Raw genomic sequence first — 115,343 nt, 5'->3', positions numbered from 1 at the left:
CGCTATTTCCCTTTACCGGATACTGGCCGCGTGATGCAGCTTATATAGGATGAATCTTGGTGAAGTACTGCAGGTTTATCCTTACTATGCGTGTTATTAGCTCTATGATTTAGTGATGATTTTAATGCTCCCCTGCATGACAGAATTGCTGTGTGTAGTCTTTGCCCATCTTTAAGATGGGCTTTTTTTTGTCTTATTTGTGACAAATAAAATAATGGCGCCGGTATTAATATACCGGCGCTCGTTATTTAGCCACATGCTATTTTACGCCGCCAAATTAGCGCGCAGCTAACTGCCGCTATTTTTTGGCCAGGCTTAGCCAGGTGCTAACGACGGTATCCGGGTTAAGCGACAGACTGTCGATCCCCTCCGCCATGAGCCAGGCGGCGAAATCTTCGTGATCGGACGGGCCCTGTCCGCAGATGCCGACGTATTTGCCCTGCTTTTTCGCGGCGCGGATAGCCATGGACAACAGCGCGCGCACCGCCTCATCCCGCTCATCGAACAGCGATGACACCAGGCCGGAATCCCGATCCAGGCCCAGGGCCAGCTGTGTCATGTCGTTCGAGCCGATGGAAAAACCGTCGAAGTGGGCGAGGAATTGCTCGGCTAACAGCGCATTGGAGGGGATCTCGCACATCATAATCACCTTCAGGCCGTTTTCGCCCCGCTTCAGCCCTTGCCGCGCCAGCTCTTCGACCACCGCCTGCGCCTGCGCCACGGTGCGCACAAACGGGATCATGATTTCCACGTTGGTCAGCCCCATGTCGTTACGCACCCGTTTGATGGCCTCGCACTCCAGCGCGAAACAGTCGGAAATATAGCGCCCGGCGCCGCGAAAGCCCAGCATCGGGTTCTCTTCGTCCGGCTCGTAACGCTCGCCGCCCACCAAATTGGCGTATTCATTGGACTTAAAGTCGGACAGGCGCATGATGACGCGTTTTGGCGCAAACGCCGCGCCAAGCGTTGCAATACCTTCCGTCAGCCGGGCGATGTAATACTCTTTCGGGCTGTCGTAGCCGTGGATCATATCGGTGATTTCGCGCTGCAGGGCCGGCGTCTACTGGTCGAATTCTAATAGCGCGCGCGGATGCACGCCTATCATACGGTTGATGATAAACTCCAGCCGCGCCAGCCCGACGCCGTCATTGGGCAGACAGGCGAAATCGAAGGCGCGATCGGGATTGCCGACGTTCATCATGATTTTCAGCGGCAGCGCGGGCAGTTCGTCGATATCCGAACGGGCCACCTCGAAAGGCAGTATCTCCTGATAGACGTAGCCGGCATCCCCTTCGGCGCAGGACACTGTAACCAGGCTGTCCGTCACCAATGCGATCGGTGGCATCGCCGCAGCCGACCACCGCGGGGATCCCCAGTTCACGAGCGATAATCGCCGCATGACAGGTTCGGCCGCCGCGGTTGGTGACAATCGCGGCGGCCTTTTTCATGATAGGCTCCCAGTCCTGGTCGGTCATGTCGGTTACCAGCACATCGCCGGCCTCAACCCGGTGCATATCACTGATATCGTGAATAATTTTCACCGGCCCGGCGCCGATGCGATGGCCGATGGCGCGACCTTCGATAATGACCTCGCCGCGGCGGCTAAGCCGATAGCACTCCATCACCTGCCCGCGCGAGCGCACCGTTTCCGGCCGCGCCTGCACGATGTAAAGCTTGCCGGTGTGACCGTCCTTGGCCCACTCGATGTCCATCGGCCGCTGGTAATGTTGCTCAATCAGTACCGCCTGACGCGCCAGATCCTGCACTTATTCATCCGTCATGGCAAAGCGCTGACGCAGGGCTTCTGGCACCGGCTCGGTGCGCACCTGCTCGCCGTGGGAAGCGCTGTCGGCATAAACCATGCGGATTTTCTTGGAACCAATATTGCGCCGCACCACGGCAGGGTAACCGCTGGCCAGGGTGGGCTTGTGAACGTAGAATTCATCGTGGTTGACCGCGCCTTGCACCACCATTTCGCCAAGTCCGTAGGCGGCGGTAATGAACACCACCTGGTCAAAGCCCGATTCGGTATCAATCGTGAACATCACGCCGGAGGCGGCCAGATCGGAGCGGACCATGCGCTTCACGCCGGCGGAAAGCGCCACGCCGCGGTGATCGTAGCCTTGATGCACGCGATAGGAAATGGCCCGGTCGTTAAACAGCGAGGCATAAACATGCTTGATGGCGGTCATCACCGCATCGATGCCCTGCACATTGAGGAAGGTTTCCTGCTGGCCGGCAAAGGAGGCGTCGGGCATATCCTCCGCGGTGGCCGATGAACGTACGGCAAACGAGGCGTCGGCGTCATCGGCGGACAGTTGCTGATAGCGAGCGGTAATGTCGGCTTCAAGTCCCGGCTGGAATGGGGTATCGATGATCCATTGCCGGATCTGGCTACCGGCCTTGCTGAGGGCGGCGACATCATCAATGTCGGTTTGGTCAAGCAGTTGGTAAATGCGTTGATTGATACCGCTTTGATTGAGAAAATCATTGAATGACTGAGCGGTGGTAGCAAAACCATTGGGCACCGACACACCCACGGCGGATAAATGGGTAATCATCTCCCCGAGCGAGGCGTTTTTCCCGCCTACCCGGTCCACATCGTGCATACCAAGCTGGTCATACCACAGCACATTTTCGGCAATATTGTTATTTTGCTGCATCTGGGTCATCCTTTTTAATATGGGCACAAACATCGTGTCGCTACGGTGACGACAGGCAAAAAGGCCTACTTTGAGATTAGCATAATCCTCCATACGCTCGCCTAACATGAATCGTGCCAGCGCCCAAATTAAGACTAAGCCGTATTCCGGCAAGAGAGCCATCAATGGACAGAAGCGTATTTTTTATTTCAGATGGTACCGCCATTACCGCCGAGGTGGTGGGGCATTCGGTTTTGTCGCAATTCCCCTTAACCACCGCTCTATACACCCTGCCGTTCGTCGAGAGCGAAACCCGCGCCCGCGCGGTACGCGAACAGATCAATGCGCTTTATCAGCAAAGCGGCGTTCGGCCGCTGGTGTTTTATTCGATTGTCACCCCGGCGGTGCGGCACATTATTGAGGAGAGCGCTGGGTTCTGTCAGGATGTGGTGCAAGCGCTGGTGTGGCCGCTCCAGCAGGAATTAGGCATTGCGCCAGATCCGGTGGCGCACCGGACCCATGGCCTGACCGCCACCAATTTAAGCAAGTACGATGCACGTATTGCTGCTATTGATTATACCCTGGCCCACGACGATGGTATTTCGCTGCGCAATCTGGATCAGGCGCAAATTATTTTGCTCGGGGTGTCGCGCTGCGGTAAGACACCAACCAGTTTATATTTAGCCATGCAATACGGTATCCGCGCCGCCAATTATCCGTTTATCGCCGACGATATGGATAATCTTACGCTGCCCGCGGCGTTAAAAGCCCATCAGGATAAACTGTTTGGCCTGACCATTGACCCCGAGCGTCTGGCGGCGATACGCGATGAGCGCCTGAGCGACAGCCGCTATGCCTCGCTGCGCCAGTGTCGGATGGAAATTAACGAGGTGTAGTCGCTGTTTCGCAATAACAATATCCGCTATCTCAACTCCACCAATCATTCCGTTGAGGAAATTGCGGCGAAAATTATGGATGTGTTGGGGATGAGCCGGCGCATGTATTAGCAAATTTCGCCGGGCAAGGTTGAATTCAGCGCCGGTTGGGGTATCGTGAGCGGCATCGCTTCCCGGTAACGCCACCGCGGTAAGTCCTCAATTAGAGATAAGCATGCAAAAGACAGATGAATTGCGCACGCGGCGCATCGATCGATTAGTTGCTCCCGCCGCGCTGGCCGCCGCCTTGCCCCTTAGCGCGACGTTGGCTGAGAATGTACTGCGGGTGCGCCAGCGTATTGAACGTATTCTGCACGGCGACGATCCCGCCTGTTGGTGATAATCGGCCCCTGCTCCATCCATGATACCAACGCGGCGCTGGAGTATGCGCGCCGGCTTAACCCGCTGCGCGTCAAATACCAGGACCGACTGGAAATCTTGATGCGCACCTATTTTGAAAAACCGCGCACCGTGGTGGGTTGGAAAGGGTTGATTGCCGACCCGGGGCTGGACGGCAGTTTTCGGGTAAATGACGGGTTGGAGGTTGCCCGACGACTCTTGCTGGCGATCAATGAATTGGGCCTGCCGACCGCCACAGAATTCCTGGATATGGTCACCGGCCAATACATTGCCGATCTGATTAGCTGGGGGGCTATCGGCGCGCGCACTACCGAAAGCCAGATCCACCGCGAAATGGCCTCGGCGCTGTCCTGCCCGGTCGGCTTCAAGAACGGCACGGACGGCAATATTCAAATCGCCATCGACGCCATTAGCGCCGCCCGCGCGTCGCATTTATTCCTGTCGCCGGACAAACAAGGCCAAATGACGATTTATCAGACCGGCGGCAACCCGTATGGACATATCATTATGCGCGGGGGCAAAGTGCCCAATTACCAGCCGCAGGCGATCGCCGATGCCTGTGCGCAATTGGCGTCGTTCGGACTGCCGGCGCATTTGCTGGTGGATTTCATCCATGGTAACAGCCAGAAGCAGTATCGTCGTCAATGGGACGTCGTGCATTCTGTTGGCCAACAACTGCGCGACGGCAGCCGTCAGGTGGTGGGGGTAATGGTCGAAAGCAATCTGGTGGCGGGCAATCAGACCCTGCGTGCCGATGCGCCATTAACTTACGGTCAATCCATTACCGATGCCTGTCTTGGCTGGGAAGACAGTGAACGCCTGCTGGCAATGTTAAACGACGCTCTGGACAGCCGCTTCTCGTCGGCGGCACGGGTCAGCCCGGGCGCGTATTGACTGCCGCTTTTTATCAGCGGCACGGGCCAGCCCGGGCGCGGTACCGCCTCACCCACCGGCTCCCGTGGTGGGGTTGACGCCCCATCGTATCGCGCCTGTTGTCGGCACAACCACCGTCTTACGCGCCTTCGCTCCACGGCGTTAACGCCTGGCTGAGCGTTGGCGCCCCAACGTCAGCGTCCGGCCGCGTGGGCGCCGAGGCACAGGCGACCATCACGCCCTCATTTCAGCAGTGATAACCCCTTTTTTTAAGGGGTAAACGCGCGTAGAATTTATGTCGTCCCCATCAGCAGGCTTTCCCACCGGCGTATCCCGGGCAAACGTTTTCGCTTTAACTCCGCGAGGTTTATTCATGCAAACCAGCCTTTCCTAATGGCGCTTCGCTGAACGCGCTGACAGCTCCCCTTCAGCCGCCGTTGCCGCCTGCAGCCACAGCGCTGGCGCAACGGCTGACGGCGGTGCAAACGCTGACGTCCAGCAGACACTACCGCTGGTGCTACCCGCCCATGGTCTGCCGCGGGATAATCCCGCCCGCCACAGGCAAACATCTCAAGACCGTTACACTCGGCATCAGCGGCATGCCGGGCCGGGATTTACACCATTTTCGGGTTGACATTGTGCATCAAAGCTATCCGTCCGGGGATTGTATCAACCACTGTCTGTATCAGATTAAACAGCGGCGTTTGTTGATGTATACCCAAATCGCCAGCACCCGGGAAAGAGCCAACCTGCTGTGCCTGTATGCCAATAATGACGGCGGATCCCACGCCATGCTGTCGGCGAAAAAATTACCCGACGCAAACCCATTCCACCTTTCGGCTGGATTGCGCGCTTTCCTTTCGCGGCGACATCACTTTCTTTGCCGTAATGTATAAAAACAGCGACGGCCTCCGTCAGCCACTGTTTACCCTCACCCGCACCGTCGATAACACCCTGGTCGCCTATGCGCCGGGCCAACAAGCCACAGCGTCGGCGATTGCCCATCGGGTGAGTCTAACCGAATTGGGCTTATTGAAGCACCATTTCCTGCGGCTGATTGTCCCGCTGGTGGGCGACCCCCGCCACACGTCGGTTTTTGTGCAATGGGAAGCGGAGCAACGCCGTCGGGATCTGTTTTGCCTGCCGCTGCTGCCGGCGCTGAACGGCTCCCGCTACGAGTCGCGTTTCGGGATTATGGATTTGGCCGGCGTGGCCAGCGCAGACGCCTGGATGGTTATCCGCCACTATAGCGAAAAACATCGTCGGCTGAAATGAACGGCAGGGGCTGCCAGTAGGGCGTCGTGAGAGGGACGCCAGCGTGTTGACCCGGGGCGCAGCAAGGCTTTGGGCTTATAACCCGACGCGGTTAGCTGGAGCAAGAGATAGCCAGGTGCCGTCCCCATTCAGGCGGCGGCGCGGCGAAATCATCCTGCCCGGGGTCGTCGCGATAGTGGTCACACAGGGCCTGATGCAGCCGCGCCAGTTCGCCTGTTTCCCCCTTTTCCTCCCCGGTAATCGCCTGCTGGGCCAGGTAGTTACGCAGCACAATGCGCGGGTTGGCCGCCAGCATTGCCCGGCGCCGCACTTCGTCGTCAAGCCCCTCCTCCCCCAGCCGCCGCCGGTAACGGCTGAACCAGTCATCAAACGCTGCCCGGTCGACGAAATCGTCGCGCAGCGGCGTGTGCGAGTCCTGCCATTCTGTCAGGCTTAGCGCGCGAAAGGTGCGGGTATAATCCGCCCCCTCCCGCGCCATCAGTTGCAACAAATCCGTCAACAACGCATTATCCTGTGCCCGAGCCTGGGTCAAACCCAATTTGACGCGCATGAGCTCGCCAAAAGCCGCCATCAGCGCCGGCTCGTAACCTGCCAGCGCGGCCTGCAAGTCCGCCGCCGGCATCAGGCCCGCCAGCGAATGCGCCAACCGGTTAAGATTCCAGAGCTGCCACCGCCGGCTGATTATCAAATGCGTAACGCCCCTGATAATCGGAGTGATTGCAGATAAAGCCCGGCTGCCAGGCATCGAGAAAACCGTAAGGGCCATAATCGATGGTCAGACCGAGGATCGACATATTATCGGTGTTCATCACACCGTGGGCGAAGCCGCAGGCCTGCCAGCCGGCAATCATCCGTGCGGTGCGCGCCACCACATCAGACAACCACAGCCGATAACGGCCGTCTACACCCACCAGCGCGGGCCAGTGCCGTTCGATAACGTAATCCGCCAGACGGGTAACGTTATCCTGCTGGCGCAGGTAATAAAAATGCTCAAAATGACCAAAACGCACATGGATGTCGGCGATACGCATCATCATCGCGCCCGTTTCCGGCTGCTCGCGCCACACCGGCTCCTCGCTGGTGACGATCGTAAGCGCGCGGGTGGTGGCGATACCAAGATGATGCAGCGCTTCCGAGGCGAGAAATTCCCGCACCACAGAACGCAAGACCGCGCGACCGTCGCCCATGCGCGAATAAGGCGTCAGGCCGGCGCCTTTCAGATGCCAGTCGACGATGTTGCCTTTCGCCAACCGCTGCTCGCCGAGCAAAATGCCGCGACCATCCACCAGGCGGCCGGCCCAGACGCCGAATTGATGCCCGCTGTAGACCTGCGCCAGCGGCTGCATTCCGGGCAGCAGGCGCGCGCCGGTGAGCGGCGTGGGCGCCAGTTCACTGTAATAGCCGGGCAGACAGCGATGATAACTATTGGTAAAGAGCGGATAATGTGGCATAGACCCTCCTGCCCTCAGTATAGCCGGCGCCTTGGGCGGACGACGTTCTGCCGTCAGCCGCGCGGCAGCAAGGATAAGCCTGGACGCCAGGGACGCGTATATCAACGCAGGCTGGTCGCGAGCCAGTCCGCCGCCGCCCGGTAGTCTACCCCCGGTAGAAGTTGCGCCAGGGCTTCCAGCGGCGCGGGATTCAGACTGTCGGTGAAAATACGACAGCGGCTGATGGCGCCATGCTCGACGTCAAAATGCAACTCCACGCCTCCCCAGCTAAACCGGGTGTCGAGCAAATGACTAAAGGCCGGCGCGGCGCCGAAATTCCATTCCCAACTGCTTTGGCGGCGAAACTGCTCGGCGAATCCAGGCAGGTCGGGGGCCTGCTGCGGTGAGATGCGCTCCGGCACCGCTGATTCGCCATAGTGGGCAAAAAACGCCTGCTGTACGCTATGACACAGCCGCGCATGATCGATGCCGGGCACCAGCTCGGCCACATTCGCCACCCGAGAACGTACCGACGTTATCCCCTTGGCTTGTAATTTTTTCGCATCGGGGTTCAGGTAGTGCGCCAGACGTCTCAGGTCGGCATGCAGTAATACCGTGCCGTGATGAAACCCGCGATCGACGGTCTGGCGGTAGGCGGAACCGCTGATTTTGCGTTCGCCGCCGGGGGTGGCGACCACCAAATCGTTGCGCCCCGAGGTGCGGGCTTCGACGCCCAGCCGGCGCAGGCCGTCGAGCATAATGGCGGTGGAGAGGCTTTTGTCATATCCCGGTTTGCCGGCCATAAAGGTAAAACAGGTGTTACCCAAGTCATGAAATACCGCCCCGCCGCCGCTGCTGCGACGTGCCAGACGGATGCCGTCGCGTTCCATACGCCGGGTATTGCACTCTTTCCAGGGGTTTTGCGCGCGACCGATCACCACGGTTTGTGCGTTGCGCCAAAGAAACAGTACCCGCTGACTGGGCGGCATCTGGCGGAAAATGCACTCTTCCACCGCCAGATTGAACCAGGGATCGTGGGAATCCGATAAAAGTATTCGCAATGAAGACATGTTTTCTCCCGGCACGGCCCCGTCAAATACGCCGCGCCTGCCAATAGGCTTTACGCCAATAGCTGTTTTCCAAGGACGAGCGGATCACCCAGCGGCTGGTAGAGGCGTGAATAAAGGTGTTGTCGGTATCATAAATGCCAACATGCAGGCCATAGCGGCAGCGGCCGGTTTTGAAAAACACCAGATCGCCGGGCAGCAGCTCATCGCGATCCACCCGGCTGCCGATATCGGTCTGCGCCTCGGTCGTGCGTAGCAGCATAATAGCGAAACGGTCGCGGAAGGTGAGATAGACGAAACCGGAGCAGTCAAGTCCGCTCGGGCTCAGACCGCCGTAACGATAAGGTGTGCCGTGCCATTGGTTCAGCTGGTCGTTAAGCTTGGCGATGACCATGATTGAGTCGGACAAACGCGGGTACGGCGGCGGCGCATGGTGGCTACAGCCGGTCAACAACAGCGTCAGCCCCAACAGTAGAACAGCGATCCTTTTCATTGTTGTTTCACTCTCTCAGGTGCCAGCAGCCAACGGCGGTCGCCGGCCGACACCAGACTGAACGCGACGTTGAACACGCGTGCCAATTGTCCGGGCGTCATCACTTCAGCGGCGGCGCCTGCCGCCACCAGTTCCCCCTGCGCCATCAGCCAGACCTCGTCGGCATGCGCCAGTCGCCCGGCGATGGACGCTACCGCTCGCTGGCTGCCGCCGGCTGGTGCTGGCGCAAATAGTGAAACACCGGCTGCGTACCGCCGCCGCGCGCCAGCTGCGGCAGATAACCGCGCCGTCGGGAAAGCTCGCCCGGTGTCCAGGCCGCGAGCGCTTTGCCCAACACCTGCACCTCGCCGTGAAAAGGCTGCAGACCGGCCAGGCAGCTGAGCAGCGTGCTTTTCCCGGCACCGTTGGGGCCAATGATATGGATACGCCTGCCGGCGGCGACGGCGCGGGACAATGGCCGCAAACGGCCCGGGACCGCAATATCACGGGCGCGGAGCAACCAACGGGACGAGGGTGCCGTCAACGCCATTATCTATTGCGCCAGCGCCTGTTGCAGCGCGTTGTGCAAAAGCGCGTCTTCCGGCGTCACGTCAGGCGCGAAACGAGCCAATACGCTCCCGTCGCGACCAACGAGAAATTTCTCGAAGTTCCACAACACATCGTCTTTATGCGCCGGCGCCAGCCCTTTCGCCTCCAGGCGCGCATACAGCGTCCCCTTTGGCGCCGGCGTCGTTTCAGGACAGGCCGAGATAAGCTCACGGTACAGCGGATGGCGGTGCTCGCCGTTCACGTGAATTTTACTGAACATGGGGAATTGCACGCCAAACGTCCCGCGGCAAAAGGCCAAGATGTCCTCATCGCTACCCGGCTCTTGACCGGCAAATTCGTTCGACGGGAACCCCAGTACCTCGAACCCCTGATGACGCCAGGTTTGGTAAAGGCGTTCCAGTCCCGTGTACTGATCGGTAAGGCCACATTGGGAGGCGACATTGACCACCAGCAGCACCGACCCGCGGTAGGGTTCGAGAGTGGTGATATCCCCCGCCAGCGACTTTAGCGGTAACGTATAAAGTGTTTCGTGCATCCTTCCCCTCCTTTCTGTCGCGCGAGCCGCGATGCCGGCATCGGCTAGGCGCGTACGCGGACCAGCAGCCAAATAAACACGGGGGCGCCAAGCATTGCAGTGACGGCGCCCACCGGCAATTCCGCAGCCCGGAGACTCATACGGGCCACCACATCCGCCAGCAGCAGAATACCGCCGCCGGCCAATCCGCAGCCGGGCAATAACGCGCGGTGATCGTTCAGCCCCCACAGTCTGAGGAGGTGGGGCACCACCAGACCAATAAAGCTAATGGCGCCGGCCAGCGCGACGCTTATCCCCACCATCCAGCCGAACGCCAGCACAAAGCCGGTGCGCCAGAAATAGACCGACAATCCCAATTGCCGGGCGCTCACCTCGCCCAATGCCAGGAGGTTCATCACCCGCCCGCAGGAGCATAGCCAGATGAGAAAGGGCAGCAACGACAGCATCAGCCATTTATCGCGCCAGTCCACCCCGCTGAATCCGCCCATCAGCCAATAAAGCAGTTGGCGTAAATCCAGGCTGGAGCTGAAATAAATAAGCCAGGTCATCAAGGCACCGCACAGGATCCCCAGCGCCACACCGGTCAACAGCAGCCGGGCATTGGAGGTCTGTCGGCGCGCAAACCCCAACAGCACCAAGGTCATCAGCAGCGCGCCGGCTACCGCACTCAGCCCCAAGATCCACACTGGCAACAGGCCGCCGCCCAAGAGCACCGCCAGCGTCAACGTCATGCCGGCGCCGTTGGCGACGCCGAGCAGGCCCGGCTCCGCCAGCGGATTGTCGAAAATGCCCTGCATGACCGCACCCGCCATCGCCAGCGATGCGCCACCACCACGACCGCCAACGAACGCGGCAAGCGCAGTTGCCAAATAAACAACCGCGCTTCGTCGCTCAACCAGCGATTGGGCCATAGCCAGATTTCACCTGCGCTAAGGCTAAAAGCTAACGCCAGCAGCAGCCCGAGCAGGACCACCCGACGCCGGTCGAACCGCTGTTGCCTTTTTAGCAAACGGGCGTAACCCGGACTGCCCGAGGCGGTCATTATGCCATCCCTCCCTGTTTGTCCTTTAACGCTGGCGCAGCACGTCGCCGGCCCATTATGCCTCTATCCTAACGTTATCCTATTGAAAGTGATAGCACCGTAAGCGTCCAGGCGGCGGCGCGTCGGCCTCAGCCGGACGTAAGGCATAAAAAACCCCGGACGGCCCGGCCCGGGGGATGAGGAGAAGAGCGAAAGGTACTGCCGCGAATTTAATGCGGCGGCGGTTGGTGCGGACCCTTGCCACCGCCGTGGTCAGCGTGCGGCGGTTTGCCGTGATGCCCATGCTATGCTGTCCGCCATGATGCGGCACCCTGGTGTTGCGCCGCGGCGCGCTACCACCCTGGGTCGGTCATGCGCAGGGCGGTAGCGCCGCAGGGATCGGCCTCATTTTTAACCGACGACCAATCAATGTCCGCCAGCGCAGCAGCAACAAGCCCGCCACAACCGCCAGTCCGAGCGCATAGCCGCTCCACAGTCCGACCGCGCCCCACGACAGCCCGAAAGCCAGCACCAGGGCGCACGGGCAGGCGATACCCCAATAGCCCGCCAGGCAAATCACCAGCGGGTAGCGGGTATCCTTCAACCCGCGCAGGGCACCTGCCGCAATTGTCTGCATGCCGTCAAACACCATGTGACAAGCCAGAATAGCAAACAACCGCGCGGTCAGTGCGTCGATAGCGGCAAACTGACGATCGGTCGGCGCAATGAACACGCGCAAAATGTGCTGGCCGAACAACGCAAGCGTCGCCGCCGCGCACAGCATCACCACTGCGCCTAACGCCAGCGCCCGGTTGCCGGCGCGCCGGCAATGGCGTGGCTGCAATCGTCCGGTGAAAAACGCCACCCGTACCGTCGCCGCCTACCCCAGCGACAGAGGCACCATAAAAATAATGTTAGCCACATTCATACACACCATATGAGCGCCGAGCGATACCGCACCAAACTGCCCTGCCAACAGCGATGAGAACGAAATTAATCCCATTTCTGCGGCGTACAGGCCGCCGATGGGCCAGCCGATACGCAGCAGCGCGCCGACGGCCGTGCGCAGTTCACGGGCGGGTAAGCGCAACATTCCCGGCGGCAGCATCCGCTGGCGTGCGCTATACAACGCGAGGCCGACCAGCATCAGCCACCAGCAAAGACTGAGCGCATAGCCGGCGCCGGCGATGCCATGCCCGCGCGCGTCCCCCGCGCCCAGCACCCACAGCCAGCTGAGCGGGAAATGCACGCCCGAGACGATAAACGCCACCCACATGACAATCCGGGTCCGCTCCAGCGACGCCAGATAGTAACGCAGCGGCGCGCTGCACAACATGGCGGGGATACCCCAAGCATAAGCGCGGCAGAACTGTCCGGCATAGCCGGCCACATCCGCGGTGACGCCAAACAGCCGCAGCAGCGGCGTGATGTGGGTTAGCAGCAAGATGAGCGGCAGCGACACCAGCAAAGACAATAACCACGCCCCCGCCAGCGCGACGCTGTCCAGCCGCCACAACACCATACTGGCGGTGAGCATCATGGCCATCTGACCGATTTGCGCCACAGCTAACGGCGCAGCAATGGCCAGTAAAACGCGGGTTTCACCGTCCGGAGCCGCGCGCGCCATTGCGCGGTGCCACCCGACCCACCGTGCGCCGCGCCTCACGGTTGTTCTCCGCTCCTGTTGACCAAGGCGTCGATGATGGTGGCGCTGCTGCGCAGGGCGCCGTGCTGCAAATATTTCATCGCGAGCAGGGAAGCATCATGGGCCGCCGGACTCGAGCCGGCAACGCAGTCTTGTACCACCCGGCAGTGATAATCATGCTGATGACCATCAGCAAAAGTGTAATGCACGCAAACATCGGTAAAGCCGCCGACCATAATCTTGGTCTTGGCGCCAAACGCCTCCAGCATGATCTCAAGCCCGGTGCCGAAAAAGGCCAAGTAGCGCTGTTCTTGAATAAAGAAATCCGTCTTGCGCATGGCCATTTCTTCCCAGGCCAGCGGCGTGCCAGGCTCGCCGTCCAGGCAATGGATATTCTCGTCGCCGTCCAGCTCACGGCCATAATCCGCCTTGCTGCGATGGTGGATTTCCTGAATAAATACGATGAGAATACCCGCGGCGCGGGCGGCATCGACCACCGCGCATGCGCGCGCGTAACGTGCGGTGGAATCCGGCATAAACGGCATGGTCGAGGTAGGTTTATAGGGCAAAAAAACAGCCCTTTTGTATATCAATCACCAGCAGTACCGGCTGCCCGTTCAACACAGGATTCAGTTTCTTTTTCACGGTTTCAGTACTCACGTTGCACACCCCATTCTATGACCTGCTCCCCATCAGCCGCCCCCGCCCATTAATCTGGGCAGGTTGCCAATTCGGGCAATTAAACTGAACGCCAGAATATCCACCAGCAAAAACAATACCGCGCTGACGCACATCGTCGGCTGGAACCCCATTCGCAGACTATTGAACACTTTGATGGGCAATGTCTCGACCTGAAACCCGGCCACCAAATAGGCAATAATATATTCATTCAGGCTGGAGATGAAGACAAACACTAACCACGAGCAGACATGGGGCACAACTGTCGGCAATACCACGGTGTGCAGGACATCGCGTCCGGTGGCGCCCAGCGTGGTGGCCACCTCGACCAGTTGCCGATCGACGCTGCGAAACCCCAGCGAGATGAACGCCAGCCGAATCGCGGCAAACACCACCGCGTGGCTGATAACCTTGCTGACAGCCTGGCCGGCCATACCCAGTTTGCTCCAGAACACCATAAACGCCAGCGGAAGCATAATGGGCGCGGGTATCACCCTTATCGCCCCCGCCTGGCATGTTCGGGCGCTGGCGGAGTTCGGCCAGCGCGTTCAGCATCAGTTCAAGCTGACCCTCGGGGCGACAGGACGCCCATTATCCCCCGCTGACACGGCCCGCAGCCGGTCAGGTCCGCGTCGCGGTGGTGGGGGCATATCTCAACGGTATGCCGCTTAATGGTCAATTGACGTCGCGCCACACCGTCCGGGTAGCGCAAAGCTAAACCGCGCCCTGCTATCGGCTTTACGCGCTGGCCAATACCCAGCCGCCGAATCCTGGTCTAGTGCGGGATGACCAGGGGTAATGCATCGATATCGAGCTGTGGGATATTCCGCTGGCGCGCTTTGGTGGATTCGTCGCGGAGATCCCAGCGCCGCTGGCGCATGGGGACAGTGCAATTGCGAGACGGGGAATGGGTGAAAGGGTTTATCTGCGAGACTTGTGCGCTGGCGCGCGACATTACCGCTTGTGGCAGTTGGCGCCGCTATAGCGAAGAGCGCGAGCAAAAGCATTCTCGGCGACCCGCGACATAGCGGTGCTAGCCGAAGTGTGTCAGCCAGAATGAAATCAAAGTCCCGGCCCCAAGGCCAGGACTCTGTAAGCGCTCTCTATGCCAAAGCTGTGTCGCGAAAAGATAACGGCACCCGCGCCTTTGTTACGTCTGCTTCACTCTTTCGGTGAGGCATTCTCGACACGGCTTTTCAGCTTCTGTCCCGGGCGGAACGTCACCACCCGGCGGGCGGTAATAGGAATATCCTCGCCCGTTTTTGGATTGCGTCCTGGCCGCTGATTTTTGTCGCGCAAATCAAAATTACCGAAGCCTGATAATTTTACCTGCTCGCCATTTTCCAACGCCCGGCGCACTTCCTCAAAAAACAGTTCCACAATTTCTTTGGCATCCCGTTTGCTCAGCCCGAGCTTTTCAAACAGGTATTCTGACATTTCAGATTTAGTAAGCGCCATAAGTTCAATCCCTCAAGGATGCTTGGAATCGCTGCTTTAGTGACGCCACGCATTTCGCAACGGTCGCGGCAATCTCCTCTTCTTCCAGTGTACGAGCGGTATCCTGCAAGATCAGGCTGATAGCCAGACTCTTAAAACCTTCCGCTACGCCCCTGCCCCGGTACACGTCAAACAAGTTTACGCCAACTAACTGATTTTCGCCAACTTTCTTACACTCCGCGATAATATCTGCTGCTGCGACGTCATCAGCCACCACCACGGCGATGTCACGGCGGTTAGCGGGGAAGCGGGAAATGTCATTCGCTTCAGGCACTTTACGCTCGGCAACCTTCTCCCAGAGTAGTTCAAACACCAGCGTACGGCCATTTAAATTCAGTTTTGCTTCAAGCTCGGGATGAATAACGCCAACGAATCCAATGGCTTCATTGTTAAGATAAATTGCGGCGCTCTGCCCCGGATGCAGCGCGGAATGCTGTTGTGACCTGAACTCAATATCGTCTAATTTTCCGGTAAGCTCAAGTATTGTCTCAAGATCACCCTTGGCATCGTAAAAATCCACCGGTTGGCGCGGCTGATCCCAATGTTCGTCCAGGCGTGGACCGGAAATGACCCCGGCCAGCATAAGATCCTGACGAATTCCCAGGTCGGCTGCGTTATCAGGCACAAAGCGCAAACCGCTTTCAAACAGGCGGACTCGCTGCTGCTGACGATTCTGATTATAGACCACCGCGCCGAGAAGACCGGTCCATAATGACAAACGCATGGCGGACATATCTTGAGAAATCGGGCTGGGCAACACCAGCGGCGCCTGCTGAGGATGCAGCAGCGCCTGGGTTTTGGGGTCGACAAAACTATAGGTTATCGCTTCTTGATAGCCGCGATCCACCAGCAACGTTTTGACCCGCGCCAGCGGCAGCGCCGCTTCGCGGTGGTGTGGCATCACCAGATTGGCGCGCACCGGCACATTCGGGATCGCGTCATAACCGTATACGCGCGCGACCTCTTCTATCAAATCTTCTTCGATAGCCATATCAAAACGCCAGCTCGGTGCCACGGCCTGCCAGCCCTGCACTGTGCGGCTGACCTGGCAGCCCAGACGGGTCAGAATATCGCTCACGTCCTCGTCCGGGATAACATGGCCAACCAAACGATCGAGGGTTTTGCGACGCAGCGTGATGGTGGCAGGCTGCGGTAGAGCGGATGCGGAGGTCACATCGATAACCGGGCCCGGCTGGCCGCCGCAGATAGCGACCAGCAGCGCGGTCGCCCGCTCCATGGCGCGCGGCTGCAGCGCCGGATCCACGCCGCGTTCATAGCGGTGCGATGCATCGGTATGCAGCCCGTAGCGGCGGGCGCGACCGGTGATGGCCAACGGATTGAAAAAGGCGCATTCCAGCACCACGTCGCGGGTGGTCGGGCTGATACCGGACGCGGCGCCGCCGAAAATTCCCGCCATTGCCAGCGCCTGGCCGTGGTCGGCAATCACTAGCGTATCGGGCGCAAGCGTCACCTCGCTGCCGTCGAGCAGGGTCAGCGTCTCATCCTGCCGGGCATGACGCACCACGATCCCCACTTCTATGCGCGCGCGATCGAAAGCGTGCATCGGCTGCCCTAGTTCCAGCAGCACATAATTGGTAATATCCACCACCGCGTCCACCGAACGCAGCCCGCAACGGCGCAGTTTTTCCGTCATCCACAGCGGTGTCGCGGCGCCGACATTAATATTTTTCACCACCCGGCCCAAATACCGCGGGCAGGCGTCGATGGTATCGACGCGGATAGGCAGTGTATCGATAATCTCCGGCGCCACCGTCTCGATGACCGGCATGTGCAGCGCCAGGCGATTGCGCACCGCGACATCGCGGGCGACACCGAGCAGGCCAAGGCAATCGGCGCGGTTTGGCGTCACGCTGATATCGATGGTGTTATCGTCGAGCTGCAAATAAGCGCGGATATCCTGGCCGACCGGCGCCTCGGCGGGCAGTTCGAGGATACCGTCATGGCCGCCGGTAATGCCTAATTCGGAAAACGAGCACAGCATCCCTTCCGACGGCTCGCCGCGCAGTTTGGCGGCTTTGATTTTGACGTCGCCCGGCAGCACAGCGCCGACGGTGGCAACCGCCACCCGCAGGTCAGCGCGGCAGTTGGGGGCGCCACAGACAATATCCAGCAGCCGCTCGCCGCCGACATCCACCTTGTTGACGCGCAATTTGTCGGCGTTGGGGTGCTGGCCGCATTCTACCACCCGTCCGACCACCACGCCGGTAAACCGGCCGGCAACCGGTTCCACGCCATCCACTTCCAGGCCGGACATGGTAATCTGATCCGCCAGCTCCTCGCTGTCGATGGCCGGATTCACCCATTCACGCAGCCAAAGTTCACTGAATTTCATGTGTTAATCCCGCCATTATTTAAATTGTTTAAGAAAACGCAGATCGTTTTCAAAGAATGCGCGCAAATCCGTGACACCGTAACGAAGCATCGTAAGCCGCTCCATGCCCATGCCGAATGCGAAGCCGGAGTAGATTTCCGGATCGATGCCAACATTGCGCAGGACATTAGGATGCACCATGCCGCAGCCCAACACTTCCAGCCAGCGGCCGTTTTTGCCCATCACGTCCACTTCGGCGGAGGGTTCAGTAAACGGAAAATAAGACGGGCGGAAACGGACCTGCAAGTCCTCTTCAAAAAAGTTACGCAGAAAATCATGCAGCGTGCCCTTCAGGTTGGTGAAACTGATATCGGTATCGATAATCAGCCCCTCCATCTGATGGAACATCGGCGTATGGGTCTGGTCATAATCGTTGCGGTACACCCGCCCCGGCGCAATGATGCGAATCGGCGGCTGCTGCGCCTTCATGGTACGGATCTGTACGCCGGAGGTCTGAGTGCGCAAAAGCCGGGTGGCGTCAAACCAGAAGGTGTCGTGATCGGCGCGTGCAGAATGATGGGCGGGGATATTAAGGGCGTCGAAATTATGGTAATCATCTTCAATTTCCTGGCCAGTGGCCACCGAAAAGCCCAACTCGCCGAAGAAGTGTTCAATGCGCGCGATGGTGCGCGATACCGGATGCAGACCGCCGTTTTCCATGCGGCGCCCCGGCAGCGAGACATCCAGCGTTTCAGCCGCCAGCCGCGCCGCCAGCGCCGCGCCCTCCAGCGTCGATTTACGCTCGGCCAGCGCCTGCAAAACATCCTGTTTGGCCTGATTGATCACCGCACCCGCCGCCGGCCGCGCGTCCGGCGCCAGATCCCGCAGCGCCATCATTTGCTGGGTAAAATGCCCTTTTTTGCCTAAATATTCGACGCGGACCAATTCCAACGCCTCTATATCCTGTGACCGTTCAATATCTGCTTTGGCCTGCACAACCAAATCTGCGAGATGTGGCATTGCTTTCCTCTTCTTCCTGCCGTAGATGGCTTAACCGTAATGCGCGAGCGACTCGCCTGAGCGCGTAAACGCGCAGAGCACCCCGCTTATCAGCAATAAAAAAGCCTCCACTCCGGGAGGCTTTAGCGCTATTTTTCGTTTCTTGACTTACGCGCAAGCCCCCGGGAGACAAGTGCTAAAGTAAAAAAAGAAACGGAAAATAGCAGCATTCATGCTTGCATTACCTTGTTAACGCCTGGATGTAACCGCTTAAAATCGTACCCGCCGTTGACGCGAAAAAAATAGGGAGACCGGCTCCCTCTTCTTAAACCGGCTTACGCCAGGGCGCCTTTCGCTTTATCGGCCAGAGCGGCGAAAGCCACTTTGTCGAATACAGCGATATCCGCCAGGATTTTACGGTCGATCTCAATGGAAGCCTTTTTCAGGCCATTGATGAACCGGCTGTAAGAAATACCGTTCTGACGGGCCGCGGCGTTGATACGCGCGATCCACAGTTGACGGAACTGGCGTTTCTTCTGACGACGGTCACGGTAAGCGTACTGACCTGCTTTGATAACCGCCTGGAAGGCAACACGGTAAACGCGCGAACGGGCACCGTAGTAACCTTTCGCTTGTTTCAAGATTTTTTTGTGACGTGCACGTGCTACCACACCACGTTTTACGCGAGCCATATGCTCTCTCCTAAAGTCTTATTCGAACCAATTAAAATGACGCTTACGCGTAGGGCAGACAACGCACGACCAAACCCAGATCCCCTTTGGAAACCATGGATTTTGGGCGTAGGTGACGCTTACGCTTAGTGGATTTTTTGGTCAGAATATGACGCAGGTTAGCATGCTTACGCTTGAAACCGCCCGAAGCCGTTTTCTTAAAGCGCTTTGCGGCACCGCGTACTGTCTTGATTTTTGGCATGAGTTTATCTCTACTCCGCATTGTTAATAATATGAATCAGTGAGGCGAAGGCAACGCCGAAACGGCGCCTTACTTGTCAGGCCTTACTGTTTCTTCTTGGGTGCGAGCACCATGATCATCTGGCGGCCTTCAATTTTGGAGGGTAAAGATTCCACTACCGCCAGTTCACTCAGATCGTCGCGAACGCGATTAAGCACTTCGATGCCGATCTGCTGGTGCGCCATTTCACGTCCGCGGAACCGCAGGGTGATTTTTGCTTTATCGCCGTCTTCCAGAAAACGAATCAGGTTGCGTAGTTTTACCTGATAGTCGCCTTCATCGGTACCAGGCCGGAATTTGATTTCCTTAACCTGAATAACTTTCTGCTTTTTCTTCTGCTCTTTGGTGGATTTGCTCTTCTCATAGAGGAACTTGCCGTAATCCATGATTCGGCAAACCGGCGGCTCGGCATTGGGGCTGATTTCGACTAAATCAACGCCCGCTTCCTCAGCTTTTTCAAGCGCTTCATTCAGGCTGACTATACCAATCTGCTCGCCGTCGATACCCGTCAGACGAACCTCTGCGGCGCGGATTTCTCGGTTTATACGATTGGGACGCGCCGGTTGAACTCGTTTTCCGCCTTTAATACTTTATTCCTCCAGTTGATGAAGATTACGGCTGCGGATTTCGTGCTGCAGCGTGGTAATAATCTCGTTAATGTCGAAACTGCCCAGGTCTTTACCGCGGCGTGTACGCACGGCAACCTTGCCTGCTTCAACTTCTTTATCTCCGCAGACCAGCATGTAAGGCACCCGACGCAAAGTATGTTCGCGGATTTTAAAGCCTATTTTTTCATTTCTCAAGTCTGCTTTCACCCGAATACCTGCCGCAGACATTTTTTCCGTCAGTTTTGCGATATATTCCGACTGATTATCGGTAATGTTCATCACGACGACCTGCGTCGGCGCCAGCCAGGTCGGGTAGAAACCCGCATACTCCTCCGTCAGAATGCCAATGAAGCGTTCCATTGACCCCAGAATAGCGCGGTGGATCATCACCGGCACCACCCGTTCGTTGTTTTCCCCGACGTACGAGGCGTTCAAACGACCGGGCAGCGAGAAGTCGAGCTGCACCGTACCGCATTGCCAGGCACGATCCAGGCAATCGAGAAGCGTAAATTCAATTTTGGGACCGTAAAAAGCCCCCTCGCCCGGCTGGTATTCAAAGGCAATACCGTTTTCCGTCAGCGCGGCGGCCAGGTCCTGCTCCGCCCGGTCCCAGGCGTCATCGCTGCCGATACGCTTTTCCGGGCGGGTAGACAGTTTGACCAGGATTTTCTCAAAGCCAAACTGGCCGTACATATCATACACCATTTTGATGCAATTGTTTACTTCATCGCGTACCTGGTCTTCGGTACAAAAAATATGGGCGTCATCCTGGGTAAAGCCGCGTACCCGCATCAATCCGTGCAGCGAGCCGGACGGCTCATTGCGGTGACAACTGCCGAATTCCGCCATCCGCAGCGGCAGATCGCGATACGACTTCAGACCCTGATTGAAAATCTGCACATGCCCCGGACAATTCATCGGTTTGATGCAGTATTCCCGGTTTTCCGACGACGTGGTAAACATATGCTCGGCATAATTTTCCCAGTGCCCGGTCTTTTCCCACAGCACGCGGTCCATCATGAACGGGCCTTTCACTTCCTGATACTGATAAGCTTTGAGCTTCATACGCACAAAGGTTTCCAGTTCGCGGAAAAGCGTCCAGCCGTCGTTGTGCCAAAACACCATACCCGGCGCTTCTTCCTGCATATGATACAGATCAAGCTGCTTGCCGATTTTACGATGATCGCGCTTCGACGCTTCTTCCAGATGCTGCAGGTAGGTATTAAGCTGCTTTTTATCGCCCCAGGCGGTACCGTAAATGCGCTGTAGCATTTTGTTTTTGCTGTCGCCGCGCCAGTAGGCGCCGGAGGTTTTTTGCAGGGTGAAATGATGGCAGAAACGCATATTGGGCACGTGCGGGCCACGGCACATATCGACATATTCTTCATGATGATAAAGTCCGGGACGATCATCGCGACGGATATTCTCGTCGAGGATAGCCACTTTATAATCCTCGCCCCGCGCAACGAACGCATCACGGGCCTGCTGCCAGCTGACTTTTTCCTTGATGACGTCGTAGTCTTTTTCGGCCAGTTCGTGCATCCGCTTTTCAAGCAGGCTGATATCGTCCTGGGTCAGGGTATGATCGAGATCGACATCATAATAAAAGCCTTTGTCGATAACCGGACCGATGGCCATTTTGGTTTGTGGCCATAATTGTTTAATGGCGTGTCCCAGCAAATGGGCGCAAGAATGGCGGATTATTTCCAGCCCCGCCTCGTCTTTGGCGGTTATGATGACCAGCTGGGCATCGTGCTCAATGACATCAACGGCATCAACCAGCTCGCCGTTAACGCGGCCGGCGATGCAGGCTTTGGCCAGACCAGGACCAATGTCGCGGGCAACATCAAGGGGAGACACGGGATGGGCAAACTGACGCTGACTGCCATCAGGGAGAGTTATAACGGGCATGCGGTTTCCTTATAATGCAGTGGTGATCCCTACGCAAGATCACTTACGTTTCATCTTTCTTGTCAATATCAACTGATTGCGCTGCCAACTAACCAACAATCGCGAGTTTGGCAGGCAATCAGCTTCACTCATCACCCACCGCGCCAACGGCAGGTCGCTTTCGGCGCTATGGTATCACTTATCCGGCAAGACCACATCTTTACGTCGCCACGTCCGCGTAATTAACCGGCGGCAGCGGCACGCCGGACGAGCGAAATCGCCGCAGCGGCGGGGTTAACCTCGCGGCGCTGAGCGTCAGGATAGGGTTAGCATGGCTGATTGCGCAGGGGGAATCAGGGCTCCAGAGGGGAGTAAATAGGTAAATCGGCTGAGGACGGGACTATGGCTATCTGCCTATGGGGAAAGCGGCATAGGCGGTAGGGGGAATAAGGGTGAACTAAGGGATAGGGGTGCATTGCGCGCATCGCGTCCCGCCATGCCCGGTCTGAGCAGGCGATGGAGGCCCGCAGCGGGCCTCCCCGAAGCGCTGCGGCGTTACCCCGTGCGCATGGCCTCGTACCGAGGCTGGGTCCGTTTCAGCCCACGAAGTAATCCCCATGGCGCACATCCGTTATCATATCCGGGCCGGTCGGCGTCCAGCCCAGCGCCGATCGCGTGTGCGCACTTGATGCCGGCATATCCGCGCCGAGAAAATTAGCTAACCAGCCAAAATGGTCACGCCCACGTGAGGCGACCGGCAGACCTAATCGCGCGCCAATCACCTCGGCAAGAGTCTTGCCGGTGACGCTTTCGTCGGCAACGGCATGGTAAACAGGCTCGGGATGGTCTTGCTCCAGCACCAGCCGATACAGACGCGCGGCGTCAGAACGGTACACGCCCGTCCAACGTTCTGGCCGTCATCCAGAAAAGCGGACACCCCCTTCTCGCGCGCCAGACTGACCAAGGCGGCAATAAAATCATGATCGCCACTACCGTGGACCGACGCCGCCAGTCTGACAATGCCAGCCCGTACCCCCTGCGCCACCAGTGCCATCGCCGCGGCTTCAGATTGGCGCGGGTAACGGGGTTCGGTGGGTGCGACGTCTTGCTCTGTCGCGACCCGCCCCGGCGTGAGATGGGCCAGCCCGGCGGTCACCAACAGCGGTCGCGTCGAGCCTTTTAACGCGCCGCCCAAGGTTTCAATCGCCAGACGGCCTTGCTGCGCACTCTGGGCAAAGCGGGAAAAATCATGATTAAACGCGGTGTGGATAACCGCATCCGCCGCTTGAGCGGCCTGGCGCAGCAGTGTCAGATCGTCAAGGGTACCGGGCAATGCCACGGCGCCACTGGCCGTCAACGTCGCCGCCTTGTCGCGCGAACGCACCAAACCGGTTACCTGATGTCCTGATTTGAGTAATTCAGCCACTACCGCTGAGCCGACCCAGCCGGTCGCCCCCGTGATAAATACTTTCATGCGTCATCTCCGCTATCGCTATCGTGTAGGCATTGTAGCCAGACTAATTATCCTGTTAAAGTAGTGACTTTATACGGGTATAAACAGTAACAGGTAGTGAAGATGCCCCACGGTAATGTGCTTGGCGCCTACCTGCGCCAGCGACGCACCAAACTGGATCCCGCCGCCTTCGGTTTTGACGCCGGCCGCCGGCGCACGCCGGGATTGCGCCGCGAAGAGCTCGCGCAGCTCGCCCATATTAGCGCCACCTGGTACACCTGGCTGTAACAGGGTCGTGGCGGGAAACCCTCGGCAGCGGTGCTAGACAGGCTGGCGCAGGCGCTGAAGCTGACGGAAGCGGAGCGTGAGCACCTGTTTTTACTCGGCCTCGGTCGCCTGCCCGAGGTCCGTTATCGCGCCTGTGATGCCATCACGCCACGTCTGCAGCGCGTGCTGGACGTGCTTACCGACAGTCCTGCCACCGTACGCACCGCCACCTGGGACGTTATCGCCTGAAATCAAGCCGCCGCGGCGGTATTCACCGATTATGGCCAGCTTGCCCCCGCCGAACGCAATATCCTGCGCCTGATGTTTTGCGAACCGCGCATGCGCACGGTGCAAGGAGATTGGCAATCCGTGGCCCGGCTGGTAGTCGCTTCTTTTCGTCGCGACGCGGCCCGTGCCGGCGCGGATACCGAGGTCGCGCATCTGGTGGCGGAATTAAGCCAGTCGAGTCCAGAATTTGCTGCCATGTGGCGCGATGAGGATGTGCAGACGGACAGCAACGGCGTTAAACATTTGCGCCATCCGCAAACTGGGCACGATAACCCTGGAATTTTCGTCCTTTGCGGTTGACGCGCGGCCGGACTTGAGTTTGATTGTCTACAACCCCGTCGAAGAAACCGACCGGCGCCGCATCGCGGCGTTTATCGCTGCGGCATAACATTCTGCGCTGCCGGCGTAGGGGCATTTCTCATTATTGCGTCACCCCGCGGCACGGCGGCGCTGTGGACGGGGTTCACAGGGGGTGCGATTTGACTCGGCACGGGGTGGGAGCCCCGTCGTCCAGCATGACGCCCGGAAGGGTCAACGTCGGCGACAACAGCACCAGGGCCGGGTCGGTAAAAAGTCTGCCGTCGAGGTTGTTAAGCACGGTGCGGCTAACCCGGGTTTCACCGACGGCGACTATGATGCCGGAGGTATTGTCTATTTCACCGGCGTGCAACCATAAGTCACCGCCGCTGAGAATGCCGGTATTGACGCTATTAATATTACTCAAGCGCTGTCCATGGGTATCAAGTTGCAGGTATTCTCCCGACTGCAGGCGACCACGTGTGTTGAGCAGCGCGTCGCTGGTCACGCAGCTCACGCCTGAGGCGTTAATCAATCCCGCCGTATTGTCTATCTGGCCGGCGTGAAGCGTCAGATTTCCCCCGGCAAGGATGCCGGCGAAGCTGTTGTATGCATTAATCAACCGCTGGCCCTGAGTATCGATATGCAGATCTCTTCCCGTCTGCAGGCAGCCGCCGCAATTGTCAAATTCTCGGCTGTTGATGCGGGCCACTCCCGCGGCCCTGATGCGGCCGGCGGTATTGTCCAACGCGCCGGTGTTGACCACTAACAACGCGCCGGCCTGCACATTGCCACCCTCATTGTCCAGCGAGCGGCTCAACAGTTTCATGCCTCGCGCCGTCGCCAGCATTCCTTTGACATTTTTGACTGCGCCGCCAACAATCTCAGTCCTGCCTGCGGCGGTGATCATGCCCGACGTATTGTCTATATCGCCGGTGTCGAGGAACAGATCCGCACCGCAGTTGATTACGGCATTAACGGTAAAACGATTGCACAGCGCGCTGTTGCGGGTATCAATAACCAAATTGCCGCCGGACTGCAACCGGCCGCCGTTGTTTTCCAGCGGGCCGCTGGTTATCCGTAGTCCCCTCTTTGCCGACACACTGCCGCCGGTGTTGCTGAGCGACTTACGCCGGGTATTGACCGTCACCTCGTCACTGGCCATGACGCCATAAGCATTCATCAAATGTTGGCTGCGCGTGCTTAGCCGATTTTTTACCTCTATCTGTCCCCCGGTATTAACAATCACCAGTTGCGTCTCCAGTTGCGCATCGCCACCGAGCGCCAGCAATCGTCCCCCCTGGTTGTCGAGTTTATTGGATTTGAGCGTCACATCACGGCTGCCCTGCAGGTGACCATAGACATTGTTGGTGCCGCGCTCGGCCTGCAAGAAAAGGCTGCCGTGTGCCGCCGGGGTTATTCAGATAACCTGACTTCAGCCACAAAGCGCCGCCGCTTTGGATCCAGACGCCGCGATTATCCGCTTCGCCGCTGCCCAGCAGCTTCATTTGACCCGCGCCCAATTGCCACATGATTCTCCTTTGATGCTGCAAGTGGGTGGCCGTTAGCGACAACGATTGCGCCCGGGTAACGCTTTGCGTCAGATCGAGCTGTTCGCCTGTAAGCAACATGGCGCCGGTGGACCATAAGATACCCTGATAGTCATTCAGACGCTCCGCGGTTAGGGCCATTCGACCGTTACCCAGTAACTTGATGGTCCCGCCTTGATTGTCCAATATCTTGGTTCTTAGCGACAGATTAGGGCCGTTGACGATAATCCTTCCCCCGCGGTTATCAACCCATGCCGTCCTGATAAGCATATCCCCGTTGGTGGACACCAGACCCTGATGATTATTTAATTGGTGTACTTTTAACTGCAGCAGATCATCCCCCCGCTGCTCCAGCGTGCCGAGCCGATTGGAAATTTCCTGGGCTACCAGCGTTAGCATATTGGCGCTCAACCGGCCGTTATTGTTGGTAAATGATGTCGCGGCGCGCGCAGTGATTTTGCCGCCGCAGACCTGAGCACCATCGGTGCAAAGGGTGCCTTGGTTTGCTGACAACATAATGTCTGTGCCGGAGGTCCGGCTGCCGGCTAAATCCACCTCGCTTCCGCATACCATCAGAGCGCCCGTGGCCTGATTGTAGCCCTGCGCTATCAATGGTCCTTGACTGGTCATCATCAGATTGCCCGCCCGGGTCAATTGTCCCTGGGCATCGCTGCCGGCCGACAGCAGGCTGTCGCCCGTCATATCGACGCGTTTGGCGTCCAGCGTGATATCGCCCCCCGCCCGCAGGCTGCCGGTATTAAAGAGTGTTTCGGCGGCGGAGAGTCTGGCATTACTGTGCGTAATAAGACATCCGGTATTAATGACATCCCCCTCGCCGGCTAACGCCAGAGTCTCCTGACTCTGCATGCTGCCGCGATTCTCCAGCCGGCCGGCGGCGCTGAGACTCAACTCGCCGACGCCGGCGCCCAGTTCACCAGCGTTACGTACGCCTACGCCTTTTTCAGTCCCCACCATGACGATTTTCTTGGCATACATGCCACCCAGGCCCGCCACGTCCAGAGCATATTCCGGCTTATCGCCCTGCGCATCGGCGAACGTTTCCGTCACCGCTGCCCGCGACATTCACCCGATTGCGCCCGGTGACAATGCTGAGCGATTGGCTTTGCACCTCGGCGTTAACCTCCACCGCGCGCGCAATCAATTTTGTCGCGTCCATCCTCGCCGCATCCATTCCCCTACCGGCGACTTTAGGGGGAAATGACAATGTGGCACGCCATCAGCACTCTGCTGGTCGAAACCCTGGACGAAAATACGATCCTCGAACGACGTGAATTACCCGGCGGCGAACTGCACGCCGCGTGGTATTTGCGTTATGGCGCTCATCATATTTTTGTCAAAAGCGACGCCCATGAACTGCTGCAAAAGTTTGCCGATGAAGCGTACCAGCTCGCTTTGCTGGCGCGCAGCAACACCGTCCGCGTGCCGCGGGTCTATGGCGTAGGCAGCGCCCGGGATCAAAGCTTCCTGCTGCTGGAATATCTGCCGCCCCGCCCGTTTGACGCCCACGGCGCCTGGCGTTTCGGGCAACAACTGGCCCGTTTGCATCAATGGAGCGAACAACCGCAGTTCGGGCTGGATTACGACAATGATCTTTCCACGCTGCCGCAGCCGAACGCCTGGCAGCGTCTCTGGTCGCGTTTTTTCGCCGAGCAACGTATCGGCTGGCAATTGCAGTTGGCGGCGGAGAAAGGGCTGGTGTTTGGCGATATTGACACGCTTATCGACCGGGTCGAACAGCAGCTGCACGATCATCAGCCCCAACCCTCCCTGCTGCATGGCGACCTGTGGCCGGATAACTGTGCCAACAGCGATCAAGGCGGTTTTCTGTTTGACCCCGCCAGCTACTGGGGCGATCGCGAATGTGATTTAGCCACATTGCCGCTATTTAGCCAAATGCCGCCGCAGATTTACGACGGCTATCAAAGCGTCTGGCCGCTGGATAAAAGCTTCGTGCGTCGCCAGCCGGTCTATCAACTTTATTACCGCTTAAAAAACGCTATTTTGTTCGGCGGTGAGCATATACCGGCGGCGGCCGCCGACCTCGACCTGGTGCTCACCCCCGGCGCCGGCGATTAAAGCATGCCCAGCAGTTTGAAGGCGAAATACCCCACAACCGCAATGATCACCGGCAAGATGTACAGCGGGAAAAACTGCAGCAAAATAGTATGACGCGGCATAACAATGCGCTGTTCAAGCTCGGCGCGCCGGACGCCTGCAGCGCCAGGCCGATAAAAACCAGAATATAAATTCCCCAAAACAACAGATTGGGACTGGCAAAAAGACCACGGCTAAAATCCGGCTGCGGCGAATTATGCCAAAAGGCGTTCAGAAATGGCGTATTAAAGCGCATCATATCGATAATGACATGGAAAAAGTCGCTCACCACCGCATTGATGCCTTGATTAGGACCGCTATGTTGCTCGATGAATTTTAATACCGAAATAAAGGTCGAAATCACTGCCGGTATAAAGATAACCCACCCGGCAATCCGCTTAATAACCGCCAGGCGGCCGGTTTGCTGATACGTCATGTGCTCCCCTTGATAAAACGACGCAGGTCCGATTTGCTTAAGTTTATCTATAATTTACTTTTTTTGCTTTATTGTTTTCTTAAAAAGCCCTTTATGCTATCGCTATTCCACGCCCGCGTCTCGGCACGCGCGTCGGCCGCTAACCACAGGAAACGTTTCATTATGGCAACCCCCCCCAAGCAGCAAGCCGTTATTTTTGACATGGATGGACTAATTATTGACTCCTAACCCTTGTGGCATCAGGCTGAGCTTAAGGTGTTCGCCGAATTGGGTAAAGCGGCCAGCATCGCCGCCACCCTGCCCGACACGTTGGGATTACGAATCAATGAGGTGGTGGGTCTCTGGTATCAGGCTTCTCCCTCGCAGGGCCCGTCGCGCCAGGAAATCAGCGAACGTATCATTGAATGCGCGCTGGGGTTGATTGAACAGCAGCGGCCATTACTGCCAGGCGTAGAGCAGGCGCTGGCGCTGGCGGCGGACTGCGGGCTGAAAATCGGTCTGGCTTCGGCCTCGCCGCGTTTTATGCTGGAACGAGTATTGGAGATGTTCTCGCTGCGGCACTATTTCCAGGTCATCGCCTCGGCGGAGTCGCTTCCTTACAGCAAGCCGCACCCGGAAGTCTATTTACGCGCCGCCGCCGAACTGGACGTTGCGCCGCTGCGCTGCTCTACGCTTGAGGATTCCTTCAATGGCATTATTGCCACCCGGGCGGCGCGTATGCGCTCGATAGTCGTGCCCGATGCCGGCCTGCGCGACGACCCGCGCTGGTGTCTGGCGCAGGTGCAACTCCCCTCGCTGCTGGCCCTGGAAGCGGCCCACATCCAGTAAACCGCCGTCAGGACAGAAAATCGTCGCGCTTGGGGGTAAAGGTATCGATAAGCACGCTATTCTCCTCCAGCGCAACGACCCCGTGTAGCTGTTCCTTTACCGCCCGATAGGCGTCGCCGACCCCGAGAATGCGCGTTTCGCCATAGATGGTGACCTCAAACCGCCCCGCCGCCACATAGGCAATTTGATCGTGGATCTCATGCTTATGCGGCGTTCCCACCGCACCTTTGGCGAAATGCACGCACACCATCATCAGCTCATCACTCCAGGTCATCACCTTGCGTTTAACGCCGCCGCCCAGCGCTTCCCAAGGGGTTTCATTATCCAAATAGAAGGTTTTCATCAGGCTCCTCGTCATGACGCGCCGCCGCCAGGGCCAACGCCGAAAATAGTATGGTCAGTGTAAACCGAAGCCACCGACTTCCCTAACCGATTTGCCAAATTCATGACGGCCCTCATAAAATCAAAATATTATTTCAATATTATTGAATTGGCGTGCCGACCGTTTTATGATGATGACAGGTTCGCGGCAGAGAAACGTGACGGCGTCCCGCGCCGTTGGCCCGTTTTTGCGGCCGCGCTTACCGGGCTTATGCCCACAGATTGCCACAAGAGGCTCTACCATGCAGGTTCGTCAAAGCATTCACAGCGACCATGCCAACCGGTTGGATACCGAGGGGCTGCGCCGCGAATTCCTTATTGAGCACATTTTCGCCGCCGATCAATACACCATGACCTATAGCCACATTGACCGCATTATCGTCGGCGGCATTCAGCCGTTGACGCAGGCGGTAACCATTGGCGATGAGGTAGGCAAGCAGCTGGGCGTCAGTTATTTCCTTGAGCGGCGCGAAATGGGCATTATTAATATCGGCGGCCCGGGCGTCATCACCGTCGACGGCAGCCGCTATGAAATAGGTCATCAAGAAGCGCTGTATATCGGCCAGGGCGCGCGCCTTCTCCACTTCGAGAGCCTAAGCGTCTGGCACCCCGCGCTGTTTTATTACAATAGCGCGCCGGCGCATACCGCCTATCCCAACCGTAAGATCACGCTGGACGAGGCGACGCCGCAGACCATCGGTGACAACGTCACCAGCAATCGCCGTACCATTCATAAATTCATCGTGCCGGATGTCTTGCCCACCTGCCAGCTAACCATGGGATTAACCCAACTGGCGGAAGGCAATTTATGGAATACCATGCCCTGCCACACCCATGATCGGCGGATGGAGGTGTATTTTTATTTCAATATGGACCCCGAGACGGCCGTGTTCCATATGATGGGCCAGCCGCAGGAAACGCGCCATCTGGTGGTGCGCAATCAGCAGGCGGTTATCTCCCCCAGTTGGTCCATTCATGCCGGTGTCGGCACTAAAAACTATACCTTTATTTGGGGAATGGTCGGCGAAAACCAAGTGTTTGACGATATGGAGCATCTGCGCGTCAGCGAATTGCGCTAATTCCGCGGCGGCCGGGCCGGCTGCAGATATTTAACACCGGCGGTCGCCTCGGGCCGCGAACAATAAGGTGGCATTATGATCTTGGAGAGCTTTGCATTACAGGGAAAAGTCGCGGTCATTACCGGCTGTGATACCGGACTTGGCCAGGGTATGGCTGTCGGCTTGGCGGAGGCCGGCTGTGACATCGTCGGCGTCAATATCGTCGAGCCGGACGACACCGCACAACAGGTAGGGGCGACCGGCCGTCGTTTTCTGTCGATTAAGGCCGATTTGAGCGATACCGCCGTCATCCCCGCCATTATCACCCAGGCGGTGGCGACCTTTGGCCATATCGATATTTTGGTCAATAACGCCGGTATTATTCGCCGCCAGGATGCTATCGAATTCAGCGAAAAAAATTGGGACGATGTGATGGATCTCAATATCAAGTCGCTGTTCTTTATGGCTCAGGCGGCGGCCCGTCAATTTATCCACCAGGGCCACGGCGGGAAAATTATCAATATTGCCTCGATGCTCTCCTACCAGGGCGGTATTCGCGTTCCATCCTATACCGCCTCAAAAAGTGCCGTAATGGGCGTTACGCGTCTGATGGCCAACGAATGGGCGCAATATGGCATTAATGTGAACGCGCTGGCGCCGGGGTATATGGCGACCAATAATACCCGGCAACTGCGCGACGATGAGGCCCGCAGCCAAGCAATCCTTGAGCGCATTCCCGCGGGCCGCTGGGGATTGCCTGCGGATCTGATGGGGCCAGCGGTCTTTCTGGCCTCAAGGGCGTCGGATTATGTTAACGGCTACACCCTGGCGGTAGACGGCGGCTGGCTGGCGCGCTGAGCGGCAGGAAAAAGTTACAAGGTAACCTATTCCCGGCGTCACCGGATTGCTCTATACTGGACAAATGACCAGCTATTTTACCCCGTGCCGCCTATGACCGCCGAAGGACATTTTATCTTTGCCTTGGCCAGCACCATTTTAGCCAAAAAAATGGCGCTCACCCCTGCGCTTGCCGAGGGGGACTGGTGGCATATTATCGCCGGCGGCTTGCTTACCTGTCTGCTGCCGGATATCGATCACCCCAAATCGGTACTGGGGCAGCGCTTAACCTGGCCGTCCTCCCCTATCGCCCGTCTTTGCGGCCATCGCGGCTTCACCCACAGCCTGCTGGCGATCGTCGCCGGCATCCTGCTGTTTACTCTGCGTTTGCCGCCGCAGAGCATCATCCCGCTCGATGCGTTTCACGCCATGATTATCGGCTATCTAAGCCATAGCGCCGCCGACATGCTGACACCCGCCGGCGTGCCGCTGCTGTGGCCCTGCCGCTGGCGCTTCCGCGTGCCGATGATTTTGCGCCCTGCAAAGGACAACCAGCTAGAGCGTTTAGTCTGCATCGCGACGTTAATTTTCGCGCCGCAGCATCCCGAAGGCACACCGCTGGTACGCCATCTGGCGGTTCCCGAAACGGTTCAGACGCTGTGGCAGCGGGTGCGCGCCAGCCTGTTGCCTTCTCCCTGACCTCCTGGGCGCAGGCCGCTTGTGACGGCGCCTCTATCATAACGTTAGAGCAAGCATTATTTCGCCCTCTGGCGCAGGCCGCTTTTGACGACGCTGTTCTCATAACGACAGAGCAAGCATTATTTCGCCTTCTGGCGCAGGCCGCTATTGACGACGCTGACTATCATAACGATAGAGCAAGCATTATTTCGCCTTCTGACCCAGACCCGGGGAAGGTATTTCCCTTTATTTCACACTGTTATTAGCGCGTGAGGGATAGGATGCAAAGCGCAGGTAGACAGAGGGTGCCTAACTAAGCTTATGTTTTTAAATAATAATGCGGACTTTTGTTCGCATATAGGCAGGCTATTGTCCTTACAACGGTTAGGGAAATATGTTCTATAGTTGATCCAGCCGATCCCAAAAGGCGGTGGTAAATAGCTACTTAACCGGTTGTAAACAGTGAGAGGAGCAACTAAGCCATGTCGACACCCAAGGATCCTTCCAAGGCCCAGCAAAGTCTGTCACATCCAGCCCCGGCCCCGGATGGCCGGTCATCCCAACCCGGTCTTGGCCATTTGGCCACCGACGACGGCAGCCACCAGGCACAGCCCGGCCCGTCCGAGCCGGGTCAACAGCCAACGGCGCCCGGTTCCGCCAAATTTCCCCAGACCACCAACGCCAAATTGAAGGCGCTGGAGCCACAGCGCAAGAACGGTGAACACCAGTCCCTGACGACCAACCAAGGTACCAAAATTTCCGACAATAAGAATTCTCTGCGCGCCGGCAAGCGTGGCCCCACGCTGCTGGAAGATTTCATCATGCGTGAGAAGATCACCCATTTTGACCATGAACGCATCCCGGAACGTATTGTGCACGCCCGCGGCTCGGCCGCGCACGGCGTCTTCGAGGTGTATCGCCCGCTGACCGACCTCACCAAGGCGGGATTTCTGCGCGATCCGGCGGTGAAAACGCCGGTCTATGTGCGCTTTTCCACGGTACAGGGCTCACGCGGCTCCGCCGATACGGTGCGTGACATTCGCGGTTTTACGGTGAAATTTTATACCCAGAAAGGTAACTTTGAACTGGTTGGCAATAATACGCCGGTGTTTTTTATTCAAGATGCCCATAAATTCACTGATTTTGTTCATGCGGTGAAACCCGAACTCCACAATGAAATGCCGCAAGGTGGCTCCGCCCATGACAGCTTCTGGGACTATGTCTCCTTGCAGCCGGAAACGCTGCATAACGTATTCTGGGCGATGTCGGACCGCGGCATACCGCGCAGCTTGCGTACCATGGAAGGCTTCGGCATCCATACCTTCCGCCTGGTGAATGCCGCAGGCAACAGCACCTTTGTCCGTTTTCATTGGAAACCGTTGGCCGGTAAAGCATCGCTTGTCTGGGATGAGGCGCAAAAAATCGCCGGCAAGGACCCGGATTTCCACCGCCGCGATCTGTGGGAGGCCATTGAGGCCGGTGATTACCCGGAATGGGAACTGGGCCTGCAGCTCATTGCCGAGGAAGACGAAGAGAAATTTGACTTCGATTTGCTTGACCCCACCAAACTCATTCCCGAGGCGCTGGTACCGGTTGAGATCGTGGGCAAGCTGACCCTCAACCGTAATCCTGACAACTTTTTTTCCGAAACGGAGCAGGTGGCGTTTCATCCGGGCCATATCGTGCCGGACATCGATTTCAGCAACGATCCCTTGCTGCAGGGCCGGCTGTTTTCCTACACCGACACGCAAATCAGCCGCCTTGGCGGGCCTAATTTCCATGAAATTCCCATTAACCGCCCGGTCTGCCCCTATCATAATTTCCAGCGCGATGGCATGCACCGCCAGGATATTGATACCAACCCTGCCGCCTATGAGCCCAACTCGCTCAACGACAATTGGCCGCGTGAAACCGCGCCGGCGGCGGAAAACGGTGGCTTTGAAACCTATCATGAACGGGTGGTGGACGGCGAAAAAATCCGTCAGCGCAGCGAATCGTTCAATGAATATTTTGCCCATCCGCGTTTGTTCTGGCTCAGCCAAACGCCGGCCGAGCAACAGCACATTATTGACGCGTTCAGTTTCGAGTTAAGTAAAGTCGCCCGCCCTTATATCCGCGAAAGGGTGATTGACTTGCTAACCCGCGTCGATGTCATTCTGGCTACCCAGGTCGCCGCCCGCCTCGGCTATCTCTTGTCCGACGAGGCGCAAAGAACCGCGCCGCCCCCGCCGGTGAACGGTATTGCAAGCGATCCCACGCTCAGCCTGTATGCGACCGGTCCCGGCCCGCTCAAGGGACGACAGGTGGCGCTTTTGGTCAGCGACGGCGTGGAAGCAGCCGATGTGCTGGCCGCGCTGCAGGCGCTGAAAGCAGAAGGCATACACGCCAAGCTGTTGGCATCGAACATGGGCAATCTGCTGGCGAGCGACGGCTCCACCCTGCCGATTGACGGCACCATCGAGGGCAACCCGTCGATTACGGTGGACGGTGTGGTGGTGCCAAACGGCAATCTGGACGCGCTGTTGCTGGACGGGGCGTCGCGCCATTATATCCTCGAAGCCTATAAGCATCTGAAACCGATTGCGCTCGGCGGCGATGCACGGCGCTTTAAACAGCAGTTGGGGTTGAAAGACGGCGACAGTGAAGCGGGTATCAGCGAAAACACGGTGGTAAGTGACAAGCTGATGCAGGCCTTCCTGGCGAGTCTGCGTGAACACCGCGTCTGGTCACGGCTGGGCAAAGCGGACGCAGTGCCCGCCTGACAGGCGGCAGGGTGTTGATGCTTAACAGACCAAACAGCACGATAATAATGGCAATCACACAGGCAAAAACCGGGCGGCGAATAAAGAAACCAGCCAGCATGTCATTCTCCTTCGCGATCGTCGCTGGCTGGCGCGGCGCCGGACGACGTGCCCGCTTCAACCGCTTTTACCTTCATCCCGACCCGGACTTTGCTGGTGCCCTCCACGACAACCCGATCGCCTGCCTGCAATCCCGCGCTAACCAGCCAATGGCTGCCGATAACGCGACTAACGGTCACTTGGCGGCTGGCCACCTTATTATCGTTGCCGACCACCAAAGCGGTGGCATTGCCTTTGGCATCGCGGGTAATGCCCTGCTGCGGCGCCAAAATCGCCTGTGCCTGCACGCCCTGGCTGACGCTGGCGCGGACATACATCCCCGGCAATAGCTCATGCTGGGGATTGGGTAAAATGGCGCGTAGCGTAACGGTGCCCGTCGCCTCATCCACCGCGACCTCGGTCAGTTCCAGTTTGCCGGTATAGGGGTAGCGCGAGCCGTCTTCCAGCGTGACCGACACCGGTACCGTGTCGCCTTCCTGCTGCAAAGACGCCTGCTGCCGGCGTAGCTGCAATAGCTGACTGCTGGACTGGGTGAGATCAATATAGATAGGATCCAGCGCGCGGATCGTGGCCAGCGCGCCGGGAGTGACCGCCGAGATGCCGATACGGCCGGAGATGGGCGCTTTGATAAGCGTGCGTTGCAGATTGATGCGCGCGCTCTATACCGCGGCACGATATTGATCCACTGCGGCGACATTTTGTTGCCAGGTGGCCGCCGCTTCATCGGCGTCCTGGCGGGAGACGCCGTTTTCATTAACCAGCGCCGCATAGCGCTGCGCCTTAAGCTTACTGCTGTTCACTACCGCGACGGCATTGTTCAATTGCCCCAGCGCCTCATCGTATCTGGCCTGGTAGCTAGCGGGGTCGATTTGATACAGCGCCTGCCCTTCTTTAACCTCATCGCCTTCGGTAAATAGCCGCTTTTGGATAATGCCGTCCACCTGGGGGCGAACTTCAGACACCAGCCTGCCTTTTACCCGACCGGTTAATTCGCTGGTTAACGTGACCGGCTGCGCCTGCAGGGTTTTCACGCCCACGTCAACTGCCGTCTCCTCGGGAGTCGCAGTCGGTTGCCTGTCGCAGGCCACGATGAAAAATATCAGACCTATCGCCAAAAATCTTGAAAGAGACATCACGCCTAATCCTATAATGAATATTCATTCTCATTATACTTGCGGGCGTTCACCTGCCGAGGGGGGCGATAGGTAAAAAAAACGAAAAACCCGGTTATCTTGACATGTTTGTTAACATCCTGGTCGATGCCGAAGCGGGAGTCACGTCATGCAGTTTTGTCCGCAGGTGGCGGCCGGGCGCGACGAGAGACGGCGGATGTCGTGGATAAAATACGCTGAGCGAATAGTGATTACGCTTGCCGATGCCGGCCAAGCGTTAGCGTGGGGGTAACGACTACGGCTAAAGTCCGTAACCGTCGTTCAGGCGACAGAGAGGTTAATCGTCGCGAGACGTCACGAGAGAACGCGAGAGAGTGGTCAGCCCTCGAAGGAGTTGAAACGATAACACGCCCCGCCGCTGTGCGACGAGGCATAGCCTGACTGCGATGGAGCAGCAACGCGTTTTAAGAGAGTTTAAACGTCGCGAGACGTCACGAGAGAACGCGAGAGAGTGGTCAACCCTCGAAGGCGTTGAATCGATAACACACCACGCCGCTGTGCGACGAGGCATAGCCTGACTGCGACGGAGCAGCAACGCGTTTAAATTTAGCCAAAGGTTTGGATTTCGCCGAAGATGAAGATAAAGCGCGCAGTGCCGGTGCTGTGCCCCCCCACCGGGGGCACGGACGACGCCCCTGTCGCCGGACGTCTGCCACAACCAGCAGCCAACGTTTAAGTGTCAACGCTACAGCGTAACAGCCTCAGTAAAATCACCCCGTCCTCAGGTCAATCAACCCGTCACTGTGACGCCGCCGCCGGGTAAAGCCGAAGCTTGCACTGCACACTTCGGCCCATCATACCGTCAGCCGATGGTCCCCGCTGGCGTGGGCGTAGTTATTGGCCCTGCTGGGGATTGGTGTCATATTCCTGGCAGCTCTGGAACCCTTTGTTCAAAACCTTGCCGGTTTCATCGTAGCTGACGAAATAATTAATGGGTCTGCCGTTTCGGTTGCCCAGCACATAAGAATCACAGGTCCCACGCGCATTAATCATGGTCGAGGACGTCGCCGGCACACCACCGATGGCCCGCGCCTGCTCTTTGGTCATGCCTTTTTTCACATCGCTGACAACAGGCTTATTCACATAGCTGTCGGCGCGATCGTAAGCGGTACAGCCGGAAAGGAAAGAAATCGCCGCAGCGGCGGAAAGAGCCAGTACCATTTTATTATTCATCGAGGTCACCTCATTCATTGTGTGTATCTCTAAGCCTAGATGCCAAAACGCATTTTTACAAATAGGCCGTTCATTTTGGAGCGTATTTTGTTACGCGCCGACGCTTAGAACCAATAATGTCATCGCGGACGGGTAACGCTTTCTCTTCTAAGCGTTAGGCTTTACACTTTTGCCATCGCCCTCATCATGACGTTTGCGATACCCGCAGCTTTACGTTTCAGGAGACAAAGCGAATGGCACTACAGCAAGAGATAATAGCGGCGCTGGGCGTGAAACCCACGATTGACCCGGCGGCCGAATTTCGAGTCAGCGTGGAGTTTCTCAAAGCCTACCTGAAAAAGCATACCTTCGTGCGCACCCTGGTGCTGGGCATCAGCGGCGGCCAGGATTCGACGCTGACGGGCAAGGTCTGCCAACAGGCGATAAGCGAGCTCCGTAAGGAAATCGGCGTTGCCGATTACCAATTTATCGCCGTCCGTCTGCCCCACGGCGAGCAGCAAGACGAAGCGGACTGCCGGGACGCCATTGCGTTTATCCAGCCTGACCGGGTGGTCACCGTCGATATCAAAAGCGCTATCCAGGCCAGCGAGGCGACCCTGCGCGAGGCGGGCATTGTTTTGAGCGATTATGTCAAAGGGAATGAAAAAGCCCGCGAACGCATGAAAGCGCAATACAGTATTGCCGGCATGACCGCCGGTCTGGTGGTGGGCACCGATCATGCGGCGGAGGCGGTCACCGGCTTTTTCACCAAATACGGCGACGGCGGTACCGATATCAATCCCCTCTTCCGGCTGAATAAACGGCAGGGACGTGCTTTATTGCAACACCTCGGCTGCCCCGAGCACCTTTACCTGAAGGCACCCACTGCCGATCTGGAAGAAGACCGCCCCGCGCTGCCGGATGAAACGGCGTTGGGCGTCAGCTACGAAATGGTCGATGACTATTTAGAAGGCAAGAGCATCGACTCCGCTGCGGCGCGGGTGATTGAAAACTGGTATCAGCGCACCGAGCATAAGCGCCATCCGCCGGTAACGGTGTTTGACGACTTCTGGAAATAATTCTCCCTGCCGGCCGCGCTCAACCGCGCGCCGGCAGGTTCCCGGTTCCCGTTAGCCCGAAGCCTGGAGGTGGTGTCAACGTTAGCATCACCCGTGAAGACTGCGGCTAGCCCATCCGCCACATTCGTTGATGCGTGGAACGGTGCATCAATTCACTGCTCACCCCGCCGGCCCATCACGCTGGGCGTCACTCCACTGTTGCAACTGCCGGCCAATGATGCTGCGCATCAATTCACTGCTCACCCCGCCGGCCCATTACGCTGGGCGTCACTCCACTATTGCAACTGCCGGCCAATGATGCTGCGCATCAATTCACTGCTCGCCCCGCCGGCCCATCACGCTGGGCGTCAATCCACTGTTCCAACTGCCGGCCAATGACGCTGCGCATCAGCAACACCGCCGGATCGGCGGCGTGAGACGCGGTGGTCAACCATTGCACTTCAAACGGCAGCGGCTCTTGGATTGCCGCCACCTGCAACTACGTGGCATAGCGTCTGGCGGTAAAGGTGTCGACAATCCCCACACCACCGCCGGCCAGCACCATATCGGCAATGACAGAATAGGTCTTGATTTGCAGCGTGCTGCGCGAGCGCAGCCCCTGTGACTGCAGCGCCCGGTGCACTACCCGGCCCAAGGGATCCTGCGGCTGCATCATCAGCAGATGATGCTCACATAGCCAAGCCAGACTTACCGGCGCCGCCACCGTCAGCGACGACGGGATAAGCGCCACCATATCGGCACGGTAAAGCCCTTCTGCCGTCAGCCCCGGCGTCACAGTTTGACCAAACGCCAGCGCCAGATCCAGCCGGTCGGCCAGCAGATCCTGGCACAGCGTGTCCTGATGGCCGGTCACCAATTCCACCTCCGCCGCCAACGGCGGCGCCTGCCGACGGTAGTCCAACAACACCTGCGCCATTAAAGATTGGCCAATCGCATGCGCGGCCCCGATGCGCAATTGCTGCGGCGGCGGCGCGCGTAAACGCTGGGCGAGTTGGTCGATACGCTGTAAGTGTTGATAAAGCTGGTCAATTTCCGGCATTAACCGCTGTGCCCGGGCGGTGGGCAGCAGCCAGGAGGGCCGCCTGTCGAACAAAGCGAAGCCGAGTTGCTGTTCGGCATGGGCCAGCACGCGGCTGATGTTGGGTTGCGAGACATTAAGCCGGCGCGCCGCGCCGCTGATACTGCCGGACGCCATGATGGCATGAATGATTTCGATATGACGTAACCGTATGGTGGGCGCTCCGGGCCGACAGTCTAAGAGCAATGCCGGTATCGACAACATTACCCGCATAGTAAGAGAATTTACCGCGATTGAACAGCGCAGCGCCGCTGCAGGGCCAGCGTCAGAAAACATCCGTTGTGCCAGCGTGAGGGATCGACAGGCAAAAAAAATCGCAGCCAATGGCTGCTATAGAATAATGACTTGTTGCCGGAATTAGTTATTACCGTGTTCCGCCATTTTCGCTTGACGCTCTTCAAATTTCTTATTGAATTCTTGTTTCTGCGTCGGCGTCAGGACATTATACATTTTATTCTGCATTTCCAGACGGGCAAGCATTCTCTCATTTTGCGCCTGCGTCATGCTGCTGACCAGCGTCTGTGCTTTGCTGCTATCAAAATTATCGGCAGCGATAACGTCATGCAGCTGTTTATGTTCATCAGCTGACGGTTTCTTCATATTTTTCATCGCATCGCGTGCGATATCACGCATCTGTTCCCGCTGCGCGGCGGTTAAATCCAAGCCTTTGAACATTTGATCCATCATCGGCCCATGTTTCGGGTGATAATGCATTTTGGCTCTCTCCTATGCGGCCGGCGCCGCGGCGGTATCGGCGGCGTAGGCGAGCTGGACGGTACCTAACATCATTGTCGTGGCCAGAGCGAAAGCGGTTAATTTACGCATGATATTTCCTCATTATTTTTACCTGTATGCCGCGGCGAGAATCAAACACCGTGGCGTGCATTACAAGAATAACTTTACGCGAGTTAACTTCAAGTAGTGCGAGCCTGAGTAAATATGTTAAAGCCTATCACTCAATTTATGCGCAATGATGAAGAAAAAATGGAGAATAAGATATAAAACCGTTGTGAGATTTAATGAAGCGCTTCGCATTTTCCCCTGGGTTAAAATAACGTGATTCTCTCGCCGTCGGCAACAATATTCATACCCTCTTCCGTTTCGCCTGTCCTATTTTGCCATCGCCAGAGGAAGTAATACCGGCTAACGCTGTTTAAAAGCAAGACCTACTTCTTGAGTGTGAATCAACGCCGCCCCACGCGTTGACTGTACCCTTGGCAAACGTATTAATTCAGGCGCCGGCGGGGAACGCCAACACCTCCTCGGGATGAGGGGCCGCCTGCAGCAGCGCGTTGAGTTTCAATACTATCCAATTGGTGGTGACACGCTGCTGCTTATTATCTTCCACTGATTTAGCTCCCTGAAACACCAGACAGTAGCTGTATCTCCAGATAAGAGATAGGCTTGAATATATGTCTAACACTAACGCCAATTTTGATATGACCGGGATCCTGTTAGGTCAAGAAGTCCGTAAACGTAAAACTCCTCAGGAAAAAATGGCCATTATTCAGCAGAGGATGGAGCCCGGCATGAATGTCTCCCATCTCGCACGACTGCACGGTATCCAGCCCAGCCTGCTGTTTAAGTGGAAAAAGCAATATCAGGAAGGCAGCCTCACTGCCGGGGAGGACGTTGTTCCTGCCTCTGAGCTTGCAGCTGCATTGAAGCAGGTCCGGGAGCTCCAGCGCCTTCTGGGTAAGAAGACGATGGAGGTTGAGATCCTAAAAGAAGCCGTGGAGTACGGCCAGTCACGAAAATGGATAGCGCACGCGCCCTTGTTGCCAAAGGCCGGGGAATAGCACAGGTCAGCCGCGCCATGAGCGTGTCGCGTGCGCCGCTGTCACTGCGGATTAAGCGTTCTGCCGACTGGCAGGACAGGCGCTGTAACCGGCGTAATGACGAAGCAGACGCTGAAATACTGTCGGACATCCTCGACATCATCAGCGATATGCCCAGCTACGGCTATCGGCGGGTGTGGGGCATCCTGCGTAAACAACGTCGCGCAGAGGGACTGCCGCCGGTAAATGCGAAACGACTTTACAGGATCATGTGTGAGCATAACCTGCTGTTATTACATTGAAAACCAGAGCGGCCGAGGCGTGAGCATAAGGGCAGGATCGCGGTGGCAGAAAGCGATATGCGCTGGTGTTCAGATGGCTTCGAGTTCGGCTGCGACAACGGTGAAAAACTGCGGGTCACGTTCGCACTGGACTGCTGCGACAGAGAGGCCATAGACTGGGCTGCGAGCACTGTAGGCTACGACAGTTCGACCGTGCAGGATGTGATGCTGATGTCGGTAGAAAAGCGCTTCGGCGACAGGTTACCCGATACAGCGGTGCAGTGGTTGACGGACAACGGTTCAGCGTATACCGCGCATGAAACGCAGAGGTTCGCCAGAGAACTGGATCTGGAGCCCTGCACAACAGCGGTGAGCAGCCCGCAGAGCAATGGCATGGCCGAACGGTTCGTGAAGACGATGAAGGAAGACTATATCGAGTTCATGCCAAAACCGGATGCGAGAACAGCCCTGCGAAACCTTGCAGCAGCGTTCACGCATTACAATGAAAACCATCCGCACAGCGCGCTGGGATATCACTCTCCGAGAGAATACCGGCGGCAGCGGGCTTCGTTAACTTAAGATACAAAAGCTGTACGGAGATGGCGGGGCAAGATCACTTATTATCTTCCACCGTCACCGATAAGCGATATTCATTACGGGCATCCGGTGCATCAATCCAGGGCGGCAGGATGATAGACCAGCCGTCTGGCTGACGGCTATCCGCCGACGGCGTCAGGCTTAACGCCCGGGTGTCGCCCTGCCAGCTCACCGCGGTCAGCGGATAACGCGCCGAGACCTCTACTTTAAGCTCTAATGAGCTTCCCGGCTGCAGCGACCAGGGCGTGGTCGCCAGGAATACCGACAGGGTTTTGCGTTGTTTAAACTCCAACACCGGCACCGCATTGCGCTGCACCAGCTCATACCGGCTGCCGAGAAACGAATGCGCCTCGGCGACATAATCAGCCGACAGTTGCCTATGCAACGGGACCCCAAGGCGATAATTAAGGGTGAGCTGATACTGTTCCGCGCTTTCGCCGCTGTCCCCCAACTTATGGTTGGCGGACAGCGTCATAAGCGGTACGGGCGTGTAGCTTACGCCGAGCTCGACCGCCGCCGGGTTAGCGCGGTAATTCCCGCTATCAAACAGACTCACCCGTTGGCCGAAATACTGTTCATATTTTACCGAGGCGCCCAACTGACGATAAAACGGCAGATACCCCTGAGTGGTAATATCGTAACCGCTGGCCATGCGCACCCGCGCTCGTCGTCGTCATCATTGGCGGCATGCAGGGTCGACAACGGGTAGTAATAGTTAGAGGACAGCGTTAAATAATCGCTGCGCGCCTCTGCGCCGATGCTACCGCGCCGCAGCGCATTCTGGTTCAGGTATTGATCATAAAATACATTGTAGCCCAGCAGCCAACGGCCGGCGTTCCAGCGCTGGCCGAGGCCCATATTACCCACAATGCCATCATCGGCGCCCTGCAGCCCCCATTGTCTGTAAGTCAGACCGCGCGTCTTCACGTCGGCCAGCGGCAGCAATAACTGGCCAGAGCTACCGTTAAAGCGACCGTTTTCATCCACGTCCAGCGTGATAGCAATGTAGCCCAAAGGAGATAACATGGCTTTGCTTTTCTGCTGCAGCCGATTGAGCACGCCGTCTTTCGCCTCCTCCAACAAATAACTGCGCCAGGTCTTTTCGGTATTTTCATCCTGGTTGACCTCCGCCATTTGTCGCGCGAACGCCGCCAACTTCTTTTCCGTACCGCTTTCGTTTACACTTGCGCTCCCAAGATTGGGCAGCGATTGCTGCTGGCTGAGCAACGCGGCGCCATTGTCCTGCGGGGTAATCCAGGCGGCGGCGGGGAATGAACAGAACAAGGCATTAGCCGTCAGGATGCCTAAGAAAACTCTCATAATGACAGGGGACATGACGGCGCGAAGCCGCCGGTTTGGTATAAAGACGTTCAAGGCCCTCTCTGTTCGCCGCTGCGCCGCTGCGGCCGTTGCTTTGATGACCGGCGAATCGCCGGACTGCACATAAAGTAACCAGAGAACGCTTACTCTAACACATTCAGAATGGTCATAGACAGTAAGATGACTCACCATTATAAACTACAATAAATATACTGCTAAATATCTATATGTTTGACCTGACCGTTACCGTATTTGATGCTAACAGCCAGGAGAAGGAAAAATGACGCAACTGGAAAAGGAACGGTTCATCGGCCTGGAGTGGCTGCACTTCCTGCTTGGCTGTTACGTTATGATTTATCATACCGCCCATCGCTATCCGCAATTCAAGGCGGTGTTCGGGCTGAGCGAGCTGACCAGTATGGGTTTTCTCGCCACCAGCGCCTTCTTCGCCCTGTCCGGCTTTTTACTGGCCCACGTGTATGTGCGCGGCCACGGACTGCGCGAGCCGGCCAGCCATTTCTGGCGTAAACGGCTGTTCAATCTTTATCCCATTCATATCGTGGCGCTGCTGTCGTCAATGCTGCTCATTACCCTCATGCAATGGCTGGCAATACCGCCCGAAGGACCCGGCGCGACAATCCGGTTTGTGGTCTATGACACCAATGAAGTGCTGGGCCATACCCACCCGGAACTGTTCCGCCATTATATGGATAATGTCCAGTTGGCGTTTAACAGCGTGCCGCAACTTTTGATGCTGCAGGCGTGTAACCCCTACTTTCTGACCTTTAATGCGCCGCTCTGGTCGCTGTCGGCGCTGTTTTTCTTTTATTTGTTGTTCCCCTGGGCCGCGCCGCGGCTGATGAATGTGCGTAACCCCTGGCTGTGGCTGGGGATTTGCATGCTGGCCTATCTGCTGCTGCCAGTATGGGTTATCTGGCAGCAACAGTATGGCGTGCCGTTTACCGGGCTTCTTCAACGTCTGCCGCTGTTTCGCATACCAGAGTTTTTCGGCGGCATCCTGGCTTATGCCCTCTTCAAGCGGGCGCATCAGGCGGGGATTGTGCTGTCGACGACCGCGCGATGGTGCTGTTTATCGTGGCGTGTTTTTTGATAGCCACCGTGCTGTTTACCCACGGCCACAAATATTGGTATTTCATGTTACATAACGGTCTGTTACTTCCGTCGAAGTTGATCCTACTCTATCTCTGCGCGCTGGCGCGCAATCCTGACAGCGCCTGGCTGCGGCACTGGTCACCCCGCCTCGGTGCGGCTTCTTGTCCATGTTTGCCTTGCATGTGCCGCTGTACAATTTGTTCATAACATTGGAACAACTGGGGCGGGGTGCCCCCGGACAGTGCCTTAACCAGTGGAGCGACTGCGTGGCGGCTGCCGCCAACGTCCAGCTGTCGTTAACCGGCTATGCCTTGTTTCTGATACTGACCGTGACGGTGTGCGTGCTGTTTCAGGAGCAGTTCGTCGTGCGGGTAAGAAAACGGCTGGTTGCCCGCTTTATCACCCCTCCTGCCGCGGCGCATGCCGGCAAAACAGCAGTGAAAACCAGCGGATCCTGATTGCGCGCGCTGAGGCGCATAACGGTGGCGTGACGAGCGCAGATACATCGCGGCCGCGCGATGGCAGCGCAGGAGCTCTGCCGGAAGCTCAGACGCGCGATGGCGGCGGCGAAGACAAAATAGGGCCGTACAATGCTGTCCGTGTTTGCGGCATGGCCTCCTTGGGCCTTCCCCTTTTGCGGCGGCGTCTTTTTATCAGGCGCGGGGCTATACCGCCAGCGGCGGTTCATCCCGCGGCGTTTGGTTCACCGCCGCCCGCGCCTGAATAAGTTGGCGCACCTGCTTAACCAATTCCACCATACATTCATCTTGCATACCGTAATTGTTTAACTCCTGCTCAAGGGCAAAAAGATACTGGGCGTTGGTGCCGAGCGGGCCGCTGGCGCAGGCAATCAGCGGCGCGATAATCTGCGATCGGGTATCTGACTCGAAAAAAGGGTGGCAGGGGTCCATGACAAACACCAGTTCGGTGACACTGTCACCGACATCCAGCGTCAATTCACTCCAGGTCGGAATGTAGCACCCGGTGAGCATTTCCCGCTTCCATAGAAGCTCCAGCTCTTCGTGCAAGCGCTGTTCGGGGAGCCTGAACGCCAGCCCCGTGGTTTGGCCGCCCTCTTTTAACGCCAGCATACGACCCGGCTGCGCCGTAGTGCCGCGGCCGGAGATGAGCCGCAGACAAAATGCGCGATGCCAACCCGTGAGGGTGGCCGGACGCACCTCTTCCGCTTCAAAGATGGGATTCTACATCAACGAACCGTAGCCAAAAACCCACACCGGGCTATCATCCGGCCGGCGCCTCAGCGTACACGCCAGCGATGCCCGCCGTTGTTCTGGCGTTAATAACAGCGATTCATCGATGATGCCAAAAGCCGTTTTACAATCTGCTTTCTGTAAAAAGTCTCGCGTCAACACTCGCTTACTTTCTCCTGGCCATCACGCTCAAACGCGGCGGAAAATCTGAACCGCCAGTGCGTAAAGATAATCTCTAATTCCATTGCTCATAATTGAATTACCAACAGTAAGACCATATGCGTTTCCGGCCGCGCAATCAAGTTTGATGTGAGTCACATTTAGAATAAAAATCGACAATGGCGCCCTTAGCGTGGACGACAACAGCCTGGTGAGGCGAACAGGAGCGAATAGCGCTGGCGCGGCAGGGAATGATCGCGTCCGGCGGCTTACCCTGATGACCCTGGCCTCACAGCGAGCCGCGCAGGATGCGGTTTTTTTTGCATGCCGGTGATGACGCCAAGGGCGCAACCCGTGGAAGCGGCGTAAAGTCTTGCGCATCGGCATTGCGCGGGCTGGCCGAGCCCCTATGCGCAGGCGTCTGTGGATTAATGTTTAGCCCCTGAGGCAGATTTTTTTGGGTGCCAGCGATCGTGATCGCCCTTCTGGTATTGATGCTTCACCGCCGCCCAGGCGACTTTGTGCGCAGCCTCCTCGCGGGATTCGTGTCCGCGGCGCTCGGCGGCCTCTTTGTACTGATCACAGGCGCTGTTGAAGACTGCGCGATAAATACCCTGCGCGTGCTTGGGTAAGACGCCGGTGACGTTGTCCGGCAACGATGCATTGGATTGATAGGGCATAACGCCTCCTTGATAAACAATAGCACTCTTTAGTATAGGCGCTGGGTCCCCGTCTGTCCGCTGCTTCGCCGCCATTGATGACCCGGGCAGTGCGCCGGCGCGCCCTCACGGGCCCGGTACCGCCACCAAAAGAAATCAATGCGGGTTTTGCCACGCAAGAGGCATTTTCCTCTCTGAGCCGCCTTTATTCCATTAAAAGCCAATAACAAGGCGCTTTCTCCTGCAAGTTATAGCCAGAACTTATCACCAGACAAAGACAGACGTCACAAAACTTGCTATACAATCAATGTCATGTTAGCAACTGAACTTCAATGCTGTAGGTTATGCCCATCTTGCCTCTTTTATTGTCTAAAACGTCAGTTTATGCAAATTCCCGGTCACAACATTGGCTTTATGTTAAACTTACCGCTGTCGGTAATAGTGACCGGTAAGCGCTCGTGGCGGCACCGCGGGCAGTACATCCCGCGTTTCAATCAGGAGAGAACAGCAACCATGACGTCTGCCCCCGCCGCGGTTAAGACCCGCCATAAAGAATACAGCCTGCTTTTTCCACTGGCCGCGCTTGGCGTGCTCAGCTTTTGGGGCACCGCGACAGATTTAGGCGTATTGGTGGTGGTCAATATAGTAGCGTTGCTCGGTATTCTGGTCAGCGCCTTCAACGTGGTGCGCCACGCCGATGTGCTGGCGCATCGCCTCGGCGAACCCCTCGGTTCGTTGATACTAACCCTGTCCGTGGTCATTCTCGAAGTCAGCCTCATCTCGGCACTGATGGCCACCGGCGCTGATGCGCGATACGCTGTACTCGGTGATTATGATAGTGACCACCGGCCTGGTCGGCTTATCGTTGCTGCTGGGCGGCAGTAAATTTGCCACCCAGTCACTCAATCTGGCGAGCATCAAACAATATCTGATGGCGATTATGCCGCTGGCGGTCATCGTGCTGGTCTTTCCCGCCGCGCTGCCGGGGGGGAATTTCGCCGTCGCGCAAATGCTGATAGCCGGTGCCGTCTCCGCGCCGCCATGTACGGGGTGTTTTTGTTGATCCAGACGCGCACGCACCAGAAATGGTTTATTTATGAGCATGAGGACGACGACGGCGAGGATCCGCACGGCAAACCCTCTGCCCATTGATCGCTGTGGCACGGTGCGTGGCTGGTTGTTCATCTCATCGCGGTGGTCGCGGTAACCAAAGTCAATGCCGATCCGCTTGATCATTTGCTGACCGCTATCAATGCGCCGAAGCAGGTGACCGGCTTTCTGGTGGCGCTGCTGATCCTCTCTCCCGAAGGGCTGGGGGCTATCCGTGCCGTGCTGGCCAATCAGGTCCAGCGGGCGATGAATTTGTTTTTCGGTTCGATACTGGCGACCATCTCCCTGACGGTACCGACGGTGACGCTTATCGCCATTTTCACCGGCAATCAGCTGACGTTCGGTTTGTCGCTGCCGCAAATCGTGGTCATGTTAACCGCGCTGATAGTGTGCCAGGTTTCCCTGTCCACCGGCCGCACCAATGTACTGAACGTGGCCGCTCATCTGGCGCTGTTTGTCGCCTATCTGATGACCATTTTGCTGTAACCGGCGCTCACCGCCCTCGCCCCCGGCACCTTCAGCGTCGCCGCAATGCGGCGGCGGTTCACTTTTTTCCTCTTGCCTTGATTTGGCGCTGGTTTTTTTCTTGCCGCTCGGCGTATGGTAGGGGTTCTTTCTAACGGCCGGGCGCCGTTTTTCCTGCTTTGGTTTACTGAGTTAATGAAGACGCATTTTTTCTCCGGCATACGCCCTTTCAGCGCGCTCATTGAGGCATGCTGGAAGGAACGATACACCTCGCAACGCCTGCTAAAAGATACCATCGCCGGCATCACCGTCGGCATTATCGCCATTCCGCTGGCGATGGCGCTGGCGATTGCCAGCGGGGTGGCGCCGCAATACGGGCTGTATACCTCCGCCGTCGCGGGGATCGCCATCGCCCTTTGCGGCGGCTCGCGTTTCAGCGTGTCTGGCCCGACGGCCGCATTTGTGGTGATCCTCTACCCTGTTTCACAGCAATTCGGCCTGGCTGGGCTGCTGATTGCCACACTGATGTCGGGCTTGCTGTTAATTATCATGGGGCTGGCGCGCCTTGGCCGATTAATCGAATTTATTCCGCTGCCGGTGACGCTGGGCTTTACCTCAGGTATCGCCATCACTATCGGCACCATGCAAATCAAAGATTTCTTTGGTCTGCATACCGCCCCGCTGCCGGAACATTATCTTGGCAAAGTGGCGGGCCTGCTCTCGGCCATGCCCACGGTCACGTTTGCCGACACGCTGGTGGGAATCTTGACGCTGGGTGTGCTGCTCTACTGGCCGCGGCTGGGTATCCGCCTGCCGCCGCATTTGCCGGAATTACTGGCAGGCGTAGCGGTAATGTGGGTGCTGTGGGCCCTGGGCCTGCCGGCGGCGACTATCGGCAGCCGTTTCAGCTATCTGCTGGCTGACGGCACCCACGGCCAGGGGATCCCCGCTATCCTGCCACACTGGCTGTTGCCCTGGCAATTGCCGGGCGCCGACGGCGCGCCGGTCGCGTTATCCTGGCAAACGGTATCTGCCCTGCTGCCGGCGGGCCAACATGTGCTGGTGACCGATATTCCGTTTCAGCCGTTAAAAACGCTGGCGCGCGCCAATGTCCTGCCAATCCCCGGCCGGCTGTCATTTTGCAGCACTCTGCCGCAGGCGTTGGCACTCCTGCCGTCATCGCCCGCCATAGAGGCGTCGCCGGTGGCTCAAAGCCATTAACGGCCATGTTGCGCGGCCAGCCTGTTCGCTAGCCGCCCGGCTCGGCAAGGGTCAATAATGCCGCCCTTAGGCGGGCACGAGTTAAAGAAAAGCATCACGCGGGACACACACGCCCTGACGGACGCGGGATAAAGAAGGCAGCCTCGCCCGACGCACACGCCCCGACGGACATGGGATAAAGAAGGCAGCCTCGCGAGACGCACCCGCCCTGACGGACGGGGGCCTCGGGCGGCCGCGTGCGGCGGTTTTACTGGCGCGATGACCGGCAGGAAATTCGCCCTGCCGATGCGTCCTGCCGGCGTTAGTGGCCGGTATCGAGTGCGGGGAAGGATTTCACCAATTCGTCAATCGCCTTCATCTGGTGCAGGAACGGCTCGAGCTTGGCAAGCGGCAAGGCCGAATGGCCATCGCATTTGGCATTCGCCGGGTCCGGATGCGCTTCGATGAACAGGCCGGCGATACCGACCGCCATTCCTGCGCGGGCCAATTCACCCACCTGTGCGCGGCGCCCGCCGGAGGCGGCGCCAAACGGGTCACGGGTCTGCAGGGCATGCGTCACATCGAAAATCACCGGACAGCCGCCGGAAACCTGTTTCATCACATTAAAACCCAGCATGTCCACGACCAGATTGTCATAGCCGAAATTGCTGCCGCGATCGCATAAGATCACCTGATGGTTGCCGGCTTCGCGGAACTTGTCAACGATATTACCGACCTGCCCCGGGCTGATGAACTGCGGTTTTTTCACATTGATCACCGCACCGGTGCGGGCCATAGCCTCCACCAGATCGGTCTGGCGGGCCAAGAATGCCGGTAACTGAATCACATCCACCACCTCCGCCACGCTTTGCGCCTGGCAGGCTTCGTGCACATCGGTTATCACCTTCACGCCGAACTGCGCTTTTAGCTCGGCAAAAATCTTCATCCCCTCCTCCAGTCCCTGTCCACGATAGGAATGAATAGAAGATCGGTTGGCTTTATCAAACGAGGCCTTGAACACGTAGGGAATGCCCAGTTTTTCCGTCACGTTGACATAGTGTTCGCAGATGCGCATCGCCAGATCGCGCGACTCGAGCACGTTCATGCCGCCAAACAGCACGAAGGGCAGATCGTTCGCTACCTGGATGTCGCCAATATTGACCACCAAATGTTTCATGCTTCACCTTTTTGATTAAAATTAACCGGCAACCGGCGGCAAACACCGCCACCGGTCAATGTAGGGTAACCGATTTTTGCTCGATGGAGTGGATCTGGACCTTAATCATCTCGCTGACCGGATCTTCCGGGCATTGCTCGACAAAGTAATTTAAATCGCTGAGCGCCACGTGGTCGCACTCCAGCTCGACATAAATCAGGCCGCGATCGCGGATTTCGTAGGGATCCGCCGGGTCAAACTCCAGCATAGCTTCGCTGGCACGTAACGCCAGCTCCATTTTTTTTCGTCCATCAGCGCCCCTTTCAGGGTGTCGAGCAATTTGCGCACCACGGTATTATTATCCGCCTCTTCCAAATCCTCTTCGGCAAGCTGCACCCCCTCACCGAGATTACCGCGTAGCCAGATATCCAGCGTATGCGCATCCAGCGGGTCGCCATTGATGGGATTCATCAGCCACATGTCGCCGTCCAGCCAGTCGGCGCGCAGGATCATCTGCGTCGGAAAAATTACCGGCATTAAGGGAATTTCCAGCGCTTGGGCGATATGCAACAAAATAATCCCCAGTGACGCGGGCAACCCCTGACGACGGTCCAACACTTTATCCAGCCACAGCGCGTCGGACAGGCGGTAAACACCGCCGACGCCGCCAAAACCCCAAGTGCGGTAAAACAGCTCGATCAGAAGGCCGAGCTTATCATCCTGCGCCAGGTCGGCGGGAATATGGCGCCGCGCCTCTTCCGTCAGGCTTTGTAACCTGGCGCGGACGCTTTCAATGGCAAAATCGGGCCGGATGGCCTGGGTAACGCGCAGCATCCCCTCACTCAGGGGATGTTGGTTATATTCAAAATCGGCAATCGTACTCATAATGGTCCTGTTGACAGGGTGAGTCTGATAAGCACCGGCAAAACAAGCGGCGTGACCAACAAGAGGCAACCGGGGACACGCGACGGGAAACGGCTGGCGGGTGTGACCAACCGTGGTCATCGGTCATTCCATAATCGCTCATAGCGCACGCATTCCCTCTCTCTTGCCGTCGGTCACGCTTGCGCAGGCGAGCGTTGTCCCTGGCTGACGCGCTCATTGCCGCCATAATAGCGCAGCGTGGCTATCTGATCAAAGCCGGCAGCGGCGAGCAGGCCGCGCACGTCTGCCCCCTGGCGCCAGCCGTGCTCTAGCACCAACCAGCCGCCGGGCGCTAAATGGGCCCCCGCCTCGCGGCAAATCGCCGCCAAGTCCTGGAGGCCATTCTCTCCCGCCACCAGGGCGCTGCGTGGCTCGAAGCGTACATCGCCCTGCATAAGATGGGGATCGTCCGCCTCAATATAAGGGGGATTACTCACAATAAGACGATAGCGTTGCGCCTGCAATGGTTTAAACCAATCGCCTTCGTGGAACTGCACATTTTCCAGCCCCAGGCGGGCGGCGTTAGCGCGGGCGAGCGCCACGGCACCGGGCAGGCGATCGACGCCGGTTATCCGACATTCTGGCCGTTCCGAGGCCAGCGCCAGCGCGATGGCGCCGCTGCCGGTGCCCAAATCCAGCACCTCGGCGCGCCCGTGCGGCAGCAAGTCCAGCGCACGCTGGACCAGACATTCGGTGTCTGGGCGCGGAATCAGCGTGTCGGCGGACACGCGCAGCGGCAGCGACCAGAATTCACGTTCGCCGGTCAGATAGGCCACGGGCTCGCCCCGTTCCCGACGCGCTAACAGTGCCGCAAGCGTAGCGTGCTGCGCGTCCGTCAGCGGGGTTTCGCCAAAAGCCAGCAGACGGGTACGCGCCGCGCCGGTCACCCGCGCCAGCAGGATTTCGGCATCGCGTCTGGCGCTGGGGCTCAGGGACGCGCGCAGCCGGGGGACGGCCTGGGCTAGCCATTGCTGCCAGGTCATCAGGGAGTCTCGGACAACGCGGCGAGCTGATCGGCATGATACTCCTGCATAATAGGTTGGATCAGCATATCGAGCTTGCCTTCGATAACCTCATCCAGCCGGTAGAGCGTGAGGCCAATGCGGTGGTCGGTCACCCGCCCTTGGGGAAAATTGTAGGTACGGATGCGATCGGAACGATCGCCGCTGCCCAGAAGATTACGGCGCGTGGAGGATTCTTCCTGCTGCCGGCGCTGAACTTCAGCGGCGCGCAAACGCGCGCCCAACACCGCCAGCGCCTTGGCTTTATTCTTGTGCTGGGAGCGTTCATCCTGGCACTCCACCACCAATCCGGTGGGCAAATGGGTAATGCGGATAGCCGAATCGGTGGTATTGACATGCTGGCCGCCCGCGCCGGAGGAGCGGAAAGTGTCGATGCGCAGATCACCGGCGTTGATTTCCGGCAGCTCCGCCTCCGGGATTTCCGGCATCACCGCCACCGTACAGGCTGAGGTATGAATACGCCCCTGGGATTCGGTTTCCGGCACGCGCTGCACGCGATGGCCGCCGGATTCAAATTTCAGTTGACCGTAAGCGCCTTCATGGGACACCTTGGCGCTAACCTCTTTAAAGCCGCCGTGCTCGCCGTCGCTGGCGCTGACGATTTCCACCTTCCAGCGCCGGGTTTCGGCATAACGGCTGTACATACGAAACAGATCGCCCGCGAACAGCGCCGCCTCATCGCCGCCGGTGCCGGCGCGCACTTCCAGGAAACAGCCGCGTTCGTCGTCAGGATCTTTCGGCAATAGCAGCACCTGCAACTGCTGCTCCAGCTGTTCCAGACTGGCGCGGAACGCCAACAACTCCTCCTGCGCCATGTCGCGCATTTCGGGATCCTGCAGCAGGTGCTCCGCGGTGTGGATGTCTTCTTGTACCTGCCGCCAATGCTGAAAACAGCGGGTGACATCAGACAGCTGCGCGTACTCCTTCGACAGGGCGCGGAAACTGACCTGATCGGCAATAACGCCGGGATCGCCGAGTAGAACTTCCACTTCTTCGCGGCGCTCTTGCAACGCCTCCAATTTGGCGACTATCGAGGACTTCATGCGTGGTGGTTTACCTTATGTGTATCAGTGCGTGTCCAGTCCGAGACCGTCGCGCAAAATTTGTAATCGCTCGGCGTCACCGTCACGGGCGGCCTGCTGCAGCGATTTGGTCGGCGTATGGATAAGGCGATTGGTCAGCTTGTGCGCCATGTCCATCACCACCTGTTCCGGGTCGACGCCGAGGCGCAGCGCTGCCAGCGCGCGGGCTTCAAACTCCTCCCGCAGGCTGTCGGCCTGCGTGCGGTAATCGCGAATCGCCTCCACCGCCGACTGGCTGCGCAGCCAAGCCATAAAATCCAGACGTTCCTGCGCAACGATGGTTTCCGCCAATACCGCGGCATGTTTACGCTGCGCCAGATTCTTTTCAATAATGGCCAGGAGATCGTCCACCGTGTACAGATAGGCATCTGCCAATTTCGCCACCTCCGGTTCAATATCGCGCGGTACGGCGATATCCACCAACAACATGGGCTGATAACGGCGCTGTTTCAGCGCTCGCTCCACCATCCCTTTACCGATAATCGGCAATGTGCTGGCGGTGGAGGTAATAATAATGTCGGCCTCACCCAATTGGCTATTAATTTCCGCCAGGCTGATGACGTCGGCGCCCACTTCTTCCGCCAGCCGCTGCGCTCGCTCGCGGGTGCGGTTGGCGATGAGCAGACATTTTACTTTATGCTCGCGTAGGTGGCGCGCCACCAGTTCAATCGTTTCGCCTGCGCCCACCAGCAGCACCCTCACCTCGGCCAGGGATTCAAAAATCTGCCGCGCCAGCGTACAGGCGGCAAACGCCACCGACACCGCATGGGATCCTATCTCGGTTTCGGTGCGGACCCGCTTGGCGACCGAGAATGATTTCTGGAACAATCGCTCCAGATCCACCGACAGGCCGTGCCCGCGGCGGGATTCGGCAAAGGCTTTTTTTACCTGTCCCAGGATTTGTGGCTCGCCGAGCACCAACGAGTCCAGGCCGCTGGCGACGCGCATCAGATGGCTGACGGCTTCATCGCCCAGATACCAGTAAAGACTCTGGCGCACCTCGACGGGCTCCAGCTGGTGATAATCGCACAGCCAGCGTACCAGCGCCTCCTGCAAGTCAGCCTGTTGCTCGACACTCAAATACAGCTCGGTGCGGTTACACGTCGACAGCACGACGCCGCCCTGCACCAACGGTTGCGCAAGCAAGCTGCCCAGCGCCTGGTCGAGGGTCTCGGGTGAGAACGCCACCCGTTCGCGCAAAGCGACCGGCGCTGTTTTGTGATTGATACCGAGTGCGAGCAATGTCATGGATTAAGGCTACAGAGTAGTACAAACGTTAGTATGGTTATCGTCTGCGCGCATTCTACTTGATGCACAGATGCAAGAAAAGCCGCACCGCACTTTCCTCCCCTTAAGGTGTACAACTTGTAAGGGTATAAAATCAATCTATTAAAGCCATTGACGCTAACGATACCCTCCGCTAGCGTGAAAGAAAGCCATTCATCCCGCGATATTGAAGGAAGTCGACGTCATGCCTGAGCGTAAATACGCCATTTTCCGTTTGCTGCCGCTTGCCAGTCTGCTTTTGGCCGCTTGTAGTGTTCATACGCCTTCCGGACCGGCCAAAAGCCAGACCTCGCCGGAATGGCGCAGCCACCAGCAGTCGATCACCGCCCTCAGCCGCTACCAGACTCGCGGCGCCTTCGCCTATATTTCCAGCCAGCAAAAAGTTTACGCCCGCTTTAATTGGCAGCAGACCAGCGCCGATCGCTACCGGCTGATTTTGACCAACCCGCTCGGCAGCACCGAGATGGATTTGAATGTCCATCCGGGTGTGGCCCAACTGGTCAACAATCAAGGTAAACGCTACGTGAGCGATGATCCAGAGGTGATGATCCAAAATCTGGCCGGCATGTCTATCCCGCTCAACGACCTGCGGCAGTGGATGCTCGGCCTGCCCGGCGATGCCACCGATTTTACCCTGGATGCCCGCGGCTATCTGCATAGCCTGAATTATAGCCACAACGGGCAGCGCTGGACCGTAACCTATCAAGGCTATCACGACGATACCATCCCGGCGCTGCCGTCGAATTTGGAATTGCGCCAGGGCGACAATCGCATCAAATTGAAAATGGATAGCTGGAGCTTGTAATGACACGCCAGTGGCCAGCCCCGGCCAAGCTTAATCTGTTTTTATATATCACCGGCCGCCGTGCAGATGGCTATCATTTGCTGCAAACGCTTTTCCAATTTCTGGATTATGGCGACACGCTGACCATTACGCCCACCGCCGGCGGCCGCATTCGCCTGCTAAACCCGATAGCGGGGGTGGCGCAAGAGGACAATCTTATCGTGCGCGCCGCCCGGCTGTTACAGCGCCACTGCTGGGCAGCGGGTGACCCGGCGGCGCCGGGGGCGGATATTGAGTTGGAGAAAGTGCTGCCGATGGGCGGCGGGCTCGGCGGCGGATCTTCCGACGCCGCCACCGTGCTGGTCGCGCTTAATGCCCAATGGCATTGCGGGCTGGACGTAGCCACCCTGGCGCAGCTGGGACTGACGCTCGGCGCCGATGTGCCGGTGTTCGTACGCGGCGAGGCAGCCTTTTCCGATGGCATCGGCGAACGCCTCGAGCCGGCCGTCCCGGCGGAAAAATGGTATTTGGTCGCCGTGCCGCCGGTCAGTATTGCCACGCCGCGCATTTTCGGCGATCCTGAGCTGAGAAGAGACGCGCCACCGCGCTCGCTCGCCCAGCTTATGGCCACGCCTTTTCATAATGATTGTGAACCAATCGCAAGAAAACATTTTTCCGCGGTTGAACAGCATCTTTCATGGCTGTTAGAATACGCGCCGTCGCGACTGACTGGCACCGGCGCTTGTGTATTTGCCGAATTCGATACCGAGGCCGCCGCCCGTCAGGTTTTATCGCAGGCCCCGGCATGGATGCGCGGTTTTGTAGCCCGAGGCGTTAACGTTTCCCCGCTGCGTTGCGCGTTGTCAGGGGCGCACTGAGCCGCCTGACGGTGGCCTGATGCATTACCCGTATGGCATTGCCCCGCATGGCGCCGCCGCCTTCCCCGGCGTCAGGCTGGCGCAATACCTTCTCTGGACGCAAGCCTGAGGTTCTTCTCGTGCCCGATATGAAGCTTTTTGCTGGAAACGCCACCCCGGAACTGGCGCAACGTATTGCCAACCGTTTATATACCAGTCTTGGCAATGCCGCCGTCGGCCGTTTCAGCGACGGCGAAGTCAGTGTGCAAATCAATGAAAATGTTCGCGGTGACGATATTTTCATTATCCAGTCCACCTGCGCGCCCACCAATGACAACCTGATGGAACTGGTGGTCATGGTTGATGCGCTGCGCCGGGCTTCCGCCGGTCGTATCACCGCCGTTATCCCCTACTTTGGCTATGCGCGTCAGGATCGCCGCGTCCGTTCCGCCCGCGTGCCGATTACCGCCAAAGTGGTGGCCGATTTCCTGTCAAGCGTCGGCGTTGACCGCGTGCTGACGGTTGATCTGCACACTGAACAGATTCAGGGATTCTTTGACGTGCCGGTGGACAACGTATTCGGCAGCCCTATCCTGCTGGAAGATATGCTGCAGCAGGATTTGGAAAACCCGATCGTGGTTTCCCCCGATATCGGCGGCGTGGTACGTGCGCGTGCGATAGCCAAGCTGCTTAACGATACCGACATGGCGATTATCGACAAGCGCCGCCCGCGCGCCAACCAGTCACAGGTGATGCATATTATCGGCGACGTGGCGGGTCGCGACTGCGTGCTGGTGGACGATATGATTGATACCGGCGGCACCTTATGCAAAGCCGCCGAAGCGCTCAAAGAGCGCGGCGCCAAGCGGGTATTCGCCTACGCCACCCACCCGATCTTCTCAGGCAATGCCTATGAGAACATCAAGAACTCAGTCATTGATGAAGTGATCGTCTGCGATACTATTCCGCTGGATCCGGCCATCAAGGCGCTACCCAACGTGCGTACGCTGACGCTGTCTGGGATGCTGGCGGAGGCGATCCGCCGCATTAGCAACGAAGAATCCATCTCGGCCATGTTTGAGCATTGATATCAGAGGGGCACACGCGCTGGTCAGGCGGCGTCCGATCTTTGTCACCGGGGTTTGCCCAAAAAGCACAGCCTGTTTATCCCCCGCTGCGGGATTGGCCTAAGCTAATCACCCTTGCCCGACGATGCGGATGGCAACGCACCGACCCATCGGGCCAGACATTTATACAACCGACGTCGCAGGCGCGTCTTTTTTTGGTCAAAGCCTACAACGGCCGAAGGTTCTGCGTCAGCCTGATATCGCCTGTGGCAACCGGCGCGAGTTAATGGTAGCGGGCGTTCTGGTCTTTCCGGCAGCGCGCGTCAAAGCGGCGATGCCACCAATAGCGGTCCGAAATTTCTTCGTGGCCGCCCATGCGCGCACCCGCGAGCCACAACAGCGCGCCGACAAAAATGCCCATAATGCCGCCGCTGGCCATCACCTCAGTCATAGCGATCTGGGGCAACTGGTTCAGCACCGATACGGCGATACTGGCAACCATCAGTATCATCCCCGCGCCCATCAGGCCATTGCCGACCAGCATTGCTGATTTACGTCTCATGCTACACCTCCTGATTGTCCTATCGGACGCCCTGCTCGGCGTCACTCCTTTTACTGCTTAAAGTATAGCCAGAGTAGGCCCCTCACCTTGTGGTGACGATCACAGACCTTTCAATAAATCACACAAATCGACGCAGTCCGCGCCAACGCGGCGCTACCCTCGATTTGAAATGTTTTGCCCGGGCAGAGTAAACTAATGCCCAAACCGCCCGATGAGAGTAAGACGTGACAGTCAAATTAATTGTAGGCTTGGCCAATCCCGGTGCCGAATACGCCGCGACCCGCCACAACGCCGGCGCCTGGTATGTTGAGTTACTGGCGGAGCGCTACCGGCAGACGCTAAAAGAAGAAAGCAAATTTTATGGCTATACCGGACGACTGACCCTCGGCGGCCAGGATGTTCGCCTGTTGGTGCCCACCACATTTATGAATCTTAGCGGGAAAGCGGTGGCGGCGATGGCCACGTTTTACCGCATCGCGCCGGAGGACATTCTGGTGGCCCACGATGAACTGGATCTGTTGCCCGGCAGCGCCCGGCTGAAGCTTGGCGGCGGCCATGGCGGCCATAACGGTCTGAAAGACATCATCAGCCGCCTGGGCAACAATCCCCAATTCCACCGGCTGCGTATCGGCATCGGCCATCCGGGGGACAAAAACCACGTCGTGGGCTTCGTGCTCGGCAAACCGCCTGCGGCAGAACTTCAGCTGATTGATGGCGCCATTGACGAAGCGGTACGCTGCACGGAGATCCTGGTGACTCAGGATGCCGTGAAGGCCATGAATCGCCTGCATGTCTATCGTCCCGGTTAAACAGCGGGCGTCGAGTAATGGCGGGATTCTGTGTATAATGAACATTTAGAGTGATCTCATGCCGGCAATGGCAGTTAACCGGCTGATAATAGAGCTATTTAAGGTGAAATAACCATGGGTTTCAAATGCGGTATCGTCGGGTTGCCCAACGTGGGCAAATCCACTTTGTTTAATGCGCTGACCAAGGCGGGCATCGAAGCAGACAACTTCCCGTTTTGTACCATCGAGCCGAATACCGGCGTGGTGCCGATGCCCGACGCGCGCATGGATCAATTGGCGGAAATCGCCAAACCGCAGCGTACCGTGCCGACGACCATGGAGTTTGTCGACATCGCCGGACTGGTGAAAGGCGCGTCTAAAGGGGAAGGTCTGGGAAACCAGTTTCTGACCAACATCCGTGAGACCGAGGCCATCGGCCATGTCGTGCGCTGCTTTGAAAACGACAATATTATTCATGTGGCGGGCAAAGTCTGTCCGGCCGAAGACATCGACGTTATCAACACCGAGCTGGCCTTGTCCGACCTGGAGGCGTGCGAGCGCGCCCTGCACCGGGTGCAGAAACGGGCCAAAGGTGGCGACAAGGATGCCAAACTGGAGCAATCGGCGCTGGAAAAGTGCCTGCCCCAACTGAGCGATGCCGGCATGCTGCGCACGCTTGACTTGTCAAGCGATGAGAAAAGCGCCATTCGCTATCTGAGATTCTTGACGCTAAAACCCACCATGTACATCGCCAACGTCAACGAAGACGGTTTCGATAATAATCCCTATTTGGATGAGGTGCGCGCCATTGCGGCGGCTGAAGGGTCGGTGGTGGTCGCGGTCTGTGCCGCGGTGGAATCCGATATTGCCGAGCTCGACGAAGAGGAGCGCGCGGAATTCATGGCGGAGCTGGGGCTTGAAGAGCCGGGTCTGAACCGCGTCATTCGCGCCGGCTACGAGCTTCTCAATCTGCAGACCTATTTTACCGCCGGAGTCAAAGAAGTGCGCGCCTGGACCATCCCGGTCGGCGCCACCGCGCCGCAGGCGGCCGGGAAAATCCACACCGACTTTGAAAAAGGCTTTATCCGCGCCCAGACCATCTCCTTTGCCGATTTTATTACCTATAAAGGGGAGCAAGGCGCGAAAGAGGCCGGCAAAATGCGTTCTGAAGGGAAAGAGTACGTGGTGAAAGACGGCGACGTGATGAATTTCCTGTTCAACGTCTGAAATCAACGTTATTGCCTCATGAGGCTGGATGCCGTCTCATGAACATTTCTCAAATCCACGCACTGGCGTGGATTTTTTTCCCGATTTTTTGTCCCCCTTGGCTAACGTTTTAGAAACACTTACTCACTCACCTAATACCTGCTCACTTACCTGTTCACCTACTCACTCACCCGTACACTTACTTGTTCACTTACTCACTTAACTACTTGTTTAATTTAAATCTTGTTCATTTATTCAACCTGATGCCGCACGTCCCGTCATTCCCCACGGCGAACTTACCTCCGTGGGCAATTTTTGCCGGTCTGCTGCTGATGCTTACCCTCTACGTTATCGGCGCAGAACCAGGCGCGACAGCATGAAATAAAGGCATAGATCTTCATTGGGTTAGTTGGTTCACAGCGCGTTCATTACAACGTGTCGGTTATTCCACTTACCCCCGAAAACTATTCCCCGCCTGCTCCGCCAACGAGGCTTTGTCTACCCTCTTTTACTCGCCATGTATTTTTTTGTCAGTCAGCTGACACGACAACAACATAATCCTGCCAGTGCACAACCACGGCTAGCGTTTTCATTTCTCACCTTTGACATTATCCAATCACTTTTCATGCCCGGCGTTCGCATGTCGGCGCTTTGTATAAGGGATAATAACGAAGCACGCTGCCGCCGGTATTCTCTCGGAGAGTGATATCCCAGCGCGCTGTGCGGATGGTTTTCATTGTAATGCGTGAACGCTGCTGCAAGGTTTCGCAGGGCTGTTCTCGCATCCGGTTTTGGCATGAACTCGATATAGTCTTCCTTCATCGTCTTCACGAACCGTTCGGCCATTCTCTGCGGGCTGCTCACCGCTGTTGTGCAGGGCTCCAGATCCAGTTCTCTGGCGAACCTCTGCGTTTCATGCGCGGTATACGCTGAACCGTTGTCCGTCAACCACTGCACCGCTGTATCGGGTAACCTGTCGCCGAAGCGCTTTTCTACCGACATCAGCATCACATCCTGCACGGTCGAACTGTCGTAGCCTACAGTGCTCGCAGACCAGTCTATGGCCTCTCTGTCGCAGCAGTCCAGTGCGAACGTGACCCGCAGTTTTTCACCGTTGTCGCAGCCGAACTCGAAGCCATCTGAACACCAGCGCATATCGCTTTCTGCCACCGCGATCCTGCCCTTATGCTCACGCCTCGGCCGCTCTGGTTTTCAATGTAATAACATCAGGTTATGCTCACACATGATCCTGTAAAGTCGTTTCGCATTTACCGGCGGCAGTCCCTCTGCGCGACGTTGTTTACGCAGGATGCCCCACACCCGCCGATAGCCGTAGCTGGGCATATCGCTGATGATGTCGAGGATGTCCGACAGTATTTCAGCGTCTGCTTCGTCATTACGCCGGTTACAGCGCCTGTCCTGCCAGTCGGCAGAACGCTTAATCCGCAGTGACAGCGGCGCACGCGACACGCTCATGGCGCGGCTGACCTGTGCTATTCCCCGGCCTTTGGCAACAAGGGCGCGTGCGCTATCCATTTTCGTGACTGGCCGTACTCCACGGCTTCTTTTAGGATCTCAACCTCCATCGTCTTCTTACCCAGAAGGCGCTGGAGCTCCCGGACCTGCTTCAATGCAGCTGCAAGCTCAGAGGCAGGAACAACGTCCTCCCCGGCAGTGAGGCTGCCTTCCTGATATTGCTTTTTCCACTTAAACAGCAGGCTTGGCTGGATACCGTGCAGTCGTGCGAGATGGGAGACATTCATGCCGGGCTCCATCCTCTGCTGAATAATGGCCATTTTTTCCTGAGGAGTTTTACGTTTACGGACTTCTTGACCTAACAGGATCCCGGTCATATCAAAATTGGCGTTAGTGTTAGACATATATTCAAGCCTATCTCTTATCTGGAGATACAGCTACTGTCTGGTGTTTCAGGGGGATAAATCACTTCTTCGCGCGTTTGTCCAAAAAGCGGATATATCGGAACTGCTGGAAGCGATGAACAGTTGCACGCTCTATATTGTCCCTCAGGTATTCTCCTCGCTTGCCGCCTCGCGTGATCGCGTTGCGGGCTATTTTCTTGATACCACTCACCATCAATCTCATAGAATCGCGAGTAATGGCTGCCGATATATTCAAAATTACTCGCCTGATACACAGCGCTCATCTGCAAAGGATTGCACCCATTGTACCTGAGGATAAAGTAACCTGATAGTTTTTAGCGCATAGCTGATCGCTCGTGACTCTGAATTTTTAGGCATGTCATCATGCAGCCATAAGCGGTTAAGCTCCATATACTCACGATTCCTCGTGCCAAAGACCACTTTTTCGCCACTGTTAGGATTCAGGGCGTACCCCCACTGCATCAAGAAAACATATGTTACCTGTTAGGTATGGAGAGGATGATTAAAACACTGTAATTGATCTGTTTTAACGATCGATAAGGCTTTATTGATCGCTAATGCCACTTATGCTTCATGTTAGCCGACGCAAGGTCGGTAGCGCGATTTGCCCGTTCATACCCCCCTTAAAACCTGCTCAAAATTCAATCAAACCCTCGATTTTTGCTGTAAATCGGCATTTTGGCTATTATTTAAGCGACAAATGCTGCTTGTTTTGCCATGCATTCGCCTTACCAAGGCATGATTAGCCCTTACTCTGGCGGGAAACTGGCAAAAACCTTAATTTTGAAAAACCTTGGTTTGTTGGAAACAGTAAATCTGGCTAAAAATGCAACACCCAATCAGCGTAAAATTAACGGTAAAACACTGACTCAGGATGTGCAGCTAACCGCCACTGACGTTCATGCTGTGACACCTGAAGTATTACGCGCTGAAATCCCCGTAGGCGTTCCCCTGCCTTGGCCAACGGAAAGTGCGCCAACGGGTTGGTTTATCTGCAACGGTGAGCCATTCGACAAGAAAAAATAACCGCTCTTAGCACTCGCCTATCCATCAGGAAAACTCCCTGATTTACGCGGCGAATTTATCCGGGGATGGGATGCTGGACGAAAAGTGGATAACGGACGTAAGATATTAAGTACGCAAGCGGATGCCATGCAGAAAATATGGGCACAGTGGACGATGGACGACCAGGCAATTTTATCGAATTTTCCTCCAAAGGCGCATTATATTGTGATGGTGGCGGTTCAGTGAACTATGATGCAACCTCAAGGAGTGACCGGTGGACTGCATCCAAATGGCATTTCGATTCATCTCGCGTGACAAGAACGGCTGAAGAAACCAGCCCGCGAAATGTCGCGTTTAACTACATTGTCAGGGCAGCCTGATATTCAACTTTGCTTTCTGTGGCTATTCCGGCCACGCAATATCCGGCGCTTTGCTGATATCAGCACGGTTTAGCAGCACTCGGTATTTTTTCCATGCTATCAGTGATGCTTTTTCGGCTTATGAAGCCATCTCCAGCTCTACCGCATCCTGCCACGGCGCTATAATTTTTGCTGCCTGCTCAAGTAGATAGTCTCGTTTATGGATGGCTTGCTTTCTCTGCTCATCTGCCGTATAGATGCGTAGAACAACCTCACCATCGATAAAACACCATTTCCGGTTAAGGGCTGCCTCTTTAGGCCATTCGGATACTTCGGCTATGCTGCATCCATCGGGACAGAAACCGCTGATATCATAGCCCATCGAGCGTATAACTCCGTCGGCTTCATACTCGACTTTCATCGTATCGGGCTGAAAGCTTTTCTGGCACGCATACCAGTCCTGACCATCTTCCGAGATAAGAAAAATCGCCCCAACAGCATGTTCTAACCATTTTTTATCAACAGCATCAGAGTGATAGCGCTTAAAGTTTTTAATATTTTTCATCACATAAACCACACATTTATCCAATTACCGTTAACGTTTTTTGTAAGATACGGCGCTGAACATAATCCACATAGGCATCAACATTCCCGTTGTATACGCCAGTGATCACATAGGAGGCTTCATCGCGAATGCCTGGTCCTTTCCATACCTGAACCTCCTGCATGTGGCCCAATCGAATATCACGTACAAAAGTATTATTTAGCCATCCGCTAAGATGGCCGCCCCATAATGACCCGTGGATATTGCCATCTTCTTGATAGGTAGCGCCTGCGGCATGGAGTGCTTGGGGAGAGTAAAAATGCCCGTTTTTATTGAATACCCAATCACCACCACCGTCTAACGAGAGTTGCCGCAACGTGAATCCCTTCACATGTACTGCCGCAACAATGTACTCCCTGCGCCAGTCGCGGTTTATTTCTTCATTTCTAAGCATCATTCGATTACCCTGAACAGTTAGCGTACCGATAACACGCTGGTGTTATCTGTAGATACGACAATAATCCTAACTTAAATCAAAGTAAATCAAATTAGCATCTTTCTTTTCAGTTAAAGCCCTTTGGTTAACCAAGTTAAGTTAATCTTATTTTTTCAATTAGTTATAGGAAAAGAAAATGACAAGCACCAAAAGCAAGCCTCTTTCCTTGCAATTTGATGGAAAAGAAAGTTTTAAAGATCGCCTACGAATGCTTATAGGTAACAGAAGTGTCCGTGCGGCAGCAAAAGACTGGGGGATTCCAACATCAACTTTGAATAACCACTTAAGCAAGAATACGCAACCATTGCTAAGTATGGTTCAGATTATTGCTCATAAAGAGAGTGTCGGTATTGACTGGCTGGTAAATGGTCAGCAGGCACAGCAGGATGTATCATTACCTGATGATCAAGACCTGCAAGACCTTAATGCTATTTTAAGATCGCTGGAGCCTGTAGAGCGAAAAAAGCTAGCTAGATTGCTAGGGCGTAAAGGCGCTGAAGTACTGGCATTGCTGCTGGAACAAGGAGGCTTGGATTTACTTAAGCTTTCAGGAGAACAACGGACGGCTGCTTTAAGTTTGCAGGAACTACCGGCTGATCGAGTCAGAGAGATTTTACATGCTATCAAGCAATGTAGTACCCTTACGAAGGAAGTAAATTATAAGTATTAGGCCAGTGCTTGATGCACTGGCTAAACCCAAAAGAGTTGGGTTTTTTAAGTATTAAAGCGGTTTTAAGGCCGTAGTGGTGAGTATCAAATGTTTGCCTATAGGCTCTTTTTTGTTCATCGGTATCAAATACATAAATCATCCCTAAGCCTAAGAAATCTCACGAATTCCCGCCAGATCCCGCCAATTCCCGTAAGTATCAAATAAATTACTTATCTATACTACGGGCCGTTTTTTCTTTATTCAGGGAGAATACATTAGCGCTGGTAATAGTCGCGATACCAATTCACGAAACGTTTCACCCCTTCCGACACCGGCGTCTGCGGTTTAAAGCCAATGGCACGATACAGCGCCTGAGTATCCGCGCTGGTTTCCAGCACATCACCGGGCTGCATTGGCAGCAGGTTTTTTTCTGCCTGAATGCCGAGCGCGTTTTCCAGTGCCTCGATATAGTCCATCAGCTTCACCGTCTGACTGTTACCGATATTATAAACGCGGTAAGGCGCGGAACTCGCCGCCGGTGAACCGGTTTCTACCGTCCAGCCGGCATCCGGCGCTGGAATAACGGCCTGCAGGCGCACGATCGCTTCCACGATATCGTCGATATAGGTGAAATCTCGTAACATCTCACCGCCGTTATAGACATCGATACGCTCACCGTTGAGCATCGCCCGGGTGAACTTGAACAATGCCATATCCGGGCGACCCCACGGGCCGTAAACGGTAAAAAAGCGCAGGCCGGTGGTAGGCAATTGGTAAAGGTGAGCATAGCTATGCGCCATCAACTCGTTGGCTTTTTTGGTGGCCGCGTACAGCGACACCGGATGATCGACGGTATCATCCGTTGAGAAAGGCAACTTGCGGTTGAGGCCATAGACCGAACTTGAGGAAGCATACAGCAGGTGCTGCACCTGATTGTGCTGGCAGCCATCAAGAATATTGAGATGACCTATCAGATTAGCGTCGCCATACGCCAACGGGTTTTCCAGCGAGTAACGTACCCCGGCCTGTGCGCCAAGGTGAATCACCCGCTCGAACCGTTGGTTGGCAAACAGGCTGGCAATGCCTTGTCGGTCCGCCAAATCAAGCTTGTGAAAGCGAAAAGCGTCGTAGACCTGTAAATCGTCAAGACGGGCTTGTTTCAGCGACACATCGTAATAATCGCTCAGGTTGTCGATGCCGACCACCTGATGACCGTCAGCGAGCAGACGCCCGCTGACATGATAGCCGATAAAACCGGCGGCGCCGGTGACCAGAAATTTCATCGTGGTCTCTTATTTATGAGAAGCAAGCGACGCGCCGCGGCCGACACCATAATAGACAAAACCACGATTATAGAGGCGCTCCGGATCGTATAAATTACGGCCATCAAAGATAACGGGCTGTTTCAGCGCCGATTTAATGACATCAAAATTCGGTGCGCGGAAATTCTGCCATTCGGTGCAGATAACCAGGGCATCGGCGCCACGCAAGGCGGCTTCTTTGGTGCCCATCAGTTGCAGATCGTCACGGTGGCCATAGATGCGCTGGGTTTCATTCATCGCTTCAGGATCGAAAGCCTGAATGGTGGCCCCCGACTCCCATAGCGTTTCCATCAACACCCGGCTTGATGCTTCGCGCATATCGTCGGTGTTGGGCTTGAACGACAGGCCCCACAGTGCAAAGGTTTTACCGCGCAGGTCATCGCCGAAATGGCGGCGGATGAAAATGGGCAATTTGTCTTTTTGTTTGTAGTTGACATCTTCCACCGCCTGCAGCAGCTTGGGCTGGTAACCGATCTGCTCGGCGGTACGGATGAGCGCCTGTACGTCTTTCGGGAAGCAGGAGCCGCCATACCCACAGCCGGGATAAATAAAGCTGTAGCCAATGCGCGAGTCGGAACCGATACCCTGGCGCACCTTCTCCACATCCGCCCCCAGCAGCTCCGCCAGGTTGGACATTTCATTCATGAAGCTTATCTTCGTCGCCAACATACAGTTGGCGGCATATTTCGTCAGCTCGGCGCTGCGGATATCCATGAGTATCATTCGGTCGTGATTGCGGTTGAATGGCTCATACAGTTCATGAAGCAAGTCCACCACATCTTCGTTGTCGGTGCCGACCACAATGCGCTCAGGGCGCATGCAGTCTGCCACCGCCGCTCCTTCCTTTAAAAACTCAGGATTGGACACCACATAGAAGGTCAGCGTGCTGTTACGGCTTTGCAGCGTTTCTTGCATCACGGCGCGGACTTTATCCGCAGTACCGACCGGCACGGTGGACTTATCCAGGACCACTTTGTGATCCTGCATATGTTGGGCAATGGTGCGCGCCACGGCGGTGACATATTTCAAGTCTGCCGAACCGTCTTCGTCCGGCGGCGTGCCCACCGCAATAAACTGCATAACACCATGATTGACGCCGGCCTGCGCGTCCGTGGTAAATTTCAGCCGGCCGGATTCATAATTCTGCTGCACCAGCGGCGTCAGCCCCGGTTCATAAATGGGAATCACGCCTTTTTTCAGATTCTCGACTTTGCGCTCATCTACGTCGACGCACAATACGTCGTGCCCCACTTCGGCCAAAACCGCAGCCTGCACCAAGCCGACATAGCCGATGCCAAAAACCGTTACTTTCATGTTAGAAGATCCTGGTCTGTGTCAATAATTAGCGAAAAAGCTTCAGCGCTTTATTCTGTAATGGCGTCTTTCAACCACGTTTTGAACTCTTTGCCAAGACTTTCATGACGCAGGCCATATTCAACGAACGCCTGCATGTAGCCCAGTTTGTTACCGCAGTCGTGGCTCAACCCTTTCAGGTGATAAGCCTCGACGGTTTCTTTGTCCATCAGCATCGCAATGGCATCGGTCAACTGGATTTCATTACCGGCCCCCGGCGGGGTTTTTTCCAGCAGCGCCCAGATATCGGCGGAAAGGACATAACGGCCAACGACGGACAAATTCGACGGCGCCTCTTCAGCCGACGGTTTTTCGACCACGCCAACCATTGCTACGCTTTCACCCGGGCTGAGGGTCGCGCCCTGACAATCGACCACGCCGTAGCTGGTGACATCTTCCACCGGCTCGACCAGAATTTGGCTACGGCCGGTCTCTTCAAAGCGTTTTAGCATCGCCGCCAGATTTTCGGTCTTTAGGTTGGATTCATATTCATCAATAATCACGTCGGGCAAAATCACCGCAACCGGCTCGTCACCCACCAGCGGATGTGCGCACAATACCGCATGACCTAGCCCTTTGGCCAGCCCCTGCCTGACCTGCATAATGGTGACATGCGGCGGACAAATCGCCTGGATTTCAGCCAACAGCTGCCGCTTTACGCGTTTTTCCAACATCGCTTCCAGCTCAAAGCTGGTATCGAAATGGTTTTCAATGGAGTTCTTGGAGGAGTGGGTTACCAAAATGATTTCATTGATGCCCGCGGCGATGCATTCGTTCACCACATACTGAATCAGCGGCTTATCCACCAGGGGAAGCATTTCATTCGGGATAGCTTTGGTTGCCGGCAACATTCGTGTGCCCAGTCCCGCCACCGGGATTACTGCTTTTTTCACTTTGGTCGTAATAGCAGACATGAACCACCTCTCGTTCGTTAAGATAATATTTTATCTCTATAATATGTTTAACTTTTCGATTATATCAGTTTCGGCATGGGAAACCCGTGGAATAATGGGCGTTCAGTCTAAAATAGGACAATTACCCAATAGTGAGTGTTAAAAGGTATTAACTTGATTATTCTCTAAACGAAAGTCGACGCGCGTTTGCCCGTCAATCGGTGTTGAGCATCAGTCGCAGACGGCCGCCAGCGTCCCAGACCTGGCACTGCCAGGCGGTACAGTGTTGGCTGACCTGATTAAGGTAGGCATTCCCCATCGAGCCTAACGGCACACCGCTATTAAGCTGGATCTGCTGATTATTGGTATTCAACGTCGCGTTGAGGCCGGCTGAAACCAAAATTAAATTATTCATTACGCGATGATAATAGCCTACTAATAAAGGAAATTGTCCTTCCAGATTGGCTTTACGCAAAAGTTGATTCACCTGTTTTAACAAGGTGGATAATTCCGGCAACCGGTGGGCGCGATTGGCCAGATGCGCCTGCAATAAACCGTTGAACAACGCCCGCAGTAGCAGCGCCGCCAAGACGCCTTTTTCTTCCGCGCGCGTGACATCAAGACAGTAAAAGGCCAAATCATGATCGGAAAGCGCGGCGATATCCAGAACCAGACCCGGTTGTTCCGCCATGGTCAGCTGGCGATAGTTGACCCGGCAATGCGCGATATGCTGCTGCACGGGCGGTTGTAGCTTCTTGAGCAGTTTGGCCGCGGCGCCGGGATGCTGACTCAGCGCGTCCCAATCCTGAAACAGTTGCTCTTCTTCATCAACCTTGGAGGTGAACATATCGGGGTAAAGGCATCCGAGAACCGTTTCACGCAGGCGGGCGAAATCCTCCACCGGTTTAAGCAGGACATCTTGCACCCCGAGTCTGAGAACCCGGGTGATATCGGTCATTTGATCGGTGCCGGAAACAATCAGGATCGGCGTGGCGGTATCGGTCGCGCGAAAACGCTCAACAAAGGTCAGACCGTTCATTTCCGGCATTTCCAGATCGCAGATGATCAGATCGGGTCGGATGGACACCAGCCTATCCAACGCATGCTGTCCTTGATCTGCTTCGACGACATCAGCCCCTAGTGTCAGAAGGAATTGCTTCAGCACGGATCGAAAAACCGCCTCGTCCTCAATGATTAGAACTAATTTGTTTGCTAACGGTTTGGCCATTGAAACCCCTTCCTCCGCTTATTTCCGACAGTGGCTGAAACACACCACTTTTGCTTATAAGTAATGATAGGGGCTGTTTGTTCTGCTGCTGGTTTTTCATTCGCTCACATAGTCAAAAACTTGGGCGCCCGGCTAACCAGACGGCCCCATTGCTACCCCATTTAACGGCCATGATACTGATGCCAGCGACGTTAAAATCCCGATGCACCTCTTACGAGAGTAGTCGCCCTTAGGGAAATTTGCATCTTTGCAGTGCAAAATGATGGAGCTTTCGCGCTGACTTGACAAGGGTTAACCACCGATTAAAGGGGAAAACCCGCCCTAACGACGCCTGCCGGGCATTAATTCCTCTGTTTTTTGGCAAAAGCGTCGCGCCCGCGGTAGATAAGGGTAAAATACCTTTTTGTCTGCGTGTTTAGCCGTGTCAGGTTTGGACACCACTTGTTACCTGGAAGTCCCGTGCGCTCACTTTGCCCCTGCGACAGCGGTAAGCTTTATGCCGACTGCTGCGCCTCTTTTTATTGCTAAAGGCGCGCTACCCGAGACGCCAGAACAGCTGATGCGTTCACGCTACAGCGCCTATGTCTTACAAAATGTTAATTATCTGATAGCCACCTGGCACCCGCAAGCCGGCGCCGAGGCGTGGCGCGATGAAATCACGGCCGGCTTTGGCACAACCCGCTGGCGGGGCCTAGAAGTGCAGGAATGCGCCACCGGCCAGGATAGCGATACCGGCTATGTGACCTTTTTGGCGCGCTTCTATGACGAGCGTCAGCGGCGCAACGGCTTTATTCATGAACGTTCCCGCTTTGTCCGCCTCAATGAACGCTGGTATTATGTTGACGGCCGGCATATCGTACCCGGCAGAAACGCGCCGTGCCCGTGCGGGTCCGGCCTTAAATACAAAAAGTGTTGTGGACAATAATCCGGCCCATGTTTCTCGCGGGCCGTTTCATGGCAAAACCTCATAGACAGGACAGGATCCGCAAGTCAATGCAGTCGCAAAATGTACAAAGAAAAGTATTACGCACCCTGTGCCCGGATGCGAAAGGCCTGATTGCGCAAATCACCAGCATTTGTTTCAAGCATCAGCTTAATATCGTGCAGAACAACGAATATGTTGACCACCATACCGGCCGCTTTTTTATGCGCACCGAATTGGAGGGGCTCTTCAATGACGAGGCGCTGCTGGCCGATTTGGACGAGGTCCTGCCGGCGGGGACGGTGCGGGAACTCAATCGTGCCGGCCGTCGTCGCATTGTGGTGCTGGTGACGAAAGAGGCCCATTGTTTGGGGGATTTGCTGATGAAAAGCGCCTACGGTGGTCTCGATGTGGATATTGCCGCGGTAATAGGCAACCACGAGACGCTGCGGGCGCTGGCGGAACGCTTTGATATTCCCTTTCATCTGGTCAGCCACGATGGCTTCAGCCGTGAAGAGCATGATGCGCGCATGATGGCGTTGATTGACACTTTCGCCCCCGACTATGTGGTGCTGGCGAAATACATGCGCGTGCTAACACCGGCGTTTGTCCGTCACTATCCCAATCAAATCATCAATATTCATCATTCATTCCTACCGGCGTTCATCGGTGCGCGCACCTACCATCAGGCCTATGAGCGCGGGGTGAAAATCATCGGCGCCACCGCCCATTACGTTAACGACAATCTGGATGAAGGTCCCATCATTATCCAGGACGTGATTCACGTCGATCATACTTACACTGCGGAAGATATGATGCGTGCGGGCCGGGATGTCGAGAAAAATGTGCTGAGCCGGGCGCTGTACCGCGTGCTTGCGCATCGGGTTTTTGTCTACGGCAATCGGACCGTGATTTTTTAAGGCCGCGCCCGGGCCGCCTGCTGCGAGCCCGCCGTCGCTGGGGTGATTTTGTGCACGAGTGGAGAAAAAAGCGGCAAAAGAATCGGGCCGCGCGCGTTAGCGCTTTATTTAATATGATGCGCCCCGCTTGACGCGTTATTGCATGTTTTCGCTCAGGTGGGGTTCCCGAGCGGCCAAAGGGAGCAGACTGTAAATCTGCCGTCACAGACTTCGAAGGTTCGAATCCTTCCCCCACCACCATCTGAATAAACCCCCTGTTCATACGACGCACCTCGGCTTCCCTGTTCTTCGCGGGGACCGTGAGAACCTTCGACCCAGTTTCGCGTCGATCAGCGCGAGACAACGATGCGCAGCATCGGCCCGAAGGGTGAGGCGCAACGCGCCGAATCATCCTTCCCGCACCAGCCTCCCAATACACTTCCCGCTGACCATTCTCCCGAGCCGTGGGACGATTGACGCGCGTTTCCTTAGCCAGCGGTTTCTGCTAACATCGGCCGAAATACTCTCACCTGGCGCAAAAAATGAAGTTTGTTTCATTCAATATCAACGGGCTACGTGCCCGCCCGCATCAGCTTGAAGCCATTATCACGACGCTACAGCCGGACGTCATCGGTCTGCAGGAAACCAAAGTTCACGACGATATGTTCCCTCTCGAAGAGGTGTCGCGCCACGGTTACCATGTCTATTATCACGGCCAGAAGGGACACTACGGCGTGGCGCTGCTTAGCCGCGAGAAACCCTTGGCCGTCCGCCGCGGTTTTACTACCGACGACGCAGAGGCGCAACGCCGCATTATCATGGCTGATTTCCTTACACAGAAAGGCGTGTTGACGGTGGTTAACGGCTACTTTCCCCAAGGCGAAAGCCGTGACCATCCGGTTAAATTTCCGGCTAAAGCGCGTTTCTACCGCGATTTGCAGGCCTATGTGGAGCAAAGCCACCATGGCGAATCCCTGCTGCTGATTATGGGAGATATGAATATCAGCCCCACCGATCTGGATATCGGAATCGGCGAAGAGAGCCGTAAACGCTGGCTTCGTACCGGGAAGTGCTCATTTTTGCCGGAGGAGCGGGCATGGATGGAACACCTGCTGGCATGGGGTCTGGTAGACACTTACCGCCAGGCCAACCCGACCGACGATAGTCGCTACTCTTGGTTTGACTATCGCTCGCGCGGCTTTGATGAAAACCGAGGCCTGCGCATCGACCTGCTGCTGGCCTCGCGGCCACTGGCGGCGTCCGTCCGCGCGACCGGCATCGATTACGCCATTCGCTCCATGGACAAACCGTCCGATCACGCACCGGTGTGGGCGGATTTCGCTTTGTGACTGCCTTGCAACCGCTTACGATCGTCGCGGGTCTTATCCTGCGTAATGGCGCCCTGCTGCTGGCCCGGCGCGACGATAGCCGCGACCAGCCGGGGTTATGGGAGCTCCCCGGAGGGAAAGTCGAGCCGGGGGAAACGCAGCCCCAGGCGCTCAGGCGTGAGCTGTTTGAAGAATTATCCCTCCGCGCCCATATTGGCACGTTTGTCGCCAGTCAACGCCATGTGGTCGGGACGCGGGAAATTGTGCTTTATGGCTGGCGGGTTACAGACTTTAGCGGCGAGTCACTGTTACACTGTCACAGTGACTGCCTGTGGCTTTCGCCCATTAACGCGCTCATGATGCCGCTGGCGCCGTCGGATGCCCCTCTCATCCAAGCGTTGATAGCCCAAAATGCGCGCGGGGATGATACCCTTGTCGACGCGCCCTGAGAGCACGCGGTTAGCCGCACTCTATCGATAACAAACGCCAGCCACGTCACCCTGATAACGCACGCGGACTCGCCATCACACGCGTGGACTTGCCTTATCGGTACTGACTACCCCTGTCGCGGCCACCTCTTAGCCTCTGAGCGGTGTTGTCCCCCGCTTGGAAGGTTAAGCCGCACTCCCGGCCGGTGGACGTGGGCTGGCGGGGGACGCCGGGGGTTGACGCTTACGCCGCGCACGCTTGACCGCCGGTTTTTCACTCGCCGGCGGCAGCCCCCGCAGCGATGAAGGCGCGGGCTGCTGGCGTACCTGCTGAATAAGCTGCTGCAGCGTTTGCGTCAACGGCTGCATAAAGTCCTGATAGCGGCACTGCTTCTCACTTATCTGGGTTAATGACGCCTCCCACTGCGCGGTCATGTCCGGGCTGGCGGCGCTCGGCGGCAGCGCATGGATCAAACCGCGGCCGGTGTCGCTGGCGTGGATGTAACGCCCTTGTTTGAATAAAAAACCGCGCTTGAACAATAACTCGATAATGCCGGCGCGCGTCGCTTCGGTGCCCAGGCCGTCGGTGGCGCGCAAAATTTTCTTCAGCGCTTTATCTTGTACAAAACGGGCAATGCCGGTCATGGCCGACAACAGGCTGGCGTCGGTAAACGGCCGCGGCGGCTGTGTTTCGCGCGCTACCACCTCGCCGCGCTCGCAAAGCAGCGCATCCCCTTCGGCGACCACCGGCAACGGCGTGCCTTCGTCTTCCTCATCCCGCTCTTTCGCGCCCAACAGAGGGAGCCAACCGGCCTCGGCGAGGAAACGGGCCCGGGCGACGAATTTGCCCCCGGCAATATCCAGCTCGATAGTGCAGCGGCGAAACACCGCGTCAGCACAGAACTGCATGAGATACTGACGCGCCACCAGAGCATAAATTTTCTGCTCGCTGTCGTTAAGCGTCGCGCGGCTGGCGCGGGCGGTAGGAATAATAGCGTGATGGGCATCCACCTTTTTATCATTCCAGCAGCGGTTGCGCTGGTCGGTATCCAGTTGACCCTGCGTCATCAGACCGGGCTGATGCGCGGCAATGGCGGCAAACACCGCCTGACGCCCGGCGAAATGCTCCTCTGGCAAATAACGGCAATCAGAGCGGGGATAGGTGATGAGCTTATGGGTTTCATACAGCCGCTGGCAGGTATCAAGCACCTGCTGCGCGCTCAGTCCGAAGCGTTTGGCGGCCTCTATTTGCAGCGTCGACAGCGAAAACGGCTGCGGCGCTGCCTCCGACTCCCGCTTGTCTTGATATAGCGTGACGTGCGCCGGCTGGCCGGTAATACGGGCAACGACATGTTCCGCCAGCGGGCGATGCAGCAAGCGCCCTTCCTCATCCTGCCAGCTGTCACAGGCGTCGCTCGGCACCCACAGTGCCGTAAAATGCGCCTGGGACGGTGTCACGATATGTGCTTTGACTTCAAAATAAGCTTTGGGTACGAAATGTTCAATTTCTTCATCACGCTTGACCACCAGGCCCAGCACCGGCGTCTGCACCCTTCCCACCGATAAAACGCCCTGATAGCCGGCGTTCCGGCCTATCAAGGTGTAAGCGCGGGTCATGTTGATACCGTATAGCCAGTCGGCACGGGCACGCGCCAGCGCCGACACGCACAGCGGCACAAACTCGATATTATCCCGCAGGCGGCTCACCGCTTTACTCACCGCCTGGGGATTGAGATCATTGACCAGACAGCGCTTGGCGCCCCGGCGTTTAACTTCGTCAAGCGCCAGATAATCCAACACTTCATCCACCAGCAATTGCCCTTCGCGATCCGGGTCACCGGCGTGAATAACCTGTTCAGACTTTGCCAGCAGCGTGTTAATCACCTTCAGTTGTTTTTGCACCGAGGGCCGCGGCTGCAGCCGCCATTTTTCCGGGATAATAGGCAAATCCGCCAGCGACCAGCGGGCATAACGACCATCATAGACATCAGGCTGCGCCTGCTCCAACAGATGACCAATACACCAGGTCACCACGTGATCAGGACCGCAGGCAATATAGCCATCGCCCCGCCGATGGGGCTGTGGCAAAACATCGGCGATCGCGCGGGCCAGACTGGGTTTTTCGGCAATAAACAACTGCATGTGTGAGGTGTACAGCCAAGGTTAGCATCTGTTTTAACGCATCAGCATAGCATTTTACGCCTACCGGCGCTGCGCCTTCATCACTTGCTGTGAGACACATCGCGACCTGCGCAGGGCACACCGCGTCCGGGTGAGTGGGAGTCCACGGATGTTTGCGCTGTCCCGGCGCGTTGCTAAATACAAAAAACACTGACTGACAGAGTGTCAGATGCGCCTCACCCTCTCGGGTCAGCCCCGTGGAATGAGGGCCAAATAACCATGATGATTTTATTCTGCAAAAAAGAGTCTGGAATGACTAAAAATGACCATTAAATGGGAACTCCATAAATACTTCCCCCATTGGCGCTGAGGGGCCCTCGCGCTTATTAAGAGCGCCTTTGAACACCCTTTTATCTTTCCGGGAAACAACGTTGAGGTTCTTTTAGACTGCCTGACGTGCTTTCCACTGTATCCTGCAGCACGGACTGAAGGGTAGGTTTTACCCTCAATAAAAGCTTTGGTTCCTTTGCTATAGCCATCACCGTTTGGGAAATGAGTAACGCCCTTGCACATCTTCATTTGTTCACCCGATACCGTGGTGATTTTCGCATCCAACTGGGCTACCAAAAATAAACGCGACAAAAAAACCACGGGGAAACAGGTGACATTACACGATGACTAAGTCCGCCGTGTAACCAAAAAGGTCAACAAAAATCCTCTTTACTGCGCATAAATTCGCTTAAGAGTGCATAAACACGTTGTGTTCCACAGCATTGCAGAGATAACAGCTCGCGTCGGCCAATCAGAAGCGGCGCACGTAAGCGTCAGTATCGGGTGGCAAAAGCGTGGTGCTGGCTTTCAGCTGTGGGGTCCCAAGATAGAGGAAGCCGACAATCTCATCTTGTTCGCGACAGCCGAATGCGGCGCGCACATCCGGCTGGGAGGTCCACAGGCCGGTGCGCCAAATACCGTTGAACCCTTGGGCCAGCGCCGCCATTTGCATGGCGTGTACCGCGCAGCCGGCGGAAACCAGCTGCTCCCAGCGCGGTACATTGCTTTGGCTATCGCAATAGGCCACGACCGCGATAATCAGCGGCGCACGAAACGGCGCCTGTTGCGCTTTTTCAATTCCCTTTTGATCCATCCCGGCGTTAATCGCCGACTGACCGAGTAACTCGCTAAAACGGGTGAGGCCTGCGCCTTCGATGATGATAAAACGCCACGGCTACAGGGCACCATGGTCTGGGGCGCGCATACCCGCACGCAAAAGCAGGTACAGCTTTTCCCCGGCCGGCCCGGGCTCGGTTAGCCGGGAAGCAGAACGGCGATTCAGTAACAGTTCCAATGCATCCATGAGTTTACTCCTGATGTAAGGTATGGCGCTAACGGTATCATAGTGCTCTGGCCGGTAACAGTCTGCTATCGACAGTGGCGGCAAGAGGTCGGCGGCTTTTTTTTGCCCCCACCCGGGCTAACCGGTTCTGACGCGCGCTGGTAAGATTTACCTGGAGCGTTTTTTAGAGCGCGGCCGGACAAATTTTATATTATGATTTTGAACTTCGCAGTTTTATTGGAGATCTCATGCGCATATTGTGGCGAATTATTTCCGGCCCGTTCAAATGGTGCTGGCGTTTACTGAATTTCATCCGCGAATTTATCCTCAACGTATTTTTGGTGGTACTCATCATCGTCGTGGTCGGGATCTATTTACAAATGCGTCACACGCCGCCCACGCTGGCAAAAGGCGCGCTGGTGATGGATCTGACCGGTACGGTGGTGGACAAGCCAGCCATGAATAATAAATTCCGTCAACTCGGCCGCGAATTGCTTGGCGCTTCCAGTAACCGGCTGCAGGAAAATTCGCTGTTTAACGTGGTGGATACGATACGTCAGGCGAAAAACGACGCCAATATCACCGGGCTGGTCTTGTCGTTGAAGGATTTCGCCGGGGCTGATCAAGCCTCGCTGGAGTACATCGGCAAAGCGCTGCGCGAATTCCGCGATAGCGGTAAACCTATCTATGCCGTGGGCGACAGCTATAGTCAGGCGCAATATTTTCTTGCCAGCTATGCCAATAAAATCTATCTCACGCCTCAGGGCGCGGTGGGTTTACACGGCATCGCAACGAATAATCTTTACTATAAAACCTTACTCGACAAGCTAAAAGTCAACAGCCATATCTTCCGCGTTGGCACCTATAAATCCGCGGTCGAACCTTTCCTGCGCGACAATATGTCCGACGACGCGCGCGAAGCCGATAGCCGCTGGGTAGGTCAGCTGTGGCAACACTATCTGTCGACGGTGGCGGCCAACAGGCAAACTACCCCGGAGCAGTTGTTCCCGGGCGCCCAGGCGATGCTGGCAGGCCTGCGCGCGGTCGAGGGTAATAACGCACAATTCGCGCTTAATAACAAATGGGTGGATGAAGTCGCGTCCCGCGCCACGATTGACACGGCGCTGACTAAAGCGTTTGGCTGTAACAAGCGTGACAAAGCGTTTAATGGCATCAGTATTTATGATTATCAGCCGGTGACGCCGTCGCAACAGGGCGGGCAAATCGCCGTGATCTTCGCCAATGGCGCTATCATCGACGGCCCGGAAACGCCAGGATCGGTCGGAGGCGACACCACCGCCGACCAAATCCGCGACGCGCGGCTGGACCCCGACATCAAAGCCATTGTATTCCGGGTTAACAGCCCTGGCGGCAGCGTAAACGCTTCTGCGGTCATTCGTTCCGAGCTGGCCGCGGCACGTGCGGCGGGCAAACCGGTGGTGGTCTCCATGGGCGGTATGGCGGCCTCGGGCGGTTATTGGGTGTCTACCCCGGCCAATGCCATCATCGCCAGCGCCAGCACCTTGACCGGGTCGATTGGCATCTTCGGGGTGATAAACACCGTGGAGAATTCCCTCGACAGTATTGGTGTCCACACAGATGGCGTTGCCACTTCACCGCTGGCGGATGTGTCGATGACCAAAACGCTGCCGGCGGAATTCTCTCAGATGATGCAACTTAACGTTGAAAACGGTTATCGTAACTTTATCACCCTGGTCGCCGAGTCCCGCCACAAGACCCACGAGGAGATTGATAAAATCGGCCAAGGCCATGTCTGGATTGGCAGCGATGCGGTGCAAAACGGCCTGGTCGATCGGTTAGGGGATTTCGACGACGCGGTGGGTAAAGCCGCCGAGCTGGCGCAGTTAAAGCAATACCAGTTGAACTGGTATCTGGATGAACCAGGCCTGTTGGAGTTACTGCTCACGCAGACCAGCGCGTCGGTGTATGCCTTTATGCCGAACCTGATTCAGTCCTGGCTGCCGGCACCGGTCACCCAGGTGGTGGACAGGCTGAAGATGGATGCCGGCCTGGGCTTTAACTGGAACGATCCGCAAAACCGTTACGCCTTTTGCCTTTCCTGCGAGCAAACCCTGCGCTAGCGGGCGCCCCATGCACATCCTGGCGCGCTAGCGCCGGGCCCTTCTGAATCAACGCTCTACCTTGGCCGGGCGTTTTTTTTCGCCCGCCGCGGGCGACTGGTGTTATTTAGTAAGCGCCTTATAATTGGCGCTACTGTTCATAACGTTTCGCTACCATGCAAAAAAATCTATTTACGTTGCCTATACCGGCGGCACCATCGGTATGCAGCGCTCAGACAAGGGTTATGTGCCGGTTTCCGGGCATCTGCAGCGTCAATTGGCGCGAATGCCGGAATTTTACCGTCCCGAAATGCCGGATTTTACCGTGCATGAATATGCTCCTCTCATCGATTCGTCGGACATGACGCCCGACGATTGGCACACCATAGCCCGTGATATCGCCGCCAACTATGACGGCTTTGTTATCCTGCACGGGACGGATACCATGGCGTTTACCACTTCGGCGCTGTCCTTCATGCTGGAAAATCTAAATAAGCCGGTGATTGTCACCGGCTCGCAGATCCCGCTGTAAGCGCTGAGTTCCGATGGCCAGATCAACCTGCTTAACGCCCTGTATCTGGCTGCCCATTACCCGGTGAATGAGGTTGGTTTGTTTTTTAATAACACCTTGTTTCGCGGCAATCGCGCAACCAAGGTCCATGCCGATAGCTTCGATGCCTTCGCCTCGCCTAATTTGCCACCGCTGCTGGAAGCCGGCATCCATATCCGCCGCCTGACGCCCTCACCGGCCGGCGCGGGCGCGGGTCCGCTTATCGTGCACCATATTACCCCGCAGCCGGTGGGCGTCGTCACTCTGTACCCCGGCATATCGGCAGATGTGGTCGGTAACTTTCTACGCCAGCCGGTTCGGGCGCTTATCCTGCGTTCGTATGGTGTGGGCAATGCGCCACAGCATCCGGCACTGCTCAACGAACTCAAGCAGGCAGGCGATCGGGGTATCGTGGTGGTGAATCTCACGCAATGCCTGTCCGGTCGGGTGGATATGGGCGGTTATGCTACCGGCAACGCCCTAGCCCGCGCCGGCGTCCTCAGTGGGTATGATATGACGGTGGAAGCCGCCCTGACCAAGCTGCATTTTTTACTAAGCCAATCGTTGCCCGACCAGGCTATTCGTCACCTCATGCAACAGGATCTGCGCGGCGAATTGAGCAGCAACGATGAATCGGGAGATGGCCATGGCCAGAGCATTATTGTTAGTCGATTTACAACAGGATTTTTGCGCCGGCGGCGCGCTGGCGGTGCCGGGGGGGACGCGGTGATCGCGGTGGCCAATGCGGCTCTGGCGCTGTGCGTCCGGTGCGGGATCCCCGTCGTGGCCAGCCAGGACTGGCATCCGCAGGAGCACGGCTGCTTTGCCGTTAACGCCGGACAACCGGTCAATACCCTCGGCATGCTGGACGGCCTGGCGCAAATCTGGTGGCCGGTACACTGCGTGCAGAATAGCGCCGGTGCGGACTTTCATCCCCGGTTGAACCGCGAGGGTGTGACGGCGATATTCCGCAAAGGCGAGCAACGCCATATCGACAGCTATAGCACCTTTTTCGACAACGGGCGCCGGGCGCAAACCGCCCTCGACGGCTGGCTGCGCGCGCGGCAGATTGACCGGTTGACGGTGATGGGCTTGGCCACGGATTATTGTGTCAAATACAGCGTGCTGGATGCCCTGCACTTAGACTATGCCACCGAGGTGCTTACAGAGGGTTGCCGAGGCGTCAACCTGCAGCCGCAGGACAGCGCAGAGGCGTTGCACGAGATGGCGCGCCGCGGTGCCGAACGGCTGACAATGGACGCATTTATCGCCCGTCTCACCGATGAGGGGTATGCCTAGCCCTGACACTGCGCGCCTGATTTTAGGTGCCGTCAGTCCGCCCAGCATGCCGAGAACGGGCGGTGGCGCGTTTCACCAATGAGCAGCGTCTTTTTGCCCTGCACCGCGATGCGCAAAGCACGCGCGTTAGCGTGTTAAGGCCGGCGCAGCCACCCTGCGCGACAGGCATCAATGCGAATTTGGTACAGCCACCCCATGCGGCAAGACGTCATTGCACAGAGGCGCAGCCATCCTGCGCGGTAAGGCGTCACTGGGGTTTAAGCACCTCGACGGTGGCGCTTTTCAATTCTTCCAGCAGGGCGCGCTTACTCTTCATCGTTATTTGGCCGTCGGTACCGATGCTCATGTGCTCCGGGCGACTATTGTGGCGCGATTGCCACAGCATCAACATTTGCAGGCAGTTGGCTTGCTGCTCCGGTGTTAACGCCACCCCATCGGGCCATTTGCCCAGTTCCACGGCGGTCATTAACCGCTGATAAATTTCCGGCGTCATGGTCGCCAGTAGCGCTTCAACATCCATTACCGAACCTTTAATATGGAATAATTAGCTGAATCGATAAAGCCGAGAGGTCAGCCGGCGATTTCCTCACCGTTTTCGCCGTCCCGGAAACGCAGCGAGGCGCTGTTGACGCAAAAACGCGCCCCGTTCGGCTGCTGCGGCCCGTCGGGAAACACATGCCCCAGATGGGCATCGCAGTTGCCGCAACGAATTTCCACCCGCTGCATACCGTGGGTGTGACCCTCAAGGTAGCGGATAGCCTCGTCGCTAACCGGCTCATAGAAGCTCGGCCAGCCACAGCCAGAATCGTATTTACTGTCTGAGTAGAATAACGGCGCATGGCAAACCAGGCAATGGTACTGCCAGGTTCGCTTATTTTCCAGTAGCTTACCGCTATAGGGCGGCTCGGTGCCCTGCTGCTGGGTGACATAACGCTGCATCTCGGTCATTGCTTCATCGGGTAATCGTGGGGGAGTATTATTGGCCATTGTTGTGCTTCTCGGGCGATAGCTAGGTACACTTTCCAGTACTACTATTATAACAAATAATTAACAACGTAGCAGGCAATTTTGGCGTAAACTCTACAAAGACATATTGTCGCTGTCGAAATGTGACATCAATCACATATTGCGACCTATCGCCGTTTATATTGGTGCCTGGCACCCCCATAAAGACGACAGCTGTGTTGATGTCAGTTGCGTACATAACGTGCGCTGAGCGGGGTCTGGATTGATTTGTCGCAACCATTGACACGATTCCGCTTGACGCTGCGCGAGGTTTTTGTAAATTTACAAGTAACCTTTTATTCATTATTAAATAGCTGGTGGAATATATGACTATCAAAGTAGGTATCAACGGTTTTGGCCGTATCGGCCGTATTGTTTTCCGTGCTGCGCAGGAACGTAACGACATCGAAATCGTTGCCATCAACGACCTGCTGGATGCTGATTATATGGCCTACATGCTGAAGTACGACTCGACCCACGGTCGTTTCAACGGTACCGTCGCCGTAGAGAACGGTCATCTGGTGGTCAACGGTAAAACCATCCGTTGTACCGCTGAGAAGGATCCCGCTAACCTGAAGTGGGGCGACGTCGGCGTAGACGTTGTCGCTGAAGCCACCGGCATCTTCCTGACCGACGAAACGGCGCGTAAGCACATCACCGCCGGCGCCAAGAAAGTGGTACTGACCGGCCCGTCGAAAGATAACACGCCGATGTTTGTCATGGGCGTTAACCACAAAGCGTATGACGGCCAGGATATCGTTTCCAACGCCTCCTGTACCACCAACTGTCTGGCACCGCTGGCCAGGGTCATAAACGACAATTTCGGTATCGTTGAAGCCCTGATGACCACCGTTCACGCCACCACCGCTACGCAGAAAACCGTTGACGGTCCGTCGCACAAAGACTGGCGTGTCGGCCGCGGCGCATCCCAGAACATTATCCCGTCCTCTACCGGCGCGGCTAAAGCCGTTGGTAAAGTGATCCCCGAGCTGAACGGTAAACTGACCGGTATGTCTTTCCGCATACCGACGCCGAACGTTTCAGTGGTTGACATGACCGCGCGTCTGGAAAAACCGTCTTCTTATGAAGACATCTGCGCCGCTATCAAAAAAGCCGCCGAAGGCGAGCTGAAAGGCGTGATGGGCTACACCGATGAAGACGTGGTATCCACCGATTTCAACGGCGAAAAGCTGACCTCCGTGTTCGATGCCAAAGCCGGTATCGCGCTGAACGACAAATTTGTCAAACTGGTAGCCTGGTACGATAACGAAACCGGCTATTCCAATAAAGTGTTGGATCTGATCTCCCATATCGCCAACAAATAAGCCTGGTGACCGGATGACGAAAGGGCGGCAGCGATGTCGCCCTTTTTCTTTTACTCAGGAGGTATATCATGTCTGACTCTCTTTTTGCCCTGCCCGTCAAACAAACCCTTTCGCCGTCATTAACACTGCGCCAGCAGGATCAGTTGCCGCTGGTGGTGGTGGACCATCCACAGGTGCGTCGGTCACGTTACAGGGCGCGCATCTTGTCGCCTGGCAGCCCACCGGCGAGCAACCGGTATTGTGGTTGAGCGAGAAAAGCGCGTTTCAGGAAGGCGTGGCTATCCACGGTGGCGTGCCCATTTGCTGGCCCTGGTTTGGCAAGGTCGCGACCCCGAATCATGGCTTCGCCCGGATTCTTCCGTGGGAACTGAGCGATCACAGCGAAGACGACCAACAGGTTCAACTGACCTTTACCCTGCGCGATAGCACCCTGACCGAACCCTTTTTCCCCCACCCGTTCACGCTTAAAGCCCACTTTACGCTCTGGCAGACCTGCAGTCTCGAACTGGTGGCCGACGGTGACTATCAAGCAACGGCCGCGCTGCACAGCTATTTCACCGTGGGAGCCATCGGCGATATTCATGTTAGCGGCCTCGGCGCCAGCTTTATCGATAAAGTCAACGGCGCCCAGCCAGCTCAGCAACAGGGTGATTTAACCTTCTCCGGCGAAGTGGACCGTGTTTATACCGCGCCGGCACAAACCAGCCTGATTCATGATCCGGTGCTGGGGCGAGTGATTGAAGTCCATCATCAGCACCATAGCGACGTCGTAGCCTGGAACTGTGGGCAATAGCTATCGCAATCGATCGGCGATTTGGCTGATGACAGTTACCTGAGCTATGTGTGTGTGGAGAAGGCGCGGGTCAATGCACCGCTTATTAGCACCGCCGCAACGCCGGCGCGCTTACGGCAAACGCTGCGTCTGCGTAAGTCCTAAGCCGACACAACGGGAGCGTGGCGTCTGCGCAAACCCTGCACCGGTGCAACGGGTGCGGCCCCCACTCAAACGCGCTCAGCCTTTGCTGTGCGGCAGCGCGACGCCGGCGCAAGCGCTAAATCGCAACAACGCCAGCGCGGCGCCCACGCTTTTCAACCTCGGATGGAAGCTTAACCGTTAACGCGGCACCGCGCTGCTCCACGCATTTTCGGCATAGCAAACGCCTCGACCTGAACATCAGGCGCTGTCCAGAAAGGTCTTGCGCTGCGGTGGTGGAAATGCCCGGTCCAACGCCTCGAGGTGTTTGGCGGACAGCGTGACTGCCAGCGCGCCTGCGTTCTCTTTCACATGCGCTACGCTTGCCGCCTTATGGATGGCGACAACGCCCGGCTCGCGGATGACCCACGCCAGCAATACCTGCGCCGCGCTCGTGCCTAATTCAGCGGCAATGCTCTGCACGGCACCGTGGTGCAACAGCCAATTGCGTAATTGACCGGCCTGCGCCAGCGGGCAATAGGCCATCACCGGCAGCTGCCGCTGGCGGCACCATGGCAACAAGTCATATTCAATCCCCCGCTAGGCGAGATGATACAGCACCTGATCGGTCATGCACGCTTCACCGCCCGGCACCGCCTTAAGCTCTTCCAAATCGGCGACATCGAGATTGGAGACCCCCCAGCGCAAGATTTTACCGTCCTGCTGCAGCCCTACCATTGCCTCCACGGTTTGCGCCAGCGGAATACCGCCGCGCCAATGGAGTAAATACAAATCCAGGCGGTCGGTTTGCAGTCGGCGGAAGCTATTTTCACAGGCGGTGACGGCTTTTTGCCCGCCGGCGTTTTGCGGATAGACCTTTGACACCACAAAAACCTCGTCACGGCGTCCGGCGATCGCCTGCCCCACTACCCGCTCCGAGCCGCCGTCGCCGCACATTTCCGCGGTATCGATAAGCGTCAATCCTTCATCCAGGCCGCAGAGCAACGCGCGTACTTCCTGTGCGATGTCGCTGTTGCGCTCGCCCATATACCACGTCCCCTGACCGATGGCGGGAACGCGATGCTCATCGAGAAAGCAAATATCGCCGGCGCTCATAGTCCCTCCTGAAGAGAATAGCGTTACCCTAACGCACTTCACCTGTGCAAACGGGGCGCAAGCGCCCCGTCTTGGTGCGTACGCTGCACCCTTAAAAACTGTAAGTCGTACCCACCCCGATAAGACCAATGTATTGCCTGTCGGTCATCGGGCTGTCTTTCGCTTCATCGCTCAGACGCAGATAACGCTCCATCACATAGGTATTCCAACTCTGGGTGATGGCGTAGTTCACGGTCAGCTGCACATAGGGCGACCAGCCATCGTCGGCATGGTACTCACGCAGACCGCTGCGGCGCGATTCATTGCGGCTTACGCCGTAATAGTAGTTGTTCTGGTCTTCGCTCGCCCACATAGCACCCACGCCCGGCACCGGGCTGAACCGACCCAGTTGCATCGGGTACAAGTAGGACAAATCGGCGGTGAAGCCATCGCTGTTATCCAGCACATCGCCAAGATATTCCGCGCGTACCACCCCCCAATCCTCGGTATGGTTATAGCGCAAGCCGGCCATGACCGTTGAGCGGCGCCTGTCCAGCGCTTTCATATCGTCATAATCATTTTTACTTGGCCGGAAATGCCAGGGCGCATAGACCGCCGTCACCGATAACTGGTTCTGAGGGTCTTTCCACAGATAGTAGCCGGCGCTCAATCCTTTAACATAGACGTGCTGGCTATCATAATTAATCTGCGGAAACGGCAGCACTTTATCATCGTCACCCCGATACGGGCTGGTGGCATAAACAGCCGAGACGCCGAGTGAGAAATCATCGGCCACGGCGGCAACCGGCGACAACAACCCTACGGCTAAAACGATGTTAAGCGATTTAAGAGAATGCGTTTTCACGAATGTATGTTTCCCGTTAAGTAAAAATATGCGCATACTGTAGATATAAGATAAAAGCTCGCGCGCGTAACGTACATTGGTTCATTAACATACATATATAATAACAAAAATATTATATCTTAAATCTATATATGTCCTTTACATATCTTGCGCAAAGCGCTGCAGACCGCGTGAGACGGGGCATACCCGAGGAAACGTAAACTGAGTCATTGAAATCTCTTCAAAAAGAGAGTTGGCTACCATGACATTTGACGGATGCCAACTAAACTTTCTGGTAGATAAGGATTAATCTGAGTCCGGTAGCATAAAAGTGCGAACAAGTTGGCATAGTGGTTGCTGTACTCAGTAAGCCTCTTTTTTTCGGGAGCGGTTCTAGTATTATCTCTTAGCTCCTTTTTAACCTGTGCTAAACGTAAGGACGGGCATCGCTATGAACATATTTGACCATTACCGTCAGCGCTACGAAGCTGCAAAGGACGAAGAGTTCACCCTGCATGAATTCCTCACGATATGTCACCAGGACCGCAGCGCGTTTGCCAACGCCACTGAACGGCTGCTGATGGCCATCGGCGACCCTGTGATGATCGACACTGCTCAGGAGCCTCCCCGCTCTCACGCCTGTTTTCCAACCGTGTGATCGCCCGTTATCCTGCCTTTGAGGAATTCTACGGCATGGAAGAGGCTATCGAGCAAATCGTTTCTTATCTGAAGCATGCGGCTCAGGGTTTGGAAGAGAAGAAGCAGATCCTTTATCTGCTCGGTCCGGTGGGCGGCGGCAAGTCGTCGCTGGCCGAGCGCCTGAAATCGCTCATGCAGCGGGTCCCTATTTATGTGCTCAGCGCCAACGGTGAGCGCAGCCCGGTGAATGACCATCCGTTGTGCTTGTTCAATCCGCAGGAGGATGCGCATATTCTTGAAAAAGAATACAGTATTCTCCGGCGCTATCTCGGCACCATTATGTCGCCCTGGGCCGCCAAGCGGCTCCATGAGTTCGGCGGCGATATCACCCGCTTCAAAGTGGTCAAGGTATGGCCATCGATTCTGGAGCAGATTGCCATCGCCAAAACCGAGCCCGGCGATGAAAACAACCAGGACATTTCCGCACTGGTTGGCAAAGTGGACATCCGTAAATTGGAGGACCACGCCCAGAACGACCCTGACGCCTATGGCTATTCCGGCGCGCTATGCCGCGCCAACCAGGGAGTGATGGAATTCGTTGAAATGTTCAAGGCGCCGATCAAAGTGTTGCACCCGCTGCTGACCGCCACGCAGGAGGGCAATTATAACGGCACCGAAGGCATCGCCGCGCTGCCGTTCAACGGGATAATTCTGGCGCACTCCAACGAATCTGAGTGGGTGCAGTTCCGTAACAACAAAAACAATGAGGCATTCCTCGACCGCGTGTATATCGTCAAAGTGCCTTATTGCCTGCGGGTTTCGCAGGAAATGAAGATCTACAGCAAACTGCTCAGCCACAGCGAATTGTCGGAATCGCCCGGCGCGCCGGGCACCCTGGAAACGCTGGCGCGGTTCTCGATATTGTCACGGCTGAAGGAGCCGGAAAACTCCATCATCTACTCGAAAATGCGGGTTTATGACGGTGAGAGCCTGAAAGATACCGATCCAAAAGCCAAGTCCTATCAGGAATACCGCGATTACGCCGGGGTCGATGAAGGCATGAACGGCCTGTCCACCCGCTTCGCTTTTAAAATCCTCTCGCGGGTGTTCAATTTCGATCATACCGAGGTGGCGGCCAACCCAGTGCACCTGTTTTACGTGCTGGAACAGCAGATTGAGCGTGAACAATTCCCACAGGACATCGCGGAAAAATACCTCGAACATTTAAAGGGCTACCTTATTCCGAAATATGCCGAGTTTATCGGCAAGGAGATTCAGACCGCGTATCTGGAGTCCTATTCTGAATATGGTCAAAATATTTTTGACCGCTACGTGACCTACGCCGACTTCTGGATCCAAGACCAGGAATACCGCGATCCCGACACCGGACAGTTGTTCGACCGCGAAGCGCTGAATGCCGAGCTGGAAAAAATTGAAAAGCCGGCCGGCATTAGCAACCCGAAAGATTTTCGCAACGAAATCGTCAACTTCGTCCTGCGCGCGCGCCAGCAACAACGGCCGCAATCCGAACTGGACCAGCTATGAGAAGTTGCGCGTCGTTATCGAGAAAAAGATGTTCTCCAATACCGAAGAGTTGTTACCGGTTATATCATTTAATGCGAAGACTTCCACGGATGAGCAGAAAAAACATGACGACTTTGTGGATCGTATGATGGAAAAGGGATATACACGTAAACAGGTACGCCTGTTATGCGAATGGTATCTGCGGGTAAGGAAATCGTCGTAACGTACGACGCGTAGACACTGTCGTCCGGAGGATATAATGGCCTATTTTATTGACCGACGACTTAACGGCAAAAACAAGAGCATGGTTAATCGCCAACGTTTCTTGCGCCGTTATAAGTCTCAAATTAAACAGTCGATTGCCGGGGCCATCAATAAGCGTTCGGTTACCGATGTGGAAAGCGTGGAGTCGGTGTCGATTCCCAATACCGACATCAATGAACCCATCTTTCATCAGGGTCGGGGAGGCATGCGCCATCGGGTGCATCCCGGCAATGATCATTTTGTGCAAAACGACCGCATCGAGCGGCCGCCTTCCGGGGGTGGTGGCGGTAGCGGTCAGGGTAGCGCCAGCCAGAACGGCGAATGGGAAGATGAATTTGTCTTTCAGATTTCCAAGGATGAATATCTGGATCTGCTGTTTGAAGATCTGGCGCTGCCCAATCTGCAAAAAAATCAGCACAAGCAGCTGAACGAATACAAAACCCATCGTTCTGGCTACACGTCGACCGGCGTGCCGGCCAACATCAGCGTGGTGCGTTCGCTGCAAAATTCGCTGGTCAGACGCACCGCCATGACGGCCGGAAAACGGCGCGCCATCCGCCAGCTGGAGGCCGAGCTCGACCGGCTGGCCAACAGCGAGCCGGTGCAGTTGCTGGAGCAGGAAAAGATCCGGCGCGAAATTGCGGAACTGCGGCAAAAGATCGATCGGGTGCCGTTTATCGATACCTTCGATTTGCGTTACAAAAACTTTGAGCGTCGTCCAGAACCGTCCAGCCAGGCGGTGATGTTCTGCCTGATGGACGTCTCCGGCTCCATGGATCAAGTCACCAAGGACATGGCAAAGCGTTTTTATATTTTGCTCTATCTGTTCCTGAGCCGTACCTACAAAAACGTGGATGTGGTCTATATCCGCCACCACATCCAGGCCAAGGAGGTGGATGAACACGAGTTCTTTTATTCTCAGGAAACCGGTGGCACCATTGTCTCGAGCGCGCTGAAGCTTATGGAGGAGGTCATCAAGGAGCGCTATGACCCGAATCAATGGAATATCTATGCCGCACAGGCGTCGGACGGTGATAACTGGGCGGATGATTCGCCCCTGCCATGACTTGCTGGCGAGTCACCTGCTGCCATTGGTGCGCTATTATAGCTATATAGAAATTACCCGCCGGGCACACCAGACGCTATGGGGTGAATACGAAGATTTACAGGCGCGATTCGACAATTTCGCCATGCAGCATATTCGCGACCAGGAGGATATTTACCCCGTGTTCCGCGAACTGTTCCAAAGACAATTGAACGAAAGCCGCTAGCCTTTTCGCCAACAGCCAGCCCATCCGACTGGCTGTTTATTACCGCCGCGCCTTCCTGCACCAACAACGCCTCACGCCTAGGCAACGGGCAACGCAGGCATTACCCTGTATCGCAATCCCTTTGGCTCCTGCACCCTCTCACTGCCAACGACAACGTTTTTCCCGTGCTGCAATAGCGTCAATCGGCTGGCTACATTATGCGCTTCTGTGCGCAAGGTCGGCGGCGGCACGGGCCGATGCCGGCGAAATTGACGTTTTTTGCTGGTTCATCGGTATTTACTTTCGTATCATATTATTAGTCATATAGTATAATTAACTTGCTATCATTCTGGATTTGCCCGTAGCCGATGCCCACTGGCCACCCTGTGGCGATGCGATACGCAAGCGTGAGGATGGCATCGGCGCACGGTAGCCATTGTGCCTGTATGCCGCGATAGCATTGCCCTGTCCTCTTTGTCCACACGTAGGCGCTATCGACGCCCGCTGTAGCGCGTCGGTCAACCGGCCCTGGCTAACGACAGCAGCGACGCGCTGGCTAAAATGCGCTGCCTGATGATGGCGCTGACGCCATCAACGACGGGACGATAGTGTTGCGGCTGAAGCGGATCACGGCGTCACCCAATCCGTGGTTCCTTGGCTGAAGCGATTGTCGCGCCGGCATCGCCTTTGCCCGCAGAGGGGGGTGGCGGCCAGCGGTAAAAACCGTTCCTCGTGGGCGAAAAAGCCATTTTCGGCCTGTTCTGATAAAAAAGAGGCTTAAACGCCTTAAAAGAGATAAATACCAAAAAAACGACTTTTTTGTTGTGCGCAAAAAGGGGAGTTTAATCGAGTATCGGCCAGGGATTCGCCGGACTAGGTTTCCCGCCTCACCCGCATCCGTCGCTGGCTCCGACGGACGACACGCCGGGCAGTATGGTGAACTTCCCTCCCCTTTTCAGGTCATGGTGCCGACGCCTTCAGCCAGACAGTCATGGTAGGAATTTCGGGTCACAACGCCTCTGCAGGATAGGCAGAGGCAGTGTATGAAATAAAAAATCAAAAGGAGACCGCGTTTGGACAGCAGCACCATTATAAGTTTGTTTATTATAGGTTCAATATTGGTGGGGGGAAGTATCCTGCTCAGCGCTTTTTCCTCACGTCTTGGCATCCCTATTCTGGTGATTTTCCTGGCCATTGGCATGTTGGCGGGGATCGATGGTCTGGGCGGCATCGCGTTTGATAACTATCCTGTGGCATATCTTATTAGTAACCTGGCGCTGGCGGTGATTTTGCTGGACGGCGGTATGCGCACCCGCGCCACCGCCTTTCGCGTCGCGCTCTGGCCGTCGCTGTCGCTGGCAACGGTAGGGGTCATTATCACCGCCGGTTTAACCGGTATGGCCGCGGCCTGGCTGTTTGGGCTGGATATGATTGAAGGCATTCTCATCGGCGCCATTGTCGGTTCTACCGATGCTGCGGCGGTATTCTCGCTGCTGGGTGATAAAGGGCTGAACGAGCGTGTCACCTCCACGCTGGAAATTGAATCGGGCAGTAACGATCCCATGGCGGTGTTTCTGACCATCACGCTTATTGCCATGATTCAAAACGGCCAGACCCACCCCTTGACTGGCTGTTTCTGGTGCATCTGATTCGGGAATTTGGCCTGGGCGTCGTGATGGGCCTGGGCGGCGGCTGCTTGTTGCAGCAGGTCATCAACCGCATCTCGCTGACCAACGCCCTGTATCCCCTGCTGGAGGTCAGCGTCGGTATCATGATTTTCGCCCTGACCACGGCGCTGGAAGGCAGTGGCATTTTAGCCGTTTATCTGTGTGGCTTTGTGCTGGGTAACCGGCCGATACGCAACCGTTACGGTATTTTACAAACGTTCGACGGCATGGCCTGGCTTAGCCAGATTTGCATGTTTTTGGTGCTGGGACTCCTGGTCACGCCCAGCGATTTGTGGATGATCGCTATACCTGCGCTCATTTTGTCGCTGTGGTTGATGCTGGTGGCGCGTCCGCTGTCGATTTTTGTCGGTTTGCTGCCGTTTCGCAACTACACCACCCGTGAGCGTGTTTTTCTCTCGTGGGTCGGCCTGCGCGGCGCCGTGCCGATCATCCTGGCGGTGTTTCCGATGATGGCGGGTCTGGACAACGCGCGCCTGTATTTCAATGTCGCTTTTTTTATCGTCCTCATCTCTTTGCTTTTGCAGGGCACCTCGCTCGGCTTTGCCGCCCGGCTGGCAAAAGTGGTGGTACCGCCAACCGCGTCGCCGATTTCCCGCGTCGGGATGGATATCCACCCGGAAAACCCCTGGGAGCAGTTTATCTATCAGTTGGGTGAGGAAAACTGGTGCGTGGGCGCGGTGCTGCGCGATTTGAAGATGCCCCGCCATACGCGCATTGCCGCTTTATTCCGCGATAATGTGTTGCTCCATCCGACCGCCAATACCCGACTGCGTGAGAGGGATGTGCTTTGTGTCATCGGTCGGGAGCGGGATCTCCCGGCGCTGGGCAGGCTGTTCAGCCAATCGCCTCCCGTGGCGCTGGATCAGCGCTTCTTTGGGGATTTTATTCTGGAAGTCTGCGCGATGTCTCGTCTATCTACGGTCTGGAATTTGCCGGCGAAGTGGACGGCGAGCTGACCCTTGGCCGGTTTGTCATGGCGTTACTCGGCGGGGGTGAACCGGTGGTCGGCGATAATGTTGTTGCGGAAGGCGTGGTGTGTACCATTGCGGAAAAAGACGAGCACCAGGCCGGTTCATCGGCATCAAGATTGCCGATGAACCGGCCTGAAGCCATACGCGCCAGCGGCGACGCCTGGCGCGGGTGTTGATTGGCAGGCCGAGAGTTGACTGTTTACGCTGATGGGCCGGCGTCAAACTGTGTATCGCTGGGCGCGCGAATGAACGCCGCCGTTCAGGTCAGTGTTTCCGTGGCATTGTAAACCTTCGCCAGCACCCGCATGGCCACCTGCATATCCCGGGCATCGACATCCTCCAGAATTTCTTTACCCAGCGCATCCGCTTCTGTACGCACTTTTTCGTACAGCGCCTTACCCTCATCGGTGACCACCAGCAATTTTTTGCGCCGATCGGCCGGTGTGGGAATGCGTAGCACCAGACCGATTTTGACCAGACGGTCGACCATCGTCACCACCGTCGCCCCCTCAACGCCAAGCCGCTGCGCCAGTTCGCTTTGCGATAGCGGCAATTCCGCACCGGCGATAGCGGCGACCGCAACCCAGCTTGCCTGGCTCAGGCCAAGGTATTTCAGGCGCCGATCGATAGCCATACGCAGCGCGCGCGAGGTCAAATGCAACATTTTTGAAAAATTTTTATAGTCAGTATTCATCAGCCGTATCAGGTAAAGATACACTATGTTAAAAATTATCACACATTGATTACGAAGACCAACGACACGCGCTTGGTTGAACAAAGAAATTATTCCCCGCCAATCATGCATATCAATTCATGATTAACAGGCAAATCAATTAACATAACAGCATTCCATACTTTATTTCGCAGGCAACTATTATGCTTGCCATCCCTTTATGGCGTGGCGTGTAAATGCAAAAGTTTCTTATCCTTTTATTGTTGCTGGTGTTGCTGGGTCCGCTCGGCATTGATCTGTATCTACCGGTTATTCCCCTCATCGCCCACGGGCTCCACAGCGACGAAGCGCTTATCCAGTCGACTATCCCGCTGTTCATCGGTGTGATGGGTATCGGGCAGCTTATCACCGGACCGCTGGTAGACTATTTCGGCCACCGTCCACTGGCGCTGGTCGGGGTAGCGCTGTACGGCGCGGGTGCCATTTTGGCAGCCATGGCGACGACCCACTGGCTATTTGTTCTATCACGTGTGCTGCAAGGGCTGGCGGTATGCTGTACCACCGTGGCGTTATTTAGCTGCGTGCGCGACCGGCTGGACGGCGACGATGCTGCCCGCGCTTTCAGCTTTCTAAATGGCACGCTGAATATTGTCCCGGCGCTGGCGCCGATGTCGGGCGGGCTGCTGGCGGTAGGCTTCGGCTGGCGCGCGCCGTTCTGGGCGTTAGCCGCCTATTCGCTGTTGGTCTTGGCGCTAGTGGCCGTCGGCCTGGCTGAAACCCGTCCAGCAGGTACCCGAAGGTCAACCACTCTGCCTTTTGTCCGATATGGGCAGATAGCGACCCAACGCCGCTTTATTCTGTTTGCCTTGGTGAATACGGGTGCCATGGCGATGGCGTTGACTTACGTCTCGCTGTCGTCGCAGGTACTTATGGGAGAAGGCGGGCTGTCGCCGCTGGGCTTTTCCATGGTGTTTGGCGCCAACGGCTTTTGGATTATGTTGGCAAGCGTTATTGCCAATCGGGTCATTCGTACCATGGGACGCCCCACTTGCCTGACGCTCGGCACCGTATTGATGGCGCTGGGCAGTGTGATGCTACTGCTCAGCGTCACGGCGGCACCGGCAAGCTGGCAGCAGCATTGGTTAAGTTATATGTTACCCGTCGCAACCGCCTGTGCCCGCCTGGCGTTTTTGATGTGGCCGGCCACCAGCTATGCCCTTGAGCCGTTCGCCGAAGAAGCGGGGGGAGCGTCGGCGCTGAACGGTTTTGTGCAGATGGCGGGCGCCGCCGCGGTCAGCTTATCGATGATGGCGCTGCCGCTGGCGCCGCGCCAGACTCTGGCGCTGGTGATGCTGCTGGGGGCGGTATTTGCCTTCGCGGCCCGGCTGCGCGCGCCACGTTGCGCCGCAGCTGAAGCGGTTGAACCCTTAACGACCGAACGCGATCACTTGCCGCGATGTGCCCAGCTGTCAGGGTTCATCCTTAACGCCCTGACGCCTCAGCAGCGCCCTCGGACGCCCACCTTGAACCGGTTGCGCCTTCAATGTTCTTAGGCCGTAACAACGCTCGCGCACGCCAAGGATGAACCGGTTGCGCTTCCAATGTCCGCACGACGAGCAGCGCTAGGGTACGCTCGCGCTAAACCGGTTGCGCCTTCAATATTTTTACGCCGTAACATCACTCGCGCACGCCCAGGATGAACCGGTCAGCGAACCTGCACCGTGACCCGCGACGTCAACGCGCTCATCAGTTCATAGCCGAGGGTACCGGCGGAGGCCGCCACTTCGTCGATCTTAACGTGATCTCCCCAAAGTTCAACCTGTGAGCCAATGCGGGCTTGCGGACAAGGTTGTAAGTCCACCATCAGCATATCCATGGACACCGCGCCAATGGTGCGCGTCCTCACGCCATCGACCCAAATGTGTGTCCCGGTCGGCGCGTGGCGCGGATAACCATCGGCGTAACCGCAGGCGACGACGCCGACCCGCTGCGTTTCGTTCACCCGATGACGGCCGCCGTACCCGATACGCCCACCTGCCGGCACCGACTGCACGGCAATCAATTCGCTTTGCAGCGTCATCACCGGACGCAAACCGCTGGCGGCAATGTCCTGCCAGTCACCGCTGGGGGAGGCGCCATAGAGAATAATGCCGGGCCGCACCCATTGCCAGTGGGTCTCGGGATGCCATAAAGTGGCGGCGGAATTCGCCAGACAGCGCGGGCCTGTCAAACCATCACCGGCGCGCGCCACGACCGCCATTTGCCCCTCAACCCCTTCCGGCATATCCGCATAGGCGAAGTGGGTCATTAACGTCAGGGGCGCCACGTGTTTCAGCGCCTGCCAGGCACCGGGCAAAGCACGCTCGCTGAAGCCCAGCCGATTCATGCCGCTATTGAGTTTCAGGTAGATATCCAGCGGCGCTCGCGGGGTCATCCGCCTTAACGCCTCGATTTGCCAGTCGATATGCACGACGGTGGTCAATCGATAGCGATCGATAACCGCTAAATCCGCCGGCTGAAAAAAACCCTCCAGCAGTAAAATTGGGCCTTGCCAGCCCTTTTCCCGCAGCACAACCGCCTCATTAAGATCCAGCAGAGCAAAACCGTCCGTCTGCTGCAACCCTTGCCAAACGGCATTCAGACCATGGCCATAGCCATTGGCTTTGACCACCGACCACACGCGCGTTTGCGGCGCATGGCGGCGGACGACGGTTAAATTTGACGCCAGCGCAGCGCAATCCACCGTGGCGACAATCGGACGTGGCATGAAAACAGCTCCTTACCTCTACAAAATGGCCGCTGTAAGCGGTCTCAGACCCGCCGCGCGACGGCCACGGCATCAAAACCGGGCGCATAACGCGCAACGGACAGATCGTCATATTGAATTTCCGGTACCCGCGCGCTGATAAGATCCGCCAACAGGCGCCCCGAGCCGCACGCCATTGTCCAGCCGAGCGTACCGTGGCCGGTATTCAAATAAAGATTACGCAGCGCTGTGGCGCCTACCAGCGGCGTGCCGTCCGGCGTCATCGGCCGCAGGCCGGTCCAGAACGTCGCCTGGCCAATATGCCCCCCGGTGGGGAATAAATCCCGTACCACCGTTTCCAACGTCAGCCGACGTTTGGTCAGCAGCTCGGTATTAAAACCGGTAATTTCCGCCATTCCCCCTACCCGAATGCGCCGATCGAAGCGGGCGATAGCAACTTTGTAAGTTTCATCCAGTACGGTGGACACCGGCGCGCCCCGCTCATCAGCCAATGGGATCGTCAGCGAATAGCCCTTCAACGGATAAACCGTAATAGACACAACATCCTGCAGCATCGCGGTGGAATAAGATCCCAGGGCCATCACGTAGGCATCAGCGCGCAGGATTTCACCGCCGCAGCTCACGCCGTCAATACGGTCACCATTGCGTACCAGCGCGTCGATGGGGCAGTTATATCGGAATACGACCCCCTTATCCGCCGCCATGGCAGCTAGATGGCGGGTAAACAACTGGCAATCGCCGGTTTCATCGTTTGGCAGACGTAAACCGCCGGACAGCTTGTGAACAACGCCCGCCAGCGCCGGTTAGGCATTTATCAGTTCGTTGGCTTCCAGCAGCGCATAGGGTACGCCTTCCGCGCGCAATACCGGAATATCTCGTTGCGCATTAGCGAATTGCTTCTCGCTACGAAACAGTTGTAGCGTTCCTGCCTGCCGGCCCTCATAGCGAATGCCGGTTTCGTTACGCAGCGCTTTTAAACAATCGCGGCTATATTCCGCCAGCCGTACCATGCGGCTTTTATTGATATAATAATGCCGGCTATCGCAATTACGTAGCATCTGCCACATCCAGCGCAATCGCGCGCCATCGGCGTGCCATCTGACGGCCAGCGGCGCGTGACGCTGAAACATCCATTTAATAGCTTTGAGTGGAACGCCCGGCGCGGCCCAAGGCGCGGAATAACCGGGCGATATCTGACCGGCATTGTTGGCGCTGGTTTCCAGCGCCGGGACGGGCTGACGATCGAGCACGGTAACCTGATGCCCTTGTTGCGCTAAATACCAAGCCGACGTCACACCGATGACGCCACTGCCTAAAACAATTACCTGCATGGTTGTCTGATCCCAAACCCGCATCCGCTACAGCAGAAAATGCTGGCGTACGAAAGATAAGTAAAAAGATGCACCGCAAGCGTCAAACACGCCGGCCGGAGAATTATTGACATTTTATTAAATACTTTGCGGCAGGGTTAATTCAATAGCCAAATGGAAAAACTGATTTAATCATAAAAAGTGACAATTAGCGGGATAAAATAGCATTAACCTTATGTCGGTCATTATGTTACAGTATGAAAAACCCTACTGATGATCAACCTTCACCCTAGCCAACGATCAAATGTCGATAACTGTGATAAGTATTTAATAGGGCTTAGCGGCCACGGTAGCGAATATTTCCCTGCCGCACCCCTGCCTGCCAACGGATGCCCCCGACCGTCATGACGCAAGCGACACGGCATCTGGGCACTGTCAGGGCCGGCCCCGCGCGGGCATAGCGTGATGGCGGCGGCTGTCAAAACCGCCTACCCCTCGTCTGCTCACACTTTGTCCCCGCCCGGCCCTTGCCAGTTCACACCAGGGCACCCGCCCGGTTCTCAGCTGTTCACATCAGGGCGACCGCCCGACCCTCGGCTGTTCACATCAGGGCGACCGCCCGACCCTCGGTTGTTCACACGAGCTACCCGCCCGGCCCTTACCAGTTCACATAGGGCGCCCGGGTAGGACACACTAAGCCACCAGCTGCCCGGCAAACCCTGCTGGCCGCGGCCGTTTTCTCTTAGCGCCCGATGGACTGCAACGAGCGCCGCCCGGACTTACAACGCTCACACGGCATCTGCCCCGGGGTTCCCCTGCATTGTTACCCGCAGGTCATTTCGTCCAGGTGGTGACCCGTTAGCCCACCCTTGCCCTTAACGCACGGTTGCCCTATCGCATCATTCGCGATTTTCATCTTGCGCTAGGATTAATAATAAGACAGCATGATCTCGTGCTGTCTGTAACGATGAGGTGCGCTGATGACGATGTCTATTGATGAACGATCACCCTCTGCCACATGCCTTAGCGATGGACCGGATTGGACATTTGAACTGCTCCAGCAATATCTCGATGAAATTGACCGGGTTGCCAAACATTATCGCCTGGAGACCTATCCCCATCAAATAGAAGTTATTACTTCCGAACAAATGATGGATGCCTACTCCAGCGTGGGTATGCCAATCAATTATACCCACTTGTCTTTCGGCAAAAAGTTCATTGAAACGGAGCAGCGCTATAAGCACGGTCAACAGGGGTTGGCCTATGAGATTGTGATTAACTCCAATCCCTGTATCGCCTATCTGATGGAAGAAAATACCATGACTATGCAGGCGCTGGTGATGGCTCATGCCTGTTACGGACATAACTCGTTTTTCAAAAACAATTATCTTTTCCGCAGTTGGACTGACGCCAGTTCGATTGTCGATTACCTGATTTTTGCCAGCAAATATATTACCAAATGCGAAGAACGCTACGGCGTTGAGCAGGTTGATCAGCTGTTGGATTCCTGTCATGCGCTGATAAATCACGGCGTCGATCGTTATAAACGCCCGCAAAAGATCTCGCTGCAGGAAGAAAAGGGCGGCGCCGCAGCCCACCCGGTGCCGACGGTCATGTCCCGGCAATATCCTTGGGCATCGCGGATTGCATGGCGCCCCAGATATCCCGGCTTTCTTTACCGTAGCGGCGCACCAATTCAATCACTTGATCATAAAGCCCCGCGCGACACAGCGTCGCCAGTTGGCTATAAAAATTACGGGCCAGCTTGCGGGCCTGCGGATTCGTGAAATAATAACGCCCCGCCCGCAGATAAAGTCCTTTCAAGCCGTTAACAATCAGTCCGTAGATAGGATTACCGGAAGCGAATGCCAGACCGTGGAAAATACGGTAATCCATTTCGGTAAAGGCGTCGGCCTTATCCGCTTCCGCCTTATCATCCACCGTCGATGCCTGCGAGAGTACCGCCTGCGCTTTATCGGGATAGAGCGACACCGCCAGGCGGATAAAAATCGCGGCGATATTGGTGCGCACCGAGAGCAGATTATCGATGAGATGAGGCACGCTGTCATGGTCGAGCCGCGCCAGCGTTTCCAGAATATTCAGGCCCGACGTTTCCCAGACATTATTAACCCGGGTCGGCTTGCCGTGTTGGATCTTGAGCCAGCCGTCACGGGCTAATCGCTGTAGCACCTCGCGCAACGTAGTGCGGGTGACGCCGATAAGATCGGATAGTTCCCGCTCTGCGGGCAGGATGGAGACGGGCGGAAAGCGATTGTTCCAGATACTTTCAATCAGAAACTCTTCCGCGAAACCGGCAGGACTTTGCGCTTTGATGACCATATTCGTTTGTTCCATAGCAGCTTAACCATCCACATGCCTATCACCCTTTGCGAACGGGCGCGGTGACTCCATCATGAACAAGCGGGTTATTTTACCTCGACTGCCGCCGGCAGACTATAACCCATCTCCCGCTTATGGTGAACGGCGGCCAAAAGAGCGCTTTTTTGCGGTCCGGGTACGCGTGGATAACTTCAATAATAGTAAAACGGCGCGGCCTCCGGTGTGCCACCGGCGGAAAAGTCGCTGGTGTCTGTTGTTTTTTGATTTAGAATGCTCGTTTCACGCCACTTAACTGTTCTGGATAATCTTTTATGATGCGATCGTTAAACCGCTGCTCCAAGCACCGTGCAGCCTGGTTACTATTGGCACTCACCGCCTTCGCGCTGGAACTGGTCGCGCTTTATTTTCAGCATGTCATGCGGCTCAATCCCTGCGTGCTGTGTATTTATCAACGTTGCGCCCTGTATGGCGTCGTTGCCGCCGGGCTGGTAGGTGCCATCGCGCCCGCGACGCCGCTGCGTTTCGTCGTCCTGGCGCTATGGCTTTACAGCGCCTGGGAGGGCCTGCTGCTGGCGATGAAACACACCGATATTCAGTTGCATCCCTCCCCGTTCGTCACCTGCGATTTTTTCGTCAGTTTTCCTTCCTGGCTGCCGCTGGACAAGTGGCTGCCCTCGGTTTTCAGCGACTGCGCCGTGCGCCAATGGCATTTCCTGTCGCTGGAAATGCCGCAATGGATGATCGTCATCTTTGGCGCTTATCTGGCGGTAGCGGTCCTCATCCTGCTGGCACAATGTTTTCCCCCGCGCAAGCGCGACCTCTTTTCCCGCTGATGACAGCCTGTTGGCATGACGGCGTTACTACGCCGTCATACGCAGGCCATCGCGGCGCGGCAATCAGGTTTCATCGCCGCGCCAATAAGCTTCGACACACATTGCGCAGCCCGGTTTTGCCAGCCTTAGAAAGGCTCAATAGTAACGCGATGGCAAGATGTCATTAGCTAAATGGGATTAAACGGGTTCTTCCACGCAAAGGTTTTAGATCATTGGGTATTATTCCGTCATTGATAATCGACTCTTCCTGCCCTTTTTGCCTCGACATGACGCAATTTATTCATAATCGGCTTAGACTATTAAGAAATTAATAACTCATTGCTGTGTATATCCCCCTGGGGGGTTGCCCGTTGACGTTATCGTGAAGGCGAGACCAGTAAAACGCAGAGATTGGCCGCCAAGGGATGCTGGCGCCCAAAGCGGTGTCAGCCGCAAAATTACTGCAGTCGCCAGCGGTAGTAAAAATGACAGTCACGCTATCCGTGATCAGGAAACTCAGGTGGTCATTCCCCCGTACCCGGTCACCAAGCTTTAACACGAGGGCCACGCCGATACGTCTTCATTGGACCCGCTTTGCGTAACGAAAGCCTCGCGTCATTCGTGGCAATAACCGGGCTTTTGTTCATCCGGTAGCCCAATCGGGTTTGTTGAGAATATGGTCTTCCCAAGCGATGACCTCGCTTTCCCGGACCGCAATATGGCGCACTGAAATACGCTCGCCGTGCATTGCGGCCTTGGAGCCCGTGATCAGTGGATGCCAATGAGGTAACGCTTTGCCTTCATTGTGCAGCCGGTAGGCGCAGGTGGGTTGTAACCAGTTAAAAGCCACCAGGTTTTCACGGGTCAATTTTATGCAGTCCGGCTCATAAGCGAAACGGTTGGCATAATTCCGACACTGGCAGGTTTTTAAATTGAGCTGATTACAGGCAACATTGGTGAAATAAATTTCATCGGTATCGGCATCAATCAATTTATTCAGGCAGCAGCGCCCGCAACCATCGCACAGGGACTCCCACTCCTCATTGGACATTTCGGCCAGGGTTTTCGTCTGCCGAAAGGTGCGTTCAGGCATGGTGGTCTCCTAACGTGAATTAAGGGGTCGTTTTTATAATGCTTTTTCCCCCTCGGATGCAACTTTTTTTCGAGCAGGCGTTGTGACGACACTCGACCGCTTGGCGCGTTGGCTGAAGCGGGTGCTAAATAATACGCGTGGTAAGCTGATGTTGATTCAGGCTTAACGCCAGCACATCGCCTGACTTAAGCGCCGCTACCCCTTCCGGCGTTCCCGTAAGCACGATATCGCCGGGACGCAGGGTAAAGAAACGACTCATATAGGCAATCAGCGGCAGTATAGGATGGATCATGTCACGGGTATTACCCTGTTGCCGGACCCGATCGTTGACGGTTAGCGTCAAATCCGCCTGCTGCGGATCGCCGAATTCCGCCGCCGGGATAAAACCCGATATAGGGCAGGCGCCATCGAAGCCTTTTGCTTTTTCCCACGGCTGTCCCGCTTTTTTGAACTGCGCCTGCAGGTCGCGCAGCGTTAGATCCAGCGCGACGCCCACGCCGGCGATACCTTGCGCCACTTGTTGTTCGTTCGCCTGTTTAAGCGGCGCGCCAATCAAAATAGCCAGCTCCACCTCGTGGTGGACTTCACCCAGACCGCTCGGAATGACGATAGGCTGACGAATATCGCACAATGCGGTTTCAGGCTTAATAAACAGCACCGGTTCACTGGGGGTAGCGCTGCCCATTTCCTTAATATGATTACGATAATTACTGCCTACGCAGACCACTTTACTGACCGGATAATCCAGCAGTGCGCCATGCCAATTTCTGTGCTGATACATTGCTCTCTCCTGCAATCGTTAACACCCTGTTTACTTGTTTAACGTTGTTATCATACGCCAGACAACGCAAAGAGGTAGCCTTCTGGTGCTTTTCTTGTGTCGTGGGGACGGCGTGTCGCCCGCCACGATGGCGACGCGCTGGTGAAATGTAGGGCCACGGAGGGATGGCGGTGGTGAATTCCCATCATAAGAGCGCCGATTTGTCGGTCGAAAAAGCGCTGATTCCACCACCGGCAGCGGCGATGATGCGCATGTAAAGAGAACCCGCATACCCTGCGCACGGGGAATAGCAGAGCGGCCGGCGCTCGGCGGTAAGCGACTCATTGTCCGCCGCTGAATTGGCGGCCAGCCGGCCGGCGGTAATCGATAAAGGGCTCATTGTCCGCCGCTGGATTGGCGGCCAAGCGGCGGTCGTCCCGTACCGAACGTAAAACGCCCTGGGATTTTTGGTGAAAGACGGAGAGAAGGCATTAATATAAGTGACATTGTCACGTCATACCCGACCAATGTCGTTGCGCTAACAGTCGCGAAACAGTAGGTTGCGGCTGTAAGGGAAAACGGCAAAATTGATCTTGCCCCGCCATCTCCGTACAGCTTTTGTATCTTAAGTTAACGAAGCCCGCTGCCGCCGGTATTCTCTCGGAGAGTGATATCCCAGCGCGCTGTGCGGATGGTTTTCATTGTAATGCGTGAACGCTGCTGCAAGGTTTCGCAGGGCTGTTCTCGCATCCGGTTTTGGCATGAACTCGATATAGTCTTCCTTCATCGTCTTCACGAACCGTTCGGCCATGCCATTGCTCTGCGGGCTGCTCACCGCTGTTGTGCAGGGCTCCAGATCCAGTTCTCTGGCGAACCTCTGCGTTTCATGCGCGGTATACGCTGAACCGTTGTCCGTCAACCACTGCACCGCTGTATCGGGTAACCTGTCGCCGAAGCGCTTTTCTACCGACATCAGCATCACATCCTGCACGGTCGAACTGTCGTAGCCTACAGTGCTCGCAGACCAGTCTATGGCCTCTCTGTCGCAGCAGTCCAGTGCGAACGTGACCCGCAGTTTTTCACCGTTGTCGCAGCCGAACTCGAAGCCATCTGAACACCAGCGCATATCGCTTTCTGCCACCGCGATCCTGCCCTTATGCTCACGCCTCGGCCGCTCTGGTTTTCAATGTAATAACAGCAGGTTATGCTCACACATGATCCTGTAAAGTCGTTTCGCATTTACCGGCGTCAGTCCCTCTGCGCGACGTTGTTTACACAGGATGCCCCACACCCGCCGATAGCCGTAGCTGGGCATATCGCTGATGATGTCGAGGATGTCCGACAGTATTTCAGCGTCTGCTTCGTCATTACGCCGGTTACAGCGCCTGTCCTGCCAGTCGGCAGAACGCTTAATCCGCAGTGACAGCGGCGCACGCGACACGCTCATGGCGCGGCTGACCTGTGCTATTCCCCGGCCTTTGGCAACAAGGGCGCGTGCGCTATCCATTTTCGTGACTGGCCGTACTCCACGGCTTCTTTTAGGATCTCAACCTCCATCGTCTTCTTACCCAGAAGGCGCTGGAGCTCCCGGACCTGCTTCAATGCAGCTGCAAGCTCAGAGGCAGGAACAACGTCCTCCCCGGCAGTGAGGCTGCCTTCCTGATATTGCTTTTTCCACTTAAACAGCAGGCTGGGCTGGATACCGTGCAGTCGTGCGAGATGGGAGACATTCATGCCGGGCTCCATCCTCTGCTGAATAATGGCCATTTTTTCCTGAGGAGTTTTACGTTTACGGACTTCTTGACCTAACAGGATCCCGGTCATATCAAAATTGGCGTTAGTGTTAGACATATATTCAAGCCTATCTCTTATCTGGAGATACAGCTACTGTCTGGTGTTTCAGGGGGCTAAATCAGGAAAACGGCAAAATCGCCTCGGGCATAATTGATTCAGCCATCAGGATGAGACGGTGGTTATTCCGCCGCGTAAATACATGGGTTAATGATCAGGTTTTTTTTCGGCATGTTGATGCTGGGTCAATAAATTTTCCACTGGCGGATGGACTTGAAGATAGAACCCTTGCTGTTTAAGTAATTCTTTTACTTTTCCTATATCCGCAGAAGCCAGTTTTTTGCTACCGTCTAAGGGTAAAATCATTGAGAATAGCGGTTTGCCGAAGTGCGCCATTAAGTCGGCCGGGACGCGGGTGAAATCCTCTCGCCTTTCGACAAAAAGATAGGTTTGATCCTGTTTTGAACTTCGATAGATCACACAAAACATATTTTTTACTCTGTTTACGTGGTCTGGTGTCTTGCCTGTATGTAGCGGTAACTATAACATGTATGCAGTACTACGGAATATCGCCTCCCGTAACGAAACGGGGAATTACACGTGCTAAGACTGAGTCAGGATAGATGTCGCAAACGCCAATTGAGTTGAAAGGCAGTAATTTTACTTTATCGGTAATTCATGTGCATGATGCGCAGCCAGAGGAAATCCGTCGGGCGATAGAAGAAAAAGTCGAACAAGCACCTGGATTTTTGAAAAATGCGCCGGTGGTCATCAACGTCGCCGGTCTTGGTCGTGACACCCCCTGGAAGGACGTGTCGCAGGCGGTGTTGGCCACCGGTTTGCACATTGTCGGCGTCAGTGGCTGCAGCGACAGTAAACTCAAACAGGCGATCGTACGCAGCGGGCTGCCGCTACTGACCGAAGGCAAAGCGCCGAAGCGCAGCGTCGCTGAGGTGCCCGCCCCGGCGCCGGCGGCGGTCAAAACGCGCCTTATCAACACGCCGGTGCGCTCCGGGCAACAAATTTACGCCCGCAACAGCGATCTGATTGTCACCAGCAGCGTCAGCGCAGGCGCCGAGCTTATCGCCGACGGCAATATTCATATTTATGGCATGATGCGGGGCCGCGCGCTGGCCGGTGCGTCGGGCGACGGAGAGTGCCAGATTTTCTGTACCCATCTCTCCCCCGAACTCGTATCAATTGCTGGCCAGTATTGGCTGAGCGATCAAATACCGGCCGCGTTTGCAGGAAAAGCCGCGCGTTTATGTCTGCAGGACGGCACGCTTACCATTCATCCTTTAATTTAGCCCTTGACAAGGAATCCATTTATGGCTCGCATTATAGTTGTTACTTCGGGTAAAGGGGGCGTTGGCAAGACCACATCGAGCGCGGCCATCGCTACCGGTTTAGCCCGCAAAGGAAAGAAAACCGTAGTGATCGATTTCGATATCGGGCTGCGAAATCTTGATTTGATCATGGGCTGTGAACGCCGGGTGGTCTATGACTTTGTCAATGTCATCCAGGGGGATGCTACGCTGAATCAGGCGCTGATTAAAGATAAACGGACGGAAAATTTATATATTTTGCCGGCGTCCCAAACGCGGGATAAAGATGCCCTGACCCGAGAGGGCGTGGAAAAGGTGTTGAATGATTTAGGCACCATGGAATTCGATTTTGTCGTCTGCGATTCACCGGCCGGTATTGAAACCGGTGCCCTGATGGCGCTGTATTTTGCCGATGAATCCATTATCACCACCAACCCCGAAGTCTCGTCGGTGCGTGACTCCGACCGTATTTTGGGCATCCTGTCCTCCAAATCGCGCCGCGCCGAAAATGGCCTGGAGCCGATTAAAGAGCACCTGCTGCTGACCCGCTACAATCCCGGACGCGTCAACCGCGGCGACATGCTCAGCATGGAAGATGTGATTGATATTTTGCGCATTCCTCTGGTAGGTGTGATCCCTGAGGATCAATCGGTGTTACGGGCTTCCAACCAGGGTGAGCCGGTAATTCTCGATGAGGAATCTGATGCTGGCCAAGCCTATTCAGATATGGTTGATCGCCTGTTAGGAGAAGAACGTCCCTTCCGCTTCATCGAAGAAGAGAAGAAGGGATTCCTGAAACGCCTGTTTGGGGGATAAACCATGGCATTGCTAGACTTTTTTCTCTCCCGTAAAAAAACGACAGCCAATATAGCCAAGGAACGGCTGCAGATCATCGTGGCCGAGCGGCGCAGAGGCGATAACGAACCGCACTATCTACCGCAGCTGAAACGTGACCTGCTTGAGGTCATCAGCAAATATGTGCAAATCGACCCCGAAATGCTCTCGGTGCAGCTGGAGAAAAAGGATGGGGATATCTCCATCCTGGAGCTGAACGTGACCCTGCCGGAAACGGAAGAAAGCACCAAATAGCCGTCGGCGCCTGACGCCCCTCCTGCCCGCCGGCAGGAGGTCAGCGCCATTCACTCATGCCTGGCGTCCGCGCCCCCTGCCTTTAGAGGTGCGTTTCGCCCTCGTGCTGACCTAATTTCGCCCGTAATTCCGTGCCAAACAGCGCGCCGCGCCAGCCGCTGATTAATTCCGGCTCTCGCGCAGGCGGCGTTACCCCCCATGCCACGCTGATTAAATGGTTAATCTGACGACGCGACGCCAGCAGTTCGCCGCTCAGCCCCGTCTTGGTGGCCGTCAGTTGAATCTGCTCTTTCAGCGCTTTGAACATCTGCCGATAGCCGGGACTGTCGATAAGGTTCAATACCGGTGCGGGCAAGGCCTCGTCCGGCAGGTCCTGCGCCTCTTGCACTTTGTCCAGTAGGGACCGGCCGTGGTAGCGGATTTCGGGCCCGCTCAGGCCAAGCTGCTCCAATTCGCCAAGGGACCCCGGCATATAGCGCGCCACCTGCCACAGATGCTCTTCGCGGACGACGAAATTGACCGCCATATCACGCTCGCGGGCCTTGTTCAGCCGCCAGCTGGCCAGGCGCTGCAGACACGCCAGTTGGCGCGTGCACAGTTGCCAGGCGTTAGCGATATCCCGATAGGCCAGTTCATGATCGGTTACCTCACGGCGCCGCTGACAGAGGGCCTCGCACTCTTGGCCGGCCTGCGACCACCAGCCTGCCTGCTGTGTTTCGGCTATCAGCTTATGCGCCATCGGCAGCAGCCAATACACATCGGCGGCGGCATAGTCACATTGCCGTTCAGTCAAGGGACGCGCGAGCCAGTCGGTACGGGATTCGGTTTTATCCAGCGTAACCTCTAATGTTTCCGCTACCAGCACGGCGAAACCGCAAGAAAGTGCGCGGCCGGTAAAAGCGGCCAGAACTTGGGTGTCGATCATCGGCACCGGCATCTGGCCAAAGCTATGCCAAAACACTTCCAAATCCTCGCTGCAGGCGTGCAGCAATTTGGTCACCGGCTTATCCGCCAGGAGATCTATAAACGGTTGCCAATCGGAAATAGCCAGCGGATCGATAAGCGTTAGCGCCTCGCCATCAAACATCTGAATCAAGCCCAACTGGGGATAATAAGTGCGGGTACGTACAAATTCGGTATCCACCGCCACCCAGCGGTGCTGACGGGCTTGCTGACATCTTTCATCTAAGGTCTGATCCGTGGTAATCAATTGATAATCCAACGCAACTCTCTCTTTTTCGGCGTGATGTGAGAAAAAATGACGGGCGCGCGTGGATATTCGCGACGCCGTGTAAGCCGCTAAGGGGCCGGAGCCCGGCCACGCCTGGCAACGATGGCGATGGCAGTCACCACCGGCGTTGCCGGGGAGCCAACCGTCGGCCCGGCGAGCCCTAAGCGCGGATGCAACCGGACCGTGACGCCGGCATTACGGCGCTTAGTCCGACAGTACGGTGTCGACCCGCGTGTCGCCGTAATAACCGCCCCGGGCCGTAGCCGGGCCCCCACGGGGAGCCATAGCGGTAATCCCAGCCCCACGGTCCGAACGGGGGGGCCCCATGGGCGCTTCAACCTGGCGCACCACACGCCAGCGTTTATAGCCATTCACCTGCATGACCATGTAGGTGTACTCCGCTTTATCGATATGCCCTTTTTCCGTACCGGTGATCGGGCCGACAACCGTAATCCACTGGCCTTTCAGGTCGGAGGGTTCGACAAAACCGTTGATTTGGGCAATGATGCGACTGACGGCCGGTGCATCAGAGGCACGGCGCCATCATCCAGCGGAACAGTGGCGATTTCCAGCCGGGTGCGCCCGGTTTCGTTGGTGACTTTGACCACTTTACCCCCGAAGCGCCCTTCCTGACCGATATACAGCTGCGGAGCATTCATCACCCGCACCAAATCATCCTGCGGCGTCGGGGACGTGCCACGGACAGCCTCCGGCAACGTCACGCACCCGGCAAGCGTTAAAATCGCCGCCATGAAGCCAACCGGCACCAGCCGGCGAATCGATACAGGTAACGCTTTTGGGCTGAACATAGTGCTTGATCTCGTTAATAAACTTACTACTTTGACCCGCCGCGGCCGGATAAGTTTAGCGCTCAGCCCGGCCGGGTGATTTTTTCCAGGCCACTTCGTTGCGTAAATAGGTGGGTTCGGCAAGCGCCACCGATTGAGCGCCGCCGTGGTGGTAATGATGCAGCGCCAGCGGTAACATATCTCGCGCGCTCGGCAACAACGTGTGCCCCGCCACTAGCGCCAAGCCTTCATGATGAAGCAGCGTCGGATAGGTCTGCCAGCCGGTGCCGGCGGTGGCCCAGCAGCCAGACAGGCTCGCGCCCAGCGCCGCCACCGCCTCGGGCGCCGCCACCGCTTCGCGCTCCTCACCCAGCCAAACGCCCGCTTGGCGTTGATAGGGCGCCAAATACACTTCACCCATGCGCGCATCAATGGCGGTCAATACCTGACAAACACCGGTCTGGCGCCAGGCGCCTTCCGCCAGCGCCGCCAGCGTGGACACGCCGATAAGCGGCAGATTGGCCCCCAACGCCAGTCCCTGCGCGATGCCGATACCGATGCGTACGCCGGTAAAGCTGCCGGGGCCGCGGCCGAACGCCAGCGCATCCAGGCTTTTAAGCGTAATACCGGCCTCCGCCAGCAGGCTGTCCACCATGGGCAGGATCCGCTGCGTGTGCTCTCGAGGGGCAAGGGTAAAGCGCTCCAGCAGCACTTCGTCGTCGAGCATCAGCGCGGCGGAACAGGCTTCGGTCGCGGTATCAAGGGCTAAAATGCGGGTAGACATGCCAAACCTCAGGCGGGAACAATAAGAACTTTAACGGGCGTTTATGATAACACACCCGCTGCGACAAGGGGATACGGCGCTCAGGCGTCGGTCAGAAAAGCGATAGTGCGCTCCAGCGAACGGGTGCGGCGCGCGGGCGGCAGGCTTTGCAGAAAAACCTTGCCGTACGGGCGGGTCACCAGTCGATGATCGCAGATAATCAACACGCCGCGGTCATCGCTGTCGCGTATTAACCTGCCGACGCCCTGCTTCAGGGCGATGACCGCCTCCGGGATCTGCACCTCGGCGAACGGATCGCTGCCGCGCAGCTGGCAATCCTCAATACGGGCCTTCAGCAGCGGATCATCCGGCGCGGTAAACGGCAGTTTATCAATGATGACGCAGGACAGGACATCGCCGCACACGTCCACCCCTTCCCAAAAACTGTTGGTGGCCACCAGAACCGCGTTACCGGCGTCCACAAACTGGCGCAGAATCTCGCGCTTGCTGGTTTCGCCTTGTACCAGCACCGGCAAGGTCAGCGAAGCGCGAAATTCCACCGCCAGATCGCGCATCATCTGATGCGAGGTACACAGAAAGAAACAGCGGCCGCGGTTGGCGATAATCACCGGCAACAGCATCCGCGCCAGTTTTTGCGCCGCGCCGCGCTCCCGTGGTTCCGGCAAAAAGCGCGGCACGCACAGCAGCGCCTGGGCGGCATAATCAAACGGGCTGGCAAGCAGGAGTGAATTGGCGTTCTCAAGCCCCAAACGCTGGGTGAAATGGTCTAATTTGTCATTCACCGACAGGGTCGCCGAGGTGAAGATCCAGGTGCCGGCCTTTTCCGCCATCACTTCATGAAAACGGTGAGAAACCGACAGCGGTGTCAACGCCAGCAGAAAATGACGCGCGTTACATTCGTACCAATAGCTGAATCCCGGCTCGCTGGTATTGCGCAGGCGTTTGAGCCGGGCGCGGTAAAGTGTCGCGCGTTCAAACGCGGCATCCAGCAGCGCCGAGCGGCCCAGCGCCAGCTTCGCCACGTCATGGCACAGTTCCAGCGCATCATCCAGCAGCACCAGCGCGCGTTGCACCGCCGGCTGCGCCAGAACGTCGCGCAGATTACCGCGAAACCCCGGTTCCCCCAGCGCCAGGCGAAAATCCTGGGCGCGGAACGAAAGCTGGTCGGCGCTCTTTTGCAACTGTGCCATATCGCGCACATCGGTCCGGTAGGCCAGCGTCATATCGCTCGCCAAATCCAGCATATGACGGCTGGTCAGTTGCTGGTCGAAATAGTGGCTGGCGATATCCGGCAGCTGATGCGCTTCGTCGAAAATCATCACATCGCCGCGGGGGATAAGCTCCCCGAAACCGCTTTCCTTGACCACCATGTCCGCCAGGAACAGATGATGATTGACCACCACGATATCCGCGTCCATGGCCCGGAGGCGCGCCTTGACCACAAAGCACGCTTTGTATTCGGGACAATCGCTGCCGAGGCAATTATCGTTAGTGCTGGTCACCAACGGCCAGATAGGGCTGTCTTCGGGTAAGCCGCCGCAGTTATCGATGTCGCCATCTTCGGTTTGCGACGCACAGGCGCGTACCTGACTCAGCGCATCGAGCGTTTCCGGCGTCAGCGCGCCGCCCGCCGCCGCGTGCTGCGCCATCCGTTCCAGGCACAGGTAGTTGGCGCGCCCTTTCAGCAGGGCCAGCTGTCCGCGATAATACAGCGCCTGCGCAATACGCGGCAGATCCCGGGCGTATAGCTGATCCTGCAGCGCCTTCGAGCCGGTGGAAATGATCACTTTTTTATCGGCGCGCAGGGCGGGTACCAGATAGGCATAAGTCTTGCCCGTGCCCGTGCCGGCCTCCACCACCAGCGGTTGCTGCGCGCCGATGGCGTCACGAATGGCTTCAGCCATGAGGCGCTGGGACTCCCTCGGTTTGAAACCGTTCAGAGCTTTCGCCAGCACGCCTTGAGGCATAAAATCGTCTGTCACATTCTCTCCCGCGCACGCGCGTTGCCCTGTTTTACCTACCACGCCCAAACGGCCCTGGTTCGTCGTCATGCGTAAGCGCATCCGCCATCGCCATCGGGCAGCTGGGCTTCCCGCGCCGGTATGGTATGCTGTTGTTTTCACTCAACCACTGAAAGGAAATGCAATGACCATCCAGCGTATTGATGCCGGCGCCCGTATGTCCGATGCGGTGATTCACCATCAAACCCTCTATTACACCAGCGTGGCGGCGGATGCCGCGCTTGATGAAGACATTACCGGCCAGACCCGCAGCGCGCTTGCCGCTGTCGACGCCATGCTAGCACGTTGCAATACCGATAAACGCCGCCTGGTGGATGCCACTATTTTCCTGCCTGACGCGGCGGATTTCGCCGCGATGAATGCGGTATGGGATAACTGGGTCGAGGCCGGCAGCGCGCCGGTGCGCTGCACGGTTCAGGCGGGCCTGATGAATCCGCGCTATAAAATCGAAATCCAAATCGTCGCCACGTTGTCATAACGGCCAACCACCCTGCGCTTAATCATCATCGGGGTTGCTATCATAGGGATCCGTCTCGGCACGCGCCGACGGCGTCTCATGCGCTTCGGTATCGCCCTCTTCCTCCCAGCGCAGGGGGACCCTTTCGCCGGTGTGGTCGACGCGCAATTCGCGTGCCACCTGTGCTATCGCCGCGCCGCTGCTCATTCCTTCGGCCATTAACGCCTGGATCCGCTCTACGGCCTGTTGCTGCTGCTCATGGGTCAACGCGGGCATATCGTTTAACATAGTTGTCTCTGGGTAACGGCGATTGAGCCGATTATCTCATGACCCGGCCGGTTACGCCATGGCGTGGATTTATGCTAGGATCGCGCCATAAATCACCACGTACGCGGGCAGGATGCCGACGCCGCGACTATCGGGAACAGAGGCTTAGCCATGCAGCCACAACTGACAGCATTACCCTACCGGCCAGATGCCGTGCTGGACTATTTTACCCCTTTGGCTGACCAGCCCTGGTCGATGCTGCTGCATTCCGGTCATAGCGACCATCCAGACAGCCGTTACGATATCCTGGTGGCCGGGCCGGCGGTGACGCTTGTCATGCGTGACGGTGTCACTGAAATAGTCCGGGGGGACATGTGCGAGTGTCTGGATGACGACCCCTTTGCGCTGGTGCAACAGCAGCTGGCGGCGGCAGGCATGATGGCGTCGCCGGACGCGGACTTACCGTTTCAGGGCGGGGCGCTGGGGTTTTTTGGCTATGATCTTGCCCGTGGCATCGAAACTTTACCGGTATTGGCGCAACAAGATCTCCCGCTGCCGGAAATGGCGATTGGGATTTACCGCTGGGCGGTGGTGGCCGACCATCTGCGCCGCACGCTGACGCTGGTCAGCCACGACGATCCCGCCTCCATACTTGCCCGGTTGACCGCTGCGGCGCCCCCGTCGCCCGCGCCGTTTCACTTGCTCGGTCCCTGGCGCGCCAATATGACCCGCGCCGACTATGGCGACAAATTCCGGCTGGTGCAGCGGCACCTGTTGGCGGGTGACTGCTATCAAGTCTGTCTATCACAGCGTTTCAGCGCCCCCTGCGATGGCGATGAATGGCCGGCGTTCCGACTCTTGCTGGACCATAACCGGGCGCCCTTCTCGGCGTTCATCCGCCTGGCGAACCAGGCGGTGCTCAGTTTGTCGCCGGAACGTTTCCTGCGCCTGCGCGACGGCGCGATCCAGACCCGCCCCATTAAAGGAACGTTACCCCGGCTGGCCGCTTCCGCCAAAGATCAGGCGGAAAATCTGATGATAGTAGACTTGTTGCGCAACGACATCGGCCGCGTGGCTCAGCCCGGCAGCGTGCGCGTGCCGTCGCTGTTTGCCATCGAGACGTTTACAGCGGTGCATCATCTGGTCAGCACCATCACCGCCGTTTTGCCGGACGATCGCAGCCCTTGCGATCTGCTGCGCGCCTGCTTTCCCGGTGGCTCCATTACCGGCGCTCCAAAGGAGCTAGCAATGGAAATTATCGAAAGGCTGGAACCGCAGCGTCGTAGTGCCTGGTGCGGCAGCATCGGTTATATCAGCTGTTGCGGCGCGATGGACACCAATATCGCCATTCGTACGCTGCTGGTCGCAGACCGGCACATTCACTGCTCTGTCGGCGGCGGTCTGGTCGCCGACAGCGACGAAGAAGCGGAATACCAGGAGACGCTGGCGAAAGTGGCCTCGCTCCTGCCGTTGCTGGAACGGCTGCATGCCTGACTCTGTGATAGCGCGACCGCTGCGGCTGACGGAGTTTATCACCCGTTTCCAATTGCTGCTACCGGATACCCGCCACGCTACCTACCACCGCCGGCAGGCGGCGGTGCTGGTTCCGATTATCTGTCATGCCACGCCGACGCTGTTGCTCACTCGCCGCGCGGCGTCTTTGCGCAAACACGCCGGTCAGGTCGCATTTCCCGGCGGTAGCGCCGATGCAAGCGACGCTTCCGCCGTCGCCACCGCGTTGCGCGAGGCGCAAGAAGAAGTCGCTATCGATCCGCGTCAGGTCCAGGTGCTGGGAAAACTACCGCCGGTGGACAGCAGCAGCGGCTTTCAGGTCACCCCCATCGTGGGCCTGCTGCCCGTTGCCTTATAAAATTTAAAGGAGAGCAATTGTGATCAGCGTTTTCGATATGTTCAAAATTGGTATCGGTCCGTCCAGTTCCCATACGGTAGGCCCGATGAAGGCCGGTAAACAATTTGTGGACGATTTGGTCGAAAAACATCTGCTGACGTCCGTGACGCGTATCGCCGTCGAGGTTTACGGCTCACTGGCATTGACCGGCAAGGGGCACCATACCGATCAGGCAATCATTCTCGGCCTGGCCGGCAATAGCCCCGATACGGTGGCCATCGACGCGACCCCGGCGTTTTTACGCGACGTGGCCGAGCGTGAACGGCTGATGTTGGCGGGAACGCCGCGTGAGGTGGATTTTCCGCGCGAAGGCGGCATGGTGTTTCACCATACCAATCTGGCGCGGCACGAAAACGGACTGCGCATCCACGCTTTCGCCGGGGAGAGCGGCGTCTACAGCCAGACCTATTATTCAATAGGCGGCGGATTTATCGTCGAGGAAGCGCAGTTCGGCCTCGAGACGACCAGCGAGCTCAGCGTGCCTTACCCCTTCAACAGCGCCCAGCAACTGCTGGATCACTGCCGGGATACTGCCTTGTCGGTTTCCGGTCTGGTATTGCGCAACGAACTCGCGCTGCACGATCGTGCGGTGATAGACCGCTATTTTGCCAGCGTCTGGCAAACCATGCGCGCCTGTATCGATCGCGGTATGAATACCGAGGGCGTGCTGCCGGGGCCGCTGCGGGTGCCGCGCCGCGCCGTCGCGCTCAGGAGGATGTTGACAGCCGGCGATAAGCACTCCACCGATCCCATGCAGGTGGTGGACTGGGTCAATATGTTCGCCCTGGCGGTCAATGAAGAAAATGCCGCCGGCGGGCGGGTCGTCACCGCTCCCACCAACGGCGCCTGCGGCATCGTGCCTGCGGTCCTGGCTTACTACGACCACTTTATCGAACCCGTATCGGCGGATATCTGGCTGCGGTATTTCCTCGCCAGCGGCGCTGTCGGGATTTTGTACAAAATGAACGCCTCGATTTCAGGCGCCGAAGTCGGCTGTCAGGGTGAGGTGGGCGTGGCCTGTTCCATGGCGGCGGCCGGACTGACGGAGCTGATGGGCGGCAGTCCGGAACAGGTGTGCGTTGCGGCGGAGATCGGTATGGAGCACAATCTCGGACTGACCTGCGACCCGGTGGGCGGCCAGGTGCAGGTGCCGTGCATCGAGCGTAACGCTATCGCCGCGGTGAAGGCGATCAATGCCTCCCGCATGGCGCTGCGTCGCACCAGCGCGCCGCGGGTATCGCTTGATAAGGTGATCGAAACCATGTACGAAACCGGCAAGGACATGAATGCAAAATACCGTGAAACATCGCGCGGCGGCCTTGCTATCAAGGTGCAGTGTGACTGAGAGGCACAACTGCTGAGCCCGTAAGCGTTATGGCGGCGCTTACGTGGCTAGCGTTACTCTTCCTCATCATCATCGTGCCTCGACGCCAGACGTTCAATCCACACCAGCTCAATACGGTACTCGACCATCTGACGAATAGTAAACCGCCACTCGTCAAGCGTTACCACGTCCCCTTCCACCGGCATCTGATCGCACTGCGACAGCAACAAACCGGCCAGCGAGGCGACGTCGTCCCGCCCGCGCGCCAGCGCCTGGGTGTCCAGCGCCTGCTGTAAGGCGTGCAGGTCAGTACTACCCTTCGCCAGCCAGCCGCCCTCATGAACTTCAATCTCCGGCGTTTCATCCTCGTCAGGAAACTCGCCGGCAATCGCTTCCAGCACGTCCAGCGGCGTC

79 protein-coding genes, 1 tRNA gene, 2 other RNA genes, 35 pseudogenes and 1 other annotated feature (1 of these 118 running past the window's edge) are annotated in these 115,343 nt (G+C 56.7%); of the genes and pseudogenes, 49 read left to right on the top strand and 68 right to left on the bottom strand.

Translation table 11 applies throughout. The features are described 5' to 3' along the window. Positions 1-88: 88 nt before the first annotated feature. An RNA gene (gene rprA / locus JZM24_RS15130) (antisense sRNA RprA) lies at positions 89-192 on the top strand. Positions 193-298: 106 nt separating this feature from the next. Here rprA and ppsA read toward each other — a convergent pair. After that, positions 299-2,663 (bottom strand): annotated as a pseudogene (ppsA, locus tag JZM24_RS15125) (phosphoenolpyruvate synthase). 164 nt (positions 2,664-2,827) lie between these two features. Between ppsA and ppsR the strand changes: the two are divergent. The 3 genes and pseudogenes from ppsR (at position 2,828) to JZM24_RS15110 (ending at position 6,085) form a co-directional block, all read left to right on the top strand. Next, positions 2,828-3,649: pseudogene (gene ppsR / locus JZM24_RS15120) on the top strand (posphoenolpyruvate synthetase regulatory kinase/phosphorylase PpsR). Between the two features lie 103 nt (positions 3,650-3,752). Continuing rightward, positions 3,753-4,831, top strand: a pseudogene (locus JZM24_RS15115) (3-deoxy-7-phosphoheptulonate synthase). 750 nt (positions 4,832-5,581) lie between these two features. Then, positions 5,582-6,085, top strand: a complete 504-nt coding sequence (locus tag JZM24_RS15110) for a hypothetical protein (RefSeq protein ID WP_215670680.1) — start codon at positions 5,582-5,584, stop codon at positions 6,083-6,085. 91 nt (positions 6,086-6,176) lie between these two features. Here the strand turns inward: JZM24_RS15110 and JZM24_RS15105 are convergent. From JZM24_RS15105 to JZM24_RS15055, 11 genes and pseudogenes are all read right to left on the bottom strand, one after another. After that, a pseudogene (locus JZM24_RS15105) lies at positions 6,177-7,536 on the bottom strand (protein adenylyltransferase SelO). A gap of 128 nt (positions 7,537-7,664) precedes the next feature. Further along, positions 7,665-8,585: pseudogene (lplA, locus tag JZM24_RS15100) on the bottom strand (lipoate--protein ligase); the annotation flags it as partial. Between the two features lie 22 nt (positions 8,586-8,607). Next, complete coding sequence (locus JZM24_RS15095; protein WP_215670676.1) at positions 8,608-9,075, bottom strand: C40 family peptidase; 468 nt, start codon at positions 9,073-9,075, stop codon at positions 8,608-8,610. Beyond that, on the bottom strand, positions 9,072-9,221 hold the full coding sequence (locus JZM24_RS15090) for a hypothetical protein (RefSeq protein WP_215670673.1): 150 nt from the start codon (positions 9,219-9,221) through the stop codon (positions 9,072-9,074). The genes JZM24_RS15095 and JZM24_RS15090 overlap by 4 nt, the downstream gene beginning before the upstream one ends. Before the next feature lie 44 nt (positions 9,222-9,265). Beyond that, positions 9,266-9,604 (bottom strand): ATP-binding cassette domain-containing protein, encoded by a 339-nt coding sequence (locus JZM24_RS15085; RefSeq protein ID WP_215670671.1) that lies wholly within the window; start codon positions 9,602-9,604, stop codon positions 9,266-9,268. A 3-nt stretch (positions 9,605-9,607) separates the two neighbouring features. After that, entirely contained in the window at positions 9,608-10,159 is a 552-nt protein-coding gene (locus tag JZM24_RS15080; protein ID WP_215670670.1) for a glutathione peroxidase, read from the bottom strand. Between the two features lie 44 nt (positions 10,160-10,203). Continuing rightward, a pseudogene (btuC, locus tag JZM24_RS15075) lies at positions 10,204-11,201 on the bottom strand (vitamin B12 ABC transporter permease BtuC). A 349-nt stretch (positions 11,202-11,550) separates the two neighbouring features. Beyond that, positions 11,551-12,048 (bottom strand): annotated as a pseudogene (locus JZM24_RS15070) (MATE family efflux transporter); the annotation flags it as partial. Between the two features lie 12 nt (positions 12,049-12,060). Beyond that, complete coding sequence (locus JZM24_RS15065; RefSeq protein ID WP_215670666.1) at positions 12,061-12,807, bottom strand: MATE family efflux transporter; 747 nt, start codon at positions 12,805-12,807, stop codon at positions 12,061-12,063. A gap of 35 nt (positions 12,808-12,842) precedes the next feature. Then, positions 12,843-13,394 (bottom strand): cysteine hydrolase family protein, encoded by a 552-nt coding sequence (locus tag JZM24_RS15060; protein ID WP_215670664.1) that lies wholly within the window; start codon positions 13,392-13,394, stop codon positions 12,843-12,845. 123 nt (positions 13,395-13,517) lie between these two features. Continuing rightward, positions 13,518-13,961, bottom strand: a complete 444-nt coding sequence (locus JZM24_RS15055) for an ABC transporter permease (protein WP_246580106.1) — start codon at positions 13,959-13,961, stop codon at positions 13,518-13,520. Between the two features lie 25 nt (positions 13,962-13,986). Here JZM24_RS15055 and JZM24_RS18880 point away from each other — a divergent pair. Continuing rightward, a pseudogene (locus tag JZM24_RS18880) lies at positions 13,987-14,531 on the top strand (allophanate hydrolase-related protein); the annotation flags it as partial. Between the two features lie 133 nt (positions 14,532-14,664). Here JZM24_RS18880 and ihfA read toward each other — a convergent pair. The 9 genes from ihfA to JZM24_RS15010 form a co-directional block, all read right to left on the bottom strand. Then, a complete protein-coding gene (gene ihfA, locus JZM24_RS15050) occupies positions 14,665-14,961 on the bottom strand; it encodes an integration host factor subunit alpha (protein ID WP_215670660.1) in 297 nt (98 codons plus the stop codon). 4 nt (positions 14,962-14,965) lie between these two features. Then, positions 14,966-17,353, bottom strand: coding sequence for a phenylalanine--tRNA ligase subunit beta (gene pheT / locus JZM24_RS15045; protein WP_215670658.1), 2,388 nt, complete (start codon positions 17,351-17,353; stop codon positions 14,966-14,968). Positions 17,354-17,368: 15 nt separating this feature from the next. Beyond that, positions 17,369-18,352, bottom strand: a complete 984-nt coding sequence (pheS, locus tag JZM24_RS15040; protein WP_215670656.1) for a phenylalanine--tRNA ligase subunit alpha — start codon at positions 18,350-18,352, stop codon at positions 17,369-17,371. Positions 18,353-18,446: 94 nt separating this feature from the next. After that, positions 18,447-18,570 (bottom strand) — a sequence feature (Phe leader region). Further along, positions 18,500-18,565 carry a pheST operon leader peptide PheM gene (gene pheM / locus JZM24_RS15035; RefSeq protein WP_215671216.1) on the bottom strand — a complete coding sequence of 22 codons (66 nt, stop codon included), beginning with the start codon at positions 18,563-18,565 and terminating at the stop codon, positions 18,500-18,502. It overlaps the preceding feature by 66 nt. Positions 18,571-18,666: 96 nt before the next feature. After that, complete coding sequence (gene rplT / locus JZM24_RS15030) at positions 18,667-19,023, bottom strand: 50S ribosomal protein L20 (RefSeq protein ID WP_074012489.1); 357 nt, start codon at positions 19,021-19,023, stop codon at positions 18,667-18,669. 43 nt (positions 19,024-19,066) lie between these two features. Beyond that, on the bottom strand, positions 19,067-19,264 hold the full coding sequence (rpmI, locus tag JZM24_RS15025; RefSeq protein WP_011411240.1) for a 50S ribosomal protein L35: 198 nt from the start codon (positions 19,262-19,264) through the stop codon (positions 19,067-19,069). Positions 19,265-19,347: 83 nt separating this feature from the next. Next, positions 19,348-19,890, bottom strand: a complete 543-nt coding sequence (infC, locus tag JZM24_RS15020; RefSeq protein ID WP_215671214.1) for a translation initiation factor IF-3 — start codon at positions 19,888-19,890, stop codon at positions 19,348-19,350. 3 nt (positions 19,891-19,893) lie between these two features. Continuing rightward, the gene (gene thrS, locus JZM24_RS15015; RefSeq protein ID WP_215670654.1) at positions 19,894-21,822 is read right to left on the bottom strand and encodes a threonine--tRNA ligase; all 1,929 of its coding nucleotides are present in this window, start codon (positions 21,820-21,822) and stop codon (positions 19,894-19,896) included. Positions 21,823-22,579: 757 nt separating this feature from the next. Then, positions 22,580-23,275: an NAD(P)H-binding protein gene (locus JZM24_RS15010; protein ID WP_246580078.1), complete on the bottom strand. Its 696-nt coding sequence runs from the start codon at positions 23,273-23,275 to the stop codon at positions 22,580-22,582. A gap of 96 nt (positions 23,276-23,371) precedes the next feature. Between JZM24_RS15010 and JZM24_RS15005 the strand changes: the two are divergent. Beyond that, positions 23,372-24,197: pseudogene (locus JZM24_RS15005) on the top strand (helix-turn-helix transcriptional regulator). 75 nt (positions 24,198-24,272) lie between these two features. On the opposite strand, the gene JZM24_RS15000 reads toward JZM24_RS15005, so the two are convergent. Together JZM24_RS15000 and JZM24_RS14995 are read right to left on the bottom strand one after the other, a co-directional pair. Then, complete coding sequence (locus tag JZM24_RS15000; protein ID WP_215670652.1) at positions 24,273-25,496, bottom strand: hypothetical protein; 1,224 nt, start codon at positions 25,494-25,496, stop codon at positions 24,273-24,275. After that, entirely contained in the window at positions 25,441-26,739 is a 1,299-nt protein-coding gene (locus tag JZM24_RS14995) for a hypothetical protein (RefSeq protein ID WP_215670650.1), read from the bottom strand. The genes JZM24_RS15000 and JZM24_RS14995 overlap by 56 nt, the downstream gene beginning before the upstream one ends. Before the next feature lie 141 nt (positions 26,740-26,880). Between JZM24_RS14995 and JZM24_RS14990 the strand changes: the two genes are divergently transcribed. Continuing rightward, complete coding sequence (locus JZM24_RS14990) at positions 26,881-27,753, top strand: fructosamine kinase family protein (RefSeq protein ID WP_215670648.1); 873 nt, start codon at positions 26,881-26,883, stop codon at positions 27,751-27,753. On the opposite strand, the pseudogene JZM24_RS14985 reads toward JZM24_RS14990, so the two are convergent. Continuing rightward, positions 27,750-28,135: pseudogene (locus JZM24_RS14985) on the bottom strand (YniB family protein). The gene JZM24_RS14990 and the pseudogene JZM24_RS14985 sit on opposite strands and share 4 nt — an antisense overlap. Positions 28,136-28,369: 234 nt before the next feature. Here JZM24_RS14985 and hxpB point away from each other — a divergent pair. Continuing rightward, a pseudogene (gene hxpB, locus JZM24_RS14980) lies at positions 28,370-29,035 on the top strand (hexitol phosphatase HxpB). A 7-nt stretch (positions 29,036-29,042) separates the two neighbouring features. Here hxpB and JZM24_RS14975 read toward each other — a convergent pair. Beyond that, positions 29,043-29,378: a cupin domain-containing protein gene (locus tag JZM24_RS14975; RefSeq protein ID WP_215670646.1), complete on the bottom strand. Its 336-nt coding sequence runs from the start codon at positions 29,376-29,378 to the stop codon at positions 29,043-29,045. Between the two features lie 280 nt (positions 29,379-29,658). Here JZM24_RS14975 and kduI point away from each other — a divergent pair, with 280 nt between their 5' ends. The 4 genes from kduI to katE all read left to right on the top strand — a co-directional run bounded on the left by kduI (position 29,659) and on the right by katE (position 34,751). Next, positions 29,659-30,495 carry a 5-dehydro-4-deoxy-D-glucuronate isomerase gene (gene kduI, locus JZM24_RS14970; protein ID WP_215670644.1) on the top strand — a complete coding sequence of 279 codons (837 nt, stop codon included), beginning with the start codon at positions 29,659-29,661 and terminating at the stop codon, positions 30,493-30,495. Positions 30,496-30,570: 75 nt separating this feature from the next. Further along, a complete protein-coding gene (gene kduD, locus JZM24_RS14965) occupies positions 30,571-31,332 on the top strand; it encodes a 2-dehydro-3-deoxy-D-gluconate 5-dehydrogenase KduD (RefSeq protein WP_215670642.1) in 762 nt (253 codons plus the stop codon). Positions 31,333-31,425: 93 nt separating this feature from the next. Further along, entirely contained in the window at positions 31,426-32,010 is a 585-nt protein-coding gene (locus tag JZM24_RS14960; protein WP_215670641.1) for a metal-dependent hydrolase, read from the top strand. 461 nt (positions 32,011-32,471) lie between these two features. Further along, entirely contained in the window at positions 32,472-34,751 is a 2,280-nt protein-coding gene (gene katE, locus JZM24_RS14955) for a catalase HPII (protein WP_215670639.1), read from the top strand. 101 nt (positions 34,752-34,852) lie between these two features. On the opposite strand, the pseudogene JZM24_RS14950 reads toward katE, so the two are convergent. Both JZM24_RS14950 and osmE read right to left on the bottom strand, forming a co-directional pair. Continuing rightward, a pseudogene (locus tag JZM24_RS14950) lies at positions 34,853-35,983 on the bottom strand (efflux RND transporter periplasmic adaptor subunit). An 873-nt stretch (positions 35,984-36,856) separates the two neighbouring features. Continuing rightward, positions 36,857-37,195, bottom strand: a complete 339-nt coding sequence (gene osmE / locus JZM24_RS14945) for an osmotically-inducible lipoprotein OsmE (RefSeq protein WP_215670638.1) — start codon at positions 37,193-37,195, stop codon at positions 36,857-36,859. A 233-nt stretch (positions 37,196-37,428) separates the two neighbouring features. Between osmE and nadE the strand changes: the two genes are divergently transcribed. Beyond that, positions 37,429-38,253: an NAD(+) synthase gene (nadE, locus tag JZM24_RS14940; RefSeq protein WP_215670636.1), complete on the top strand. Its 825-nt coding sequence runs from the start codon at positions 37,429-37,431 to the stop codon at positions 38,251-38,253. 307 nt (positions 38,254-38,560) lie between these two features. Here the strand turns inward: nadE and JZM24_RS18875 are convergent, their stop codons facing one another. The 3 genes from JZM24_RS18875 to JZM24_RS14930 all read right to left on the bottom strand — a co-directional run bounded on the left by JZM24_RS18875 (position 38,561) and on the right by JZM24_RS14930 (position 40,045). Further along, positions 38,561-38,725, bottom strand: coding sequence for a hypothetical protein (locus JZM24_RS18875; RefSeq protein ID WP_246580077.1), 165 nt, complete (start codon positions 38,723-38,725; stop codon positions 38,561-38,563). Positions 38,726-38,731: 6 nt separating this feature from the next. Then, on the bottom strand, positions 38,732-39,535 hold the full coding sequence (locus tag JZM24_RS14935; protein WP_281418253.1) for a LysR family transcriptional regulator: 804 nt from the start codon (positions 39,533-39,535) through the stop codon (positions 38,732-38,734). Positions 39,536-39,688: 153 nt separating this feature from the next. After that, a complete protein-coding gene (locus tag JZM24_RS14930) occupies positions 39,689-40,045 on the bottom strand; it encodes a Spy/CpxP family protein refolding chaperone (RefSeq protein ID WP_246580075.1) in 357 nt (118 codons plus the stop codon). Between the two features lie 725 nt (positions 40,046-40,770). Between JZM24_RS14930 and JZM24_RS14925 the strand changes: the two are divergent. Continuing rightward, positions 40,771-41,969: pseudogene (locus tag JZM24_RS14925) on the top strand (IS3 family transposase). Positions 41,970-42,003: 34 nt separating this feature from the next. On the opposite strand, the gene JZM24_RS19285 reads toward JZM24_RS14925, so the two are convergent. Beyond that, the gene (locus JZM24_RS19285; protein WP_215670634.1) at positions 42,004-42,639 is read right to left on the bottom strand and encodes an inverse autotransporter beta domain-containing protein; all 636 of its coding nucleotides are present in this window, start codon (positions 42,637-42,639) and stop codon (positions 42,004-42,006) included. Beyond that, complete coding sequence (locus tag JZM24_RS19280; protein WP_215670632.1) at positions 42,570-43,271, bottom strand: inverse autotransporter beta domain-containing protein; 702 nt, start codon at positions 43,269-43,271, stop codon at positions 42,570-42,572. Before JZM24_RS19280 ends, JZM24_RS19285 begins: the two co-directional genes overlap by 70 nt. A gap of 316 nt (positions 43,272-43,587) precedes the next feature. Here JZM24_RS19280 and JZM24_RS19815 point away from each other — a divergent pair, with 316 nt between their 5' ends. Together JZM24_RS19815 and JZM24_RS19810 are read left to right on the top strand one after the other, a co-directional pair. Next, a complete protein-coding gene (locus tag JZM24_RS19815; protein WP_376775557.1) occupies positions 43,588-44,418 on the top strand; it encodes an acyltransferase family protein in 831 nt (276 codons plus the stop codon). 169 nt (positions 44,419-44,587) lie between these two features. Then, complete coding sequence (locus JZM24_RS19810) at positions 44,588-44,878, top strand: hypothetical protein (RefSeq protein ID WP_376775556.1); 291 nt, start codon at positions 44,588-44,590, stop codon at positions 44,876-44,878. 207 nt (positions 44,879-45,085) lie between these two features. Here JZM24_RS19810 and JZM24_RS14905 read toward each other — a convergent pair. Both JZM24_RS14905 and chaB read right to left on the bottom strand, forming a co-directional pair. After that, a pseudogene (locus JZM24_RS14905) lies at positions 45,086-45,793 on the bottom strand (gamma-glutamylcyclotransferase). A gap of 425 nt (positions 45,794-46,218) precedes the next feature. After that, the gene (gene chaB, locus JZM24_RS14900) at positions 46,219-46,470 is read right to left on the bottom strand and encodes a putative cation transport regulator ChaB (RefSeq protein ID WP_215670630.1); all 252 of its coding nucleotides are present in this window, start codon (positions 46,468-46,470) and stop codon (positions 46,219-46,221) included. A gap of 492 nt (positions 46,471-46,962) precedes the next feature. Between chaB and chaA the strand changes: the two are divergent. Together chaA and JZM24_RS14890 are read left to right on the top strand one after the other, a co-directional pair. Beyond that, a pseudogene (gene chaA / locus JZM24_RS14895) lies at positions 46,963-48,045 on the top strand (sodium-potassium/proton antiporter ChaA). A 174-nt stretch (positions 48,046-48,219) separates the two neighbouring features. Next, positions 48,220-49,071: pseudogene (locus JZM24_RS14890) on the top strand (SulP family inorganic anion transporter); the annotation flags it as partial. Positions 49,072-49,546: 475 nt separating this feature from the next. Here JZM24_RS14890 and kdsA read toward each other — a convergent pair. The 5 genes and pseudogenes from kdsA to hemA form a co-directional block, all read right to left on the bottom strand. Beyond that, on the bottom strand, positions 49,547-50,401 hold the full coding sequence (kdsA, locus tag JZM24_RS14885) for a 3-deoxy-8-phosphooctulonate synthase (RefSeq protein ID WP_215670626.1): 855 nt from the start codon (positions 50,399-50,401) through the stop codon (positions 49,547-49,549). 55 nt (positions 50,402-50,456) lie between these two features. Continuing rightward, positions 50,457-51,265: pseudogene (sirB1, locus tag JZM24_RS14880) on the bottom strand (invasion regulator SirB1). A gap of 173 nt (positions 51,266-51,438) precedes the next feature. Beyond that, positions 51,439-52,287 carry a peptide chain release factor N(5)-glutamine methyltransferase gene (prmC, locus tag JZM24_RS14875; RefSeq protein WP_215670624.1) on the bottom strand — a complete coding sequence of 283 codons (849 nt, stop codon included), beginning with the start codon at positions 52,285-52,287 and terminating at the stop codon, positions 51,439-51,441. After that, complete coding sequence (prfA, locus tag JZM24_RS14870; RefSeq protein ID WP_215670622.1) at positions 52,287-53,369, bottom strand: peptide chain release factor 1; 1,083 nt, start codon at positions 53,367-53,369, stop codon at positions 52,287-52,289. Before prfA ends, prmC begins: the two co-directional genes overlap by 1 nt. 24 nt (positions 53,370-53,393) lie before the next feature. Next, complete coding sequence (hemA, locus tag JZM24_RS14865; RefSeq protein ID WP_215670619.1) at positions 53,394-54,656, bottom strand: glutamyl-tRNA reductase; 1,263 nt, start codon at positions 54,654-54,656, stop codon at positions 53,394-53,396. Between the two features lie 223 nt (positions 54,657-54,879). Here hemA and lolB point away from each other — a divergent pair, with 223 nt between their 5' ends. The 3 genes from lolB (at position 54,880) to prs (ending at position 57,424) form a co-directional block, all read left to right on the top strand. Further along, entirely contained in the window at positions 54,880-55,500 is a 621-nt protein-coding gene (gene lolB, locus JZM24_RS14860) for a lipoprotein insertase outer membrane protein LolB (RefSeq protein WP_215670617.1), read from the top strand. Next, complete coding sequence (gene ispE, locus JZM24_RS14855; RefSeq protein ID WP_215670615.1) at positions 55,500-56,357, top strand: 4-(cytidine 5'-diphospho)-2-C-methyl-D-erythritol kinase; 858 nt, start codon at positions 55,500-55,502, stop codon at positions 56,355-56,357. The genes lolB and ispE overlap by 1 nt, the downstream gene beginning before the upstream one ends. A gap of 119 nt (positions 56,358-56,476) precedes the next feature. After that, positions 56,477-57,424 (top strand): ribose-phosphate diphosphokinase, encoded by a 948-nt coding sequence (prs, locus tag JZM24_RS14850; protein WP_215671212.1) that lies wholly within the window; start codon positions 56,477-56,479, stop codon positions 57,422-57,424. A gap of 262 nt (positions 57,425-57,686) precedes the next feature. Here prs and ychH read toward each other — a convergent pair whose 3' ends face one another. Beyond that, the gene (gene ychH, locus JZM24_RS14845; RefSeq protein WP_215670613.1) at positions 57,687-57,965 is read right to left on the bottom strand and encodes a stress-induced protein YchH; all 279 of its coding nucleotides are present in this window, start codon (positions 57,963-57,965) and stop codon (positions 57,687-57,689) included. A gap of 224 nt (positions 57,966-58,189) precedes the next feature. Between ychH and pth the strand changes: the two genes are divergently transcribed. Continuing rightward, the gene (gene pth / locus JZM24_RS14840) at positions 58,190-58,774 is read left to right on the top strand and encodes an aminoacyl-tRNA hydrolase (protein WP_215670611.1); all 585 of its coding nucleotides are present in this window, start codon (positions 58,190-58,192) and stop codon (positions 58,772-58,774) included. A gap of 114 nt (positions 58,775-58,888) precedes the next feature. Continuing rightward, positions 58,889-59,980, top strand: coding sequence for a redox-regulated ATPase YchF (ychF, locus tag JZM24_RS14835; RefSeq protein ID WP_215670609.1), 1,092 nt, complete (start codon positions 58,889-58,891; stop codon positions 59,978-59,980). A 648-nt stretch (positions 59,981-60,628) separates the two neighbouring features. Here ychF and JZM24_RS14830 read toward each other — a convergent pair. Together JZM24_RS14830 and JZM24_RS14825 are read right to left on the bottom strand one after the other, a co-directional pair. Beyond that, positions 60,629-61,812, bottom strand: a pseudogene (locus JZM24_RS14830) (IS3 family transposase); the annotation flags it as partial. Positions 61,813-61,900: 88 nt separating this feature from the next. Further along, positions 61,901-62,331 (bottom strand): annotated as a pseudogene (locus JZM24_RS14825) (Mom family adenine methylcarbamoylation protein); the annotation flags it as partial. A gap of 267 nt (positions 62,332-62,598) precedes the next feature. Here JZM24_RS14825 and JZM24_RS19805 point away from each other — a divergent pair. Then, complete coding sequence (locus JZM24_RS19805) at positions 62,599-62,886, top strand: tail fiber protein (protein ID WP_246580067.1); 288 nt, start codon at positions 62,599-62,601, stop codon at positions 62,884-62,886. Between the two features lie 381 nt (positions 62,887-63,267). Here the strand turns inward: JZM24_RS19805 and JZM24_RS14815 are convergent. Continuing rightward, positions 63,268-63,789: pseudogene (locus tag JZM24_RS14815) on the bottom strand (tail fiber assembly protein). Between the two features lie 16 nt (positions 63,790-63,805). After that, complete coding sequence (locus tag JZM24_RS14810) at positions 63,806-64,225, bottom strand: hypothetical protein (RefSeq protein ID WP_215670384.1); 420 nt, start codon at positions 64,223-64,225, stop codon at positions 63,806-63,808. A 175-nt stretch (positions 64,226-64,400) separates the two neighbouring features. Here JZM24_RS14810 and JZM24_RS14805 point away from each other — a divergent pair, with 175 nt between their 5' ends. After that, positions 64,401-64,934 carry an XRE family transcriptional regulator gene (locus JZM24_RS14805; protein ID WP_215670607.1) on the top strand — a complete coding sequence of 178 codons (534 nt, stop codon included), beginning with the start codon at positions 64,401-64,403 and terminating at the stop codon, positions 64,932-64,934. A 254-nt stretch (positions 64,935-65,188) separates the two neighbouring features. Here the strand turns inward: JZM24_RS14805 and JZM24_RS14800 are convergent, their stop codons facing one another. The 4 genes from JZM24_RS14800 to rssB form a co-directional block, all read right to left on the bottom strand. Continuing rightward, on the bottom strand, positions 65,189-66,196 hold the full coding sequence (locus JZM24_RS14800; protein ID WP_215670605.1) for an NAD-dependent epimerase: 1,008 nt from the start codon (positions 66,194-66,196) through the stop codon (positions 65,189-65,191). Between the two features lie 9 nt (positions 66,197-66,205). Next, complete coding sequence (locus tag JZM24_RS14795; protein ID WP_215670604.1) at positions 66,206-67,549, bottom strand: UDP-glucose dehydrogenase family protein; 1,344 nt, start codon at positions 67,547-67,549, stop codon at positions 66,206-66,208. A 50-nt stretch (positions 67,550-67,599) separates the two neighbouring features. Then, positions 67,600-68,502, bottom strand: coding sequence for a UTP--glucose-1-phosphate uridylyltransferase GalU (gene galU, locus JZM24_RS14790; protein WP_215670602.1), 903 nt, complete (start codon positions 68,500-68,502; stop codon positions 67,600-67,602). 193 nt (positions 68,503-68,695) lie between these two features. Next, the gene (gene rssB, locus JZM24_RS14785; protein ID WP_215670599.1) at positions 68,696-69,709 is read right to left on the bottom strand and encodes a two-component system response regulator RssB; all 1,014 of its coding nucleotides are present in this window, start codon (positions 69,707-69,709) and stop codon (positions 68,696-68,698) included. A gap of 459 nt (positions 69,710-70,168) precedes the next feature. On the opposite strand from rssB, the pseudogene JZM24_RS14780 reads away from it, so the two are divergent. The 6 genes and pseudogenes from JZM24_RS14780 (at position 70,169) to JZM24_RS14755 (ending at position 73,307) form a co-directional block, all read left to right on the top strand. Beyond that, a pseudogene (locus JZM24_RS14780) lies at positions 70,169-70,634 on the top strand (YchJ family protein). 68 nt (positions 70,635-70,702) lie between these two features. Beyond that, the gene (gene purU, locus JZM24_RS14775; RefSeq protein WP_215670597.1) at positions 70,703-71,551 is read left to right on the top strand and encodes a formyltetrahydrofolate deformylase; all 849 of its coding nucleotides are present in this window, start codon (positions 70,703-70,705) and stop codon (positions 71,549-71,551) included. 155 nt (positions 71,552-71,706) lie between these two features. After that, positions 71,707-71,791 (top strand) — tRNA-Tyr (locus JZM24_RS14770). A gap of 39 nt (positions 71,792-71,830) precedes the next feature. Next, a non-coding RNA gene (locus JZM24_RS14765) (RtT sRNA) lies at positions 71,831-71,958 on the top strand. Positions 71,959-72,072: 114 nt separating this feature from the next. Next, positions 72,073-72,879, top strand: a complete 807-nt coding sequence (gene xthA / locus JZM24_RS14760) for an exodeoxyribonuclease III (protein ID WP_215670596.1) — start codon at positions 72,073-72,075, stop codon at positions 72,877-72,879. After that, the gene (locus JZM24_RS14755) at positions 72,876-73,307 is read left to right on the top strand and encodes a pyrimidine (deoxy)nucleoside triphosphate diphosphatase (RefSeq protein WP_215670594.1); all 432 of its coding nucleotides are present in this window, start codon (positions 72,876-72,878) and stop codon (positions 73,305-73,307) included. The genes xthA and JZM24_RS14755 overlap by 4 nt, the downstream gene beginning before the upstream one ends. A gap of 165 nt (positions 73,308-73,472) precedes the next feature. Here the strand turns inward: JZM24_RS14755 and JZM24_RS14750 are convergent, their stop codons facing one another. Both JZM24_RS14750 and JZM24_RS14745 read right to left on the bottom strand, forming a co-directional pair. Beyond that, the gene (locus JZM24_RS14750) at positions 73,473-75,374 is read right to left on the bottom strand and encodes a DNA topoisomerase III (RefSeq protein WP_312885051.1); all 1,902 of its coding nucleotides are present in this window, start codon (positions 75,372-75,374) and stop codon (positions 73,473-73,475) included. A gap of 835 nt (positions 75,375-76,209) precedes the next feature. Continuing rightward, positions 76,210-76,761, bottom strand: a pseudogene (locus JZM24_RS14745) (NAD(P)H nitroreductase). A gap of 227 nt (positions 76,762-76,988) precedes the next feature. Here JZM24_RS14745 and sppA point away from each other — a divergent pair. From sppA to pncA, 3 genes and pseudogenes are all read left to right on the top strand, one after another. Next, positions 76,989-78,842, top strand: coding sequence for a signal peptide peptidase SppA (gene sppA / locus JZM24_RS14740; RefSeq protein WP_215670590.1), 1,854 nt, complete (start codon positions 76,989-76,991; stop codon positions 78,840-78,842). Between the two features lie 139 nt (positions 78,843-78,981). Continuing rightward, positions 78,982-80,001, top strand: a pseudogene (ansA, locus tag JZM24_RS14735) (asparaginase); the annotation flags it as partial. A gap of 16 nt (positions 80,002-80,017) precedes the next feature. Next, positions 80,018-80,670: pseudogene (pncA, locus tag JZM24_RS14730) on the top strand (bifunctional nicotinamidase/pyrazinamidase). Between the two features lie 247 nt (positions 80,671-80,917). On the opposite strand, the gene JZM24_RS14725 reads toward pncA, so the two are convergent. Beyond that, positions 80,918-81,190 carry a YeaC family protein gene (locus JZM24_RS14725; RefSeq protein WP_215670588.1) on the bottom strand — a complete coding sequence of 91 codons (273 nt, stop codon included), beginning with the start codon at positions 81,188-81,190 and terminating at the stop codon, positions 80,918-80,920. 50 nt (positions 81,191-81,240) lie between these two features. Further along, the gene (gene msrB / locus JZM24_RS14720; protein WP_215670586.1) at positions 81,241-81,657 is read right to left on the bottom strand and encodes a peptide-methionine (R)-S-oxide reductase MsrB; all 417 of its coding nucleotides are present in this window, start codon (positions 81,655-81,657) and stop codon (positions 81,241-81,243) included. Between the two features lie 344 nt (positions 81,658-82,001). Between msrB and gapA the strand changes: the two genes are divergently transcribed. Beyond that, positions 82,002-83,000, top strand: coding sequence for a glyceraldehyde-3-phosphate dehydrogenase (gene gapA, locus JZM24_RS14715; protein WP_215670584.1), 999 nt, complete (start codon positions 82,002-82,004; stop codon positions 82,998-83,000). A 68-nt stretch (positions 83,001-83,068) separates the two neighbouring features. After that, positions 83,069-83,937 (top strand): annotated as a pseudogene (locus JZM24_RS14710) (D-hexose-6-phosphate mutarotase). Positions 83,938-84,174: 237 nt separating this feature from the next. Here JZM24_RS14710 and JZM24_RS14705 read toward each other — a convergent pair. Together JZM24_RS14705 and JZM24_RS14700 are read right to left on the bottom strand one after the other, a co-directional pair. Then, positions 84,175-85,029: pseudogene (locus JZM24_RS14705) on the bottom strand (aldo/keto reductase). A 91-nt stretch (positions 85,030-85,120) separates the two neighbouring features. Then, positions 85,121-85,909, bottom strand: a complete 789-nt coding sequence (locus JZM24_RS14700; RefSeq protein WP_215670583.1) for a MipA/OmpV family protein — start codon at positions 85,907-85,909, stop codon at positions 85,121-85,123. A 394-nt stretch (positions 85,910-86,303) separates the two neighbouring features. On the opposite strand from JZM24_RS14700, the pseudogene JZM24_RS14695 reads away from it, so the two are divergent. The 3 pseudogenes from JZM24_RS14695 to JZM24_RS14685 all read left to right on the top strand — a co-directional run bounded on the left by JZM24_RS14695 (position 86,304) and on the right by JZM24_RS14685 (position 92,324). After that, positions 86,304-88,238: pseudogene (locus JZM24_RS14695) on the top strand (PrkA family serine protein kinase). A gap of 36 nt (positions 88,239-88,274) precedes the next feature. Next, a pseudogene (locus JZM24_RS14690) lies at positions 88,275-89,550 on the top strand (YeaH/YhbH family protein). Positions 89,551-90,602: 1,052 nt separating this feature from the next. Beyond that, positions 90,603-92,324: pseudogene (locus tag JZM24_RS14685) on the top strand (potassium/proton antiporter). A gap of 123 nt (positions 92,325-92,447) precedes the next feature. Here the strand turns inward: JZM24_RS14685 and JZM24_RS14680 are convergent. After that, entirely contained in the window at positions 92,448-92,882 is a 435-nt protein-coding gene (locus JZM24_RS14680; protein WP_215670582.1) for a MarR family winged helix-turn-helix transcriptional regulator, read from the bottom strand. Positions 92,883-93,097: 215 nt separating this feature from the next. Here JZM24_RS14680 and JZM24_RS14675 point away from each other — a divergent pair, with 215 nt between their 5' ends. Further along, complete coding sequence (locus tag JZM24_RS14675) at positions 93,098-94,414, top strand: multidrug effflux MFS transporter (protein ID WP_215670581.1); 1,317 nt, start codon at positions 93,098-93,100, stop codon at positions 94,412-94,414. Positions 94,415-94,566: 152 nt separating this feature from the next. Here JZM24_RS14675 and dadX read toward each other — a convergent pair whose 3' ends face one another. Together dadX and JZM24_RS14665 are read right to left on the bottom strand one after the other, a co-directional pair. Next, positions 94,567-95,628 (bottom strand): catabolic alanine racemase DadX, encoded by a 1,062-nt coding sequence (dadX, locus tag JZM24_RS14670; protein ID WP_215670580.1) that lies wholly within the window; start codon positions 95,626-95,628, stop codon positions 94,567-94,569. A 44-nt stretch (positions 95,629-95,672) separates the two neighbouring features. Further along, positions 95,673-96,959 (bottom strand): annotated as a pseudogene (locus tag JZM24_RS14665) (D-amino acid dehydrogenase). A 965-nt stretch (positions 96,960-97,924) separates the two neighbouring features. On the opposite strand from JZM24_RS14665, the pseudogene JZM24_RS14660 reads away from it, so the two are divergent. Further along, positions 97,925-98,518 (top strand): annotated as a pseudogene (locus JZM24_RS14660) (SpoVR family protein); the annotation flags it as partial. Between the two features lie 31 nt (positions 98,519-98,549). Here JZM24_RS14660 and fadR read toward each other — a convergent pair. Next, a complete protein-coding gene (gene fadR, locus JZM24_RS14655; RefSeq protein WP_215671211.1) occupies positions 98,550-99,278 on the bottom strand; it encodes a fatty acid metabolism transcriptional regulator FadR in 729 nt (242 codons plus the stop codon). 311 nt (positions 99,279-99,589) lie between these two features. Between fadR and dsbB the strand changes: the two genes are divergently transcribed. Next, positions 99,590-100,111, top strand: coding sequence for a disulfide bond formation protein DsbB (gene dsbB, locus JZM24_RS14650; RefSeq protein ID WP_215670578.1), 522 nt, complete (start codon positions 99,590-99,592; stop codon positions 100,109-100,111). 622 nt (positions 100,112-100,733) lie between these two features. Here dsbB and ycgN read toward each other — a convergent pair. The 4 genes and pseudogenes from ycgN to JZM24_RS14630 all read right to left on the bottom strand — a co-directional run bounded on the left by ycgN (position 100,734) and on the right by JZM24_RS14630 (position 104,223). Continuing rightward, positions 100,734-101,183: a cysteine cluster protein YcgN gene (gene ycgN / locus JZM24_RS14645; RefSeq protein ID WP_215670576.1), complete on the bottom strand. Its 450-nt coding sequence runs from the start codon at positions 101,181-101,183 to the stop codon at positions 100,734-100,736. A 124-nt stretch (positions 101,184-101,307) separates the two neighbouring features. Next, positions 101,308-101,964 (bottom strand): fumarylacetoacetate hydrolase family protein, encoded by a 657-nt coding sequence (locus tag JZM24_RS14640; protein ID WP_215670574.1) that lies wholly within the window; start codon positions 101,962-101,964, stop codon positions 101,308-101,310. A gap of 604 nt (positions 101,965-102,568) precedes the next feature. Next, positions 102,569-103,767, bottom strand: a pseudogene (locus JZM24_RS14635) (IS3 family transposase). A gap of 174 nt (positions 103,768-103,941) precedes the next feature. Then, complete coding sequence (locus JZM24_RS14630; protein ID WP_215670572.1) at positions 103,942-104,223, bottom strand: YcgL domain-containing protein; 282 nt, start codon at positions 104,221-104,223, stop codon at positions 103,942-103,944. A 134-nt stretch (positions 104,224-104,357) separates the two neighbouring features. Here JZM24_RS14630 and minC point away from each other — a divergent pair, with 134 nt between their 5' ends. The 3 genes from minC to minE are packed head-to-tail and all read left to right on the top strand — an operon-like array spanning position 104,358 to position 106,148. Next, positions 104,358-105,041, top strand: coding sequence for a septum site-determining protein MinC (minC, locus tag JZM24_RS14625; protein ID WP_215670570.1), 684 nt, complete (start codon positions 104,358-104,360; stop codon positions 105,039-105,041). A 21-nt stretch (positions 105,042-105,062) separates the two neighbouring features. Beyond that, positions 105,063-105,875, top strand: a complete 813-nt coding sequence (gene minD, locus JZM24_RS14620; RefSeq protein WP_215670569.1) for a septum site-determining protein MinD — start codon at positions 105,063-105,065, stop codon at positions 105,873-105,875. A gap of 3 nt (positions 105,876-105,878) precedes the next feature. Further along, a complete protein-coding gene (minE, locus tag JZM24_RS14615; RefSeq protein ID WP_025245067.1) occupies positions 105,879-106,148 on the top strand; it encodes a cell division topological specificity factor MinE in 270 nt (89 codons plus the stop codon). 82 nt (positions 106,149-106,230) lie between these two features. Here the strand turns inward: minE and rnd are convergent, their stop codons facing one another. The 4 genes and pseudogenes from rnd to yoaA all read right to left on the bottom strand — a co-directional run bounded on the left by rnd (position 106,231) and on the right by yoaA (position 110,933). Continuing rightward, a complete protein-coding gene (gene rnd, locus JZM24_RS14610) occupies positions 106,231-107,370 on the bottom strand; it encodes a ribonuclease D (protein ID WP_215670567.1) in 1,140 nt (379 codons plus the stop codon). A gap of 213 nt (positions 107,371-107,583) precedes the next feature. Next, positions 107,584-108,131 (bottom strand): annotated as a pseudogene (locus tag JZM24_RS14605) (Slp family lipoprotein). A gap of 112 nt (positions 108,132-108,243) precedes the next feature. Next, complete coding sequence (tsaB, locus tag JZM24_RS14600; RefSeq protein ID WP_215670565.1) at positions 108,244-108,951, bottom strand: tRNA (adenosine(37)-N6)-threonylcarbamoyltransferase complex dimerization subunit type 1 TsaB; 708 nt, start codon at positions 108,949-108,951, stop codon at positions 108,244-108,246. An 80-nt stretch (positions 108,952-109,031) separates the two neighbouring features. Continuing rightward, positions 109,032-110,933, bottom strand: coding sequence for a DNA repair helicase YoaA (gene yoaA, locus JZM24_RS14595; RefSeq protein WP_215670563.1), 1,902 nt, complete (start codon positions 110,931-110,933; stop codon positions 109,032-109,034). 163 nt (positions 110,934-111,096) lie between these two features. Here yoaA and JZM24_RS14590 point away from each other — a divergent pair, with 163 nt between their 5' ends. Beyond that, positions 111,097-111,450 carry a RidA family protein gene (locus JZM24_RS14590; RefSeq protein ID WP_215670561.1) on the top strand — a complete coding sequence of 118 codons (354 nt, stop codon included), beginning with the start codon at positions 111,097-111,099 and terminating at the stop codon, positions 111,448-111,450. 90 nt (positions 111,451-111,540) lie between these two features. Here the strand turns inward: JZM24_RS14590 and JZM24_RS14585 are convergent. Further along, a pseudogene (locus tag JZM24_RS14585) lies at positions 111,541-111,717 on the bottom strand (YoaH family protein); the annotation flags it as partial. 150 nt (positions 111,718-111,867) lie between these two features. Here JZM24_RS14585 and pabB point away from each other — a divergent pair. The 3 genes and pseudogenes from pabB to JZM24_RS14570 all read left to right on the top strand — a co-directional run bounded on the left by pabB (position 111,868) and on the right by JZM24_RS14570 (position 114,950). Further along, entirely contained in the window at positions 111,868-113,190 is a 1,323-nt protein-coding gene (pabB, locus tag JZM24_RS14580) for an aminodeoxychorismate synthase component I (RefSeq protein ID WP_215670557.1), read from the top strand. Continuing rightward, positions 113,183-113,551, top strand: a pseudogene (locus tag JZM24_RS14575) (CoA pyrophosphatase); the annotation flags it as partial. The gene pabB and the pseudogene JZM24_RS14575, both read left to right, overlap by 8 nt. Before the next feature lie 34 nt (positions 113,552-113,585). After that, entirely contained in the window at positions 113,586-114,950 is a 1,365-nt protein-coding gene (locus tag JZM24_RS14570; RefSeq protein ID WP_215670553.1) for an L-serine ammonia-lyase, read from the top strand. A 53-nt stretch (positions 114,951-115,003) separates the two neighbouring features. On the opposite strand, the gene JZM24_RS14565 is transcribed toward JZM24_RS14570, so the two are convergent. Further along, positions 115,004-115,343, bottom strand: partial view of a TerC family protein gene (locus JZM24_RS14565; RefSeq protein ID WP_215670551.1) — the final stretch only. Its footprint extends 1,217 nt past the window's final position; 340 of the gene's 1,557 nt are visible here — the last part of the coding sequence; the start codon falls outside the window, past its right edge; the stop codon is at positions 115,004-115,006.

Source organism: Candidatus Sodalis endolongispinus (assembly GCF_018777395.1).
Classification (GTDB): domain Bacteria; phylum Pseudomonadota; class Gammaproteobacteria; order Enterobacterales; family Enterobacteriaceae; genus Sodalis_B; species Sodalis_B endolongispinus.
The sequence above is the reverse complement of the archived record's forward strand: the minus strand, read 5'-3'. Positions and strand labels throughout refer to the sequence as shown.

Coding starts and splice junctions, on each gene's coding strand:
- hemA (WP_215670619.1), bottom strand. CDS start 54,656: ATGACATTGCTCGCACTCGGTATCAATCACAAAACAGCGCCGGTCGCT.
- JZM24_RS14725 (WP_215670588.1), bottom strand. CDS start 81,190: ATGGATGTTGAAGCGCTACTGGCGACCATGACGCCGGAAATTTATCAG.
- pabB (WP_215670557.1), top strand. CDS start 111,868: ATGCAGCCACAACTGACAGCATTACCCTACCGGCCAGATGCCGTGCTG.
- JZM24_RS19810 (WP_376775556.1), top strand. CDS start 44,588: ATGTTTGCCTTGCATGTGCCGCTGTACAATTTGTTCATAACATTGGAA.
- osmE (WP_215670638.1), bottom strand. CDS start 37,195: ATGAATAATAAAATGGTACTGGCTCTTTCCGCCGCTGCGGCGATTTCT.
- JZM24_RS19285 (WP_215670634.1), bottom strand. CDS start 42,639: ATGGCCAGCGGTTACGATATTACCACTCAGGGGTATCTGCCGTTTTAT.
- JZM24_RS15095 (WP_215670676.1), bottom strand. CDS start 9,075: ATGAAAAGGATCGCTGTTCTACTGTTGGGGCTGACGCTGTTGTTGACC.
- JZM24_RS14630 (WP_215670572.1), bottom strand. CDS start 104,223: ATGTTTTGTGTGATCTATCGAAGTTCAAAACAGGATCAAACCTATCTT.
- JZM24_RS14990 (WP_215670648.1), top strand. CDS start 26,881: ATGTGGCACGCCATCAGCACTCTGCTGGTCGAAACCCTGGACGAAAAT.
- JZM24_RS14800 (WP_215670605.1), bottom strand. CDS start 66,196: ATGAAATTTCTGGTCACCGGCGCCGCCGGTTTTATCGGCTATCATGTC.
- ycgN (WP_215670576.1), bottom strand. CDS start 101,183: ATGCCTGAACGCACCTTTCGGCAGACGAAAACCCTGGCCGAAATGTCC.
- ispE (WP_215670615.1), top strand. CDS start 55,500: ATGACACGCCAGTGGCCAGCCCCGGCCAAGCTTAATCTGTTTTTATAT.
- JZM24_RS15065 (WP_215670666.1), bottom strand. CDS start 12,807: ATGGCGCGCGCGGCTCCGGACGGTGAAACCCGCGTTTTACTGGCCATT.
- JZM24_RS15010 (WP_246580078.1), bottom strand. CDS start 23,275: ATGAAAGTATTTATCACGGGGGCGACCGGCTGGGTCGGCTCAGCGGTA.
- kduD (WP_215670642.1), top strand. CDS start 30,571: ATGATCTTGGAGAGCTTTGCATTACAGGGAAAAGTCGCGGTCATTACC.
- katE (WP_215670639.1), top strand. CDS start 32,472: ATGTCGACACCCAAGGATCCTTCCAAGGCCCAGCAAAGTCTGTCACAT.
- JZM24_RS14590 (WP_215670561.1), top strand. CDS start 111,097: ATGACCATCCAGCGTATTGATGCCGGCGCCCGTATGTCCGATGCGGTG.
- JZM24_RS14975 (WP_215670646.1), bottom strand. CDS start 29,378: ATGAAAACCTTCTATTTGGATAATGAAACCCCTTGGGAAGCGCTGGGC.
- rplT (WP_074012489.1), bottom strand. CDS start 19,023: ATGGCTCGCGTAAAACGTGGTGTGGTAGCACGTGCACGTCACAAAAAA.
- JZM24_RS14795 (WP_215670604.1), bottom strand. CDS start 67,549: ATGAAAGTAACGGTTTTTGGCATCGGCTATGTCGGCTTGGTGCAGGCT.
- ychF (WP_215670609.1), top strand. CDS start 58,889: ATGGGTTTCAAATGCGGTATCGTCGGGTTGCCCAACGTGGGCAAATCC.
- JZM24_RS15085 (WP_215670671.1), bottom strand. CDS start 9,604: ATGGCGTTGACGGCACCCTCGTCCCGTTGGTTGCTCCGCGCCCGTGAT.
- pheS (WP_215670656.1), bottom strand. CDS start 18,352: ATGCCACATCTCGCAGATTTGGTTGTGCAGGCCAAAGCAGATATTGAA.
- fadR (WP_215671211.1), bottom strand. CDS start 99,278: ATGGTCATCAAAGCGCAAAGTCCTGCCGGTTTCGCGGAAGAGTTTCTG.
- JZM24_RS14680 (WP_215670582.1), bottom strand. CDS start 92,882: ATGAATACTGACTATAAAAATTTTTCAAAAATGTTGCATTTGACCTCG.
- JZM24_RS14995 (WP_215670650.1), bottom strand. CDS start 26,739: ATGTCGCGGGCAGCGGTGACGGAAACGTTCGCCGATGCGCAGGGCGAT.
- JZM24_RS14700 (WP_215670583.1), bottom strand. CDS start 85,909: ATGCGCATATTTTTACTTAACGGGAAACATACATTCGTGAAAACGCAT.
- minD (WP_215670569.1), top strand. CDS start 105,063: ATGGCTCGCATTATAGTTGTTACTTCGGGTAAAGGGGGCGTTGGCAAG.
- ychH (WP_215670613.1), bottom strand. CDS start 57,965: ATGAGACGTAAATCAGCAATGCTGGTCGGCAATGGCCTGATGGGCGCG.
- JZM24_RS15055 (WP_246580106.1), bottom strand. CDS start 13,961: ATGGTGTTCTGGAGCAAACTGGGTATGGCCGGCCAGGCTGTCAGCAAG.
- JZM24_RS14960 (WP_215670641.1), top strand. CDS start 31,426: ATGACCGCCGAAGGACATTTTATCTTTGCCTTGGCCAGCACCATTTTA.
- purU (WP_215670597.1), top strand. CDS start 70,703: ATGCAGTCGCAAAATGTACAAAGAAAAGTATTACGCACCCTGTGCCCG.
- JZM24_RS14805 (WP_215670607.1), top strand. CDS start 64,401: ATGACAAGCACCAAAAGCAAGCCTCTTTCCTTGCAATTTGATGGAAAA.
- chaB (WP_215670630.1), bottom strand. CDS start 46,470: ATGCCCTATCAATCCAATGCATCGTTGCCGGACAACGTCACCGGCGTC.
- JZM24_RS14675 (WP_215670581.1), top strand. CDS start 93,098: ATGCAAAAGTTTCTTATCCTTTTATTGTTGCTGGTGTTGCTGGGTCCG.
- pheT (WP_215670658.1), bottom strand. CDS start 17,353: ATGAAATTCAGTGAACTTTGGCTGCGTGAATGGGTGAATCCGGCCATC.
- kduI (WP_215670644.1), top strand. CDS start 29,659: ATGCAGGTTCGTCAAAGCATTCACAGCGACCATGCCAACCGGTTGGAT.
- JZM24_RS15080 (WP_215670670.1), bottom strand. CDS start 10,159: ATGCACGAAACACTTTATACGTTACCGCTAAAGTCGCTGGCGGGGGAT.
- tsaB (WP_215670565.1), bottom strand. CDS start 108,951: ATGTCTACCCGCATTTTAGCCCTTGATACCGCGACCGAAGCCTGTTCC.
- lolB (WP_215670617.1), top strand. CDS start 54,880: ATGCCTGAGCGTAAATACGCCATTTTCCGTTTGCTGCCGCTTGCCAGT.
- JZM24_RS19805 (WP_246580067.1), top strand. CDS start 62,599: ATGATTAGCCCTTACTCTGGCGGGAAACTGGCAAAAACCTTAATTTTG.
- xthA (WP_215670596.1), top strand. CDS start 72,073: ATGAAGTTTGTTTCATTCAATATCAACGGGCTACGTGCCCGCCCGCAT.
- dadX (WP_215670580.1), bottom strand. CDS start 95,628: ATGCCACGTCCGATTGTCGCCACGGTGGATTGCGCTGCGCTGGCGTCA.
- msrB (WP_215670586.1), bottom strand. CDS start 81,657: ATGGCCAATAATACTCCCCCACGATTACCCGATGAAGCAATGACCGAG.
- ihfA (WP_215670660.1), bottom strand. CDS start 14,961: ATGGCGCTTACTAAATCTGAAATGTCAGAATACCTGTTTGAAAAGCTC.
- JZM24_RS19815 (WP_376775557.1), top strand. CDS start 43,588: ATGACGCAACTGGAAAAGGAACGGTTCATCGGCCTGGAGTGGCTGCAC.
- minC (WP_215670570.1), top strand. CDS start 104,358: ATGTCGCAAACGCCAATTGAGTTGAAAGGCAGTAATTTTACTTTATCG.
- sppA (WP_215670590.1), top strand. CDS start 76,989: ATGCGCATATTGTGGCGAATTATTTCCGGCCCGTTCAAATGGTGCTGG.
- JZM24_RS14810 (WP_215670384.1), bottom strand. CDS start 64,225: ATGATGCTTAGAAATGAAGAAATAAACCGCGACTGGCGCAGGGAGTAC.
- JZM24_RS14935 (WP_281418253.1), bottom strand. CDS start 39,535: ATGTTGTCGATACCGGCATTGCTCTTAGACTGTCGGCCCGGAGCGCCC.
- JZM24_RS14930 (WP_246580075.1), bottom strand. CDS start 40,045: ATGCATTATCACCCGAAACATGGGCCGATGATGGATCAAATGTTCAAA.
- JZM24_RS15090 (WP_215670673.1), bottom strand. CDS start 9,221: ATGGCGCAGGGGGAACTGGTGGCGGCAGGCGCCGCCGCTGAAGTGATG.
- JZM24_RS14640 (WP_215670574.1), bottom strand. CDS start 101,964: ATGTATCAGCACAGAAATTGGCATGGCGCACTGCTGGATTATCCGGTC.
- prmC (WP_215670624.1), bottom strand. CDS start 52,287: ATGACCTGGCAGCAATGGCTAGCCCAGGCCGTCCCCCGGCTGCGCGCG.
- prfA (WP_215670622.1), bottom strand. CDS start 53,369: ATGAAGTCCTCGATAGTCGCCAAATTGGAGGCGTTGCAAGAGCGCCGC.
- rssB (WP_215670599.1), bottom strand. CDS start 69,709: ATGGCCAAACCGTTAGCAAACAAATTAGTTCTAATCATTGAGGACGAG.
- nadE (WP_215670636.1), top strand. CDS start 37,429: ATGGCACTACAGCAAGAGATAATAGCGGCGCTGGGCGTGAAACCCACG.
- galU (WP_215670602.1), bottom strand. CDS start 68,502: ATGTCTGCTATTACGACCAAAGTGAAAAAAGCAGTAATCCCGGTGGCG.
- minE (WP_025245067.1), top strand. CDS start 105,879: ATGGCATTGCTAGACTTTTTTCTCTCCCGTAAAAAAACGACAGCCAAT.
- kdsA (WP_215670626.1), bottom strand. CDS start 50,401: ATGAAACATTTGGTGGTCAATATTGGCGACATCCAGGTAGCGAACGAT.
- dsbB (WP_215670578.1), top strand. CDS start 99,590: ATGATGCGATCGTTAAACCGCTGCTCCAAGCACCGTGCAGCCTGGTTA.
- thrS (WP_215670654.1), bottom strand. CDS start 21,822: ATGCCCGTTATAACTCTCCCTGATGGCAGTCAGCGTCAGTTTGCCCAT.
- rpmI (WP_011411240.1), bottom strand. CDS start 19,264: ATGCCAAAAATCAAGACAGTACGCGGTGCCGCAAAGCGCTTTAAGAAA.
- gapA (WP_215670584.1), top strand. CDS start 82,002: ATGACTATCAAAGTAGGTATCAACGGTTTTGGCCGTATCGGCCGTATT.
- JZM24_RS15110 (WP_215670680.1), top strand. CDS start 5,582: ATGACGGCGGATCCCACGCCATGCTGTCGGCGAAAAAATTACCCGACG.